This window comes from Burkholderia arboris (genome assembly GCF_902499125.1).
Lineage (GTDB): Bacteria > Pseudomonadota > Gammaproteobacteria > Burkholderiales > Burkholderiaceae > Burkholderia > Burkholderia arboris.
This window is the reverse complement of record NZ_CABVPX010000011.1, coordinates 1-112,304: the sequence shown is the minus strand read 5'-3', so window position 1 is coordinate 112,304 and position 112,304 is coordinate 1. Positions and strand designations below refer to the sequence as shown.

Sequence of the window (112,304 nt, the reverse complement as noted above, 5' to 3'; positions counted from 1 at the left end):
CGTACGCGTCGCGCTGCGGCGCGGCTGGCCGTTGTTGCGCAGCGTGCTCGTCGAAGCCGTGCACGCATGCGCACACCGCTGGCCGCGCTTCGGTGCGCGGCTGCACGATGCGATCGCGTACTTGCGTGGCCTGCCGGGCGCCGTGCCCGTGCTCGCGCTGCTGTTCGTCGGCTGCGTGTGGCTGTTCGCGGGCATCGTGCAGGACGTCGTCGCGAACGATCCGCTGATGCATGCGGACATCGCGTTGTTTGCGTTCCTCCAGAACCTGCGTACGCCGCCCGTCGATGCCGCGATGAGTGCGCTTGCCGTGCTGCACGGGCACGATACGGGGTTGATCGTCGCGGCCGCGTTTCTGGTCTGGCTGATGATCCATCGCTGCTGGCTGAATGCCGCGTGGTGGCTTGCGACGGTCGGCGTCGCCGTCGTGCTGGTGCCGGCGTTCGGCGCGGGCGTACCGGGCGCGACGCCCGCGAGCCTGCCGCCCGGCGCGCTGCACGTGCCGCTGCCCGATGCCGACGCCGCGTTCGCGATCCTCGCGAGCAGCGGCCTCGGCTGGGTGCTCACGCGCGACCGGCCAGCACGGTGGCGCATTCCGGTCGTGACGGCAGTCGTGCTGTGGATCGTGCTCGGCGGGTTCGCGCGGCTGTACGTCGGCGATACCTGGTTGTCGGGCCTGCTCGGCGGCTGGAGCCTCGGGCTGGCCTGGTTCGCGTTGCTTGCCGGCGCCTATGCGTACTGGCGTGTGCGCGAGCAGGTGCAGCCGCGGGGCGCGCTCGTCGCGGTGGTGGTCGTGCTCGCGACGGCCGGGGTATGGACGGTGCCCGCGCAATGGCAGCTCGATCGCGCGTCGCGCCCGCATGTCGGCGACGTGGTCGCGATGACCGTCGACCAGTGGCTGCGCGGCGGATGGCAGCGCGTGCCGACGCGGCGCACCGAGATCGGCGGCGACCGCGAGGAGTATCTGCCGCTGCAATGGAGCGCGACGTCGGACACGCTCGACCGGCATCTCGCGCAGGCCGGCTGGCAGCGCGCGACGCCGTGGTCGCCGGCCACCGCGCTGCGCTGGCTGCTGCCGCAGGCGCCGGCCGACACGCTGCCCGTGCTGCCGCGCTATACGCATGGCGAAAGCACGCGGCGCGTGTTCGTCCGCGCCGATCCGGCCCATCCGGAAAGCCGCTTCGTACTGCGGCTGTGGCGTTATCCGTACGTGCTGCAGGACGCGCTCGGCATGCGGCCGCTGTGGTACGGCGCGCTGTATCGCGAGACGCTGCACCGGCCGGCCCGGCTGATGACGATCGTGCGCACGACGACGATCGACGATGCGGCGGCGATCGCGCAGGCGCTGGCGGTCGAGCCGACGATCGAGCATCCGCCGGCGGGGATGGCGGCCGCGCCCGCCGAGATGCTGCTCGTGTGGATGGTCAGGCCGTGAGCGGGACGGTGCCGCACAAGCGTGTGCGCGCTGCGCGGGGACGACGGACAGGCGCAGGCCGACGGTCTTGAGCACCGCCAGCAGGGTTTTCAGCGTTGGGTTGCCGTTCGGGGATGGCGTGCGATACCGCGATTTCCCGGCCAACGGTCATTCTTTCATCCGGTACGAGGCGTGGCGATTCGGCCGAATGGCCGGTGTCGATGGCGCGATGACGGGGCAAGCGCCGTCGAGGACGGATGGGCGGGAGTAGCGGCAAGCCGCCGGCGCCAGCGCATTGCGCGTCCGGCGGCCGACAGGCTTCCCGCGTTACTGCTTCGCCGGCGCGATCGTCGCGACCTTGTCGAGCGCGGCCGGAATGTACGTGTCGAGCTGCGCGGTCACCGACTCGTAGAAGTCGATCGGCTTGCCCCAAGCATCGGGCACGTCGAGGTGCTTCCCGGACGCATACTCGGCGAGCGTGAAGACCTTGCCGGCGGCCGACGGATAGAGCGCGAGCACCTTCTCCTTGTGCTTGTCGGTCATCGTCAGGATCACGTCGGAATGCTTGACGTCGTTCGCGTTCAACTGCACCGAGCGGTGCGCGGACGTGTCGATGCCGCGCCGCTTCATCAGGATCACACCGTTCTCTTCCGGCTTTTCGTCATACGGATCTTCGTCGACCGCGCGCGAGATCACCGCGATGTGCGCATGGCGCTGCGCGATCAGCTGGCCGGCAATCGCTTCGGCCATCACGCTGCGCCCGGTGTTGCCCGTGTCGACGAATGCGACCTTCTTCGGTTCGTCGGCGAACGCCGACGTCGCGCACTGGATGCCGACGCAGCAGAGCAGCGCAAGCGCGTTGAGGGTGTGCCTTCTTTTCATGATGTGTCCGCCAGAGTGGGGTGGTTGTCACCCCGGCGGCACGCCGGGGCTTGCGGGGATCATGACGGCCGCGCGCGACGGAAAAAAATAAACGGCCGGTTTTTGCAAGACGGTGTCGCTTCGCCGCAAGCCGCCGCGGCGACCGGCCATGTGCCGACCGCCGGGCACGCCCGTTTCAGCGTCCAGCCGTCGCGGCGACGCGTTGCGATGCAAACCCCGCGAGCGTGCGCAACGCATCCCGCGCCGAGCGCAGGTAAAACGCCTGCAGATGAAACACGTGCCAGCGCGCGGCATGAATCTCCAGCCGGCACGGCACGCCGCATGCGTGCGCATGATCGGCGAGCCGCTGCGCATCGGACAGCAGCACCTCCTGGTCGCCGGCCTGGATCAGCATCGGCGGCAGGCCGCGCAGGTCGGTGTCGAGCGGGCCGCGCGCGGCGGCCGAGCCGGCGCCGTGATACCAGCGCAGCCCCTGTTCGAGCCAGCCGCGCCGGATCATCGGATCGTCGTGGCGGCGCGAGGCCAGCGTCGCGCCGCCGAGCGCCGGGTCGGTCACGGGCGAGATCAGCAGCAGCGCGGCGGCGGCCGGTTCGCCGCGCGCACGCAGCGCAATGGCGAGCGCGAGGGCCAGCGCGCCGCCGGCCGAGTCGCCGGCGATCACGATCCGGTGCGGCGCATATCCCTGCGCGCGCATCGCGTCGTACACGGCCAGCGCATCGTCGAGCGCGGCCGGGCTCGGGTGCTCGGGCGCGAGCCGGTAATCGGGCACCCACACCGGCAGGCCGGCATCGTTCGCGAGCCGCGTCGTCACGCCGCGATGCGTATGCGGCCCGCCGAGACAGAACGCACCGCCGTGCAGATACAGGATCGCGCCGCCGGTATCGCCGCGCTTCGGCGCGACGACTTCGACCGGCACGTGGCACGCGGACGTGCGGTAGCGCAGCGTGCCGCCCGCGCCGGGCATCAGCGGCGACAGCAGCGCGACGACACGGCGCTGCGTGCGCGCGCCGAACGGCGGCCCGATCAGCGGCCGGAACGCGACGCGCAGGAAGCCGCGCAGCGAAGCCGCCGCGAGCGCCTCCAGCCGGCTGGCCGGCGGCGCGACCACCGTGCCGTGCACCGGCGCGGCCGGCCCGGGCAGCGGATGCGCGAAGCGGTACGCGGACATGCCGGTGAAGCGCGTGATCCACCGGTAGGTCAGCGTGAAGCCCGGCCAGTTCGTGCTGTTGTGCCCGGATGCATCGACGTACCAGCTCTTGCAGCCGCTCCACACCGAACCGGCGAGCCGCTGCTGCACGTGCGCGTTGAAGCGCCGGTAGCGGCGTGCGTCGACGTCGATCTCGCGCGCACCGTTGCGCCGCATCGCTCGCACGCAGCGCATCACGTGCGCGATCTGGCTTTCGAGCATGTAGACGATCGAGTTGTGACCGAGGTTGGTGTTCGGGCCGTACAGCATGAAGAAATTCGGAAAGCCGGGCACGGTGAGCCCGAGATACGCCTGCGCGCCGCGTCGCCACACGTCGTTCAGGTCGAGCCCGTCGCGGCCCGCGATGCGCATCGGCGACAGGAACTCGGTGGCCGCGAACCCCGTGCCGTAGACGATTGCGTCGACCGGATGATGGACGCCGTCGACGGTCTCGATCCCGTCCTCCGTCACGCGCCGGATCCGCTGCGTGACGAGCGCGACGTTGTCGCGGCTCATCGTCGCGAGGTACTCGCTCGACAGCAGGAGGCGCTTGCAGCCGATGGGGTAGTCGGGCGTGAGCTGTGCGCGCAGTGCGGGGTCCGGCACGTCGCGCGCGAGCAGCTTGCGGAACGGCCGGGCGACCGCCACTTTCATCAGTCCGTGCAGGCGCGTGAACGCGATCGCACGCGATTCGTAGCGCATGTAGATCGAAGCGCGATGCAGTTTCATCGCCCACGGCATCCGCCGAAACAGCGCCTTCTCCCACGGACGATACGCGCGGTCGGGGCGCGGTATCACGTAGGCCGGCGATCGCTGGAACACGGTCAGGTGCTGCACGCTGCCGGCGATCGCCGGGACGAACTGGATCGCCGATGCGCCGGTACCGACCACGGCCACGCGCTTGCCGGCGAGCGAATAGTCGTGATCCCAGTGCGCGGAGTGGAATGCGCGGCCGCGAAACGTGTCGATGCCGGGCAGGTCGGGCAGCGCAGGACGGCTCAACTGGCCGGTGCCGCTGACGAGCAGCGCGGCGCTCAGCGTCGTGCCGTCGCCGAGCGTGACGTGCCACAGCGCGCGGGCTTCGTCGTAGCGCGCATGGTCGACGTCGGCGCCGAAGCGCAGGTAGCGCGCGAGGCCGTACTTGCGTGCGCAATGCTGCAGGTACGCGTGGATTTCCGGTTGCGGCGCGAACATGCGCGACCAGGCCGGATTCGGCTCGAACGAAAACGAGTACAGGTGCGAGGGGACGTCGCACGCGGCGCCCGGGTAGCGGTTGTCGCGCCATACGCCGCCGACGTCGTGCGAGCGTTCGACGATCACGAAATCGTGGATGCCGGCGCGTTGCAGCGCGACGGCCATGCCGATGCCGGCGAAGCCGGCACCGATGACGATCGCTGCCAGCGGTGCGGCGGAGTCGGCGGAACGGGAAGGATCAGGCGACAGCATGGCGGGGTTCCTCAGGCTGGACGGCATCGTGCGTGGCGCACGCGGAAAGAGCGGCATCGCGATCCGTCGACGGACCGACGGCTTCATCGTGCGACCGCGCGGGCACACGGCTCACGCCGCGCATCAGGTCGACGGCCTTCTCGGCGATCATGATCGTCGGCGCGTTGGTATTGCCGCCGATCAGCGTCGGCATCACCGACGCATCGACGATGCGCAGCCCCTGCAGGCCGCGCACGCGCAGTTGAGGATCGACGACGGCCCATTCGTCGCGGCCCATCCGGCAGGTGCCGACCGGGTGATACACGGTGTCGGTGCGCCGCCGCAGCACGTCGCGGATCTCGTCGTCGGTCGTCACGTTTGCGGTGAACAGGTCGCGCGTGATCCAGCTCGCGAGCGCCGGCGCTTCCATCAGCCGGCGCGTGATGCGGAAGCCCGCGACCATGTCGTCGACGTCGCGCGGATCGTCGAAGAACGCGGGATCGATGCGCGGCGCCGCGAGCGGATCGGCGCTGTTCAGCGTGACCGAACCGCGGCTGCGCGGCCGCAGCAGGCACACGTGGCACGACAGTCCGTGGCCGGCATGCAGCTTGCGCGCATGGTCGTCGACGAGCGCGACGACGAAATGCAGCTGGATGTCCGGCGCGGCGAGATCGGCGCGCGTCTTCAGGAAACCGCCGCCTTCCGCGAAATTCGACGTCAGCATCCCGCGCCGTTCGCGGCGAAAGCGCGCGAACTCGCGCAGCATCCGCAGGCCGCCGCGTGCGGATACGCCCATCGTGTCGACGCTGCGCGTGCGATAGCCGAAGATGAAATCCGGATGATCCTGCAGGTTGCGGCCGACGCCGGGCAGGTCGGCCTGCACCGCGATGCCGAGCTGCTGGAGTGCGCGGCCGGGGCCGACGCCCGACAGCATCAGCAACTGCGGCGTCTGCAGCGCGCCGGCCGCAAGCACGACTTCACGCCGTGCGTGCAGCGTGCGGACTTTGCCGTGCTGGCGGACTTCGACGCCGCTCGCGCGCGTGCCGTCGAACAGGATGCGCAGCACCTGCGCGTGCGTTTCGACCGTCAGGTTGTCGCGACGGCCGAGATGCGGCAGCAGGTACGCGCGCGCCGCGCTCCATCGTTCGCCGTGCTTCTGCGTGACCTGGTAGATCCCGATGCCTTCCTGCTGCGCGCCGTTGAAATCGTCGGTGAGCGGCAGGCCGGCCTGTTGCGCGGCTGCCAGGTAGCGCGCATGGAACGGGTTGCCGGTGCGCAGGTCGCTGACCCACAGCGGGCCGTCGCGACCGTGCCACGCATCGTCGAAGCGCTCGTTGTGCTCGCTCAGGCGGAAGTACGGCAGCACGTCGTCGTACGCCCAGCCTTCGTTGCCGAGTGCGGCCCAGCCGTCGTAGTCGACGCGATGGCCACGGATGTAGACCATTGCGTTGATCGCCGACGATCCGCCGAGCGTCCTGCCGCGCGGCTGGTAGCCGATGCGGCCGCCGAGCCCCGGCTGCGGCACCGTGTCGAACGCCCAGTTGTTCAGGCGGGTCGGCATCATCGCCACCGCGCCGGTCGGCACGTTGACGACCGCGCTGTCGCCGCGGCCGCCGGCCTCGAGCACGCACACGGTCACGGCCGGATCCTCGGTCAGGCGCCCCGCGACGACGCAGCCGCCCGATCCGCCGCCGACGACGATGTAGTCGAAAGTCTTGCTCATGGAATCGTCTCCTTGCTTCGGTAGTCGATGGATCAGGCGAGGCGCGCCGGCATGCGGGCGCAGGCGGCGCGGCGGTGTGCGAAGCGGGCGGCGGGATCGGTCGGGCGACGCGGTCGCATGGTGTCTCCTCCTGGGGCGTTGGGGTCGTTCGGGCGACGACTGGATGACGCCGATGGTGCGGGCCGCATGGGAAAACACCAATGCTGCTTGGGGACAATTGTTTTAGTATTTGGGCCAAATCGGCGCTTCGAGGGTTTCTCCGCATGAGCTTCTGGGATTTCACCCGGAGTCCGGCCAGCGCCCGGCTGCTGGTCGATTTCGGAGACGAACGCGGCGTGCCGCACACGACGCTGCTGGCCGGTACGGGCCTCGCGGATGCGCAACTCGACGATCCTAAAGTCGAGGTGACGGCCGCGCAGGAACTGCGGCTGACCGGCAACCTGCTGCGCGCGCTCGGCCGTGCGCAGGGCCTCGGGTTCGAGGTCGGCCTGCGCTATCACTTCTCCGCGTACGGCGTGTGGGGCTACGGGCTGATCGCGAGCGCGACCGGGCGCGACGCGCTTGCGCTGGCGATGCGCTTCCTGCCGCTCACGTACGCGTACACCGTCATCACGTACCGCGAGGCGCCCGATACCGGCGTGCTCAACTTCGGCGCGCCGGAACTCGACGGCGACCTGAGCCGGTTCCTCGTCGAGCGCGACATGACGGCCGCGGCCGTGCTGCTGCAGGAAATCGCCAGCGGCGATTTCACGTTGTCGCACTTCACGCTGCAGGCCGCGCGCTCGACGTCGCTTGTCGTGCCGCGCATCGCCGGCATCGAGCCGGCGTTCTCGGCGCGCGCGAACAGCCTCGCGTTCGACCGCGGGTTTCTCGACCGGCCGCTGCCGCATGCGAATCCGCTGACGGTGTCGATGTGCGAACAGATGTGCGGGCAACTCGTCGAAGCGCGGCGCGCGCGCGTGGGCACGTCGGAGATGGTGCGCCAGTACCTGGGCTCGACGCCCGGCAGCGCGCCGTTCTCGCTCGACGACATGGCGCGGCTGATGAACACGAGCCCGCGCACGCTCAAGCGCCGGCTGCAGGAGGAAGGGACGACGTTTCGTACGCTGCTTGCGCAGGCGCGTGGCGCGATGGCCGAGACGCTGCTCGGCGACGCGCGGCTGTCGCTCGCGGAAGTGGCCGAGCGGCTCGGTTTCAGCGACCTGTCGAGTTTTTCGCAGGCGTTCAAGCGCTGGTACGGCGTGCCGCCGGGCGCGTATCGCTGCGCGGCGCTGCGAGCGGGCAATCGTCAATGAATCGCGGTACGATCGGCTGCTTGCCTGTCGACATCGCCAACACGAGAGAACCTGCATGATCACGATTCGCCCGATGACCGAGGACGATTTCCCGCGCTTCTGGCCGACCTATCGCGCCATCGTCGCTGCTCAGGAAACCTATGCATTCGATTCCGCGCCGACAGAGGAAGCGGCGCGCGCATTGTGGCTCGGCGCGCCGCTTTGCACGTGGATTGCCGAGGAGGATGGCGTCGTGCTCGGTTCGTACTACCTGAAGGCGAACGCGGCGGGGCCTGGCAAGCACGTAAGCAACTGCGGATACATGGTGAGCGAGGCCGCGCGCGGACGCGGCGTCGCGCGCCTGATGTGCGAACACTCGCAGCAGGTCGCGCGCGAGCGCGGCTTCCTCGCGATGCAGTTCAACTCGGTGGTCGCGACGAACGAGGTCGCGGTCGCGCTGTGGCAGAAGCTGGGATTCGAGATCGTCGGCCGGCTGCCGCGCGCATACCGTCACGCGCGGCTCGGGTTCGTCGACTGCCTCGTGATGTTCAAGTGGCTCGGCGACCCGCCTGCCGCCGAAGCCTGAGCACGCAACCCGCTACCTCGTCAGACGGTGAACGCGCCGTCGAACACGATCCGCTCGTCGAGCGCGAGCGTGCCGCGCGCGAAGATCAGGTCGAGGTGGTGGCTGCCGTTTTCGCCGCCGCCGAGCCCGAGATGCAGGCCGGGGTGGCGTTCCTCGAACCCGGCGTTGCGGCCGTACAGCCCGCGGATGCCGAGGTTCGTGCCGATGCCGAATTCCTCGATGCGCCGGTGATTCGCGTGCCGGTCGAGATAAGTCGTGAAATCGCGCCGGAAGCCCGCGTCGTCGGTGTCGAAATCGACGATCGTGCTGTGTTCGACCTGCAGCGTCGCGAGCCGCTCGGCCACCTTGTACTTGATCGCGAACGGCACGGTGCCGAGAAACGTGCCGCTGAACACGACCGAGCCGTTCAGGTCGGTCACGTGCGTCGCGATCTCGCCGGGCACGACGTCGAGATTGCCCATGCCGTCCACGCTCGTCCATTTCTGGTCCGGCGCGAGCGAGCCCGTCAGCGTGTTGCCGGCTTCGTCGATGAAGCGGATCTGCGATGCGTGCCTGGCCGCGTCGATCAGCCGGCCGTTACGTGCGGCAATGTCGTCGAGCGATTCGGCGAACGCCTCGTCGAGATGCGGGCCGTAATCCTTGAACAGGACCGACTTGCTCCAGTGCTCGACGATCGCGGGGCGGATCGCGGCGAGGAACGGCGGCCCGCTCGGCGACGGGGCCGGCAGGCACGACGAGTCGTACAGCAGCACGAACAGGTCGGCTTCATTGAGCGCGGCGGCGATGTCGGCCGGCGCGGTGCTTTCGAGGCAGAGGGTCGTGGCGTCGAGCGATTCGGGCAGGGCGGAAAAGGCGCGCAACGCGATATCGCGGTTGCGGGTGTCATGGCCGACCAGCAGTTTTCCCGACTCGCCGCGTGCCAGCTTGTCGCGCAGTGCGGGGTGAAACCCGAGCGCGCGGTGCAGGTTCAGCATGCGTATCTCCGGAAGCGGCGGAAGGGCCGAAGCCCTTCCGCGAGAACGGGTGGCCCGCTCAGACCGGCCAGAGCGCGGTGCCGAACGGCACCACGGCATCCTCGACCATCATGTCGACGGCCTCGGGGTGCGTGTCTTCCTGCATCCAGTCAAGCAATTCGATCTGCTGGGTTTCCTGCATGTCAATTCTCCTGTGGTGAACATGAGTGATTCAACATGAAATCGCCGGAAAAAATATTCCCGCTCCTCGTTCAGCATTTTGTGAATGCCGGACAAGTGGCGTCGATATTAGTCTGACGAATTTACGAATGCAATGCGTTGCAAGGTTTTTAGCCGGGACGTGCTAAACACGGGCGTTTCTTCGTGGTCGATGCAGAAAATCCGCCAATAAATCGAATAACGGGGCCGACCTGATTTTTCAATTATCGGGATCGATACCGTTTAAAACCATTCGGTGAATTTTTCTAATATGACATGCAATTACATCGATTATTTCGAATCGCGTGATTCGAAAAAGAGGGCCGCGCGCGCCCATCGCACGCCGGCCCGCGTGCGGCGGCGCCCCCGGTTTTCTGGCACCATCTGACGATCTTGCGCGACGGCTGAAGCCGCGCGCGCCGTCATCAGGACGGCATGACAACGATGGAGACAACCCGATGCGCGCAGCGCCGCAACCGGAACACGCCGGCCCCTCGCGGCCGGACGCCGGCGCAACCGACCCCGACCGCGTGGCCGCGTGGCGGCTCGCGATCGGCCTGTCGCTCGGCAGCGCGATCGCGCTCGGCCTCGCGCGCTTTTCGTATGCGTTGCTGCTGCCGCCGATGAAGGCCGATCTCGGCTGGACATTCGCGCAGGCCGGCGCGCTGAACACCGCGAACGCGGCCGGCTACCTGATCGGCGCGCTCGCGTTTCCGTGGCTGTCGCGGCGCTGGCGCGCGGGCACGCTGCTGGCGGCCGGCTGCGCGCTGACCGGGGTGCTGATGGCCGCGTGCGGGCTCGCGTCGGGCATGCACGTGCTGCTCGTGCAGCGGCTGGCAACGGGTGTCGGCAGCGCGCTGATCTTCATCAGCGGCGGCGTGCTGGCCGCGCGGCTTGCGTCGGCATCGCCGCGCGATGCGGGGCTGCTGCTCGGCCTCTACTACGGCGGCACGGGGTGGGGCATCGTCGCGTCGTCGCTGCTCGTGCCGGCCACGCTCACGCACGGCGTGCACGGCTGGCAGCCGGCATGGTTCGCGCTTGCGGTCGCATGCGTGCTGTTTTCGGTGGTGGCCGTGTCGGCCGCGCGCCGCATCGAGCATGGGCATGCGGCACCGGCCAGGCCGCGCGACGGCACGCCGCCGGCCGCGACCGCGAGCCCGGCCCGTTTCGCGCTCGCGCTGGCCGGCTACGGCCTGTTCGGTGTCGGCTATATCGGCTACATGACGTTCATCGTCGCGCTGCTGCGCGGCGCGGGCATGAGCGGAACGGTGGTCGCGGCGTTCTACGTGATGCTCGGTGTCGCGACCGTCGTGTCGGCGCGGTTGTGGTCGGGGCTGCTCGACCGGATGCGCGGCGGCCAGGCGCTTGCCGTGCTCAATGCGCTGCTCGGCATCGCGACGTTGATGCCCGCGATGTTCGTGCATCCGGCCGCCGCGTTTGCATCGGGCGTGCTGTTCGGGGCGACGTTCCTGTCGGCGGTGGCCTCGACGACGGCCTTCGTGCGGCACAACCTGCCGCCCGACGGCTGGGCGAAAGGGATCAGCGCGTTCACCACGGTGTTTGCATTCGGCCAGATCGCCGGGCCGGTCGCGATCGGCTGGGTGTCGGACAGCGCGGGGCTCGCGCGCGGGCTCGTGTATTCGGCGCTGACGCTGTTTGCGGGCGCGGCGCTTGCGGCCGGGCAGCGCGCCTTGCGCCCGCCCGCTTGATCACGCGAACGTCACCGCACGCATGCCGTGCGCGATACGCGATGAAACGCGCGGCTGAAGTAGATGAGGCTGTCGCCGTCGTCGCGCACGCGGATCGACGTCGCCTCGATGAACATCACCGAATGCGAGCCGACTTCCTTCATCTCGGCGATCGTGCCCTGCAGGCTCGCGAGCGCGTCGCGCAGCACGGGCACGTCCTGCTCACCCTGATCCCATACGGGCAGATCGAAGCGCCGCTCCATCGGCAGATCGGTGAGCCCTGCGAAGTGCCGTGCGAGCAGTTCGTGCTCGGCCGGCAGCACGTTGATGCAGACATGGCGGTTGCGTTCGAAGGTCGCGTGCATCGCGCTCGACCGGTTCATGCACACGAGCAGCGTCGGCGGCGTATCGGTGACCGAGCACACGGCGCTCGCGGTGATCCCGCAGCGGCCGTGCGGCCCGGCCGTGGTGATCACGTTGACGGCCGCGCCGAGGTGGGCCATCGCCTGGCGGAAGGACTTCTGCGCGTCGGTCGGTTCGACGCGCGCCGGTCGCGGGATATCGGTCGTGGAAGACATGGGCGCTCCTGATTGGACGAAAGCGGCGATCGCGCAGCGCTGCCGGAGCAGCGCCGGATCGCCGACGATGACCCAAGCGTACGTCGCGAAAATGCGGCCGACCATTCGCACGATTGACGATGAAGATGGCATTCTCGCCAACGTGTCTAAAGGTTCTACCTAGATGCGCGCCGCATCGCCCGAAAAAAATCGCGATTACGCGTTCGTGCGGCACGTGAAGGGGTTTCCAGCGGGTTTTCGGCTCGTTATGATGTGCCGCACACCCCCAGCGAACGACGCACGCGGCACGCCGGACACCGGCCTCTCGCGCAGCGCGTGCGATACCCATACCGATATTCAGCGAGACACCCGCGATGACGACGTCACCCGCACCGATCGTATACATCGTCGACGATGACAGCGGCATGCGCACGTCGCTCGCGTGGTTGCTCGAATCGGTCGGCATCGCGTCCGAAGGGTTCGCGAACGCCGCCGATTTTCTCGCACGCTTCGACGTGAACCTGCCCGCGTGCCTCGTGCTCGACGTGCGGATGCCGGAGAAAAGCGGCTTCGACGTGCAGGCCGAACTGAATGCACGCGGTGCGACGCTGCCGGTGATCTTCGTCAGCGGGCACGGCGACATTCCGATGTCGGTGCGCGCGCTGCAGAACGGTGCGATCGATTTCGTCGAGAAGCCGTACAACTCGCAGCAGATGCTCGAACGGGTGCAGCGCGCGCTGCGGCTCGCACAGCAGCGGCATGCGGTGAGCCAGCGCCACCGCGAGCTGCGCCAGCGGCTCGATGCGCTGACGGCGCGCGAGAAGGAAGTGCTGCGCGGCGTCGTGGACGGCAAGGGCAGCAAGCAGATCGCGTCGGACCTGTCGATCAGCGTGAAGACCGTCGACGTGCATCGCGCGAGCATCAAGGAGAAGCTCGGCGCGACGTCGATCGCCGCGCTCGTGCGCGACGTGATGGTCGTGTGGGGCGACGGCGGGGAGTCGTCGCGATAGGGGCTGTCGCGCTCAGCGCATGTAGAGCCCGCCGTTGATGTCCCAGCACGCGCCGTTCGCGAAGTGCGCGTCGCCCGACGCGAGCAATACGGCTGCATCCGCCACGAATGCGGCCGACCCGAGCTTGCCGCCCGGCAGGCTTGCCAGCACCTGGCGCAGTTTTTCTGGCGCTACGCTTTCGTACACGATCGGCAGGTCGAGCGGGCCCGGCGAGATCGCGTTGACGGTCACGCCCTGCGCGGCGAGATCGCGTGCAAACACCTTGGTCAGCGTCAGCGTGCCGCCTTTCGCGGCCGCGTAGTGCGCACCCGTCGCCGAGCCGCCGTTCTGGCCGGCGAGCGATGCGATGTTGACGATGCGGCCCGCGCCGCGTTCCGCGAAATACTGGCCGAACACCTGGCAGCCGAACAGCACGCTGCGCAGGTTCACGTCGATCACCTGGTCGAACTGCTCGGCCGTGATCTCCATCGCCGGCACGACCTTCGACGCGCCCGCGTTGTTGACGAGCACGTCGATCGTGCCCCAGCGTGCGACGAGCGCATCGCGCGCGGCTTCGAAATCGCGTTTCGACGTGACGTCGAGTGACAGCGCGATCGCGCGTTCGGCGCTCGGGTCGAGGTCGCGCGCATGCGCGCGAATGGCGTCGGCGGCGATATCGGCCAGTGCGACGCGGTAGCCGGCTGCGTGAAAGCGTTCGGCGATGACGGCGCCGAGCCCGCGCGCGGCGCCGGTGACGAGGACGACTCGATCTGACATGGTGCGTGATTCCCTGGTTTGCGGGCGCACGCCGGTTGAAGCGGCGCCCGCATCGTGGTTCAGGCGGCGAGTGCCGCTTCGAAGTGCGCTGCGATCGCGCAGACCTGTTCGTCCGCGCCCTTGCGCCCGACGATCTGGAGCCCGGCTTTCAGCGGCGAACCTGCTATCGGCAGCGGCAGGCTGAGCGCCGGATGGCCGCTCAGGTTGAACGGGCGGATCAGCGACGACATCGCGATGACCGACACGCCGTCGCGTGCCTGCCGCAGCGTGATCGGCAGCGCGGGCAGCGTCGGCAGCACCAGCACGTCCGCGTGTTCGAGCGCCGCATCGACCTGCGCGGTGAAGCGTGCGCGGATGGCCTCGGCTTCCGCGCGTGCCGCAGGTGTCGTCGTCGCGGCCGTGCGCAGGCGCGCATCGAGATCGACGCCGAGCTGGCCGGTTTCGACCAGATGGCCGAACGCGCGCGACGTTTCCGCGTTGATGACGGTGAGCCCTGCCGCGAACGAAGCCGGCATATCGTCGAGCGTGACCTGCTGCGAGTACAGGCCCGACGCGCGGACGGCCGCATCGAGCGCGGCAGCGATCGCCGGATCGGCTTCGACCGCGATTTGCGCAACCGTGCAGCCCGCCACGGCGGCCGCAGCCTGTGCGCGATCGAAGCCCGGCGCGATGGCGGCCATCACCGCGGCGAGCGTGCGGATATCGCGTGCAAACGGCCCGACGCAATCGAGCGTCGTGTCGGCGGGCGCGACGCCGCGCCGCGACACGCGGCCGAAGGTCGGCTTCAGCCCGGCCACGCCGCAGCACGCGGCCGGCCCGCGAATCGAGCCGCCCGTGTCGGTGCCGAGCGCCGCATCGACGGCGCCGAGCCCGACGAGCGACGCGGAGCCGCTCGACGAGCCGCCGGGAATGCGCGTGGCGTCCTGCGGGTTGACCGGCGTGCCCGTGTAGTCGTTGATGCCCGTCATGCCGAACGCGAGTTCATGCATGTTCGCCTTGCCGGCGATCTGCCAGCCGGCGTCGAGCAACAGGCGGACCACATCGGCGTGTTGTGCGGCCGGCGGCGCATCGGCGAGCGCGCGGCTTGCGGCGCGGGTCGGATGGCCCGCGATGTCGATCGTGTCCTTGATCGCGATCGTGGGGCCGGGGCCGCCGAGCGTGAAGGTGTCGATGAAGCCTGTCATGGTCGGTATCGTGAGAAAGCGGTGGAGTGCATCAGGACCGGGGCGCGGCGGCGAGCGGCCACGGGCCGTCGAGTACGCGCTCGGTGCGGAAATGGCGGATCAGCCACGCAGCGCCGTGGGCGGCCGGCGCGAAATCGATGGTCAGCCGCGCGGCGATCAGGTCGGCCGACCCGTCTGCATAGCGCGACGCTTGCAGCATGATCCAGCGGCCGCGCGCGCTCGCGTTGCCGGCGCCGATCTCGATCGACTCCGATGTCAGAAAATGCAGGTTCGCCGAGAAATGCGGATCGGGCGGCAGGTAGCGGCCGAGCATCGCGACGATTGCGGCCGTGCCCTCGAGCCGGCCGAACTTCTGCGCGTACTGCGGGCCGATGCCTTCCCACACGGCGTCGGCGGTGAACAGTTCGGCGAGCGGTGGCCCGTCGCCCGCGTCTTCGGGCACGTCGCACAGCGCCATGTAGCGCGTGATCGTCGCACGCACCGCGCGCTCGGCGTCGAGTGCGGCCATACGCTGCGCGAGCGCGTCGATCAGGCCCGGTGACAGGTCGGTCATCGCACGCCTCACGCCGCGGGCTTCGCGGCCGGCGGCACGGTCAGCGCGCGGCCGACGCGTGCTTCGATCTTGCCGTAGCGCCACAGGTTGTATTCGCCGACGGGCGTCGTGCGATACAGGTTGCACACGGCGACCGTCGTGTCGAAATCGGCGACGTCGGCCATGATGTAGAACGTCCACGGCGCGCCGTCGGCCTGGCCGACCACGAGGCGGTCGTCGTCCATCACGCCGAGCACGCGCACGCCGGGCATCGCTTCGACGGCCGCGAGCATCGCGCCGTACGCCTGCCACACTTCGCCGATCTTCTCGCGCGGCAGGTCGAAGAAGTTCTGCGACACGCCGCAGCAGAACAGGACGCGCAGCGGCAGCGGATTCGAATCGGACATATCGGGTTCTCCAGAGGAATCGGTGGGGCGCATGAAGCGGCCGGCGACGGTGCTTCGGCATGGGCTTCATGCGCGTTAAAAATCGTTCGGGCGACGCAGGTTACAGATAGCCGGGAAACGGCGTGACACCGGTGAACACCGCGCCGGCGCCGTCGAAGTTGCCTTCGCCGAGAAACGCGTGCTGCGTGACGACCATCGCGTCGCGCAGCAGCCGCTGCAGCGGGTGCGTGCGATAGATCGCCGCCGTGCCGCCGAGGCGGTACGCGCGTTCGACGACGCTCGCGCCTTCGCGTGCGATCTGCGTCGCGGCGAGCCGCAGCAGGCTGACCTGTTCGGGCGTCACCGGGTTGCCGGCGAGGATCGATTGCCACACGGTGTCGGTCGCGTCGTAGAAGAACGCGCGCGCCGAGCGCAGTTGCGCCTCGGCCTTCGCGAGCTCGATGCGGTAGTACGCGCGATCGGCGAGACGCGGCGCGCCGGTCGTCGTCTGCCGGCCGCCGGACATCCGGTTCACGACATCGAGCGCGGCGCGCGCGAGGCCGAGATTGACGACGGCCAGCACCTGCGCGGCATACGCAACGGTCGGGTAGCGGTACAGCGGCTCGTCGACGGTCGGCTCGCCGCCGCGCACGAAGGTCCACGCTTCGGGCACGAAGCGGTCGTTCACGCGCAAGTCATGGCTGCCGGTACCCTGCATGCCGACCACGCTCCAGTTCTCGACGATCTCGACATCGGCCGCACGGAACACGGCCGTGCGCGGCTTGTTCGGCGCCGCATCCTGCGCGCCCGGCACGGCAATGCCGACGCCGAGCCAGTCGGCACCCTTGCAGCCGCTCGCGAATTTCCACGTGCCGTTCACGCGCCAGCCGCCCGGCGCGGCCTGCGCCGGCTGCACCGGGAACAGGCCGCCCGCGAATACCTGGTCCGGGCCGCTCGCGTACAGCTCGGCCTGGGTCTCGAGCGGCAGCGCGGCGAGATAGACGTTCGCGGAGCCGAAGCTCGCGACCCATGCGGCCGAGCCGTCGGCAGTCGCGATCCGCTCGATCATGTCGAGGAACGCGGTCGGCGCGAGCGCGTCGCCGCCGAAGCGGCGCGGCGTGCCCGCGCGATAGATGCCGGCCTGCCTGAACAGCGCGATCACGTCGCGCGGCACGTGTGACAGGCGGTCGAATTCTTCGCGGCGCGCGGCGACGGTTTCGATCGCCGCGTCGAGCGGCGACAACTGCTCGGCCTCGCTGCCTGCCACGGACGGCGATGACGGCGCGGGTTCGATGGCGAGGGCGGCTTGCGGCATGGTTGTCTCCTGGGCGAATAAGGGTTCGGATGCGGGGCGGCATGCGTGCCGTGCGGGTTTGCGGACAGGCAGCACGACGATGCAACCAGTCTAGAAACGCCGAAAACACGCAGCAATTGGTGCGTTGGGCCGCGCGACTGGTGACGTTCCGTGCCGGCCTAAAGAAATCTTCAGATGCGATCGGCGCGCGCCGGTGCTATGTTGGGTTTCCGGTTGCGCGACGCCGCGCGCCTTCACCCGAATCCGATCATGAGTTTCCCCGACGAAGACGATTTCCACCGGCTGCTCGACGCGCTGACGACCTGCGTGCTGCTGCACGACGCGCAGACGAAGGCGATCGTGTGGGCGAATCGCGCCGCGTGCATCGCGCTCGGCTTTTCCGTCGAGGAATTGCTGCCGCTGAAGGCGCCGGACATGACGCGCCCCGAACCGAAGTACCGGCGCGAGATCGCGGTGAGCGCATGGGATCGCGCACTCGTCGACGGGCCGCAGGTGTACGAGTGGTGCTATCGATCGCGTACGGGCGTCGACATGCTGTCCGAGGCCACCGCGACCTACGTGCCGCTGCGCGGGCACGACGTCGTGATGGTGCAGTTCCGCGACATCAGCGCGGAAGAGGCGGTCCGCCAGCAATTGCGCCGCTACGAGGCGCGGTTGCGCGAATTCATGCAGGATCTCGACGAAGGCATCGCGGTCGTGACGCCGCACGGCGGCGTGCAGTTCATCAGCGAGTCGGGGCGCCGCGTGCTCGGGCTTGCGGCCGACGAAGCGCTCGGCGAGGTGCTCGACTACTGCTCCGAGGCCGATCGCGACCGCCTTGTCGCACAACTGCGCGATGCGCCGTCGGCGTACCCGTCCGCGCCGCAGCGCTACCGGATCGTGCGGCGCGACGGCTCGTCGTGCTGGCTGCGCATCCTGTGCCGGCAGGTCGAGATCGAAGGCGATCTCGACGGGCTGCTCGTGCAGTTCCGCGACGTGAGCGACGAAGTCGCGATCGAGGACGCGCGCCGCGCCGAAGCGCGCCTGCTCGAACACGCGGGCCGCTACAACGCGATGGGCGAGATGGCGAGCGTGATCGCGCACGAGCTGAGCCAGCCGCTCGCGGCCGTGCGCAATTTCATCGAAGGTGCGGTGCGGCGGCTGAACGGCAACGGCGCCGTCGACGACGCGATCTGGGGGCTGCGCAGCGCGGACCGGCAGGCCGAGCATGCGGCGCTGATCATCAAGAGCGTGCGCGAGTTCATCGTGAAGCGCGAGCCGGCCGTCGCGGTCGCCGACCTGCGCGACATCCTCGCGGACGTCGCGTACTTCATCGAGCTGCGTGCGAAGGAAGCCGGCGTGACGGTCGCGATCGTGCAGGCCGGCCTGCCGCTGCCGATCCGCTGCGAGCGCGTGCTGATCGGGCAGGTGATCCTGAATCTCGCATTCAATGCGATCGAGGCGTTCGCCAGTTGCGAGCGCATGCCGCGCACGCTGACGCTCGGTACGGCGAACGTGGCCGGGCATGCCGAACTGCGTGCGATCGATAACGGTCCGGGTATTGCGGAAGATGCGCACGACCGGCTGTTCGACGGTTTCTCGTCGTCGAAGGCCGGCGGCAACGGGATCGGGTTGTCGCTGTGCAAGAGCATCGTCACGCGCCACGGCGGGCGGATCGCCGCGAGCCCGGCCGACGGCGGCGGGCTCGACTGCCGCGTGACGCTGCCGCTCGCCGGCACGCACGCGTAGCCGCTGCGTCGCGTCACGGCCGGGCGGCGACGCGCGGCGCACGATCAGCGCCCCAGCGCCCGCGCGGTCTGGCCGCCGATGCCGAAGTCGGTGTTCGGAATGTCCTTGATGATCACGCGTGTCGCCTGCAGCGGCGCGTCGAGCACGTTCGCGCCCGCACTGGACAGCGCGGCGATCAGCGCGCGTTTCTGTGCGTCGGTGCGGCCGGCGATCAGGATCGCGACGATCACCGGCAGCGACGGCGGCGCGCCGTCCGCGGCACTGCGGCCGCCGAGGCCGATATGCGTCGCGGGCAGTTCGGTGAGCAGTACGCGAACGGATTCGACCGGTGCGCCGATCGCGTCGACGGTCGCACCGGTCAGCCTGGCGATCAGCTCGGCCTTGCGCGCGTCGTCATGGCCGGCCGGCAGGAAAACTTCGAGTGTGGGCATGGTGGTCCGGAAAGGTGAAGGTTGCCGGCTCACCTTTGCGCGTGCAGCGGTGAACCGGCCACGGCTTACAGCAGGAAGCCGATCGCGCTGAGTGCTTCGGTCGAGTCGATCAGGCGCACGACCTTCCCGGCGATCCGCATCTCGCCTTCGGCATCGACGTGCAGCTTGTGCGTGACGTCGGCCGCGAACAGCGTCGCGACGCCGCGCTTGTACGCGACGACGACCTGCGCCGATTTCAGCTCGACGGTGCCGGCGCTGCTGCTTTCCAGCGTGAAGCGCGACACGGTGCGCACCGTGCGCGCCGCGTCGGTCGCCGACGCCGAGTAACCGGACACCATCCGCTGTACGCGTTTCTCGCGCATGTCCTGGTCGTCGAACACGTAGTTCAGCGTCGCCGCGAAATCGGTCGTGTCGGGGTCGATCGGCACCACGTAGTGGCCGGCCGGATCCCACAGGTCGAGCCAGGCGCGGTAGTCGCGGCGGTCGAGCATCTCGGCTTCGCGCCACACGAATTCGACCGCGCGGGCGAAGGTCTGCTCGGAAAAGAGGGCGTTGCGGTCGTCCATCATTGTTGCTCCATCATCTTGCGCCATTGCTGATACGCCTCGCGCATGCCGGTCTCGTCGGTCGCATGCGCGGTCTTTTCGCCGTTTGCGGCGGTCGTCTCGCGGTTCAGCCCGCGATTGACGAGGATCGGCACGTCGGGGCCCGCGTGCGCGCCGCGCTGCACGCGCTCCCAGGCTTCCGCGTCGTCGGGGCTGCCGAAGCCGAACGGGCCCTGGAAATGCTCGTGGATGCGCAGCCGCTCGCGGTTCGCTTCGTCGGGGCCGCCGTCCATCGCGAGCGCGACGTGGCGGATCTCGGTTTCGTTCGCGGCGATCGGCCGCAGCACGCGGAAGAACGCCATCGACAGCGCGAGGTTCGGGAACAGGTTCAGGTTGAAGCCGACGCCCATCAGCGAGCGCACGATGCGGCGCACGGCCTCCGGCGAATGGCGCTCGGCGAGCTTCGCCGCGAGCGGCGCGAAGCGCTCGGGCAGCGGCGCGCCGTCGTCTTCGTCGAGGTCGATCAGCTCGGGCATCAACACCGCGAGGCTGTGACCGTTGCCGAGCCCGCGGCAGAACGCATCCTCGCTCGTCATGAAGCTGGTGATCGCGGCGGCCGTCTCGTCGTCGATCGACTTCATCCACGACTTGTGCACGACCGGGAAGTGGTAGAGGTCGGTCGTGTTCTCGAGCTGGATCTTCCAGTTGCCCTTGAACTTGAACTTGTGTTCGCCGTTCGCCTTGATCGGGTAGCCGGCGCCCTGTTTCATGAACAGGTCGATCCACGGCTTCGCGCCGCCGAGGAAATCCTCGAGCGATTCGATGTCGTCGTTGAAGCTCGCGAAGATCAGCCCCTGGTACACGCCGGCGCGCAGCTTCACGAGCGGCAGGTCGCGTTTCTCGCACACGCCTTCATAACCGTCGCCGTACGGCAGCGCGCGCAGCGTGCCATCGAGTGCATACGACCAGCTGTGATACGGGCACGTGAAACCCTTCGCGTTGCCCTTGTGAGATTCGCACACGGTCGCGCCGCGATGGCGGCAGCGGTTCTGCAGCACGTTGATCTCGCCGGTCTTGTCGCGCACGACGATCACCGGCTGGCGGCCGATCGTCGTCGTGATGAAGTCGCCCGGGTTCGGCAGTTCGCTCTCGTGCGCGACCCAGATCCAGGTGCGGTAGAAGATGCGGTCGAGCTCGGCCTCGAACAGCGCGGGATCGTGATACATCGCGGGCGCGATGCGGTCGGGCTGCGCGAGACCGTGCAACGCGCGGGTGTCGATCGTCTGGTAGGAAATGTCGCTCATCGTCGTCGTGGGGAAAGAGTCGCGAAATCGGGCCGCGTCATGCGCGGTATCGAGTACCCAGTCTCGTCTCATGCTATATATCCGTCAAATTGATCTAAAATTAGCCAGTCAATAAATACGGCAAATAATGGAGGCAACGATGACGTCGGTCGATCATCTCGATCTGAACCTGTTGCGCGTATTCCAGGCGATCGTCGAAGAGCGCAGCCTGACGAAGGCCGGCGAGCGGCTCGCGCTGTCGCAGCCGGCCGTCAGCTATTCGCTCGGCCGGTTGCGCACGCTGTTCGACGATCCGCTGTTCGTGCGCACGCGCGCGGGCATGCAGCCGACGCCGGTCGCGCTCGAGCTCGCGGGGATCGTCGGCAAGGCGCTCGACATGGTGCGCGTGGCGCTGCGCTACGCGGAGCGCTTCGATCCGGCCACCAGCACGCGCACGTTCAGGGTGTCGCTGTCGGATGCGGGCGAGATGGCGTACCTGCCGGCGATCTGCCAGGCGCTGCGCGAGCGCGCGCCGCGCGTGACGCTGAGCGTGCAGCCGCTGCCGGTGGAGGAGATCGAGGAGGCGTTGCGTGCGAGCCGGCTGGATTTCGCGATCGGCAACCTGCCGGAACTGATGCCGCGCACGCGCCACCAGGTGCTGTTCGAGGAAACCTACGTGTGCATGACGGGCCGCCGGCGCGGGCTGCCGGCCGGCGCTGTGTTGAGTCTCGAGCAGTTCGTGCGCGCCGCGCACGTGAACGTGAAGTCGGTCGAGCACAGCCATCACGCGCTCGACGACGCATTGCGCGCGCAGGGCGTGGGCCGCAACATCGCGCTGGAAGTACCGCATTTCGTTGCGCTGCCGAGCGTGCTGTCGGTCACCGATCTCTATGCGACGCTGCCGAAGCGGCTCGCGCAGATCCTGAACCGCGACAACGCATTCCGCCTCTATGACCTGCCCGTCACGTTGCCGCCCGCACCGGTGACGATGCACTGGCACGAGCATTTCCACGAGGACGAAGGCAATGCGTGGATGCGCGCGCTGCTTGCCGAGATCGTCGAGCGTTTCGACGACGCGTGACGGCAGCCGGCGCGCGCCGGCCGCTTCAGAGATCGAGCACCAGCACTGCCGAACGCGAGCGCGACACGCAGCAGCAGATCACCGTGTTGCTCGCGCGTTCGGCCTTGCTGAGGCAGTGGTCGCGATGATCGGGCTCGCCGTCGATGACGGGCACCATGCACGTGCCGCACACGCCTTCGCCGCACGACGTATCGACTTCGATGCCGATCCGCGCGAGCGCGTCGACGATCGACGTGTCGGGCGCGACGCGCACCGTTTGCCCGCTGCGCTGCAGCCGCACTTCGAAGCCGTCGGCCGGGCCGGTGCCGGCTTCGGCGTGGCCCGCATCGGCGGAGACGGGTTCTGCAGCGAAGCGTTCGAGGTGAATCGCGCCTTCAGGCACACGCGTCGCGGCGGCCGCGACGACCGCATCCATGAACGGCCCCGGGCCGCACGTGTAGACATGCGCTTGCGCATCGATCGACGCGACGCAGCGGCCGAGTTCGGCCGCGAGCGCATCGGGCTCGACGCCGTAGTGGAACGTGACGTGCGACGCGAACGGCTCGGCCGATAGTGCGTCGACAAAGGCGGCGTGCTCGCGGCTGCGTGCGAAATAGTGCAGTTGATAACGCGCGCCACGCTTGTGCAGCGCGTACGCCATCGCCAGCAGCGGCGTGATGCCGATGCCGGCCGCGATCAGCACGTGCTCGCTCGCGTCATCCGTCAGACGAAACAGGTTGCGTGGCGTGCCGATCGACAGCTCTGCGCCGACGGCCACGTCGTCGTGCAGTGAACGCGAGCCGCCGCGCGACTGCGCTTCCTTCTTCACCGCGAACAGGTAGCTGCCGCGCTCGTCGGGGTTGCCGCACAGCGAGTATTGCCGCGTGATGCCGGACGGCGCGGTGACGTCGATATGGGCGCCCGGTTCGTACGCATCGAACGGCCGGCCGTCGATGCGCGAAACCCGGAAACAGCGGATGTCCTGCGCCGCGTCGATCAGCGCGTCGATCCGGACCTGGTGGCGGTTCGCTTGCATGGGAAATTCCGTGGGGTAGGAGGAAAGCGGCGCGGCAGAGCCCGCGCCGTCATGCGATCGAGAATAGGGATGGGCGTCGCATAAATCAAATCGATTAAAAAGCGATGCCGGAATCAGTCGGATGGATAATGCTTGGGCCGCCGTCGGTGCTCAACGCGCGGCGATCGCGTCGCCCGCACCGGCGGCCAGCGGTGCCGCTGCCGATGCGTGACCGCGTTCGCGATCGAGGCTGCGGCGATAGTGCCGGCAACCGGCGGCGAGCAGCAGCGCGGCGAGCGTGGCCGCCGCGACGTTGACGATCGACATCGAATGGCCGACCGCGGCCGGTGTGCCGAACACGCGATCGGTGAACAGCGCGACGACGGTCGTGCCGATCCCGAGCGCGATCAGGTTCGACACGAGCAGGAACAGCGCGGAGATCTGCGCGCGCATCTGGTTCGGCGCGAGCGTCTGCATCGCGGCGGTCGACGTCGGCATCGGGAACGACGCGAAGAACATCGCGACGACCAGCACGGCCAGCGACGCGGGCAGGCTGTCGAGCTGCGTGAAGAGCGTCGCGGGAATCACCATGCATGCGGCGCCGATCGCACCGGCGCGCATCGGCGCATCGGCCCGGCCGCGCCGCAGCAGCCAGTCGTTGAGCCAGCCGCCGCAGAACACGCCGGCCGTATTCGCGACCAGCAGCACGATGCCGAGCGTGTAGCCGGCTTCGACGGCCGTCATCCCGAAGCGGCGGATATAGAACGCGGGCGTCCAGCTCAGCAGGCAGTACAGCGTCATCGCGTAGAACGAGAAACCGAGGTAGTGGCACGAGAAGGTCGCGCGATGCGTGCCGACGAAACGCAGCGAATCGCGCATCGACACGCGCCGCACGGCGCCCGAGCGATCCTGCGCGAGCCCCTTGCGCTGCGGGTCGCGCACGGTCGCGGCGAACAGCAGTGCAACCAGGATCCCCGGCAGCCCGACGATCAGGAACGTGACCTGCCACGCGTGCACCTGCCCGACGACCGGCAGCGTGAACGCGCTCGCATGCTTGAGCAGCGCGATCACGTAGCCGCCGATCAGGAACGCGACGCCGCCGCCGATGAACGAGCCGAGCGAATACACGGCGATCGCGCGCCCGAGCTTCTCCTTCGGGAAGTAGTCGGCAAGCATCGAATACGCGCCGGGCGACAGCGCGGCTTCGCCGACCCCCACGCCCATCCGCGCAATGAACATCTGCACGAAATGCTGGCTGAGCCCGCACGCGGCTGTCGCGACGCTCCACAGTGCGATGCCGATCGAGATGATGCGCGGGCGCGCATAGCGGTCGGCGAGATACGCGACCGGCAGCCCCATCACCGCGTAGAACAGCGAGAACGCGAAGCCGTTCAGCAGGCTGAACTGCGTGTCGGACAGGTGCAGGTCGCGCTTGATCGGTTCGATCATCAGCACGAGGACCTGGCGGTCGACGAACGAAAAGACGTACGCGAGCATGCAGATGACGACGACATACCATTCGTACGTATAGCGCTTGCCGTCGGCAGCGCGGGCCGTGGATGCGGACATGCGGATTCTCCAGGAGCGGGCGGTGGAAATGCGCGGCAGCGGCCTTGCGGGCCGGGCGCCGTCGCGGCGCGAAAGCGTGCGGGTGACACGATCGGAGACGCAGCGTAGTCGGCCAAATTCGGCCGCCATAGCCGGAGTGACAGCGGCGCCACACGGACATTTACCGACCCGGATAAAGAAAACACCGAGACCGTGCGCGCGCACCGCCGCGCAGCGCGCGTGCGGCGGGGCGCGCGCGCCTCATGCGGCGCATCTATAAGCGTTATAGAGCGCATTGCGTCGACGTCCGAAATTGTCGTTCCTAGACTCGGCCCGTTTTTTATCGGCAGCGTTGGCCCCCTGTGGCGAACGCGCTTCACACCACGCGGCGCGACGCCGAACGGCGCCGGCACTTCTACGGGACGACGAACATGAACCAACCGAACGGGCGGGCCGACCGGCTTGCCGTACCGCTTGTCGCGCTGCTTGCGTGCATCGCACTGCCGGCGGCCGCGCAATCGAGCGTGACGCTCTACGGCCGCATCGACACCGCGATCGAATACGCGAACGCCGGGCCGAGCCACGTGACGCGCATGGGCAGCGGCAACCTGTGGGCGTCGCAGTGGGGGTTGAAGGGCGTCGAGGATCTCGGCGGCGGCTACGCGACGATCTTCAAGCTCGAGGACGGCTTCAACGCGGGCAGCGGTGCGCTGTCGAACAGCAGCGCGCTGTTCGGCCGCGAAGCGTGGGTCGGCATCACGGGGCCGTTCGGCGGCGTGCAGTTCGGCGAGCTCTACACGATCGTGCATACGACGCTCGTCACGTACAGCCTGCCGGGCCTCGGCGCGGGGCTCGCATGGGGCAACGCGACCAACAACTTCGTCGGGCCGGCGTTCCTGCGCGTGCGCAACTCGATGCGCTACACGTCGCCGCGCTACGCGGGCTTCCTGCTGCGCGCGATGGCCGCGCGCGGCACCAACGGCGCGGCCGGACAGCCGGCGACGCTCGGCGATACGTATGGCGCGGGCATCAACTACGTGCGCGGCGGCCTGTCGGTCGACGTCGACTACATGCAGCAGAAGTTCAGCCCGGTGGCGGCGTCCGCGCTCGGCGACACGAGCCCGGCCGCAAACGGCAACTACACGCTCGGCGCGATCTCGTACGACTTCAACGTCGTGAAGGTCGCCGCGCTGTACATGCGCCATCGCGGCGGCCCCGACGTCGCGACCGCGATCGACAGCCAGAGCGCGTATCCGCACAGCGACGTCGTGGAGCTGAGCGCGACGGTGCCGATCGGGCGCGCGTCGCTGCTGCTGAGCGTCGGTCACTACCGGAAGATCGCGGACAGCGACGGCAACGCCGATTCGTACGGCATCCGCTTCGACTATCCGCTGTCGAAGCGCACGGTGCTGTACACGGGCGCCGCGATGGTGCGCAACGGCGCGCATGCGCGCTTCGTCGTCAACGGCGCGGCGGGCGGCGGCGTCGCGGTCGCCAAGCCGGGCGCGACCGCGAGCTCGATCGTCGCGGGCATCCTCACGTCGTTCTAGGTGTGTCGGCGGGCCCGCTTGCGCCGCTACGCGCAGGCGGGCGGCTGCGGGGCGAGCCATGCGTCGAACGGCGCCTGCTCGCCGATATTGAACAGTTCGAGCAGCAGCGCGCGCAGCCAGCGGTGGCCGGGGTCCGCGTCGAAGCGCCGGTGCCAGTACGCATTGACGGCCCATTCGCAAGCGCCAGCGATCTCGTACAGCACGCACGGCTGCCGCGCGGCGAACGTGATCGCGATCGTCTCCGGCAGGATCAGCGCGTAGTCGCCGTCCTGCAGCAATGCGGGCACCACCATGAAATCGGGCAGCGCCGCGCGCACGCGCGGCATCAGTTCGTGCCGTTCGAGCAGTTGCATCGACTGCGGATGCGACGTGACCGCGACGAAGCGCAGGGTGTCGGGTGTCGCGCCGTCGAGCACGAAATCGTCGGGCAAGCCGACACGCTGGGCGGTGCGGCGCGGCATCAGCAGCACGCAACGTTCGTGCAGCAGTGCGGTGCGCTGGAAGTGGCTCGATGCATCGGCGAAATGCCCGAGCGCGAAATCGATGCGCCCCGATTCGAGCGCGACGTTGAGCTGGCATTCGTCGACGTGCAGCGTCTCGATCACCGCACCCGGCGCGCGCCGGTCGAACGCGGCGAGCAGCGTCGGCAGGAATGCGCTCGCCGCGAAATCGCTCATGTGCAGGCGGAACACGCGCTGCGTGCTGTCGGGCGTGAAGCGCGAGCCTTCGTCGAGCACGTCCTGCAGGATCGCAAGCGCCTTGTCGACCGAGATCGCGAGCCGCTGCGCACGCGGCGTCGGCTCCACGCCGGTGCCGGTGCGCACGAACAGCGCGTCGCGGAACATCAGCCGCAGCCGGCCGAGCGCGTGGCTGACGGACGGCTGCGTGACGCCGAGCCGCAACGCCGCGCGGCCGACGTGCCGCTCCTCGTAGACCGCGCGAAACGTCTTCAACAGGTTGAGATCGAGATCCTGCACGCGCAGGCCGTCGGATGAGTCGGCCTCCTTCGTTGAAGGTTCGGCGCGGGCCGGGGCCGCGGGGCGGCCGGTTGCGGGATGCGTCATCGTGTCTGCCTCGCGGTGACGGAAGGCGCGTGGCCGTAACGCCGCGCATATGCCTTCGCGAAATGGCCGAAGCCGTGGATGCCGTGCGCGATCAGCACGTCGGTCACGCTGTGCGCGTCGCCGCGTTGCAGCGCCGCGTGCACCGCGGCGAGCCGGCGCTCGCGCACGTACGCGGCCGGCGTGGTGTGCAGGAACGCGCGGAACGCGTGCTGCAGCGTGCGCGGCGCGACACCCGCGACCGTTGCGAGCGCGGCGAGCGCGAGCGGTTCGCCGAGATGCGCGTCGACGTGGTCGCACGCGCGGCGCACGTGCGCCGGCAAGGGCGGCGTGCCGCGTGCGAGCGCGTCGCTGTACGCGTGCGGCAGGTGCGTGAGCAGCAGCGACATCAGCCACGCGCTGAGGTCCGCGCCGAACACCGGCGAGGCCGTGCCGATGCCCGGCTGCGCGCCGAGGCGGCACAGGTATTCGAAGGTCGGCAGCACGAACGCGGCGCCTGCGCCTGCGCCGCCGGCTGCGAGATCGAACTGCAGCGGCCGCGTGAGTGTCGCCTGCAGCATGTCCTGCAGCTTGCGTTCGAGCGCGCCGCGTTCGAGCCGCAGTACGAGGTTGCGGCAATCGGGGCTCGTGCGCAGGCGGCTCGCGAGCGCGGGCGACGACACGGTCAGCTCGCCGGGGCCTGCGCATGCGACGACGCTGCCGGCCTGAAGCTCGCATGCACCCGCGAGCGTCAGCCTGAACAGGAAGTGATCGGCATCGTCGCCGAAATCGATGCGCGTTTCGCGGCCGTAGCAGAGTTCGAGCAGCGCGCCGTGGTGCAGCGGCACTTCGTACAGCTCCGCATGAAACGGATCGCGGCCGTGAGCGGCCATCCGGTGCGGCCCGAGCCGGTGTGCGACCGCGCGTTCGACTTCGTCGGGCGCCTGCAGCGTGCCGAGCCGGTTCGGCGCATGGCGGGAAAGTGCGATGTCCATTGATAGGCCTCGTAGCGGATGCAGGGGCGCGGCGCCATGCGCCGCGCCGCGATTGCGTTGCGCGAACGGGCGTGTCGTTGCGCGTTTTGAAGCGACGCGGCGAGGGCGGCCGCGTAGTCTCGGAAACACTCAATCACCGGGAGAAAACGATGAAGGCATGTGTTCTGGGCGGCGGCCACGGCTGCCATGCGGCGGCGATCGACCTGCTCGAAAAAGGCCATGACGTGACGTGGTGGCGGCGCGACCGCGAGCCGCACGCGCGCCTGCGCGAGCTGGGCGTGTTGAACGTGACCGACTGTCGCGGCAAGCGGACGGTGCCGCTCGGCGACGCACCCGGCGCGATCCGCCTGACCGACGATCTCGCGGCCGCGCTGCGCGGCGCGCAGCTCGTCGTGGTGCCGCTGCCGGCCACGTCGCACGATGCGCTCGCCGCGCAGGTTGCGCCGCTGCTGGAGGACGGGCAGGTCGTGTTCCTGCCGCCCGGCACGTTCGGCAGCATCGTGTTCGCGCGTGCGGCGGCCGACGCCGGCAACCGTTCGCGTGTCGCGTTCGCCGAAACGGGCACGCTGCCGTACCTCGTGCGCAAGCATGGCGACAACGAGGTCGTGATCAGCGCATACGCGACGCGGTTGCCGACCGGCGTGTTTCCGGCGAGCGCGGCCGGCTGGGCGTTCGACGTGCTGCGCGCGGGCTATCCGTCGGTCGAGCCGGTCGAGGATGCGTTGTCCGGCGCGCTGATGAACGCGGGCCCGGTGATCCATCCGCCGCTGATCCTGATGAACGCGGGGCCGCTCGAACACTTCGATGCGTGGGATATCCATCACGAAGGCACGCAACCGTCGATCCGCCGCGTGACGAATGCGCTCGACGCCGAACGCATCGCGGTGCGCGAAGCGCTTGGCTACCGTGCGCCGCATTTCCCGCTCGCCGATCACTACGCGACCGAAGGCGACGAGTGGATGTACGGGCGCGGCGCGCACGGCAAGCTGACCGATAGCGGCGACTGGCGCGAGAAGATCGATCTGCGTACGCATCGCTACATGCTCGAAGACACCCGGCTCGGGCTGTCGTTCATCGTGTCGTGCGGGCGCTGGGCCGGCGTGCCGACGCCGGTCGCGCAGGGGCTGCTGAGCATCGCGAGCGCGGTCGCGGTGCGCGAGCTGTATGCGGAAGGGCGCACGCTGGAGCGGCTCGGGCTGGCGGCGCTGTCGAAGGATGCGCTGCGCGCGCTGCTCGACGCGGGGTACTCGGCATGAAGGCGGCCGCCGATGTGACGCGCATCCATGTGCTCGGTGCGGGACGCATGGGGCAGGGGATCGCACTCGTGTTCGCGTTTGCGGGCCTCGACGTGACGCTGATCGACTTCAAGCCGCGCGACGCGGCGGGCTGGCAGGCATTCGACGCGCGGACCCGTGACGAGATGGTGCGGCCGCTGCACGCGCAGATCGCGCACGGCCGCATCGATGCCGCGCAGGCCGACGCTGTCGTCGCACGCATCGCGCTCGTCTCGTACGGCGGCGCGGCAGACGCGGTGCGCGACGCCGATATCGTGTTCGAAGCGCTGCCCGAAGTGCTCGATGCGAAAGCCGGGGCGCTGCGCTGGCTTGGCGAACACGTCGATGCGCGCGCCACCATCGCGTCGACCACGTCGACGTTCGTCGTCACCGAGCTGCAGCGTCATGTCACGCACCCCGAGCGGATGCTGAACGCACACTGGCTGAATCCCGCGCTGCTGATGCCGCTCGTCGAGATCAGCCGCAGCGCTGCGACGGATCAAGCCATCGTCGACGCACTCGCCGCGTTGCTCGAACGCGTCGGCAAGCAGCCGGTGATCTGCGGGCCGGCGCCCGGCTATATCGTGCCGCGCATCCAGGCGCTCGCGATGAACGAAGCCGCGCGGATGGTCGAGGAGGGCGTCGCAAGCGCCGAGGATATCGACACGGCGATCCGTACCGGCTTCGGGCCGCGTTTCGCGGTGCTCGGGCTGCTCGAATTCATCGACTGGGGCGGTTGCGACATCCTGTACTACGCGTCGACGTACCTGGCCGGCGAGATCGGCCCGCGCTTCGCACCGGCCGCGAGCGTCGTACGCAACATGGAAGCCGGCCGCGACGGCGTGCGCACGGGCACCGGCTTCCATGACTATGCGGACGTCGACGTGCCCGCGTACATGCGACAGCGGCTCGGCGAATTCGCGCGGCTGCTCGATCACCTGGGGCTTGCACCGGCGTTCGACAGCGCGCGGCACGCCGCCGGGCGCTGACCGTCGCCCGGTCATGCGGCGTCGCCGCGCGAACCGTCGGCGTGCGTGGTGCGCGTCTCGCGCATCACGCACAGCGTGGCGACCGTGACGAGGCCGAGCGCGACGAGGAACAGCGACACGGGCCACGACGCGTGATAGCGCGCGAGCAGCGCGGTCGCGATCAGCGGCGACATCCCGCCCGCGAAGATCGATGCGACTTCGTGCCCGAGCGCGACGCCCGAGTAGCGCACCTCGGTGCTGAACAGCTCGCCGACGAGCGCGGGCAGCGTGCCGATCATCGCGCCGTGGCTGACGGCCGTGCCGACCGTCAGCGCGAGCCACACGAGCGGCGTCACGCGCGTATCGAGCAGCCAGAAGAACGGAAACGCACAGGCGACGAGGCTCAGCGCGCCGATCAGGTACACGGGCTTGCGGCCGATCCGGTCGGACAGCCTGCCCCAGGCGAGCATCGCGCCCATCTCGACGATCATCGCGATCATCACGCCGGTCAGCATCACGCCGTTCGGAATGCCGACGTACTTGCCGTAGACGAGCGAGAACGCAAGGAAGATGTACGCGCCGCCGTTCTCGGCCACGCGCAGCCCCATCGCGAGCAGGATTTCCTTCGGGTGACGGCGGATGCACTCGACGATCGGCAGATGCGCATGCTTGCCGCGCTTGCCGGCCTGCTCGAAGTCGCGGCTTTCCGGCAGGTGGCGGCGGATATAAATGCCGATCGCGAAGATGACGATGCTCGCGAGGAACGGCAGCCGCCAGCCCCACGTGCGGAACGCGTCGTCCGGCAGCGCCTGCGCGGCGAGGAACGCGGCCGACGACAGCACGAAGCCGCCGCCCACGCCGAGCTGGCTCCAGGCGGCGTAATAGCCGCGCTGCTGGGGCGGCGCGTTCTCGCTGATCATCAGCACGCCGCCGCCCCATTCGCCGCCGGATGCGACGCCCTGCAGCAGGCGCAGCACGACGAGCGCCGCCGGCGCCCACAGGCCGACCTGCGCGTAGGTCGGCAGGAGGCCGATTGCGAAGGTCGACGCGCCCATGATCAGCAGGGTCCACACGAGCGACGCCTTGCGCCCGTAGCGATCGCCGACGTGGCCGAACACGATCCCGCCGAGCGGCCGCGCGACGAAGCCGAGCGCGAATGCCGCGAACGCGGCGAGGCTGCCCGCGAGCGGCGAGGCCCCGGGCGGAAAGAACACGTGGCCGAACACCAGCGCCGCGGCCGTGCCGTACACGAAAAAGTCATACCACTCCATCGCGTTGCCGGCGACGGAAGCGATGACGATCCGGCGCAGTTGCCGGTCGGCGAGCGGCCGGGCGGCGCTCGGGGATTGCACGGTGTCGGTCGGGTACATGGCGGACTCTGAAGGGGGAGGCGGGCACGCGCCGTCTGTGCGGCACTGCGGGCTAGTGTTGTCGGCACCGCCTTCCCGGTCAAATCCGCAGAAAAAGGGGAGTGTCATCACTCCCGCAAATGATGGTCGCGGCAGGTGCGGGCGGCTATTTCACGCGCGCCTGCAGCAGCGCGACGATGCGTTGCACCAGCGGCGGCAGGTACGCGCCCGCCCGATGCATCGCGGCGATGCGCCGTCCGAGGTCGAGTTCGCCGGGCAGCAGGTCGAGCGCGCGCAGTCCGTTGAGCTGATCGAGCGCCTCGGTCCCGCCGACGCACAGCAGCGGCGTGCCGCGCAGCAGGTGCAGCAGCGACGTGCTGCCGAAATCCGTTTCGACTCGCAGGCGTGGGCCGGGCAGGCCGCGCGCGCGGAACGCGTCGTCGATCTGGCGCCGCACGGGCAGCGTCGTTTCGGGCAGCAGCCATTCCTGGTCGACGAGATCGGCGAGCGTGAGGCTGCGCTTGCGCTGCAGCGGATGCGCTTCGTCGGCGAGCACCGACAGGCGGTCGCTGAACAGCTCGACGCGCACGAGCGTCGCGTCAGGCTGAATCGGTGCGGGCGCCACGACGAGATCGAGCTCGCCGGCCGCGAGCAGATCGAGCAACTCGCGCGCGAGCCGGCAGCGCAGCCGCAGCTTCGCGGCCGGCCGTTCGCCGATCAGTTGCCGGCACGCGCCGAGCACCAGCGCGGTCGGCACGGTCGGCGAGTAGCCGATCCGCACGACGCCCTGCTCGCCGCCGCGGATCGCGCGCATCTCCTGCATCGCATCGTCGAATTCGAGCGCGATCCGCTGCGCGCGCGCGACGAACCGCGCACCGGCCGGCGTCGGCGTCATGCCGCTCGCGGTTCGCTCGAACAGCGTCACGCCGACCTGCGTCTCCAGCCGCTGCATGGCCTTGGTGAGCGCCGGCTGCGACAGGCCCAACGCGTCGGCAGCCTTGCCGACGCTGCCGTGCCGTTCGACGGCCAGCAGGTATTCCAGATCGCGCGTATCCATCAGGGAATTCCAATGAGTTATGATTTTATAGCCAATGATGCATTGTGGTGATGCCTGTGCATCTTACAGACTGGCGGCATTGTTCGACCAGGAGAATTCGCTTGAGCTTCGCCTACTTCCTGCGGCGCGCGGCCCGTTACTGGGGCGACCAGCCCGCCGTGCTGCATCGCGACCGCGCCGTCACGTACCGCCAGCTCGACGAGCGTTCGACCCGCCTCGCGAATGCGTTGCGCGGGCTGGGTTTCGCGCCCGGCGAGCGGATTGCCGTGCAGGCCCGCAACACCATCGAACTCGTCGAGATCGAGTGCGCGCTGTACAAGGCCGGCCTCGTGAAGGCCGCGCTGAATCCGCGCTTCACGGCGGCCGAGGCGGCCGACGTCGTCGGCAACTGCACGCCCGTCGCGTTCATCGGCGGCCGCGGCTATACGCATTACACACCGGACTCGCCGGGCTTCGCGTCGGTGGAGCGGTTCGTGTCGATCGACGGCGTGACCGAAGGCTACCTCGATTACGAAACGCTGCTCGCGCAGGGCAGCAGCGCGACGCCCGACTACGCGCCGGCCATCGACGATCTCGCGGTGCTGCATTTCTCGTCCGGCTCGACGGGGCGCATCAAGGCCGCGATGCAGAGCTACGGCAACCGGCTCGCGTCGCTGCGCAAGATCGTGCTGGGCATGGACCGCCCCGCGCAGCCCGGCGACCGGCTCGCGCTGATCGGCCCGATCACGCACGCGTCGGGCATGCTGATGCAGCCGTACCTGTTCTGCGGCGCGACGCTCGTGCTGTTCGACGCATTCGAGCCCGCGCGCTTTCTCGCCGACGTGGCGCGGTTGCGCATCACGCACGCGTTCATGGTGCCGGCGATGATCAACATGGTGCTGAACGAGCCGGACCTCGTGCACGCCGACCTGCGCAGCCTGAAGGTGCTGGGCTACGGCGCGGCGCCGATGGCGCCGGCGCGCATCGAGGAGGCGTGGTCGCGCATCGGCCCGGTGCTGTCGCAGGGCTATGGCGCCAGCGAGTCGACGTCGGGCGTCACGCGTCTCAGCATCGCCGATCATGCATACGCGCTGCTGTCCGATCATGCGCGGCTCGCGTCGTGCGGCCGGCCGCTCGGCGAGACGGAGGTGCGTGTCGTCGACGCGAACGGGCGCGAAGTCGACGGCGACGCGATCGGCGAGATCGTGATTCGCGGCGCGGACGTGTTCCAGGGGTACTGGAACGCGCCGGAGCTGACGCGCGAGGTACTGGTCGACGGCTGGCTGCATACGGGCGATCTCGCGCGCACCGACGACGAAGGCTTCATCTACCTCGTCGACCGCAAGAACGACATGATCATTTCGGGCGGCTTCAACGTGTACCCGACGGAAGTCGAGGCGACGCTGTACCGGCACGCGGACGTGCTCGAGGCGTGCGTGGTGGGCGTGCCCGACGAAAAGTGGGGCGAGGCCGTGAAGGCCGTCGTCGTGCTGAAACCCGGCCGCGACGCGCAGGCCGCCGATCTTGTCGCGCATTGCCGCGCGCTGCTCGCCGACTACAAGCTGCCGCGCGCCGTCGATTTCGTCGCGGAGCTGCCGAAGAACGCCAGCGGCAAGATCGCCCGCAAGCTCGTACGCGAGCAGTACTGGCACGGCGTCGCGCGCCGCGTCAACTGAAGGAGACACCACCATGTTCGATCATCTGCAACGCCCCGAATTCGTCGCGCTGCGCGCGGCCGTGCTGCGCTTCGTCGACGACGAACTGCGCCCGATCGAGCGCGAGCTGCGGCTCGACTCGGAAGACGTGTGGCCGCGCGACGTATTGCGCCGCGTGTGGCAACGCTCGGCCGCGCTCGGCTTCTACACCGCGAGCCTGCCCGTCGAGATCGGCGGACAGGGGCTGTCGATCGCCGAGGTGTGCGCGCTGAAGGCCGACCTGGCCGCATGCGGCGCGGCCCTCGCGCCGCACGTGCTCGGCGAACTCGGCGGGCCGCCGCGCATCGGCAACATGCTGAAGTACGCGACGCCCGCGCAACTCGAACGCTATTTCAAACCGGTGATGCGCGGCGAGAAGTCGACGTGCTTCGCGCTGACCGAGCCGCACTCGGGCTCGGACGCGATGAGCATCCGCACGACGGCGGTCGAGGACGGCGATTCGCTCGTCATCAACGGCTCGAAGCACTACATCAGCGGCGCGCCGTTCGCCGATTTCGCGATCGTGATGTGCGTGACCGATGCGACCACGACGCCGCCGCAGATCACCGCCGTGCTCGTCGATCTCGACCTGCCCGGCGTGAGCGTCGAGCACGAGTACGTGCCGATGTCGGGCCAGCACATCGACGCGGATATCCGTTTCGTCGACGTGCGCGTGCCGCGCGAGAACGTGTTCGGCGGCGTCGGCAACGGCTTCCGGCTCGGCATGTCGCGCATCAACGTGAACCGGCTGCTGCATTGCCCGACGATGCTCGGCCTCGCGATGGCCGCGTATCGTGCGTCGCTCGATCATGCGCGCACGCGCCGGCAGTTCGGCGGGCCGATCGCGCGCTTCCAGGCGATCCAGCACATGCTCGCCGACATGGCCGCCGCGCTGTGGGCGTGCGAAAGCATGATCGCGCACACGGCCGCGCTGGCCGAAGCGGGCGCGGACCTGCGAATGACGGCATCGGCGTGCAAGCTGTACGTGTCGGAGCGCTGCTTCGAGGTGGCGGACAAGGCGGTGCAGATTCACGGCAACGTCGGCGTGACGCGCGGCCACCCGGTCGAGCAGACGTTCCGCAAGCTGCGGATGTTCCGGATCCTGACCGGCACGAGCGAAATCCAGCGCAACGCGATCGCGAAGGCGATTCTCGAACCGTCCGGCGCGGGGCGCGAAGCATGACGGCTCGCGATGACATGGAAGGCGCATGCGACCTGCCCGACGCGTGGCCGGCCGGCGACGGCCACGCGCCCGCCTGGTCGTGCCTGCGCGGCGTGCGGATCATCGATGCCGGGCAGTTGCTGCCGGGGCCGCATGCGTGCGCGCTGCTGCGCCAGCTCGGCGCCGACGTGATCAAGGTCGAGCCGCCGGGCGGCGACACGTTGCGGCAGTTCGGCGCCGACACGTTCGCGCAGTTCAACCGCGGCAAGCGCTCGATCGTGCTCGATCTGAAGACGCCCGACGGCCGCGCGCGCTTTCTCGATCTCGTGCGCGATGCCGATGCGGTGGTCGAAGGTAACCGGCCGGGCGTGATGGCGCGGCTCGGGCTCGATTACGCGGCGCTGGCCCGTGCGAACCCGCGCGTCGTGCTGTGTTCGATCACCGGCTACGGGCAGGACGGCCCGTATGCGAATCGCCCCGGCCACGACCTGAACTTTCTGGCCGATGCCGGCTACTGGTCGGTGCCCGCGCAACTGCATGACGCCGTTGCACGGCCGCGCGTGCGGCTCGCCGATCATGCGGCCGCCATGCATGCGGCGCTCGCGCTCGCGGTTGCCGTGATGAGCGCACGCGCGAACGGGGCCGGCCAGCACCTCGACGTGTCGATCCACGACGCGATGTTCGCGTGGACCGCCCCGGCCGCGTGGGCACTGCGCACGGGCCGCGATACGCCCGACACCGCACGCTGGGTGATGCCCGACAACGACCTGTTCGAAACCGCAGACGGGCGGCACATCGTGCTCGCGACGTTCGAGGACAAGTTCTGGGCCGCGTTCGCCGATGCGCTCGGCGATGCGTATCCGGCGCTGCGCGACCCGCGCTATGCGCAGCGCGCGGGCCGGCAGGCGCATCGACACGAACTCGGCGCGTTGCTGCGCGCGACGTTCGAGACCCGCACGCTGGACGGCTGGATGCGCGTGCTCGGCGCGCTCGGTTTGCCGGTGTCGCGCGTGCCGGTGGCCGGCGAGGTATTCGACGACCCGCACGTGCGGGCACGCGGCGTCGCGCGCGAGGTGGCGGCAGACCACACGCTCGCGGTGCGCTTCCCGGTGAAGTTCTCGCTCGGCTTGCCGGACGGCGATGACCATGTGCCGGCACCCGGCGAGCACGGTGGCGGGTAGCGCGACGCACCCGGCCGCCCACGACAACGAAACAGGAGACAGCCATGACGAATGGCGCGCAATACCGCCCCGGACGGGCGTGGTCCATCGCGACGATGCTCGCGTTGATGATGCTGGTGAATTTTCTCGACAAGGTCGTGCTCGGCCTCGTGTCGGTGCCGATGATGCGCGACCTGCATCTGAGCCCGACGCAGTTCGGCGTGATCGGCGGCAGCCTCAACTGGCTGTTCGCGGTCGCGGCGGTCGCGGGCGGCATCGCCGCGAACCGCTGGCCCGCGAAATGGCTGCTGTTCGCGATGGCGGCCGCGTGGGCGCTGCTGCAACTGCCGATGCTCGTCGCAAGCTCGATCTGGGTCGTCATCGCGTGCCGCGTGCTGCTCGGCATCGGCGAAGGGCCCGCGTCGCCGGTCGCGACGCACGCGATCTACAAGTGGTTTCCCGATACGCGGCGCAACCTCCCCGTCGCGCTGCTGCACCAGGGCAGCGCGCTCGGCCTGCTGATCGCGGGGCTCTCGATCCCGGTCATCACGTCGCACTGGGGCTGGCGCGCGAATTTCGCGGTGCTGGCGCTGCTCGGGGTGGTGTGGTGCATCGCGTGGGCCGTGGTCGGCGAGGAGGGCACGCTGTCGCGGGCACCACGCACGGCCGGCGGCGACCGCGTGCCGTACGGGCGGCTGCTGACCGACCGCACGGTGCTCGGCAACTTCCTCGGCCACTTCGCGGCGAACTGGATTCTCGCGATGACGCTCACGTGGATGCCGACCTACCTGCAGCTCGGGCTCGGCTTCGGGCCGCACGAGGCCGGCCGGATGTTCGCGCTGTTCGTCGCGGTCACGTCGCCGCTCAGCCTCGCGCTCGCGTGGCTGTCGCAAACGCTGCTCGCACGCGGGATGCCGTCTCGGCACGGGCGCGGCACGTTCATCGCGGTTACGCTCGCGATCGCCGGCGCGATGCTGGCCCTGCTGCCGGTACCGGAGATGCCGCGCGCGGCGAAGCTCGTGCTGCTGACGCTCGGCAGCGGGCTGACGCTGACGATGTACTCGATCGGCCCCGCGATGCTCGCCGAAGTGACGCCGGACGCGCAACGCGGCGGCGTGCTCGCACTCAGCAACGGCTTCGCATCGCTCGCAGGCCTCGGCGCGCCGGTCATTACCGGGATGCTGATCGAGGGGGCCGGCGCGTCGGTCGCGCACGGCTTCGAACAGGCCAGCATCGTATGCGGCGTCGTGCTGATCGCCTGCGGCGCGCTCGGCGCCTGGTGCCTCGATCCGCAGCGCTCGCTGCGGCGCCTCGCCGGTGACGCGGAACACGCCGCGCCGCCGGTCGGCGCGTGCGGCCGCTAGCACCGCGCATCGCGTCACATCGCTTTCGGCGTGCGGCCTGCTTGCCGGGCGGCGCCTTTCGACGGTAGCAGCACCACGATACGCCGCGCGACGACGCGGCAGGAGGAGACATGAAGAAAATGATCGCGGCGGCGCTGGTCGGCGCGCTGTGCGGGAGCGCGCATGCGCAGTCGAGCGTGACGCTGTTCGGCCGGATCGGCGGCGGCGTGCGCTGGGTCAACGGGCTGCCGGGCGGCAGCCAGGTCGGCTTCAACAACAACATCATCGCGGGCAACGAGTTCGGCATTCGCGGCCGGGAGGATCTCGGCAACGGGCTGAAGGCGCTGTTCGTGCTCGACGGCGCATTCAACAGCGGCACCGGCGCGATGAAGACGTCCGGCACGCTGTTCTCGCAGGCCGCGTATGTCGGCCTCACCGGCGATTTCGGCCGCGTGACGCTCGGCCGCCAGTTCAACGTCGCGGAGGATCTCGGCATCGCGCTCGATCCGCTCGGCGGGCGCGGGCAGTCGCTCGCGGTCGAGCCGGGCGTGCTGTTCGACGGCAACTTCTTCACGCTCGATTCGCGCTTCAACAACATGGTCAAGTATCTGGGGCAGGTGGGCGGGCTGCGGTTCGGCGCGAACTATTCGCCCGGCGGCGTCGCGGGCAGCGCGCATGCGGGCACCAGCTATTCGACGGCCGCGATGTACACGTATTCGGACCTGATGGGCGGCGTGTCGTATGCGAAGACGTACAGCCCTGACGGCTCGCAATCCGCGCAGACGATCCAGGCGGGCGGCACGCTGCAACTCGGCCGCGCGCGCTTCTACCTGAGCTATGCGTCGCTGAACGTGCGGGCGAACAAGGCCGGTGCGCCGTCGCGGCGCGACGACATCCCGTCGTTCGGCGTCGTCGTGCAGCCGCTGCCTTCGCTGCAGCTGAGCGCGGCCGCGTTCTACGACCGCGCGCGCAACCTCGGCAACGTGTCGGGCGCGGACGGCCACAAGCTGACGACCTATGCGATCGCCGAGTACTTCCTGTCGAAGCGCACCGAGCTGTATGTCGAAGTCGACCGCAACGGGATGACCGGCGCCTACATGCGTGACCCGTCGACGATCGCGGCATTGAACCTGCGGCGCGGCGCGAGTGCGACGACCGGTGTGTCGATCGGGCTGATGACGCAGTTCTGAGGTTTCCTATCAACGGCTTTCAAGGAGCGTGATCCGATCATGCGTACTTCATTCCGACTGGCTACAGCGCTGCTGATGGCAGCGTGCTGGAGCATCACCGCCTGCGCGCAACCCGATGCCGCGAGTGCGGCGGCTCCCTCTTCGGCGGCTCCGGTGGCTCCGGTGGCGCAGGAATCCGCACAAGCGCAAGCGCCGGCACCGGCCGGCCTGTCGCCGTCGCAACGCAAGGCGGCCGATCGCAAGCTGAAGCGTCGCGTCAGCACGGCGTTGGCCCGTACGAAAAACCTGAACGTGACGCGCATCCTCGTGCGCGTACGCGACGGCAGCGTGACGCTGTCGGGCTCGGTCATGGATACGTCGCAGGTGGCGCTTGCGGCGATGGTCGCGCGGGGCGTCGACGGCGTAACGTCGGTGTCGAACCTGTTGCGTATCGACGGCCAGCAGCCGTAATGTCCGGGCGCATCGCCCGATTCCTTTCCACTACGAGGCATGACTCGATGCGAATTCATCGACGCATTACAGCGACCCGACGCAGCCGCCGGCTTGCCAGCACTTTCATGCTGGCGGGCGGGCTCGCGCTCGCCGCGACCGCTGCACCGGCCGCGCCGACCCATGGCGCGGCGCCTGCGGGCATGATGCAGGGCTTCCCGCCACCGGCCGACCAGCTCGTCAACAAGCAAAACGCGTTCACGCCGGCCAGCCTGCGCTGGGCGTTGAGCAACACGCGGCTGCTCGCGCCGACGGCCGGCATCCGGCACGCGGCCGCGCCGATGCCGCTGCCCGAGCAGCCGGCGCCCGGTCTCGACGCGCTGCCCCTGACGATCGGCGGCGAAACGCTGACGCTCGACGCGTATTTGCGCGCGACGCATACCGACGGCTTCATCGTGTTGCAGCGCGGCCGGATCGTCTACGAGCGCTATTTCGACGGATTCCGGCCCGACCAGACGCACGCATGGGCGTCGATGACGAAATCGGTGACGGGGCTGCTCGCCGCGCAGATGATCGAATCCGGCGTGCTCGACGCAGGCGCGCCGTTGTCGCGCACGGTGACGGAACTGGCCGACACGCCGTTCGGCAGTGCAACGCTGCAGCAGAACCTCGACATGGAAGTGCCGACTGCCTATACGCCGGGTATCCCGCCCGATCTCGGCCTGTTCGGCGCGGTCGGGCTGGTGCCGCACCGCGAAGGCGCGCCGGCCAGCATCGTCGAGTTCCTGCGGACCGTGCAGCGCGTGCCGGAGGTGGCGCCGGGCAGCATGTGGTTCTACCAGAACGGCTCGCCGGAAGCCGTCGCGTGGGCGATGCAGCGCGCGACGGGGCAGTCGTGGAGCGCGCTGGTCGAGCGGTGGCTGTGGCGCGATTTCGCGGAAGACGATGCATACGTCGCCGTGGACCGCAACGCGATGGCGATGGCGAGCGGCGGGCTGTATACGACGCTGCGCGATGCCGCGCGCTTCGCGGAACGCGTGCGCACCGGGCTCGGCGGTGCGCCGGGCACGCTGCCCGCCGCGACGATTCGCGCCGCGCTGCAGCCAGCGCACAACGCGGCGCTGTTCGCGAAGGGCAACGTCGTGCCCGGCAAGGACGGTTATGCGTATCGTGACTACTGGTATCAGGTGAACGACGGCGACGGCTCGTTCGCGGCGGCGGGGCGCTTCGGCCAGTCGATCCTCGTCGATCCGAAGTCCGCGCTGACGATCGTCAAGTTCTCGTCGTCGCCGGACTTCGCGCCGCGTGCGCTCGATGCGCACGGCGACGCCGCCCGGCCGCGCGCCGCGCTCGAACGCGGCGACGCGCTGAGCATGGTTGCGCGCGCGCTCGCCGAGCGGTTGCGGTAACGTACCCGCAGCACCCGCACCCGCACCCGCACCCGCACCCGTGCCCGTGCCCGTGCCGGTGCCGGTGCCCGTGCGGGATCAGCGCTCGATCTGCCGGTTCCAGCGCGTATCCCACTGCGCGCGGCGCGCGTTGATCGCGGTCCAGTCGACCACCGTCACCTTGCGCACGAGATCGTCGACATTGCCGAGGCTCTGCTGCATCGCCGCGGGCATCTTCGCGAGCCGGTTGGTCGGGATCTGCTTGCCGGCCTCGGCGGCCTTCGTCTGAGCGGGCGCCGACAGCAGGAACTGCGCGAGCTTTTGCGCGAGCTGCGGATCGGGATTGTTCGCGACCACGCACAGGTCGACGAGCAGCAGCACGGGGCCTTCCTTCGGGTTCGCATACGCGACGGGGATGCCCTTGTCCTGCAGGTCGCCGACACCCGTGGGCGTGAGCGGGAACAGGCCGGCCTCGCCGGTCTGCACCATCTCCGAGATCTTCGCCGAGTTCGGGATGTACTCGACGACGTTCGGCCCGACCGTGCTCGCCCACTTGCTGAAGCCGGGCTCGACGTTCTGCTCGTTGCCGCCGAGCAGCCGGTTGATCGCGAGGAAGCCGTGCAGCCCGAACGTGCTGCTTGACGCCGACTGGAACACGACCTTGCCCTTGTATTTCGGATCGGCGAAATCCATCCACGACGTCGGCGGCGTCCAGCCTTTCTCGGCGAACAGCTTCTTGTTGTATGCGATGCCGGTCATCCCGAGCTGCACGCCCGCGCCGATGTCGTCCTTCATCCGCGCGAACGGGTACAGCTCCTTCAGCACCGGCGTATCGTCGAGCTTCTGGCACACGCCGAGGCTGACCGCGCGCGCCATCACGCCGTCGTCGAGGAACGCGACGTGGATCTGCGGCTTGTTGCGGTTCGCGAGCAGCTTCGCGAGCACGTCCGACGACGTGCCGGGCACGACGACCACCTTCACGTTGTTCGCTTTCTCGAAGTCGGGCAGCACCTGGCTCGTGTACGCCTTCTCCATCGGGCCGCCGTTCATGCCGACGTAGATCGTCTTCGTTTGCGCGAACGCGGGCGCGCCGGCGCCTGCGATGCAGAGCGCGGCGGCCGCCGCGATCGTTCCGAGCAGTTTCATCGTTGGGTCTCCTCTTGACGGAAAGGGGCGGCCGGCCCAGCTTCGCGGACGAAGCGGCCGATCGAGAATGCATCGAGTGGCGTGGCGGTTTCGCCGGTCGTGACGAGATCGGCGAGCACGTCGCCGACACCCGGCGCGAGCAGGAATCCGCCGCCGGAAAAGCCGAACGCATGCAGCAGGCGCGGCGTCGTGCGGCTCGTGCCGATGATCGGGTTGTGGTCGGGCGTGCAGCCTTCGACGCCGCTCCACGTGCGGATCAGCAGCGCATCGCGCAGCGCGGGCAGCAGCGCGCACGCGTCGCGCATCACCGCGCGCGTCGTATCGACCGACGGCTGGCCGAATTCGCCGTCGCCGCGGCCGCGCCCGCCGCCGATCACGCAGTTGCCGCGCGCAACCTGCCGCGCATACACGCCGCCACCGTAGACGCCGAGGTTGTGCGCGATGAACGGCGGCAGCGGTTCGGTCACCCACATGTTCGGATAGATCGGCTCCATCGGCACGGCTTCGCCGAAGCGCCCGGCGATCGTGTTCGCCCACGCGCCGGCCGAGTTGATCAGCCACGTCGCGGTGCAGGCGCGGCCGCCTGACTGAACGTGAAAGTGCGTGCCGTCGTGGTGAACGTCGTCGACGGGCGTGTGCTCGAACACGTCCGCGCCCGCCGCGCGGGCCGCGCGCGCGAACGCGGGCGACACGAGGCGCGGGTTGGCGTGACCGTCGGTCTCGCACAGCGAGCCGCCGAGCGCCGCGCGGCCGAGCCACGGATAGCGGCGCCGGAACGCATCGCCGCGCATCACCTGTAGCGGCAAGCCGTGTTCGCCGGCGAGCGCGGCGTAGGCGTCGAGCGCGTCGAGATCGGCGTCGCTGCGCGCGAGCCGAAGGTGGCCCGACACGACGAATTCGCCGTCGATGCCGATCAGTTCGGGCAGGCGGTCCCAGATGCGCCGCGCACGCAGCGCGAGCGGCAATTGCTCGGCCGGCCGGCCCTGGCAGCGCACGCCGCCGTAGTTCACGCCGCTCGCCTGCGCGCCGCAGTCGCGCCGCTCGAACAGCCCGACGCGCAAGCCGCGTCGCGTCAGCGCGAGTGCCGCCGACGCGCCGACGAGGCCGCCGCCGACGATCGCGACGTCGTAATGCCGGATCTCACTCATCGCGCGCCTCGTCGGGAATCGTCGCGACATCGTCGCCCGCGAGCGCGGCCGAGATCGGGAACGGCTTCACGGGCGGTTGCGCACGCAACCGGCCGGCATCGGCGAGCGGACGGCCGGTTTCAGCGGCCAGCACGAGCGCGGCGGCGTCGCCGCACATGCGGCCCTGGCAGCGGCCCATTCCGACGCGCGTCAGCGCTTTCAGCCGGTTCAGCTCGGTCGCGGCACCGTCGCGGACACAGCGACGCAGCGTGCCCGCGTCGATCTCCTCGCAGCGGCACACGATCGTGTCGTCGGGGCAGCGCGCGGCCTGCTCGACCGGCGGCGCGAACGCCGCTTCGAGGCCCGCGCGGAAGGCGCCGACGCGCGCGAGCGTGCGTTCGAGCGCCGCCGCATCGGGTTTGCCGGATGGCGCGGGCGACGCGATGCCGGCGTCGTCGAGCAACGCGAGCGCTGCCCGCCGGCCCGACGCTTCGGCCGCGTCGGCGCCCGCGATGCCCGCGCCGTCGCCTGCGACGTAAAGGCCGCGCACCGACGTGCGGCCGGCCGCGTCGCGCTCGGGCAGCCACGTGCGATTGAGCGGGTCGAACCCGAACCGGCAGCCGGCGAGATCGGCGAGCTGCGTTTCGGAGCGCAGGCCGAAGCCGAGGCCGAGCGCGTCGCAGTCGAGCAGGCGCGGCCGTGCGTCGTCACCGGCAGCGCGCCATGCGATCCCGGTGACGTGCTGGTCGCCGAGCACGTGCTCGAGCGTGACGCCCGTTTCGATTGCGACGCCATGGGTGCGCAGCCAGCCGATGTAGTAGAGCCCCTTCGCGAAGGTCGACGGCATGCGCAGCAGCGCGGGCGCGGCGGCGGCCTGGCGGCGCAGCGGGCTCGTGTCGAGCACGGCCGCGACCTGCGCGCCGGCCTTCGCATACTGGTAGGCGACGAGGTAAAGCAGCGGGCCCGTGCCCGCGAACACGATGCGCCGGCCGATGGCGCAGCCCTGCGCCTTCAGCGCGACCTGCGCGCCGCCGAGCGTATAGACGCCCGCGAGCGTCCAGCCCGGCACGGGCAGCATGCGGTCGGTCGCGCCGCTCGCGATGATCAGGTGCGAGTACGGCACCGTCACTTCGCGGCCGTCCTGCAGCGTATCGACGCGGCCTGCGCCGCATGACCACGCGAGCGTGTTCGGCCGGTAGTCGACATGCGGCAGCAGCGCGGCCATCGTCCGGTGCACGGCGTCGGCCTTCGCGGCCTCGAAGCCGTACAGCGTGCGCTTGCCGCGCGCGAACGCGCCGTCGGCCGGCGGTTGCCGGTAGATCTGTCCGCCCCAGCGCGCGTTCTCGTCGATCACGACGGGGCGCAGCCCCGCGTCGACCAGCGCTTCGGCCGCGCGCACGCCGGCCGGGCCCGCGCCGACGATCGCCGGTTGCAGTCCGGTGCTCATGACGCGTCTCCGGTTGTCGTCGGCCGGGCGGCCGTGAGAATCCGCATGCCTTCGGCGATCGCTGTCGTGCATGCGCGCAGGCGTGCACCGGCCTCGGTGCGCACCCAGCAGTCCTGGCACGCGCCGATCAGGCAGAAGCCCGCGCGCGGCTGGCCGCTGAATTCGCTCACGCGCACGCGGCGCTGCGCGACGAGAATCGCGGTGAGCACGGTGTCGCCGGCGAGCGCCTGCGCCGGGTGGCCGTCGAGCGTGAACGCGACGACGGCGCGTTCGCGTTCGGCGACGCGCACGAACTGCGCGCCGTCGTTCGCGATGCCGGTGGAGCGGGAAGCGGAAGTCGTCATCAGTGTTGGCCGATCAGGATGCGGTTCAGGCCGTACACGCGATCGAGCAGCAGCATCGCGCCGGCGGTGATGAAGATGACGAGCGCCGACACCGACGCCATCATCGGGTCGATCGATTCGGTCGCGTACATGTACATGCGCACCGGCAGCGTGACCGTCTGTGGCGACGTGACGAAGATCGACATCGTCAGTTCGTCGAAGCTGTTGATGAACGCGAGCAGCCAGCCGCCCGTGATGCCGGGCACGATCATCGGCAGCGTGATGCGGCGGAAGGTGGTCCACGGGTCCGCGCCGAGCGAGCACGCAGCCTGCTCGATGCTGCGATCGAGGCCCGCGACGGACGCGAGCACGAGCCGCATCACGAACGGCGTGATGACGATCATGTGCGCGAGCACGAGCCACGCGAACGAGCCGGTGGCGCCGATCAGCGCGAAGAAGCGCAGCAGCGCGATGCCGAGCACGAGGCCGGGAATCACGAGCGGCGACAGCAGCAGCCCGTTCAGGAACGCGCGGCCGGGAAACGTCGCGCGGCCGATGGCGAGGCCCGCCGGCAGCGCGATCGCGAGCGACAGCGTCGCCGACGCGAACGCGAGCTTCACGCTGTTGAAGAACGCGGTGACGAAGTCGGGGTAGTCGAGGATCGCGCGGAACCAGCGCAGCGACAGCCCGTGGGTCGGCAGCGTCAGCGTTTCGTCGGGCGTGAACGCGACGAGCACGACGATCACGAGCGGCGCGAGCACGAACAGGATCACGAGCGTGTGGAAGGCGAGGGCAAAGGGGCCGTTCTTTCTCATCGCGATGCGCCTCCGAGGCTGCGTGCGTAGCGGCGTTCGAGCACGCGGTAATAGGTGAGCATCACGACGAGGTTCGCGACCAGCAGCAGCACCGCGATCGTCGCGCCGAGCGGCCAGTTCAGCGAGCCGAGGAATTCGTCGTAGACGGCCGTGGCCGCGACCTTCAGCCGGCGTCCGCCGAGCAGGCCCGGAATCGCGAACGCGCTCGCCGACAGCCCGAACACCATCAGGCTGCCCGACAGCACGCCCGGCATCAGCTGCGGCAGCACGATGCGGCGCAGCGTCGTGAACGGCGATGCGCCGAGCGACAGCGCGGCATGCTCGGTCTGCGGATCGAGCCGCTGCAACGCGGTCCACACGGGGATCACCATGAACGGCAGCATCACGTGCACCAGCGCGATCACGATCGCGAAGGTCGTGTATTCGAGCTTGTACGGCCCGAGGCCGGCGAGCCCGAGCGCCTGGTTCACGAGCCCGCTCGTGTTCAGCAGCATGCTCCAGCCGAATGCGCGCACGACGACCGACACCAGCAGCGGCGCGAGGATCGCGAGCAGGAACAGCGAGCGCCACGGGTCGCGCATTTTCGACAGCACGTACGCTTCCGGCGTGCCGATCGCGACGCAGATCGCGGTCGTCAGCGCGGCGATGCCGAACGTGCGCGCGAAGATCGTGTGGAAGTACGACGAGCCGAGCACTTCCGCGTAGTTGCCGAACTGGAACGCGGCGATCGGGCCGGTGGCCGGGTCGAAGCGGTAGAACGTCAGCATGAACGTCATCGCGAGCGGCACGAGCACGAGCGCGGCGAACAGCGCGAACGCGGGGGCGCACATCAGCCACAGCGGCGCATGGGCGCGCCACGTCGCGCGCATCGGGTGCGCGGCGGCGGCGCGTGCCGGCACGGCACCGGCGGAAACCGCGGCCGGCTGCGCGAGCGCGGCCGGCGCGCCGTCGGCCGGGAGCGGGCGGGTAGGCTGTCCCATTCAGGCCTCCCGGCGCATCACGCGCACCGCGTCGCTGTGCCAGTCGATCCCGACCGGCGCGCCTTCCGCGAGCGGCTCCGCCCCTTCGTTCTGGCAGCACACGAGCACTTCGCCGAGCGCGCTGTCGACGCGGTACAGCCACTGGCTGCCGAGGAAGAAGCGGCTCGTGACGGTCGCGGCGAAGCGGCCCGCATCGGGCGCGCACAGCCGCAGCTTTTCCGGACGGATGCAGACCGACACCGCATCGCCGACGCACACGTCGCGCTCGCGCGGCGGCAGGTGCGCGGTACGGCCCGTCTCGGCGAGGTCGTGCCCGAGGTCGATGCGGATCGCGTCGCCGTCGTGCGCGACGACCGTGCCGGGCAGCAGGTTCGCCTTGCCGATGAACTGCGACACGAAGCGGTTTTCCGGGCGCTCGTACGCACGGTACGGCGTATCGGTCTGCGTGATGCGGCCGGCTTCCATCACGACCACGCGGTCGCTGATCGACAACGCTTCCGACTGATCGTGCGTGACCATGATCGTCGTCGTGCCGATCTTGCGCTGGATCGCGCGCAGCTCGAACTGCATGTCCTCGCGCAGCTTCGCGTCGAGGTTCGACATCGGTTCGTCGAGCAGCAGCACCGGCGGCTCGATCACGACCGCGCGCGCGATCGCGACGCGCTGCCGCTGGCCGCCCGACAGCTCGCGCGGGAAGCGGTGCGCGAGCGCGTCGAGACGCACGAGCGCGAGGGCCGCGCGGATGCGCTCGGCGCGCTCGGCCTTGTCGACGCCGCGCATGTCGAGGCCGAAGCCGACGTTCTCGGCGACGCTCATGTGCGGAAACAGGGCATAGCTCTGGAACACGATGCCGAGCCCGCGCCGGTTCGGCTTCAGGTGCGTGATGTCCTGCCCGTCGAGCGCGATGCGGCCGCGCGTGACGTCGACGAAGCCCGCGATCATCTGCAGCGTGGTGGTCTTGCCGCAGCCGGACGGCCCGAGCAGCGACACGAATTCGCCTTGTTCGACCGACAGGTTGACGTCGGCGACGGCGGTGAGCTCGCCGAAGGTTTTCGTCAGATCCGTAAGCGTGAGAAACGACATGGGAAGCTCCGGGTTCGCACACCGCGTGGCCGGTGTACCGATGTGGCGGACTCTAGCCAGCCATATTTCGGAGCGTCAATTTCGAATTCTGCTCAACGGGAGGAATTTTGGAAAAATTCCGATAAACGGAACGGACGGAGGAATCGCGTGCAAATCGTTCCGTTGGGTGAAGGGCGTTCAGGCCGCGAAACAGCCGCGTCAATCCCGTGCACACCCGGATGCCCGCGAGATTTCGGCCGGACGACAATGGCGGTGACCGTATTCCGTTCAACGAAATCATCGAGGAGAGCCGGCATGCAGGAACCCCATTCGACCGGAACGTCGCCGGCCGCACGCGCGCCGCGCGCGGGCGAGGACGCCGCCGATGCGACCGATGCGGCTGGCGCACCGGGCACCGGCATGCTGCAGCGCGCGTTCGCGATCCTGCGCGCACTGGCCGGCATGCAGCAGGACGGCGTGCGCGTCACGCATCTCGCGAAGGCCGTCGGCCTCACGCAGGGCACCGCACACCGGATCCTGCAATCGCTGATCGCCGAAGGGATGGTCGAGCAGGACGAGCAGTCGAAGCTGTACCGGCTGAGTGTCGATTTCTTCGCGCTTGCCGCGCAGGCCGGCAACCCGAGCAGCATGCGCACGCTGTGCCGTCCCGCGCTGCTGCGGCTGTGCGCAAGCCTCGGCGAGACGATCTTCCTGCTGGTGAAGAGCGGCTTCGACGCCGTGTGTCTCGACCTGTGCGAAGGGCCGTTCCCGATCCGCTCGTTTACCGGCGACATCGGCGGGCGCATCGCGCTCGGCGTCGGGCAAGGCAGCCTCGCGATCCTCGCGTTCCTGCCCGAAGCCGAGCGCGAGGAAGTGATCCGCTTCAACGTGCCGCGCATCCGCGGTTACGGCGTGCTCGACGAGGTGTACCTGCGCACCGAGATCGAACGCGTGCGGCAGCTCGGCTACGCGGGACGCAACAGCGGCGTGCTCGACGGGATGGCCGGCGTCGCGGTGCCGATCCTCGATCGCACCGGTTATCCGGTCGGCGCATTGAGTGTCGGCACGCTCGCGTCGCGCCTCGGCGACGACCGGATGCCAATGGTCGTCGAGTTGCTGCGGCGCCAGGCCGACGCGATCGGGCCACGCACCAACCCGTTCGACGCCGCGTTGCGGCGGCCGATGCACGGGCTATCAGGGAAAACCGTATAGCGGCGTCGCGCGTCGCCATTTCGTCAGCTTGCTTACGCAAGTCATTCACGTCAGATCAAAACGCACCGCGTCCAGCCGGCCTGCGTGCTTTCGTTTCTCTTGCGGGGTCGCTTGACCCCCGCGCATTTTCCCCTTCATCGCCCTCATTCGATTTTCAACTGATGGCCAGTTGAACATTTCATTTCTTGATGCGGTTACGGCTGGATACCATCCAGCCAAGCTTAGACAAGCCGACCGGCGCGTATGGGCAGGATCAATAAAACACAACATCGATGAGCAGGTTTGGAGAGGAGATGATGGAGATGGTGCGAATGATGGGTGGGAAGACGGGCGCCGCACTGGGCGCCGCGGTCGCAATGCTGTTCGCCGGCGCCGCGCACGCGCAGTCGACGGTGACGCTGTACGGGATCGTCGATGCGGGCGTGACTTATACGAACAACGCGAAGGGCCACTCGCTGTGGCAGTTCACGGGCGGCAACGAGTCGGGCCCGCGCTGGGGCTTGATCGGGTCCGAGGATCTCGGCGGCGGCCTGAAGGCGAACTTCAGGCTCGAAAACGGCTTCAACGTCGCGAACGGCGCGCTCGGGCAGGGCGGCCGGATGTTCGGCCGGTCGGCATGGGTCGGCCTGAGCGGCGCGAACTGGGGCGCGGTGACGCTCGGCCGCCAGTACAACTCGACGCAGGACATCCTCGGTTCGCTGCAGATGAGCAGCTTCCTCGCGCAGTACTCGACACACCCGTTCGACAACGACGACATCAACAACACGTTCCGCACCAACAACGCGGTCAAGTACATCTCGCCGACGATCGCCGGCCTGCAGGCGAACCTGATGTACGGGTTCTCGAACTCGACCGGCTTCGCGAACGACAACACCTGGAGCGCGGGCGTCACGTACGTGAACGGGCCGCTCAACGCGGGCGCTGCCTACACGCGCGTGAACCATCCGGCGAGCAGCGCGACGGGCGCCGTCGCGTCGGACAATTATTTTCCCGCGTCGGCATCGGTGTTCGGCGCCGGCCTGTCGAGCGCGGTGCGCCAGCAGATCTGGGGTGCGGGCGCCAGCTACGCAATCGGGCCGGCGACGCTCGGCCTGCTGTATACGGGCTCGAATTTCGGGCAGGCGACGGGCGGCGCGCTGCGCTTCAACAACTACGAAGGCAGCCTGCGCTACATGATCACGCCCGCACTGATGGCGGCCGGCGGCTACACGTATACGAAGGTCGCGCGCAGCGGCGACAGCGGACACTATCAGCAGGTGTCGGCCGGCGTGCAGTACCTGCTGTCCAAGCGCACTGACTTGTACGTGAACGGCTTCTACCAGAAGGCGTCGTCGTCGGTGGGCAACGCGTGGATCGAGGGCGCCGACGGCCCGTCGTCGACGACGTCGCAAGTGGCGGTGGTGGCCGGTATCCGCACGAAGTTCTGATGTCCTGACGCGTTCGCGCGTCTTCCGGAGGAGACTCACATGAAATTCAAACTGTTGCTGGCGGCGCTGCCGTTCGTCGGGATGTATGCAGGCGGCTCGCTCGCCGACGCACGTCCGCTGCTGTTCGGGCTGCCGTTCCTGCTCGTCTGGAACCTGATCTGGATGGCGGCGACTGCCGTGATCCTCGCGATCCTGTTCCATCTCGACGAGCGCGACGCGGACCGCAACGGCCGCACGGGAGACGCGCGATGAACGCTTCGATCATCATCATCGCGGCGTTCGCCGTATTCGCGCTGGCGATCGGCGTGATGGCGCGCCGCGGCCGCAAGCTCACGCTCGAACAGTGGGCGGTCGGCGGGCGCGGCTTCGGCTCGCTGCTCACGTTCCTGCTGATGGCCGGCGAGGCGTTCTCGACGTTCTCGTTCCTCGGCGCGAGCGGCTGGACCTACAGCAAGGGCGTGCCGGCGTTCTACATCCTGTCGTACGGCTGCCTCGCGTTCGTGATCGGCTACTGGATGCTGCCGGCGATCTGGCGCTACGCGAAGGAGCGCGGCCTCGTGTCGTTCGCCGATTACTTCGCGTCGAAGTACGACAGCCGCGCGATCGGCGTGCTGGTGTCGATCGTCGCGGTGTTCGCGATGGTGTCGCTGCTGATGATCCAGCTGCGCGGGCTCGGCGTGATCGTGTCGGAGATGTCGTACGGGCTGATTCCGCAATCGGCCGCGATCTGGATCGCCGCGACGCTGATGGCCGTGTACATGGTCGTGTCGGGCATTCACGGCTCGGCGAGCATCGCGATCTTCAAGGACGTGCTGATCCTCGCGATCGCGATCTTCCTCGGCCTGTACCTGCCGATGCATTACTACGGCGGCCTCGGCGAGATGTTCGCGAAGATCGATGCCGCGCATCCCGAGCTGCTGCGCATGCCCGAGCACGGCTTCAACCTGAGCTGGTACAACTCGACGATCCTGCTCACGTCGCTCGGCTACTACCTGTATCCGCACGGCTTCACCGCGATCTACGTCGCGAAGGACGAGCGCGCGCTGCGCCGCAACGTGATCCTGATGCCGTTGTACCAGGTGCTGATCGCGTTCCTGTTCCTCGTCGGCTTCGCGGCCGTGATGACGGTGCACGGGCTCGAAGGCGCGCAGACCGATCTCGCGCTGCTGCGCCTCGTGAAGCAGACGTTCCCCGCATGGTTCGTCGGCGTCGTCGGCGGCACGGGCCTGCTGACCGCGCTGGTGCCGGGCTCGCTGATCATGCTGAACGCATCGACGACGATCGCGCGCAACATCTATCGCGAAGGCTTCGCGCCGAATGCGACCGACCGCGAAGTGACGCGCGTTGCGCGGATCGCGCTGCCGATCTTCACGCTGGTGGTCGTCTACTTCGTGCTGCGCGGCGGCGCAACCTTCGTGACGCTCGCGATCTTCTCGTCGAGCCTGCTCACGCAGCTCGTGCCGATGCTCGCATCGAGCTTCCTGAAGCGGCCGTTCGGCACGCGCGAGGGCGCGTTCGCGGGCATCGTCGCCGGTGCGATCGTGATCGCGATGACCAACTACTACGGCGTGACGCTCGCGTCGCTGTTCCCCGGCGCGTCGAGCACGTTCACGTCGATCAACCCCGGGCTCGTCGCGCTCGCCGTGAACGCGGTGGTGTTCATCGCGATCAGCACGGTGCAGCGCAAGCTGAAGGCCCGTGTCGCGGCGCCGGTGCGCTCCGCGTGACAGTTGCTTCGCCGTTTCGCGGTCAGGCCGCCGGGCAGCCGCCCGGCGGCCTGACCGCGAAACGGCGCCCCGCTCAATCGAACGACAACAGGACTACACGTCATGACGACCGAAGACAAGCGCGTAGCGATCGACACGCTGATCGCGAACGGCTGCGTGATCGCGATGGACCCGCAGCGGCGCGTGATCGAGAACGGCGCGGTTGCCGTGGAGGGCGATCGCATCGTCGCCGTCGGCAGCACCGAAGAACTGCAGGCGCGCTACCGTGCGACGCGCACGATCGACGCACGCCGCAAGGCCGTGCTGCCGGGCCTGATCGATGCGCATGCGCACGCGGGCCACGCGATGCTGCGCACGATTGGCGGCGCGGACGGCGATGCATGGTCGGCCGCGGCCGAGACGATCTACACGCGCGCGTCGGACGAGGCATTCTGGGAAACCGAATCGCATCTCGCCGCGCTCGAACGGCTGAAGGCCGGCGTGACGACCGGCGTGTCGCTGCTCGGCGGCGGCAATTCGATCATGCGCGTCGACGATCCGGTCTATGCGCGACGCCATTGCGACGCAGTCGTGCGCACCGGTACGCGCTCGATCGTCGCGGTCGGCCCGTCGCGTCCGCCCGCGCCGCGCGCGTACACGCGCCACACGCCGGACGGCAGCGAGACGCGGGACATCGGTTTCGACACGATGTACGACGTGTGCGAGCGCATCGTCGACGAATGCCACGGCGATGCCGACGGCCGGATCCGGATCGCGCTGACGCTGCCCGTGTACGGTCCCGAGCACGACCCGGAACTTGCGCAGTACGAGCGCGACTTCCGCGACCAGGCCGCGCGCTACGGTGCGCTTGCGCGCGGGCGCGGGCTGACGTTCACGCAGGATGGCCACCGCGCGGGCACGCTCGCGTTCGCGCATCGCGAGCTGGGGCTGCTCGGGCCGACGTCGTTCATGTCGCACAGCATCGACCTGACCGACGACGACATCGCGGCATGCGTGGAGACGGGCACCGCGATCATCCACAACCCGAGCGCGATCATGTCGATCATCGGGCGCTGCCCGGTGCCCGAGCTGATCGACGCGGGCGTGACGGTGGCGATCGCGTCGGACGGCGCGGCGCCCGATCGCGGCTACGACATGTTCCGCCACATGTGGCAGTGCATGCACTATCACCGTCGGCATTTCCGTGATCCGGACGTGCTGCCGCACGGCAAGGTGCTGGAGATGGTGACGATCGATGCGGCGAAGGCGCTGTCGGTCGATCACGAAATCGGTTCGCTCGAAACCGGCAAGCTCGCGGACATCATTCTCGTCGACCTGTTCCGGCCGCACATGATGCCGATGAACATGCCCGTGTATCGCGTGACGTGCTTCGCGAACGCGGCCGACGTGTGCATGACGATGGTCGGCGGCAGGGTGCTGATGGAGGACCGTCGCGTGCTGTCGGTGGATGAAGGCGAGATTCTCGAGCGCGTGAACGAAGTTGCGGAAACGATGATCGAGCGCAGCGGCTTGCGTCATCTGCTCGACGAGCCGAAGACGCTGTGGGGGCGCAGCCACTACTGAGCGGTCACGCCGGCGCGGCTGGCGTATCGCCGGATCCGGCATGCGGCGGCCGCAGCGCAATCGGGCGGCCGTAGGTCGATACGGGGCCGGTCTGGCGGTCGCCAGTTCGGCCGCGCCCGTCATCGAAGGCGATTACTGCCTTACTTCTTTCGCGACCGATAGAGGGTGGGCCAGTCACCCGGCGCAACGCCGCCACACGTTTCTTGCCGGGCTGCCGACGACATCTGAAACGCGTGGCCATCCCAGATCCATTCGGTCCGAAAGCCGCAATCGGCCAGCCCGCGCCCTTTGCCGAAAGTCGACAGGGTGCCGGTAGCCGGATCAAAGTTCGGTTCGAACAGCAACGCGTCCGAAGTGCCCTCCGCAGCATCGTTCAGCTTGACGGGCTCCGGTGCGCCGCCACCCGTGCGCGGGGCGACGAACACGTTCGACGATCCCTGGTACGCGCCTTGAATGCAGGGAAGGAAAACCAGCGCCTTGCGTGCGTCGAGGGCATACGCGGCCTCTTCGAGATGCGTTGACGCATTCTCTTCGCAGCTGCTGGCGTCCCGGACACGTTTCGTGCGCGCGATCAGGTTCTGTTCCTCCTGCCCGGATAGCCGCGAAGTGATCTTCCGTGTCGGTACGAGCGGCAGCGACGGTGCGAGCGGGACTTGGGAGGCGGGTGCAGGGCCTTTGCGGATCAATGCGGTCACACCGCCGATACGTCCCTGCCGGTCATCGATGCGCAAGAGGGCGGCGACCATGCCGTCGAGGGGAACATAGGCGCCTGCATCCGAGCCGACCTGAAGCTTCGTGCCGTTGCGAAGTCGTGACACGAATGCGGCGACGGCCGCAGGCTGCGTGACCGACAAAGTCGCCAGGTTGTTGGCAAGGTCGGTGTTCACGTTCCAGGCCGACGCGTCCAGCCGCAGCGGCGCCCCGTCAACACGCAGCTCATCCGGATCGATACTCGCGTTGGTTTCGATATAGAGACGTGCTTCGAGCGAGCCGTTTGGCCCGGCCGAGCGAATGAAGCGCAAGTCCGCGCGGGCTTCGCCGCCGCTCGCGAAACCCTTCGCCTCGCAGGTCAGTCCGTTGTCGCAGGCGACCAGCCACGATTTGTAGGTGTCGTAGCTCGGTGAGTTGCCTTCCCGAGGCGGTGTTGCGACGGCGACGAGCGGGACAGTTGCAATCGCGATAAAAACCATGAATGCGGCGCGTGCCTTGATGGAACGAGTGCTCATGTCCTGCTGCGGAGTTGAGGATGAAGCGCATCGTAACGCAAGTGGCGTACCGGAGATGAAGCAGGTCGATGCGGCGTCCATTCGAATCGGGTGGCGTTTTTCGAGGGTTATACGACCTTTGAGCCATTTGCCTCACGTTCCATACTTCAGTGGCAGATCAAGCCTGGACAGCGCACAAACGCGATTGCGTTGTGAACGTTCGGCCTGATCCATTCACGACATGAAAAGGAACGGAAGATGAGGCTCAAGAACAAGTCAGCGTTGATTACGGGGGGCACGAGCGGCATCGGCCTCGCAACGGCGAAGCTGTTCATCGCAGAGGGCGCCCGGGTAGCGGTTACCGGCCGCGACGAGGCCGTGTTCGAGCATGTGAAGGCCGAGCTTGGCGAGAACGCGATCGTCCTCAAGGGCGACGTCCGTTCGCTCGAGGACATGCGGGCGATTGCCGCCGAGGTCAACGCGAAATTCGGCGGCCTGGATATCGTGTTCGCCAATGCGGGCTGGGCATTCCCGTCCGCGGTCAACGACATCGACGACGCACTTTATGGCGAGATCATGGACATCAACGTCAAGGGCGTGGTGTTCACGCTGCAGGCGGTGCTGCCGGACTTGCGGGAAGGTTCGTCCGTGATCCTCAATACCTCGTTCGTCGCGCAGACCGGCAAGCATGGCATCTCGTTGACCGCGGCCGCGAAGGCTGCCGTGCGATCGCTCGCGCGCAGCTGGTCCTACGAGTTTCTCGGCCGGAAGATCCGCTTCAACGCGATCGCCCCCGGTGCGATCGACACGCCGCTGCTCTCCCGGTGGGGCATGCCCGACGAATGGGTGCGCGACCGCAAGGCCGAGTTCGCCGAAGCGATTCCGGTGGGCCGCATGGGCAAGGCCGAGGACATCGCCAACGCGGCCCTCTATCTCGCCAGTGACGAATCCTCCTATGTCGTCGGCACCGAACTGGTCGTCGACGGCGGAGCGTCGCAGCTTTAAGCCTGCAGTTCATGCATCCGGAGCCCGGCACGTCGTCGCGGCTCGTCCACATCCCGACTTCACGTCCGCCATGCCTTTCGTCGTGGCGGTGGTTCAATCCGGCCCGGCCTGGTTGCGCTCGCAGAGGGGGCCGAAGTGCAAGGAGAAATCATCTTGACCGACAGTAGCGATAACCACGCATCCGCCACGCCACTCAACCGGGCAGGTCGTTCGCGCCGCGACATGCTCAAGCTTGGAAGCGTCGCCACGCTCGGCGCCATGCTGGGCGGCGGGGCCTTGCTCGGGCACGCGACGCCCGCGCTTGCGCAGGCAGGCAGCGATGCCATGCTTGCCCCGAACGACCCCCTCGATATTCTGATCGTCAATTACGACGGGGGGACGCTGCTCGACTTTGCCGGCCCGAGCGAGATTTTCCACCGGTTGCCGAATACGCACGTTCGTTACGCGAGCCTCAATGGCGGCAACGTGACGCTCGAATTCGGCGTCGTGTATGGCAATACCGAACGGTTGGCCGATATCGAGAAGACCGACGTGATTCTCGTTCCCGGCGGATCCGATCTGAGCGTGCCGATGCAACCGGCGTACCAGGCGCAGATCCGGCGCCTGGCACAAAGCGCGAAACACGTGACGTCGGTGTGCAACGGATCGCTCGTGCTCGCCGCGACGGGCGTGCTCAAGGGCAAGCGCAGCGCCTGTCACTGGGCGTTCGTCAACAAGCTGTCCGAATATGGCGCCATTCCCGTTCCGGATCGCTTCGTCGAAGACGACAACGGCCGCTTCATGAGCGGCGGCGGCGTGACGGCGGGCATCGACTTCGCGCTTCGCGTGGCAGCGAAACTGCGCGGCCAACAGGCCGCCGAGTTCACGCAACTCGTGATCGAATACGATCCCGCTCCGCCGTTCCATTCCGGTCATCCGAGGGACGCGCGGCCGGAAGTGATCGCGATGGTCGACAAGGAACTGCCCGGCGCATCCAGGGGGCTCGCACGAATCCCCGGCGTGCGCTGAACGTCTTCAGCCCACGTGTGCGAGGCCATCCGCCGGCCTCGATGAAGGCCGCAGGCGACGCTGCCTGCGCCGCCTGCCCGCTCGGGCACCCGCTTCAATTCAAGCCACAACCGGAAATCACTCGATGCAACAGATCCGTCTTTGTACTGCCGCGCTTGCGGCCTGCGTGTCCTTTTTCGCCTTCACGGCGCCGGCTGTTGCCGGCGGTTCGCAACGTCCGCCCGAAGCGGCCATCAAGGCCGAAAACGCGCGATGGGCCGATGCCTTTGCGCGCGGGGATTATGAGGCGCTCGGCCGACTCTATACCGACGACGGCGCGCTCTTGCCGCTCGGCGGCGACAAGGTCACGGGGCGCCGTGCGATCACCGAGTATTTCGCCAACGGGTATGCCGGATCGAAACCCGGCACCGTATCGTTCAGCAATTACGAGTTTTACGGTAATGACCGGGAAGTGACGGAGGTATCGGATGCGGAGGTGCGCGATCACGATGGAAAGCGCCTGATCCGCGCGAAGCAGATTCTCGTCTTTCTGAAACAGGACGGCGCGTGGAAACTGCATCGCGACATGTGGAACGATTACGCGCCCGTCAAGACCGGCGGCCAATGAGCGTCCGGCGGCACGGCGCGTCACTGGCCCACGCGCCAATAGTCCGTTAGCGGGACGTCGATCACGCAGCACGCCGATCGTCGAGGGCGATCAGCGTGCTGGGTTCGATCTGCTCTCGCGCCGAATCGCCTGCGGCGGGTGCCCATGCAGTTTGATGAAGGCTCGCCGCATCCGCTCCGGATCGGTGAACCCCACCGCCAGCGCAATCTGTTCGATCGGTTCGCTGCCACCCTGCAGCCGCAGCCTCGCGGCTTCGACGCGCAAGCGTTCGACCGCCTTCGCAGGCGTTTCGCCGGTTTCCCGGCGAAACGCGCGTCCGAACTGTCGCACGCTCAATCGTGCGGCATCCGCGAGTCGTTCGACCGGCAACGCTTCCGCCAGATGTTCCCTCGCAAAATTCAGCGCGATGCGGATGCGATCCGATTCCGGTTCCATCTGCGACATCGCGGAGAATTGCGACTGCCCGCCGGGTCGACGATACGGCACGACCAGAAGCCGGGAGACGGCGCGCGCAATTTCCGCCCCCAGGTCTTTTTCGATGATGCCGAGCGCCAGGTCGATTCCGGAGGCGATGCCTGCCGATGTCCAGACGTGGCCATCCACGACATAGATACTGTCGCCGTCGACTTTGATGCGAGGGAAGCGCGACTGCATCAGCGCAGCGTATCGCCAGTGCGTCGCTGCTCTCAGTCCGTCCAGCGAGCCGGTTTCCGCGAGCAGGAACGCTCCCGTACACACGCTGGCGACCCGTGAGGCCCTGGCGGCCAGTTTTCGGGCAGCGGCGACGTTTTCCGGTGTCTGCATCGGCTCGATATCACCGCCCACGAAAACGACCGTGTCGAACGTGCGCCTTCCCATTGGCTTCGTGTCGATCGAAAGGCCGGTATTGCCGGGAATCGGGCCGCCGGATTGCGAGATGACATGAAGGTCATAGGGCGTATGACCGGCAGCCGTGGTTACCTGATTAAAGGCCGACAGTGGCCCGCCAAGGTCAAGCGCATCGTAGCCACGGCAAACGAAGAATCCAATTCGATGCATGACAGGGCAGATACCGGAAACTCGGGAAGGCGTATTTTAGCGAGAACCCTCAAATCGTGTCATTCAGCCTGAAACGAGGGAAATACGTCGTTGACATCGCAATCGGTTCCCGCGCAGCCGGCAAGTTGCGACGCGCAGTAAACGCGAAACGCCCCGTCGTTTGCCGGCGGGGCGCGGTTGTCATGCAGCGGCGAAGGTCAGCGACGGTAGATGTATTCGAGGTCGGTCGATTCCCCGACTTGCCTGAAACCAGCCTTTTCGTAGGACGCGATGGCCTTCGCGTTGCCCGACTGGCAAACGAAAGATGAGCATGATTTACCCAATCCTCAAGGCGGGTTTTTTCCTAATGCGTCCATCAAGGCGATGACGGGATAGATGAAACCCGCGGCCAACACCGTGATCATTGAATGCCACCACGGAGAAAGTTTTTCGAGGCGAGCAACGCCGACGACGCTCAAGAGCGCAGAGACGGCGCCAGCACACGCGAGAAGCCAGAATGGAAATTCTTTTGGAACCGTGAACGCTGAAAAGAAGAACGTCAAGGCAACTGGCGCGGACACCATCAGAAGCAGGAGATCGGCCACCAGGAAGAAAATTTTCCACCGTTTCAGTCGCGACATGATTGTCCTGGTGCTGTACTCGGTTTCCGGCGGGTGCCCACGCTGAAATTCAGTCGCTATGGGCAGTCTGCGTATGCTGACAGTGATGGTTCGCCAAAACAATATCGCATCGATTGGAGGCGCCAGTGCCGCGCTCGTGGGCGAACGCGGACAAATGTATGGTGCGCACCGGAAACCCGCGATGCACCTTTTTTTTCGCCTATGCGACGCCGTCTGGCGCCAGCCGCAGGACCGTCGCGGATGCAACCCTGAACGCCGGGCTCCGTGCATCGTTGGCGATGATGTGGGGCGTCACTTCGTGAGCGGCCAGCGCGTCAGCCGATGCGCTGCGCTCGATCAGCACAACCTGTCTTCATCGCCGACGACGGGATGACGGTCGTATTGAAGACAACCGGGTTCGGCCCGAACGACGGACGCCAGGTGCTCATACGCGGCGATCTGTTCGTGACGCTTTCCGGGCACGATCCGGCGCGAGATGATGAGCAGCACCTCGTTTTTGTTGTTCCGGTTTTGACGATCGACTTCGTTCATGGCGACTCCTGGCTGATGTGATTCCGACAAGAAGCGGGGTGCCGTAAACGCAAAGAGCCCCGTCGCTTGCCGGCGGGGCGCTGGTGACATGCAACTGCGAAGACTACCGCGCGCGCGTTCCCGACGCCCCCCCAGTTCCGATGGTTGTCGTTGTCGTGACGGTTACGAGGGAAACCGGATCAGGCGGCATGGGTTCAAGGTACCGCGATCGACGGGGACATGTCGATTCACGTCGATTGCAGCGGATTCCCCTATCCGTGAAATTAGCGACGGTAGATGTATTCGAGGTCGGTCGATTCCCCGACCTTGAAATCATACGTGCCGACCTGCCTGAAGCCGGCCTTCTCGTAGAACGCGATGGCCTTCGCGTTGCCGGACCACACGCCTAGCCATACCGGACCGGGGCGTTCGTCGGACAGATAAGCCAGCGCGGCATCGAACAACGTGCGTCCGGCGCCGGTTCCCTGCGTACCCCGTCGAAGGTAGATCTGATGGATCTCGCCCGAACCGTCGGCCACTTCCGGATGCGGGAGCTTGCACGGCCCCGCGTGTGCATAGCCGACCAGCGTACCGTCGTCGTCTTCGGCGACCCACGTGCGGCACTGTGGGTCGACGAGCTGTTCGCTGACCGTTTCAACCGAGTAGCTGCGCGCCTCGTACGCGGCAAGATCGTTCGGCGGATAGTTGATGCCGAAGCCGTCCTGCAGAAAGGTTTCGCGAAACGTATCGCGCTTCAAGTCGGCAAGCGGGGCTGCATCGGCCAGTGTCGCAACGCGGATCAACATCGGGGGTTTCTCGCTTCGGTGGTCGGGCAGACAGTGTATCGCGAGCGACATCCGGCCGGCGCGTCGTTACCCGCTAGCCGCCGATCGTTGCCGTCGGGCGCACGACGATCTCGTTCACGTCGACATCGGCGGGCTGCGCGATCGCTTCCGGTTCGAGCGCAATGCTGCGGTACTTCGCCATCAGGTCGGCGGCGGTCGGGTCCGTGATCGTGTCGGCCAGTTCGGACGTCACGACACCGGGGCAGATGCTCGTGACGCGCAGCTTGTCGTTCTCCTGCCGCAAGCCATCGGAAATTGCGCGCACCGCATACTTCGTCGCGCAATAGACGGCGGCCGTCGGCGATACCCGCAACCCGCCGATCGACGATACGTTGATGATCTGCCCGAAACCCTGGCGATTCATCACCGGCAGTGCGGCTGCGATGCCGTACAGCACGCCCTTGATGTTGACGTCGACCATCCGGTCCCACTCGTCGACTTTCAGCGACGCCATCGGCGAAAGCGGCATGACGCCTGCGTTGTTGACGATGACGTCGATATGGCCATACTCGGCGAGCGCGGCTTCGACGAACGCGACGTTGTCGTCGCGCTTCGTGACGTCGAGCGCACGCCACGAAGCGGTGCCGCCCAGGGTGCGAATGTTGCCGGCCAGGTCCGCAAGACGCTCGGTACGGCGTGCGCCGAGCATCAGGCGCGCACCGCGCTCGCCCAGATAGCGGGCGGTGGCTTCGCCGATCCCGCTGCTTGCGCCGGTGATCAGGACCACTTTCTGTTCGATGTTGTGGTTCGTCATGTTCATTCCTCGGTTCACGGTGAAGAGACGTCAGCATCGCGCGGAAGGGGGCGCCGGCGTTATCCTGCGAGTCCGCATTTCTTGCACGATTCTCCGAGAATGCATGGGGCACGAACGGGAATGCGCTTCCCGGATCAGGAAAGGAAGGCGCCGATATTGCAGTGCAGCGAAAGGGGTGGGTGCGCGCCTCGCCCGGCCATCGTGACGAACTGGAATTCCGGTGCGTCAATCATGCGGATGCCGATGGTTGAGAGCCGGCGGACATGCTAGGATTTCCGTCAAACAACTTCGGAGACGCTGCGATGCCGTTCATCTGCGAAAACGTCGAATGTCGCGCCGTGCTGGCTCGCGGGCAAGTCAAGCCCCATCAGGACGACGCGGGGTGGTGCTTCCACTGCCCGGACTGCAAGGCCAGGAACGAGTTGATGAATCTCGGCGTCGTCGGCGGGGCGGTCGAGCTGGTTCAGCCGGAGCGCGCCAGCCCGCCGCACAAGGTCGTCGCGACGGCCCGGCCGCTGGACGATGGCCGATACGCGGCGCAGTTGAGCGTTCAGCGGGCGCTCGCCGTGAAGGGGACATACGCGGCCGAAGAGCACTGGGATCAGCTCGGCGTCTTCGGCGATGCACAGGAAGCGGTCGCGCATGCGCGGTCGTTCGCAACGGATTTGCTGCAACGCGCGGTGGCCTAGCCGGCCGTTTTCCGTACACGAAGAAGGGGCGTCGCGCAGGAATGCACGACGCCCTTTTGCGTCTTCTGCCCGTGTTCGTCAGTTGTAAATGTCGAACGCGAAGTACTTCTTCGCGATTCGCTGATACGTGCCGTCCTGAATCAGGCTCGCGAGTGCCTGGTTGATCTGCGTGCGCAGCGCGTCGTCGTCCTTGCGCATGCCGATCGCCGAACCCACACCGAGCGTCTTGGGATCATGCAGCGCCGGCCCCGCAAATTCGAAATTCGCACCCTTCGCGGTCTTCAGGAAGCCGAGATCGGCCTGCACCGACGACTGCAACGACGCGTCGAGCCGGCCCGACAGCAAATCCTGATACACGAGATCCTGCGTCTGGTACGTGCGGACGATCACACCCTTCGGTTCCCAGTAGGTGCGCGCATAGGTTTCCTGCGTCGTCCCCTGTTCGACGCCGACACTCTTCCCCTGCAGCGACTCCGGCGTCGGCTGCAGGTTCGCGCCGCGCCGCGCGACGAGGCGCGGCGGCACGTTGTTGATCTTGTCGGTGAACGCGATCTGCGCGAGGCGCTTCTCGGTCACGCTCATCGACGACAGCACGCCGTCGAACTTGCGTGCCTTCAACGCCGGGATCATCCCGTCGAACGCGTTCTCGACCCACACGCAGCGCACCTTCATCCGTTCGCAGATCGCATTGCCGAGATCGATGTCGAAGCCGACGAGCTTGCCGTCGGGCGCGAGCGATTCGAACGGCGCGTAGCTGGGATCGACGCCGAGGCGCAGCACCGCCGGGTCTTTCGCGGCGGCGGCGCCTGCCGCCAGCGCGAGCGCGGCGGCCAGAACGAGCTTTTTCATGATTGTCTCCATTACCGGTTGATGTTGTTTGTCGTGAAGCGGGGAAGCGGCCATTGGGCGTGACGGCCCGCGCCCGGCCATGCGCGGGCGGCGGGGCGGTCGCAGGAGAAGGCCGGCGGCCGCCCGGATTCGAAGGGGGGTTTAGCGGGCGGCGCCGGCGATGCGCGCCATGCTGTTCCGGTAGCCGGCGGGCGAGAACACGGCGTTCAGCGCGGCCGTCGACGCGATCACGCCGAGATGCATCCACCACGCGATCGCGAAGCCGCCGCCCGCGTCGCGCAGCCAGCCGATCAACCAGGGGCTCGCTGCGACGGTCAGGAAGCCGATGCCCTGCACGAACGCGGCCAGTGCGCCGGCAAGTCGTGCATCGGGCAGGTGGTCGAGCGTGACGATCAGGCTCATCGAGAAGAAGCCGCCCAGCCCGAGGCCGACACTCGCGACCCACAGCCACGGCGCGAGCGCGGGCAGCGTCGCGAATCCGATGAAGCCGACCGCCTGCAGCGCCTGCGTGAGCCACAGCACGGCGCGACGGTCGGCCGATCGCTTCGCGAGCATCGGCATCGCCAGTGCACCGGTGGCCTGGAACAGCGCCATCCACGCGAGCAGGTTGCCGCTCGCCTGCGGGCTCATGCCCACGCTGCGGTAGAACGCCGGCAGCCACGCGACGAGGCTCGCATAGCCGCTGTTGCTGAGGCCGAAGAACAGCGCGAGCTGCCATGCGCGCGGGATGCGGACGAACGCGGTGATCGACGCCGACGCGGCCGTCGCTTGCACGGTGTCGCGCGGTGCTTTCGCGCGCCACAGCGCGAGCGTGACGAGGGCGGGCACCGCCCATACGGCGAGCGCGAGATGCCAGCCGCCGTGCGCGGCGAGCCACGGGCTTGCCATCGCGCCGAATGCGCCGCCGCCGACGAGCGCCGCCGAGTAGAGGCCCATCGCGAGCGGCAACCGGTCGACGAACCAGCGTTTCGCAAGGCCCGGCACGAGCGCCTGGATTACCGCGACACCCGCGCCGGCGGCGATGGCGGTCGCGATCAGCCCCGCGCTGCCGTGCGTCCACAGGCGCGCCGTGCAGCCGGCGGCGATCAGCGCGAGCGCGGCGGTCAGCGCACGCTGCTCGCCGAAGCGCCGCGCGAGCCCGACGCCGGCCCCGGCGACGACCCCCATCAGCACGAACGGCAGCGTGGTCAGCAGCGCGGCCGCGCGAAACCCGAGGCCCGTGTCGGCGCGTACGACGTCGAGCACGGGGCCGAACGCGGTCAGGAACGGGCGCAGGTTGAGGCCGGCCAGTACCAGCAGCGCGAGTGCGCCATAGGACACGGAAGCCGCGTGCGGGCGGTGGACGGCTTGCGCGGTGCCGGGGTCGGTCATCGGGATGCTCCAGGGAGGGGCCGGTGGCCCTGTGATGCGATGCCGAAAGGGTAAGCGCGCGCTACGCCAGGTGAAAATTAAATATTCGACTGGGAATCAGTGCGGATTGCGATGGGGTGAAGGCAGCCGAAGGGGCCGGATGGGAAGGCCGGCGAGGCGGGCGGCGGCGCCCGCCGCGTGCGGTCATGCAGCCGGCGCCTGCCGCGCACCGGCCTGGTCGCGCGCTGCGACGAGCGCCCGGATGCGCGCGCGGTCGGCCGGCGTCGCCGGCGTGAAGATCACGAGGCTCAGGTCGGGGCGGCCGGTGACCGAGAACGCCGAATAGTCGAACGCGATCCGGCCGGCCTGCGGATGGCGGATTTCTTTCGTACTTTCGTCATGCGAATGGATGTCGTGGTCGCGCCACATCGTGTCGAATTCGGCGCTCGTCGCGCGCATCTCGTCGACGAACGCCTGCACGGCCTGCGTCGCGCCAATGCGCGCGACGTCCGCACGAAACGCGCCGACCGCGAACCGCGCGACGCGCTCCCAGTTCGACTGCGCATCGCGCACGCCCGCGTCGACGAAGATCAGCCGCAGGATGTTGCGCGCGGCGGGGGGCAGCGTCGCGTAGTCGGTCAGCGTGGCGGCCGCCGCGTCGTTCCAGGCGACGACGTCCCACGTCGCCGAGCGCACGATCGCGGGGCTCGCGTCGAGCGAATCGAGCACGTGCTGCAGGCGCGGCGTTACACCGGCCGGCGCGCGATAGCGCACGTCGGGCGGATGGCCGACGCCGATCAGGAACAGGTGTTCGCGTTCGGCTTCGTTCAGCATCAGTGCGCGGGCGAGCCGGTCGAGCACATCGGCCGACGGTGCGCCGCCGCGCCCCTGTTCGAGCCACGTGTACCACGCGGCGCTCACATGCGCGCGCTGCGCGACTTCCTCGCGCCGCAGGCCCGGCGTGCGGCGGCGGGTGGCCGGCAGCCCGAGCGCGGCCGGGTCGAGTTTCTCGCGGCGGTCCCGCAGGTACGCGCCGAGCAGGTTGTCGGGGGCGTCAGCCATATCCTGTTAGTTCGTTTACCGGTAAACCGTCACGACTTCACCGCGAGCGGCCATCGACAGATAGTAAGCCTCCATTTCATCCGGAGGTACTGAACATGCGTGTCTTTGTTACGGGAGCGTCGGGATTCGTCGGCTCGGCCGTCGTCGCCGAACTGGTTGCCGCCGGGCACTCGGTGCTCGGGCTCGCGCGGTCCGAAGCGGCGGCCGCGTCGGTGGCCGCCGCAGGCGCCGACGTGCATCGCGGGTCGCTGGAAGATCTCGGCAGCCTGACGCGCGGCGCCGAAGCCGCCGACGCGGTGATCCACACGGGATTCAATCACGACTTCTCGCGCTTCGCGCAGAACTGCGAACTCGATCGCCGTGCGATCGAGACGGTTGGCGCGGTACTCGCGGGTTCGGCGCGGCCGCTGGTCGTCACGTCGGGGCTGGCGCTCGTCGCGCCGGGCCGCGAGGCGACGGAAGACGATTCGCACGTGCCGGTGTCGCCGGCCTATCCGCGTGCGTCCGAAGCGGCCGCGGTCGCGCTGGAAGCGCGCGGCGTACATGCGTCGGTCGTACGCTTGCCGCCGTCCGTACACGGCGACGGCGATCACGGTTTCGTCCCGTGGCTGATTGCATTCGCGAGGGAGAAGGGGGCTTCGGCGGTCGTCGGCGACGGCGGCAATCGCTGGCCGGCCGTGCACCGGCTCGACGCGGCGCGTGTGTACCGGCTCGCGATCGAACGCGGGACGGGCGGCGCGCGCTATCACGCGGTCGACGATACCGGTGTGCGGTTTTGCGAGATCGCGGACGTGATCGGCCGGCGGCTGAACGTACCGGTCGTCACGAAGTCGCCGGCGGAGGCCGGCGAGCATTTCGGCTGGTTCGCGATGTTTGCCGGGATGGATGCGCCGGCCACCAGCGAGCGCACGCGCGCATTGCTCGACTGGGTGCCGACGCAGCCGCGGCTGCTGGCCGACATCGATCGGCCGCGGTATTTCGAAAGCTGAGCGGGCGGCGGGCAGCGCCCGCCGCGCACGGCTCAGACCGTGACGACGATCTTGCCGACCTGCGCACCGGCTTCCATGTAGCGGTGCGCGTCGGCGATGTCGTCGAACGCGAACGTGCGGTCGATCAGCGGCTTCAGCGCGCCGGCCGCGAGCCCGTCGACGATGAAGCGCTTCGCGCGCTCGAGCCGTTGCGCGTCGCCGGTGATCTCGAACAGCTCGTAGCCGCGCAGCGTCAGGTGGCGCGCGAGCAGATCCATCACCGGCACCGGGATGTCGCGCGTATCGAGTGCGCCGTACTGGAAGAACGTGCCGTTCGTGGCCAGCGCGCGCAGCAGGTTCGCCGCATCGGGGCCGCCGACCGGATCGAACACGAGGCGTGCGCCGGTGCCGCCGGTGATCTCCGCCACTTGCTGCGGCAGGTCGGCCGGGCTGCCGGCGATCACGTGCTTCGCGCCCGCGTCGAGCAACGCCTGACGCTTCGATTCGCCGCGCGTCAGCGCGATCGGCACTGCGCCGATGTGGTTCGCGACCTGGATCGCCGCCTGCCCGACGCTGCTCGACGCTGCGCCGATCAACACCGCATCGCCGCGCTTCAGTCCGCCGAGTTCTATCAGCGCGCCGTAGGCCGTGACGAACATCATCCACGTCGCGGCGGCTTCCTCGAACGACAGGCTGTCCGGATGCCTGACCACGGCGTGCGCGGGCACGTTGACCACCTCGCCGTACATCCCGTAGTCGGCAAACGAGAACGCCGGTACGACGCTCACCGCGTCGCCTTCGGCGAATGCCGTCACGTTGCGGCCGACTGCCGCGACCACGCCCGACGCCTCGTAGCCGAGCGATGCCGGAAAGCGCGGCATGAACGTGTATTCGCCGCTGCGGAACATGACTTCCGCGCGATTGAGGCCGATCGCCTTCACGCGCAGCTGAATCTCGTCGGGGCCTGGCGCGGGCACGTCGATGGTGTCGATCTGCAGGACGTCGGGGCCGCCGATGCGGTGGAAACGAACGATGCGGGACATGGATTGCTCCTTCGATGAACGGGTGTCGATGAAGAAGCATCGTAGGCGGGTGTCCGCGCCGGATAAACGTGCGCCGGGATCATTGATTGTTATTTGACGAATAACAATGGATGCCAACGTATGTGTGGCCGTCGATGTCCGATGGACTACGCTGGTTGGGCGACCGGCGCCGCGATACCCGGCACGTCGTCGAATGCTGCTTCAAATGCATCAAACATCGCCATCGTTTCGCTGTGTGTGACGACGCGGTTCGTGACCGACACAAGTTGCCTGTGTGCCGTTCACCAGTGAATTGCGTTTTATGCGTGCCACTCTATATTGAGATCTGCGCCTGTCGATATGAGGAATAAAAAGGATGACTACTCAATCGAACGTGATCGAAATATTCCGGACTCAGGCGGCGCGTGACGGGGACGCGTCAGCCGTGGTTTCGGAGCATGAATGCCTGAGTTACAGGGAACTGGACCTTCGGAGCGATGCGGTGGCGCGTGCATTGCGGGCGCGAGGCATCGCAAGCGGCGACCTCGTGCCGATCGAGGCGGCGCGGAACGCGGCGTTCATTGTCGGCATCCTCGGCATCCTGAAGGCGGGCGCAACCTATGTGCCGATCGACGAACGCTATCCCGACGCCCGCAAACATCACATCCTGCGGCAATGCAATGCCGCGCTGGTATTGACGGCCCGTACGGCGCCGCGCGATGCGGCAGCGCCGTTCGCGAGCGTGGCGGACCTGTCCGCGTGGCGGCCGGATCGCGACGATGCACGCGCAACGCAACATGCCGATGCGCAGGGCGGCGCGATCTACGTGATCTTCACGTCCGGCTCCACCGGTGCGCCGAAGGGCGTGATCGTCGAACATGCCGCCGTGTCGGCGCTCGTCGATTGGCACAACGTACGTTTCGCGATGAACGGTGCAAGCCGTACGACGCTGATGGCCGGCCTCGGCTTCGATGTATCGCAGTGGGAAATCTGGTCGGCCCTTTGCGCGGGCGCGACGTTGTGTCTGCCGGACGACGAAACGCGTGTGGACGCCGACGCGCTCGTCGGCTTCTTCACCCGCCACCGGATCACGCATGCGTACGTGCCCACCGTGATGGTGGCTGACGTGGTCGGTGTCGGCCAGCCTGCGGACCTGAAGCTGAAGTACCTGTTTACGGCCGGTGAAAAGCTCGGCCCGATCGATACCGGCAGGATCGCTTACACGGTGATCGATTACTACGGGCCGACCGAAGCGACGATCTTCGCGACTTGCCAGGTTGTGCCGAGCGCGGCACTCGGCCGTCCGGAGTCGATCGGGCGGCCCGTCGGCGCGACGGAGATCCTGATCCTGAACGACGCACGGGATGCTGTAACGGGGAGCGACGTCGGCGAGATCTGCATCGGCGGGCCGGGCCTGGCCCGCGGCTACCTGGGCAACCCGGCGCTGACCCGCGAGAAATTTCGTCCGCACCCGCGGCAGCCCGGCCGGATCATCTATCGCACGGGCGATCTCGGGCGCTGGCTGGACGACGGCTCGATCCAGTTCCTCGGGCGCCTGGACGATCAGGTCAAGATTCGCGGCAATCTGGTCGAGCTGAGCGAAGTTCACGCTGCGCTTGTCCGGTCCGGCGAAGTGCGCAGGGCCGTGGTGCTGGCATTGCCCGGCGCGGCCGGAGCCGGGATGGAGCTTGTCGCGTTCGTCGTGCCGCGCGATCCCGCCGTGCCGGATGCGCGTATCGTCGATGCACTCAAGGCCAGCGTCCGGCAAACCCTGCCCGATTACATGTGGCCCGTCGGTCACGTGCTGCTGGACGGCATGCCGGTGACGGCGAACGGCAAGACCGACCGGGCCGCGCTCGAACTTCGATACCGCGAAGCACAGCGCAGCCGGACGGAGCCGGCGCTGTATTCCGCCGTCGAGCGGATCGTCGCGGATGCATTCGTCGCGTTGACCGGCCACGCGTCCTTTCGCAAGACCGATGGTTTCTTCGATATAGGCGGCAACTCGCTGCTGACCGCGAAGCTCGCGAGGGCGTTGTCGGACGCGGCGGGGACGAAGATGCTGATCCGGGACGTCTACGAGCACCAATCGGTGGAGGCGCTTGCACGCGAAATCGAGCGACGTGCCGCCAGCGCGGCGCGCGCGATCGAACGCGAGCCGGTTTATGCGCTGGAGAACGATATCCGCGTGCCGGACGAAGCGGATTTCAGCGGAGCGTTCGACGAGGCGCTGCTCGCGTGTCCGCGCACGATCCTGCTGACGGGCGCCACGGGATTCGTCGGCGTCCACTTGCTGGCCGAACTGCTCGCGACGACGTCGGCGGCCGTGCATTGTCTGGTGCGCGCGAAGGATGCGGCAGCGGGGCGGGCGCGGATCGATGAAAAACTGCGCGCGTACGACGTGAACCTCGGGCCAGGCGAGCGTTCGCGCATCCGCGTGTGGGCGGGCGACGTCACGCAAGCGCGCTTCGGCATGAACGAGCACGACTACGCGGCGCTGGCGGACGGGATCGACCTCGTTTACCACTCGGCCAGCGCGGTCAATTTCATCCAGCCGTATTCGTACATGAAGCGGATCAACGTGGACGGCCTGGCCCGGATCCTCGCATTTGCCGGATGCCGGCGAACCAAGGCGCTGATCCTGCTGTCGACGATCTCGGTGTACAGCTGGGGCCATCGTGTCACCGGCAAGACCATGATGACCGAGGCGGACGACATCGATCAGAACCTGCCGGCGGTGCTCGAGGACATCGGCTATACGCGCAGCAAGTGGGTGATGGAGAAAATGGCCGGCCTGGCTGCGCTGCGCGGCCTGCCGCTGATGACCTTCCGGCTCGGCTACGCGACGTTTCACGGCGAGACCGGCGTGAGCGCGGACTATCAATGGTGGGGGCGGCTGGTCAGGACGTGCATCGCGCGCGGCACCGTGCCCGACCTGCACGACCTGCGCGAAGGGCTGACGAGCGTCGACTACATGACGAAAGCGCTCGCGCGGATTTCGCGCAATCCGGCGGCGCTGGGGCGGAAGTTCAACCTGATCAATTCGCCCGAGTCCGACCTGACGCTGAAGGCGTTTTTCTCGAGGCTCGAACGATACTTCGACCTGCGGTTCAGGGTCGTTCCGTACCGCGAATGGCTCGATGCATGGAAGACGGATATCGACGCACCGCTGTATCCGCTGTTGAGCCTGTTCGACGACAACATTCGCGATGGCCTGAGCACGGTCGAGCTGTATCAGAACAATTACGTGTGGGACTGTCGCAACGTGGTCGCGTTTCTGGAAGGCAGCGGCATCGAGCAGCCGGCATTTTCCCGCGAACAGCTGGCGCGGTACATGGAGCGGTCGATCGGTTATCGGGTCGCGGCTACGCCGGGTAACGCCGCGCGAACAGGTCGGTGAGCCAGTCGATGAAGGCGCGCACCTTGTCCGACAGGTGCGCGCGGTTCGGGTACAGCACCGACACCGGCTTCGGCACGGCCGGCACGCCGGGCAGCAGTTCGATCAGCAGGCCCGCGTCGATGCTCGACTGCAGCGCGGGCCGCAGCGCATGCACGATGCCGAGGCCCGCGAGCCCGCAGGACAGCAGCGCTTCCGAGTTGTCCGTGAGCAGGCTGCTCGTGAGCTTCACCGCGACGGTTTCGCCGTGCGGGCGAAACGTCCACTCGAGCACGCGGCGATTGCTGCCGGTGAAGAAGTTGACCGCGCGATGCGTACGCAGGTCGTCCAGCGTGCGCGGCAAGCCGTGCCGCGAAACATAGGCAGGCGACGCGCACGTGACCATCGGCACCGCGCCGACCGTGCGCGCGACCATGCTCGAATCCTTGAGCGTGCCGACCCGCACGACGCAGTCGATGCCTTCGCCGATCAGGTCGACCGGCTGGTCGCTTGCCCCGAGCACGAGTTCGATCTGCGGATAGCGCTGCTGAAAGTCGGGCAGCGCGGGAATCACGACCGTCTTCGCCAGCGCCAGCGCGATGTCGATCCGCAACCGGCCCTTCGGCACCGCCCGCTGTTTGGGGAATGACGCGAACGCATCGTCGATGCTGCCGAGCAGCTGCACGCAGCGCGCATGAAACGCTTCGCCTTCCGCCGTCACGCTGACGCGCCGCGTGCTGCGGTTCAGCAGCCGCACGCCGAGCGCCTGTTCGAGCTGCTGCACGGCTTTCGTGACGGCCGGCCGATGCAACTGCAGTGCGTCGGCGGCCTGCGTGAAGTTGCCGCGCTCGACGATCTGTACGTAGATCTGCATCGCTTGCAGGCGGTCCATGGCGTTCCCGGGTGTCGTGGCGAGCGGCCATCTTCGCACACCGTCCGACACCCGTGCGCAGCCGCCCGCCGCGCATCACGCGACCGGATGCAGGTCCTGCAGCAGCGTCGGCACGAGTTCCGACACGGTCGGGTGGATATGCATCGCGCGGCTGATCGTCGTGTACGGCGCGCCGGCGGCCATCACGTCGAGCATGCCGTGCACGACTTCGTCGCCGGTCACGCCGAGGATCGACGCGCCGAGGATCGCGTGGCTGTCCGCATCGACGATCACCTTCATGAAGCCCTGGCTTTCGCCTTTCTCGACCGCTCGCCCGACGCGCGTCATCGGGCGCGTGCCGACCAGCAGCCGGCGGCCGGTCTGTTTCGCTTCCGCGAGCGTCATGCCGACGCGGCCGAGCGGCGGGTCGATGTACATCGCGTAGGCCGTGATGCGGTCGGACACCTTGCGCGGATCGTCGTCGAGCAGGTTCGCCGCGACGATCTCGTAGTCGTTGTACGCGGTGTGCGTGAACGCGCCGCGTCCGTTGCAGTCGCCGAGCGCCCAGATGCCGGGCACGTTCGTGCGCAGCTGCTCGTCGACGGCGATGTAGCCGCGCGCGTCGGTTGCGACGCCCGCCCGGTCGAGCCCGAGATCGTCGGTGTTCGGCACGCGGCCGACCGCGAGCAGCAGGTGCGAGCCCGCGACCTCGCGGCCGCCGCCCGCGCAGTCGAGGCCGACCACGACACCGTTGCCGTCGCGCCGTGCGCTCAGGCAGTTCGCGTCGAGCTGCACGTCGATCCCTTCGTTCTCGAGAATCTCGCGCACGGCCTGCGACACGTCCTCGTCCTCGCGGCGGATCAGGCGCGCGCCTTTCTCGACGATCGTGACCTTCGATCCGAAGCGGCGGTACATCTGGCCGAATTCGAGTCCGACATAGCTGCCGCCGACGATCACGAGATGGTCCGGCAGGAAGTCGACGTCCATCATCGTCGAATTGGTCAGGTACGGCACCGAGTCGAGGCCGGGCATCGCGGGTACCTGTGCGCGGCCGCCGACGTTGACGAAGATGCGTTCGGCTTCGAGCAGTTCATCGCCCACGCGCACCGCGTCGGCGCGCTCGAATCGGGCGTGACCCTGAAACACGGTCGTGTTCGCGAGGCCGCGCACCCATTGCTCGACGCCGTGGTTCGAGCGGCCGGCAACCTGGTCCTTGCGTGCCTTCACGGCTTTCATGTCGACGGTGACGGGGCCCACCGACACGCCGTATTCGCCGGCGCGCCGTGCGAGCTGCGCGGCGTACGCGCTCGCGATCAGCGTCTTGGTCGGGATGCAGCCGGTGTTCACGCAGGTGCCGCCGAAACGGCCGCGCTCGACGATCGCGACTTTCAGGCCGGCGGCGGCGAGCCGCGCGGCGAGCGGCGGCCCGGCCTGGCCCGTGCCGATGACGATCGCGTCGAAGTGTTGCGTCATGACGTCCTCCTGGGCGGATGCAGCGAGGAAAGGGGCAGGCGCGAACCGCGTGCCGTGCCCGCGGTCGCCGAGGGGCGACGAGCGCCTATGGTAGACCTGTTGGCGCGGCGTCGCGAGAGGCGGGCGGGCGATGGCCGCCGCATGGAAACCACGGCGCTGCCGACGGCATCGATGCGTGCCGCGCGCGGCGGCTAGTCCTTGCGTTTCCACTGCCCGAACGACACCGGCTGGTGCGCGTCGGCGCGCGTGACGGTGACGTGGTCGGGCTTGTCGTCGATCGGGAACGATTCGGTGACGATCTGGTTCGAGAACAGCCAGCCGTGCGTGCGCGGGTCGTAGCGGAACGTGATGTAGTCGGTCCAGTGCTGCCCGCACGCGACGAAGTTCTGCACCGTGAAATAGCGGCCCTTCACCGCAAGGCCGTTGTCGGCGGCATCGTCGGGATCGAACGGATCGCACTGGCCGCCTTCGTTCGCGCGCAGCACCACCTGGTCGTTGCGCGCGGCGAGCCGGAAGGTGCGGTCGGCCTGCTCCTCGTAGATCAGCAGCGGGCGCGGCGACGGTTGTTCGCGCGTATCGACCGCGCGATGCGCGACGACGAGAAAACTGTGCCGCCCGTTGTCGAGCGCCGGCCCGGCTTTCGCGAGCAGCGGCTGGTAGCCGGGCGGCAGTTGCGTGGCGATCGACTTCGGCAGGTCGTCGGCGCGGGCGGCGGCAGGCAGCGCCGCGAGCAACGGGAGCAGCAGGGTAGCGAGGCGGAGAACGCGCATGGCGGGAGGTCCGGTCGAAAGGAGGAAAGGGTTGCTGGCCGCGGGCGGTTACAGATCGCGCCCGAGAAATTCGGTGCCCGGCACCGGATTGAACGCGACGGGCGGTGCGGGCGTAAAACCGAGCGACGCATACAGTTGCCGTGCGGCGACGAACTCCGGAAGCACGTCGAGGCACATGCGCGCGTAGCCGGCCGCCTTCGCGTCGCGCAGCAGCCGTTCGACGAGCTGGCGGCCGACATTCAGCCCGCGCGCCTCGGGGCGTACGTACACACGCTTCATCTCGCACGCCGTATCGTCGATTTCGCGAAACGCCGCGCAGCCGACCACGCGCTCGCCGTGCCACGCGAGCAGCAGCAACCCGCGCGGCGCCGCGTATTTGCCGGGCAGCGCGGCGATTTCCGGCTCGTAGTCCTGGAATTCGAGGCTGACGGTCGGGCTCGCGATGTACTCGCGGAAGATCGCTTCGACGGCTGCGGCGTCGTCGGGGTAGCAGGCGGCGCGGATTTCGATCATGGCGGCGGGGCGGGATGACGGGAAAAAGGGTCAGCATAGCAGCGCGCGGCCGCTTTCGGCCACGTGCGAAGCGTGCCAGAATCAGCGGCTCGACCGTCGGAAACGACACGCCGGCGCCGGCGAATCGGCGCCGCTGACCAAGGAGACTTCGATGACTGCATCGGCTGCCGTACTCGCCATCCTGGCTGCGCTGTTTCTCGGCGCGATGATTCCGGGCCCGAGCTTCGTGCTGGTTGCCCGCAATTCGATCGGGCTGTCGCGCCGCGACGGGCTCGCCACCGCGCTGGGCATGGGCATCGGCGGCATCGTGTTCGGCGGCGTCGCGCTGGCCGGGCTCTACACGCTGCTGCAAGCCGTCGAATGGCTCTATGTGGGCCTCAAGGTCGCGGGCGGCGCATACCTGATCTACATGGCGTCGAAGATCTGGCGCGGCGCCGACCGGCCGATCGCGATGGACGACCCGCAGGCGATGGCGGGCGGCAGCGCGCGCAAGTCGTTCCTGACGGGCCTCACGACCCAGCTCAGCAACCCGAAGACGGCGATCTGGTACGGCAGCATTTTCGCGGCGCTGCTCCCGCAGCATCCGCCGCTGTGGTGTTACCTCGTGCTGCCGCCGCTGGTGTTCGCCGTCGAATTCGGCTGGTACACGCTCGTCGCGCTGTGCTTCTCGACGCGCCGGCCGCGCGAGCTTTACCTGCGCGCCAAGAAGTGGGTCGACCGCATCGCGGCCGGTGCGATCACGCTGCTCGGGCTGCGGCTGATCCTGAACGCGCCGAAGGCGGGGATCTGACCGCCTCGTTCCTGACCTGACACGCATCGTACGGCGGCCAGCCATCCCCGGGCTGGCCGCCGGCGCGAACCGGCCGGGCCGCCGCCCGATCGCGCAGCGGGGTTCCGCAAACGCGTTGCTTCCTCATGACGCGGCCGCTCGCCGAGCTGCCGCCAGCCCTGTTCCCGACTCCCCGCCACCGCCTGCCGAGCCTTGCGCGACGGGCGTTCGCGTGTGTCGCACGACGCGCCGGACGGCGTCGCGCGCCCGATTCTGGCGGCCGACCTCCCGGCGACGTGTAAACTGCTGCCTTTTTTGACGGTTTGCAGCATGGTGCAAGCACCTCCGCGCCCGGCGCTGAGCGGTCCGACACTCGTCCGGCTGCTCGCGCGCCTGGCCGATGCCGACGTCGCGGAATCCCGGCAGACGCTGTCCGACCGGCTGAGCCAGTGGCTCGGCTGGACCGACGCGATCACGCTGTCGTCCGCGCTGACTGCGAGCCCGCCGGGCGTCGCGGCCGGCGTGCGCGGCTACGATGCGGAACGCGACTGCACACGCGTGCGGCACGACCTCGCGCAGGCGATCACGGCCACCAACCGGCCGCGCGCGCGGCGCCGGCCCGGCGACCTGCCGCCGCCGGCCGCCGATACGGCCGATTTCGCGGACTTCCGCCAGCGTTATCTGACCCTCCAACAGGATATGGAGACGGCGATCGGCCAGTTGCGCGGCCGCCTGCGGGTCGCGCTCGCCGCGCGCTCGTCCGGGATGGCGCGGCTCGCGACGCTCGACACGATCATGGAGCGCGTGCTCGGCGCGCGCGAGCGCAGCCTGCTGTCGGCCGTGCCCGCGCTGCTCGGCACGCGGTTCGGGCGGTTGCGCGACGCGGAGCGGCAGGCGCTGGCCGATGCCGAATCCGCCGCCGCGGCAGCCGCCGCCGACCCGGCCGATCCGGCTGACGATCGCGCGGCGGCCGACACTACGACCGTCGCGACCGTCGCGGCCATCGTGCCCGGCACATGGCTCGATACGTTTCGCGACGAGATGCAAAGCATCCTGCTTGCCGAACTCGAAGTCCGGTTTCAAACGGTAGACGGGCTGCTCGCGGCCCTTCGCACCTGCTAATCAACACGCTATGTCCAGAATTCGCCTTGATCTCGTTGTCTTCGTCGCCGGTCTGCTCGCAGTGGGCTGGATCGGTGTCGGCTATATCGCGTCGAACCCGCTGGCGTCGGCCGTCACGCTGCTGATCGGCGCGTGCTACGTCGCCGGCGCGTGGGAGCTGCTGCGCTACCGGCAGGCGACCGCCACGCTGTCGCGCGCGGTGGCCGGCCTGACCGAGCCGCCCGCGACGCTCGACACATGGCTCGACACCCTGCACCCGGGCCTGCGCGGCGCGGTGCGCGCCCGTGTCGAAGGCGCACGCGTCGCGCTGCCCGGCCCGGCGCTCACGCCTTACCTCGTCGGCCTGCTGGTGCTGCTCGGCATGCTCGGTACGCTGCTCGGGATGGTCGTCACGCTGAAGGGCACCGGCGCCGCACTCGAAAGCGCGACCGATCTCGATGCGATCCGCGCGTCGCTGATCGCGCCGGTGAAGGGGCTCGGGTTCGCGTTCGGCACGTCGATCGCCGGTGTCGCGACGTCCGCGATGCTCGGGCTGCTGTCCGCGCTCGTGCGCCGCGAGCGGATCGATGCGGCCCAGCAGCTCGACGCGAAGATCGCGACGACGCTGCGCGTGCATTCGTCCGCGCATCAGCGCGACGAATCGTTCCGGCTGCTGCAGCGCCAGGCCGACGTGATGCCGGCGCTGGTTGACCGGCTGCAGACGATGATGACGACGCTCGAGGCGCGCAGCGTTGCGCTGCACGACCGTCAGCTTGAAAGCCAGCAGGCGTTTTTCGACCGGACCGAGCGCGCGTATGCGGGGCTCGCGTCGAACGTCGGCGACGCGCTGAAGGAAAGCGCCGCCGAAAGCGCACGGGTGGCCGGTGCAGCGCTGCAGCCGGTCGTCGCCGCGACGATGACGGGGCTCGCGCAGGAGATGGCCGCGCTGCGCGACACCGTGACCGGCGCCGTGCAGCGTCAGCTCGACGGGCTGACGGCAGGCTTCGAGAAGACCACCGGCAACGTGACGGCCGTCTGGAACCGCGCGATCGACGAACAACGTCAGGCGGGCGACGCCGTCGCGCAGCGACTGCAGACGACGCTCGGCCAGTTCACCGACACCTTCGCGCAGCGTTCGACGGACCTGCTCGACGGCGTCGCGACGCGTCTCGAATCGACCGAAGGCCGGCTGTCGGATGCGTGGCGCGATGCGCTGGCGCGTCAGGAGCAGGTCGGCGAGGCGCTCGCGGGCCAGCACGCGCGGGCGTTGGGTGAAGCCGCCGCGACGTTCGAGCGCCATTCGGGCGCGACGCTCGCCGCGATGCGCGAGTCGCACGCGGGGCTGCAGACCGATCTGGCGGTGCGCGACGAACAGCGCCTCACGGCGTGGAACGACTCGCTGGCCGCGATGGCCGCGAAGCTGGGCGACGAATGGCAGCGCGCGGGTGTGCATAGCGCGGGCCGCCAGCAGGAAATCTGCGATGCGCTTGCCCAGACGACGCGTGATCTCACCACGCAGGCTTCGACGTTCGAACAACGTTCGAGCGATCTGCTGTCGACGATTCGCGAGTCGCATACGGGCCTGCAAGCGCAGCTTGCCGCACGCGACGACGAACGTTTGTCGGCATGGAACGACTCGCTGGCCGCGATGGCCACGAAGCTGGGTGACGAATGGCAGCGCGCGGGCGTGCATAGCGCGGGCCGCCAGCAGGAAATCTGCGACGCGCTCGCCCAAACGACGCGCGACCTCACCACGCAGGCTTCGACGTTCGAACAGCGCTCGACCGATCTGCTGTCGACGATCCGCGATTCGCATACGGGCCTGCAATCGCAGCTCGCGGCACGCGACGAAGAACGTCTGTCGGCATGGAACGACTCGCTGGCCGCGATGGCCGCGAAGCTCGGCGACGAATGGCAGCGCGCGGGTGTGCACAGCGCCGGCCGTCAGCAGGAAATCTGCGACGCGCTCGCCCAGACGACGCGCGACCTCACCACGCAGGCGTCGACGTTCGAACAACGCTCGAACGACCTGCTGTCGACGATCCGCGATTCGCATACGGGCCTGCAATCGCAGCTCGCCGCACGCGATGAAGCGCGCCTGTCGGCATGGAACGACTCGCTGGCCGCGATGGCCGCGAAGCTGGGTGACGAATGGCAGCGCGCGGGTGTGCACAGCGCCGGCCGTCAGCAGGAAATCTGCGACGCGCTCGCCCAGACGACGCGCGATCTGACCACGCAAGCTGCAACGTTCGAACAACGCTCGAACGACTTGCTGTCGACGATTCGCGACTCGCATGCCGGCCTGCAGACGCAACTGGCCGCACGCGACGAAGCCCGCCTGTCCGCATGGAACGATTCGCTCGCCGCGATGGCGGCCGCGCTGCGCGACGAATGGGCGCAGACGAGCGCGCAGGCCGCGACGCGCCAGCAGGACATCTGCGACACGCTGACCCGCACCGCGAACGACATCACCGCGCAGGCGCAAGTGCACGCGAGCGACACGATCAACGAAATCGCACGCCTCGTGCAGGCTGCGTCGGAAGCACCGAAGGCCGCGGCCGACGTCGTCGCCGAACTGCGCCAGCGCCTGTCCGACAGCATGGTGCGCGACACCGCGACGCTCGAGGAGCGCAGCCGCCTGCTCGCGACGCTCGAAACGCTGCTCGGCGCGGTCAACCACGCGTCGACCGAACAGCGCACCGCGATCGACGCGCTCGTCAGCACGTCGGCCGATCTGCTCGATCGCGTCGGCGCGCGCTTCAACGACACCGTCGATGCCGAAACGCGCAAGCTTGACTCGGTGGCCGCGCAGGTCACGGCCGGCGCCGTCGAAGTGGCGAGCCTCGGCGATGCGTTCGGGATGGCCGTACAGGTATTCGGCGAATCGAACGACAAGCTGCTGACCCATCTGCAGCGCATCGAGGCCGCGCTCGAGAAATCGCTCGCGCGCAGTGACGAGCAGCTCGAGTACTACGTCGCGCAGGCGCGCGAGGTGATCGACCTGAGCGTGATGTCGCAGAAGCAGATCGTCGAAGACCTGCAGCATCTCGCCGGCCGGCGGGCACCCGTCGGAGCGTAACGCATGCACGACGAAATCGACGGCGGCGCGGAATCGGCGCCGGTATGGCCCGCGTTCGCCGACCTGATGTCGGTGTTGCTCGGCGCGTTCGTGCTGATCCTCGTCGGCGTGATCGGCATGCAGCTTCAGTTGACGTCGAAGCTCGAGGAAGCCGTGCGTGCGCGCCAGCTCGAGGCGCAGCAGCGCAAGTCGCTCGAACAGGCGCTCGCCGGGCCGCTCGCGGCCGGCCGCGTGACGCTCGTGAACGGGCGCATCGGCATCAGCGGCAACGTGCTGTTTGCGCTGAACTCCGATCAGTTGCAGCCGGCGGGCCGCGACCTGCTGAAGACGCTGGCTGTACCGCTGGCCACGTACCTGAAGACGCGCGACGAGATCCTGATGATCAGCGGCTTCGCCGACGACCAGCAGGTGCATGCCGGCAACCGCCTGTTCGCGGACAACTGGGAGCTGTCGGCCAAGCGCGCGTTGACGGTCACGCGCGCGCTGATCGACGCCGGCGTACCGGCGGCGTCGGTGTTCGCGGCTGCGTTCGGCTCCGAGCAGCCGGTCAGCTCGAACGCGGACGATGAAGGCCGCGCGAAGAACCGCCGCGTGGAGATCGCGCCGGTGCCGCGCAAGTCGGCATCGAACGGAGGGAAGGCGAAGTGACGGGCGACGCGACGCACGTGCGCGCAACGCTCGACGCATGGCGCGAGCAGGGCGCCGACCAGCTCGATCCCGTGCGCTTTCACCGGATCGACGCGCTCGAACGGCGCGCGGCCGCGCTCGAGGGCGGCGCGCGCGCGTTGCTCGACGCGCGGCTGGCGACGTTGCTCGACGGTTTTGCCGAGGTCGTTGCGCGGGCCGGTGAAGCCGGCCCCATGCGCGACGCGCTGGCTGCCGTGACGGCGGCGCCCGCACATGGCGGGCTCGCGGCGCTCGTCGAAGGGCTGGCTCGCGATGCGCAGGCCGACCGGCGCGGGCTCGATCCCGAACTGGTCGACTACTTCCGCGCGATGTGGTCGAAAGTCCGCACGGAACAGCAGTACCGGCAATCGCTCGACCAGGTGCCGCGCAACGCGGGGCCGCTCAATTCGAACAGTCTCGTGCACCGGTCGCTTGCGACGATGCGCGAGTTGTCGCCTGAATACCTGCAGCAGTTCCTGTCCTATGTCGATGCGCTCGCGTGGCTCGAGGATCTCGCCGGCGGCGGCGCGCAGCCCGAGAAGGAAGCGCCGCGCGCAAAGGCGGCCAAGCCGGCGAAGAAGGTGACGCGCGCCAAGGCGCGATAACGCGATGCCGCACGCGTTCGGGCGTGCGGGTTGCCTATCGGCCCGGCGGCGTGGCGTCGATTGCCGCGCGCAGCGCGTGCAACGCGTCGGCGAGCGCCGACGCGAACGGCGGATGCGCGGCGATGCCGGCCGCGTCGAGCTGGCTCCCGAGAACCGGCAGCGTGATCGACGCGGGTTCGACGATGCGCGCCGACATCACCGACAGCGTTTCCCGCAGCGCCGCGTCCGCATGGGTCGCGCGCGGTGACGCATTCAGCACCGCGACCGGTTTGTACACGACCGCTTCGCATCCCACGACCCAGTCCAGCGCGTTCTTCATCACGCCCGTTACGCCGTGTGCGTATTCCGGGCTGGCGATCAGCATGCCGTCGGCTGCGTTCAGGCGGTCGATCAGGTCGCGCACCGCAGCAGGCGACGGATATTCGGCATCGGGATTGAACAACGGGAATTCGCCGAGACGATCGAAGCGCGTGACATGCATGCCGTGCGGGGCGACGCGTGCGGCCGCATCGAGCAGTGCGGCGTTGTACGATTGCGCGCGGAGGCTGCCGCACAGCGCGACGATGTCGATGCGGCGGTCGGCGTCGGGTCGGGGATCGGTGGTCATCGAGGTGCGTTTCGGTTGGCGCGCAATGCGCAGCCGCGTCGCGCGGATCCGACGGATTATCGCATCGGCGGCCGGGCGTCGTCGTGTCCGTTGCCGATGCTTGCGTCCCGGCGTGTCGCGTTTAATACCATCGCGGGATCGCACCGAACCGGTTCCGTATCGCTCATGCCGGCCGCCCGCGCGAATTCCGTCATCGTCCATCCATTCCCGAGCAACAGCCGCCGCGTATGCAGCGCACCGTGCACGTCGTCGGCGACGACATCGCCGAGATAGTGCAGCGCACGGCCCGCGACATCGACGAAGCCGTGCCGGTAATCCTGCGCGAGCGCCGTCCACAACTGCGCGGCACCGACCGACTGGCGCGCGCCGCTGAGCAGGCACAGGCCCGCGTCGAGCCCCCAGCGGTACAGCGTCGTCGCGACGCCTTTGCGTTGCGCCGAGCCGCGCAGCCGCGTGTGCGGCGCGCGCAGGTAGCGGTCGGCGCGGCGCGGGATCTCGGGCAGCCGGTTGAACACCGTGTAGCCGGCGAGCTGGCGCGCGGCCGGATCTTCGACGTACAGGAAGTATTCGCCATCCGCTTCGCGGTGGCGGACGATCAGGCCCGAGCGGCCGAGCGCGACGGCCGGCAGGCCGTGCAGGCGATGGCCCGGCTGGTGGAGGCGTTCATGAAGGAGGTCGAGTTCGTCGTCGATGTCGTGCTGGGAATGCTGTACGTCGATACGCATGGCAAAGGCCGCCCGTCGCGGGCGGTTCGGGAAAGAGGTTCATCGCAAATGGGAAACGAATGGGTGCGGCCCCCGGGCTCGGCGCAGCGAGCCGGGGCCGCGAATCAGCTGGGGATGTGCTGGAAACCGGCGGCGATCGCGGCGAGGCCCGCGATGCAGAGTGCGAACAGGATCAGGACTTTGTGGATCACGCCTCTTTCCTCATGAATGCGCGGCGCCGGCGGGCGGCATCGCGGAGACGGTGAGCGGCGGGCACGGCCCGCACGGCCGTCGTGCGGAACGACGGTCGGGTGTCGGCGCGACGGATCGTGCGCGGACGGCCAGCACCCTACGCGAGGTGCCGGGGGGCGGCAATCGGGCAGGCGGAGAAAAGCGACGAAAAGAGGAGAATCGCGGTGTTTCGCGACAATTGGCCGCAAGGGGGCGTGAGCCGATGCCGTGCGAGAGGCTGCGGATGGTCGTGGCCGCGTTGCGCGTTCGCGCCGCGAAATCGCATACACTGCACGGCTAACGACCCCCACAAGGATCTGATCATGGGAGCGGGCCCGTCCACGGATCGCTGAGCCGCAGCAACCTTCTTCACCCGGTTGTTGCGGCGATCTCCTCTCGTCACTGACTCAGCAGGCAGATTGCCGCCGGATTTCCTTTGTCCGAGCGGAAGCCTTGTCATGCCTGATCAATCTGCGCCCGCATGGGCCTACTCGTTGCCGTCGGCCCTGCTGCTGATGGCCCCCTTCGATCTCCTCGCGTCGCTGGCCATGGACGTGTATCTGCCGGTGGTTCCGGAGATGCCGTCGGCGTTGCATGCGTCGCCCGCGATGGTTCAGTTGACGCTAAGCGTCTACATGGTCGTGCTTGGCGTGGGCCAGTTGATGTTCGGCCCGTTGTCGGATCGTGTCGGACGGCGGCCGGTCCTGCTGGGCGGCGCGCTGCTGTTCTCGGCGGCCTCGCTGGCGCTCGCGATGGCAAGCAGCGGTGACGTATTCGTTGCGCTGCGTCTGCTGCAGGCGCTGGGTGCGTCCGCCGTCCTCGTGGCTACCTTCGCGACGGTGCGCGACGTCTACGCCGGCCGGCCGGAAGGCAGCACCCTCTACAGTCAGTTCGGCGCGATCCTGGCGTTCGTGCCGGCGCTCGGGCCGATGCTCGGTGCAGGCATTGCGCACGGTTTCGGATGGCGCGCGATCTTCGTGACGCTCGGTCTGGCCGGATGTCTGGCACTCGGCCGCGCGTGGTCGCGCTGGCATGAAACGCGACCGCCGGTGAAGAGCAGGCCACGACTGCCGGTGGCGTCGATCATGCGCAACCAGTCGTTCCGGGTCCATGCGCTCGGTTTCGGCACTGCAATGGGTGCCTTTTTCGTGTTCTTCTCGATCGCGCCGCGTGTGCTCATCGGTCGTGCCGGTTTTTCCCGCACCGAATTCAGTGCGGCATTTGCCACCGTCGCGATCGTGATGATCATCGCCGCGCGCTTTGCGCGATGGTTCGTGCCGCGCTGGGGCATTCCGGGCTGCTTCGTCCGCGGCGCCGGCGTCATGATGACGGGGGCCATCGTCCTGGCGGCCTGCACCGTCGCGATGGCGCCGTCATTCGTCGCGTTCGTGATGCCGATGTGGATCGTCGCGGTCGGCATCGTTCTCATGTCGTCGGTGACGGCGAACGGTGCGCTTCGGGATTTCGACGATGCCGCGGGAACCGCGGTCGCGCTGTATTACTGTGTTCAGAGCCTGATCGTCGGCGGGGCCGGCACGTTTGCGACCTTGGTACTGCCGGGCGATACGCCGTGGCCGTTGGCGGGATTTTGCTTCGTCATGCCGGCGGCATGCGTCGTCGCGATTTCCATGTTGAAGCGCCGATGCGGATGAGCCGGCGGCGTGCGCGTTGGCGGCCGGGCCGACGCGTGGCCGGCCCGGCACGGAGTCGCCGGGTCACGCCGCCTGCCGCCCTCCGAACGCGTGCCGGATTCGCGCGAACAGCCCGTGCTGCGCGATCCATTCGGCATAGGCGCGATAGTCGGGATCGCGCATCAGGTGACGTTCTTCCGTCTTCGCGCGCGTGTAGTAGATCAGGTTGACCGCGACGAGCCCGGCGCAGTGCATGAGCCCGATCTGCCAGCCGAGCGGCTCGACGAACGGCACCGACACCATCCAGTACGACAGGTTCTTCGTGATGTACGCCGGATGCTTGGTGAAGCGGTACGGGCCCGACGTGATGATCCCGCGGTTGGTGAGGTTCGAGAAACGCAGCCCGAACGAGATCGTGCACAGCGCGTAGGTCAGCAGCAGCAGGATGATCGCCGCGCCCCAGATCACGCGCAGCGTCGGCGCCGACAGCAGCCAGTTGTCCCAGAACACCGAGCCTTCGTAGCGGATGTAGTTGTTCGAGATCAGCGACCAGAACGGCTGGTAGCAGATCAGCGCGGCCACCCAGCCGAGCGTCGTCGGCTCGACGGTGCGCACGTGGCTGTCGAGGATGCGGAACGTGCACAGGTAGCCGACGGTGCCGAACATCAGATCCATCGTGAACGACAGGTCGTACATGAACACGAAGGTCGAGATCGTCATCGGCGCGTGCATCGCGTTCGCGAGCGACGCGCTCAGGTGATCGGCGTCCTTCGACAGATACACGGTCATCAGCGGCAGGAAGAATGCCTTCACGCCCCAGCCGGCCAGCATCTCGCGCACCGGTTTCCAGCTCGCGGGCTGCTCGCGGCGGAACAGGAAGCGGCCCCACAGCAGGTACGCGTCGTCGGTCTCGCGCTGGTGGCGGTCCATCCACGCGAAGTAGAACGGCGCGGCGACGATCACGTACGGCGCGAGCGAGCGCAGCAGCGACCAGAACGGCAAGTAGAACGCGCCGTGGTATTCGGGCAGCAGCCAGTAGATGACGCCGATGCCCGCGTAGATCGACGTCAGCGCGCCGAGCCGCGTCGTGACGCGCGCGATGCCCAGGGGCCGGACGGCCTGGCGCGACAGCCCGGCACTCGGGCGCAGGTAGACGCGCGAGATGAAGAGTTCGTGCAGCGCGATCGTGCCGATGATCGCGAGGCTGGCGATGACCGCGCGCGTGGCTGCATCGAGCGTCGGATGGTCGCGCGTGACCCACAGCGCAAAGAGCCCGGCCGTGATGCCGAGCAGGCCGGCCCGGAAGGGCGTGGCGGAACGGGGTGGGCGGTCCTGGGCCGCGACGATGCCGTCGAGCGTGGAATTCATGGTTGGATCCTCGTAGGGATGAGGGCCGGCGTCCCCGCTTGGCGGGTGACGCCGGCCGTCGGCCGGGCTTTGTATGGATGCGCGCCCGGCCATTGGCCTGTCGTTCTGGTTCGTGATGCGTTAAGGCTTACTTCTTGGTGCCGCCGCCCAGCAGACCGCCGAGCAGGTTGGTCACCGGCGACAGCAGGTTGCCGGCACCGCCTGCGGCGCCGCCGCTCGAGCCGCCCGTCAGGCCGGCTGCGACGGTGCCGCTGCCGGCCGGCGTGGTCACCGTGCCGGCTGCTGCGCCGGGGCTGACCGTGCCGGTGGCGCCGGCCGAGCCGGCCGGCGTCGTCAAGGCACCCGTGAGCGCACCGACCGGGCCGCTCGTCAGCACGCCGCCGAGCGAGCCGGTCACGTTGCCGCCCGGCGTCGTGACGGTGCCGGTGAGGCTGGCGCCGAGCGGCGTCAGCGAGTTGACGAGGTTGGTGACCGGCGCCAGCAGGCCGCCGATGCCCGCGCCACCGGTGCCGCTGGTGCCGCCGGTACCGCTCGTCCCGCCCGTGCCGCTCGACCCGATGCCGCCGAGCGCGCCCGTCAGCGAGCCGAGCAGGCCCGTGACGGGGCCGAGCGGCCCGCCGCTGCTCGTGCCGCTGGTGCCGCCCGAACCGCTCGAGCTGCCGCCGCCGAGCCCGCCCGTCAGCGTGCCGAGCAGGCCCGTGATCGGGGCGAGCGGGTTGCTGCCGCCGGTGCCGCTGCTGGAGCTGCCCGCGTTGTTGTCGTGGACGAGGCCGCCGGCCGACGTCACCGTGTTGCCGAGCTGCGTCACGACGCCGCCGAGTCCCGCGCCGACCGGGTTGTCGGTTGCGCCGCCGACCTTCGAGCCCGCGAGCGCGAGACCGTTGCCGAGCGTGCTCAGCAGGCCGTTGAGCGGCGTGCCGAGCAGCGTGACGCCACCGAGCGTCTGCGTGGCGCCCGGCGTCGCGACACCGCCGGTCAGCGTATTCGTGATCGGGTTGATCAGCTTGCCGACCTGCGTCTCGAGCTGCTGGACCGGCGCGCTGTTCAGCGCCGTGTTGAGACCCGACGCGGTCGAATTGACGGCGCCGCCGACGGTATTGACGAGATCGCCGACGAGCGTCGTGACCGGGGACAGCGGCGACAGCGGGCCGGAGCCGAGGCTCTTCACCGCGTTGCCGAGATTGTTGACCGCGCCGCCGGCGCCGGTCAGCAGGCCGGTGGTCGACGTCAGCGTCGGTCCGAGCGGGTTCGCCGACACGCCGATCGAGCCGAGGCCGGCCGCGACGCCATTGCCGAGCGACTGCACGCCGTTGCCGAGGCTCGTGACAGCGTTGCCGACGCTGGTGGCCGTCGTCGGGTTCGTGCCGGGGATCTGCACGCCGCCGATCTGACCGCCGCCGTTCGCGACCGTCGTGCCGAGCGCCGTCACGAGGTTGCCGGATTTCTGGAGGACATTGCCGAGGGGGGTGACGCCGGTGCCGGAGGTGCCCGAGGTACCGGAAGTGCCCGACGTACCGGAGGTGCCCGACGTACCGGAAGTGCCCGACGTACCGGAAGTGCCCGACGTACCGGAAGTGCCCGACGTGCCGGAAGTGCCCGAGGTGCCGGAGGTGCCCGAGGTGCCGGAGGTGCCGGAAGTGCCCGAGGTGCCGGAGGTGCCGGAGGTGCCGGACGTGCCGGACGTGCCGGACGTGCCGGAGGTGCCGGAGGTGCCGGAGGTGCCCGAGGTGCCCGAGGTGCCGGAAGTGCCCGAGGTGCCGGAGGTGCCGGAGGTGCCGGAAGTGCCCGAGGTGCCGGAGGTGCCCGACGTACCGGAGGTGCCGGAAGTGCCCGAGGTGCCGGAAGTACCCGAGGTGCCGGAAGTGCCCGACGTACCGGAGGTGCCCGACGTGCCGGAAGTACCCGACGTACCGGAGGTGCCCGACGTGCCGGAAGTGCCCGAGGTGCCCGAGGTGCCCGAGGTGCCGGAGGTGCCCGACGTACCGGAGGTGCCCGACGTACCGGAGGTGCCCGAGGTGCCGGAAGTACCCGAGGTACCGGAAGTACCCGACGTGCCGGAAGTACCCGACGTACCGGAAGTACCCGAGGTACCGGAAGTACCCGACGTGCCGGAAGTACCCGAGGTGCCTGAAGTCCCCGAGGTACCGGAAGTCCCCGAGGTACCGGAAGTACCCGAGGTACCGGAAGTACCCGAGGTACCGGAAGTACCCGAGGTGCCTGAAGTACCCGACGTACCGGAAGTACCCGACGTACCGGAAGTGCCCGAGGTGCCGGAAGTACCCGACGTACCGGAAGTACCCGACGTACCGGAAGTCCCCGAACTACCGCCACCCGACGTCCCCGACGAACCGCCGCCGGACGTACCGGACGTCCCCGAAGTGCCACCCGTCCCGGACGTGCTCGGTTTGATCGTCGGCGGGGTCGTCGGTCCATCGACCGAGCCGCAGCCGTACAGCGCGAGCAGTGACGAGACGGCCATCGTTACCGTCGTCTTTTTGAAGAGTTTGTGCATGTTGGCCTCGACATTGGAAGTGTGTCGAAGCCTTCACTGCAAATTCCGCGCCACGACAGGTTTCGAGAAACGGTGTCGTGCTTTGTTGCGGGAATCGGGAATATCGGCGCGATTTAAACGGAGTAATGGCGGATTCGCGCGACGGGCACGTCCGGTGCGCCTGCGTGTCCGTTGCGATGTTCCCGTAAGCCGACGTAACGTGCGGCGCGATGTTACGTAGCGTTCGACATCGCGTTGCGCGGGCAGGGGCGAACCGAGGGCCGCATCTTTGACGAAACGCGGCGGCCCGATGAACATGGCGCGAAATCCCCCGGCCGCCGGTGGCGTTGAAGCGGCCACGACTCCAACCAGGACACCGACATGAGCGAACAGGACAGGGAATACGGCAAGGCGCGGCGGATCGACGTGATGGGCGAGGCGTTCGTCGAGCGCGCGATGCGCGATCTCGACGGATTTTCGCGTCCGTTGCAGAACTGGCTGAACGAACATGCGTGGGGCAGCACGTGGCAGCGCGGCGGGATCGACCTGAAGACGCGCAGCCTGTGCACGTGCGCGATGCTGGCGGCGCTCGGCCGCAGCACGGAATTGAAGGGGCACATTCGCGGTGCGCTCAACAACGGCGCGAGCCTCGTCGAAATCCGCGAGGTGTTGCTGCACAGCGCGCTGTACGCGGGGGCGCCGGCCGCGGTCGAGGCGTTCCGGACCGCGCGCGAGGTGATATCGGATCTCGGGCTGTCGCTACCCGACGACGAAGCCTGATTCCGCCGCGGTGCCGGCGGCACGGCACGGAATCAGGCCCGGTTTCGCTGCCGCGGCTTACGCGATGCGTGCCGCCGGTGCGGCTGCTTCGACCGGCGCGGCGGCGACTTCGAGCAGCCAGTCGGCCGTCGCATCGGGAATCGTGACCGGCAGCATGTGCCCGCCCTCGACCACTTTCAGCCGCACGCGCGCCGATTTCTTCGCGAGTGCTTCGCCGTGCTCGCGCCAGTTCAGGATCGGATCGGCGCGGCCGTACAGCACGTCGACCGGCAGCGCGAGATCCGCGTAGCGGCGCTCCATCGCGGGCAGGTCGACGGGCGCCGACAGCAGGTCCGTCGCCGTTGCATAGAACACGTGCGGGCGCATCCCGAGCAGGCCGCCGCCCTTGACCGGGAAGTCGCGCGGCACGTCTTCCGGCGCGAACACCTGGCGCACCGCCTTGCGGCCGGTCAGGATCGTCAGCGGGATCGCGAAGGTCCACGACACGAAGCGGCGCACGAGCGGCGACGGCAGCATCAGCGGCCGGAACGGCGCGGGCGGCTCGGTTTGCTCGTGCGACAGCGGGGCGATCAGCGCGAGCCGGCTCACGCGGTCCGCATGGTTGAGGCCGACCGCCAGCGCGATCGCGCCGCCGAGCGAATGGCCGACCAGCACGGGCTTGTCGAGCCGCAGCGCGTCGATGAACGCGGCGACCGTGCGGGCCTGCGCGTACACGTTCGCCTGCGAACCCGCGCCGCGCAGCGAGCGGCCGGCGCCCGGACGGTCGATGATGATCACGCGATGCCGTTGCGCGAGACGTGCAAGCGGCAGGTACGCGAAGTTGCGCAACTGCCCCGCGAGCCCGTGGACGAACACGATCGGCGGGCCGTCGCCGTATTCGACGTAGTGGATGCGGTCGCCGCCGACGTCCACGAAGCGGCCTTCGGGCGGAAACCCGCGCGTCACGCGCCGGGCCACGTAACCGGTAAACAGCGCGAGCGCGGCGAGCACCGCCACGACGCCGAGCAGTACGTTCTGGATCAGATGGAGCACAGGGGTCATGTCGGCCTCAACGGGTTTCGAGTGCGGGTTCGGCGACCGGCGCGGTGGCGGCCGGGCCGGTTTTTGCGCGGCGTTCGAAATGCATCGCCGAATCGGCGAGCGCGCTGAACTTCAGCGAGGCAAGATCGCGCACGTAGTTCTGGTGGAATTTCCACGGCTTGTGATGGCCCTGCTTCGGCAGGATGCCGGCCGCGCGCTGGATGTAGCCCGAGCTCAGGTTGACGGCCGGCACGTCGCCGAGTTCGCCGGCGCCGAGCCGCGGCACGCACGTGTCGTAGTCGTTCGCGCGCATGTGGTTGAGCAGCCGGCACACGTAGCGCGCGATCAGTTCGGCCTTCAGCGTCCACGACGCGTTCGTGTAGCCGAACGACGACGCGAGATTCGGCACGTCGCTGTACATCATCCCCTTGTACGACACGGTCTCCGGCAGGTCGACCACGCGGCCGTCGACGGTGACGCGCGCGCCGCCGAGCATCTTCACTTTGAGCCCGGTCGCGGTGACGATCACGTCCGCGTCGAGCTGCTGGCCGCTCTTGAGCTTGAGGCCGGTCGGCGTGAAGCGCTCGATCTCGTCGGTGACGATCGACGCGCGGCCCGCGCGGATCGACTTGAACAGGTCGCCGTTCGGCACGAGGCACACGCGCTGGTCCCACGGCATGTAGCGCGGCGTCAGGTGCTTCGCGACGTCGAAGTCGGGGCCGAGCTGCTTGCTGGCCGCGCGGATGATGAACTTCTTCGTCTGGTCGGGCTTGCGGCGCGACACGTTGTACAGGTAAATCGTCAGCAGCACGTTCTTCACGCGCACGAGCCGGTGCGCGAGCCGCGACGGCAGCACGCGGCGCAATGCATTCGCGATCTTGTCGCGGGCGGGCAGCGACACGATGTAGGTCGGCGAACGTTGCAGCATCGTCACGTGCTGTGCGTCGGCCGCCATCGACGGCACGAGCGTGACGGCCGTCGCGCCGCTGCCGATCACGACGACCCGCCGGTTCGCGTACGACAGGTCCTTCGGCCAGTGCTGCGGATGCACGAGGTTGCCCTCGAACGTGTCCATGCCGGGCCAGTCGGGCCGGTAGCCGGCGTCGTAGTCGTAGTAGCCGCTGCACATGAACAGGAAGCGGCAGGTGGTCACGAGCGTGTCGGTCGTGCCGCCCTGCGTGCGCTCGATGCGCACCGTCCAGCGTGCACGGTTCGAATCCCAGTCGGCCGCGACGACCTTCTGGCCGTAGCGGATCGTCTTGTCGATGCCGTACGTGCGCGCGGTGTCGCGGATGTAGTCGAGGATCGTCTGGCCGTCGGAAATCGCCTTGTCGCTGTGCCACGGGCGGAAGCTGTAGCCGAGCGTAAACATGTCGGAATCCGAACGGACGCCCGGATAGCGGAACAGATCCCAGGTGCCGCCGATCGCTTCGCGCGCTTCGACGATCGCGACGCTCGCATGCGGGCAGCGCTGCTTCAGGTGATACGCGGCGCCGATGCCGGACAGGCCGGCGCCGACGATCAGCACGTCGAGGTCGTTGCTGTCGCGGCGGGCGCCGGGGGCGGGCGGCGCATCGCGCCGGTCGGTCGTCGTCGAGGTCATGCGGGGTCCTTGGTCGGCGTGGTCGGGAGCGCGGCCGGGGCATGCGCGCGGTCGAGGTTGCGTGCGCGGGCGCGGCGCACGTGGCGCAGCATCAGCCACTGGTAACCGGCGCCGAGCAGGCGCGCGATCCGGTCGAGCCGGCGCGCGTCGGCGCCGACGAGCACGCGGCGCGCATTGCGCTCGACGCCCGCGAGGATCTGCCGCGCGGCGTCGTCGGCCGTCGTTGCATTGATCAGACGGTTCGCCTGGCGGCGATGGGTCGCTTCGTCCTGGCCCGTCAGTGCGTGAATGCTGGTATCGACGCGGCCCGCGTCGACGATGCTGGTCGCGACGCCGCCCGGATGCACGCAGGTCGCGCTCACCGGCGCGCCGTCGAGCTCGAGTTCCATCCGCAGCGCTTCGGTGAAGCCGCGCACCGCGAACTTGGTTGCGTTGTATGCGCTTTGCGTCGGCATCGCGACGAGGCCGAACAGGCTCGACGTGTTGACGATGTGACCGTCGCCGGACGCGCGCAGGTGCGGCAGGAACGCCTGCGTGCCGTGCACGACGCCCCAGAAGTTGATGCCGACGATCCATTCGAGATCGGCGAGGCGCGCGGTCTCGGCGCTGGCGGCCAGCGACACGCCCGCGTTGTTGAAGATCAGGTTGACCTTGCCGTGCCCGGCGCGGACGAAATCGGCCCACGCGAACACCGCATCGCGGTCGGCGACGTCGAGCCGCCGCGTGCTCACCCGCACGCCGTGCTGCGCGCATGCGGCCGCCGTGCCGGCGAGCCCGGTTTCGTTGACGTCGGCGAGCGCGACCTCGCAGCCGCGCCGCGCGAGCTCGACCGCGAGGCTGCGGCCCATGCCCGAACCGGCGCCCGTGATCGCGGCGACCTTCCCGGAAAACCCCTTCATTCGTCGTTCCTCCCGTTCCGCTTGCGCTGCACCGGCGGTGCGCCTATTGTGGTGTTGATCGTCACCACTTTAGTTTTCGGGTGTCCTGATGTCAAATAGCGGAATGGAGAAAGCACTCGAAACGGAAAAAAGGGGCCGGTCGTATGGCGGCGTGGCGCCCGAGGTACGGGCCGCCGAGCGGCGCGACGCGTTGATCCGCGCGGCGACGCGCGTGTTCGGCACGGTCGGGTTCCGCAAGGCGACCGTGCGGTCGATCTGCCAGGAAGCGAAGCTGAACGATCGCTATTTCTATGCGGCGTTCGACAGCACCGAGGATCTGCTGCGCTGCACCTACCTGCATCACGCGCAGCAATTGCATGACGCGGTCGCGCAGGCGGTGGCCGAGCGCGGCGGCGATCTGTACGAGAGCGTCGACGTCGGGCTTGCCGCGTTCTTCGGGTTCCTGCGCGACCCGTGCGCGGCCCGCGTGCTGCTGCTCGAGGTGATGGGCGTGAGCGCGGACACCGACATGACGTACCAGCGCATGCTGATCGACTTCGGCAAGCTGATCATGGCGATCGGCGCGCCGCATGAAGCGGCGACGCCCGCGGAGCGCACCGAGCAGCGGCTGATCGGGCTCGCGCTCGTCGGCGCGATGACGAACGTCGGCGCGGCGTGGCTGCTCACCGAATATCGCGATCCGGAGGCGCAGATGATCGCGAGTTGCCGGCGGGTGCTGCTGGGGACGTTGCGGGAAATCGGGTAGGCCGGATGGTATTGCGCCATTCCCGTGATGCCCCGGCAATGGCAGGCTGAAAATGAAAAAACAGGATAACCGCACGGTGCCCGGGGCGCCGTGTTGTCATTGCATGCGATTTAATCGTCTTTTTAATAAATAAAAAAGAGATTGGGTGACGAATTGTGATCGGGTTTAAAAATATCGCTGTATTAATCTTTCTCCATGCGCCATTGATTGATGGCGGGATGCGATGGCAATTAAAAAACGGCGCAATGTGAAACGGCTCGCATTGCGCCGATCGTGGCGCTCAACCCTCGGCGCCCCAGGCACGTTCGATCAGGAACCCGTGTATCCGCCCCGGGTCCAGCCGTCGCCATCCCAGCAATACTCGGTCGTCGTCCCGCCGCTGGTCGCGTACACGCGGATGTGGATTGCGCTTCCGACCAGCCAGCATGTCGCGGACACGTTGTCGCCTGCCTGGTTGAACGCACCCGTGTACCAGTTCTGGCCGTCGTAGCAGCGTTCGGTGATCTTGTTGCCGTTGGCCGTGTAGACGCGGATCGACGGCGTGCTTCCCCATGAAATTGCGGCGGTTTGCATTTTCAGACTCCTTTGTTGAATAAAGTGGAGTATTGAGGCATTTCGGTAAACGCAAATCAGCGTATTACCGGGAATAAGATTAGTAGAAAAAATGGAAAGGCAATGCCTAATTTTCGGAAATAAAAGAGGGTATATTCGATCCGAATCGGAAAGCCGCGAGAAAGGAATTTGGAGGTAATTGAAGCGCACGGATTGCCGGAGCCTCGTCCGGCATGACCGGCAATCCGGGTTCAGCCGGTCGTGCGTTTCGCACGCACCGGTGCCCCCGGCGGCGTCTCCCCGATCCGCCCCTTCATCGCATCGATGAACGCCCGCACCTTCGGCGATGGCAGCCGCGTCGACGGATACACCGCGTGAATCCCGGCCGGCGCCGTGCGCCACCCCGGCAGCAGCCGTACGAGCCGGCCGGCTGCGACGTCGTCCGCGGTCGAGAAATCCGTCAGCAGCCCGAAGCCGCCGCCCGCGAGCACGATCGCGCGGCACGCGGTCGCGGTGTTCGACACGACCGGCGCGACGCAGCGCACCGCCGCATGGGCGCCGTCCATGTTGCCGAGTTCGAGCGTGTGCGGGCGCGACAGCGTCGACAGCATCACGAACGGCAGCCCGGCGAGCGCATCCGGATCGCGCGGCAGCCCGTACCGCGCGACGAACGCAGGGCTTGCCACCAGCCATTTCTCGTACGTGCCGAGCTGTACCGCGCGGTAGTTCGAATCGGCGAGGCGGCCGATCCGAATCGCGACGTCGAGGTTGTCCGCGACGAGATCGACGACGCGGTCGTTCGCCACCAGTTCGACATCGAGCTCCGGATGCCGGTCGCGCAACGCGACGACGGCCGGCGCGACGACCAGCGCACCGTAGTCGATCGGCACGCTCGCGCGCAGCGTGCCGCGCAGCGGCCCGGCATCGGACGACACCGCGTCGAGCGCGGTTTCGGTCGCGCGCACGATGTCGCGGCACGCGTCGTAGAACACGCGGCCCGCATCGGTCACGCTCAGTCGCCGGGTCGTGCGCACCAGCAGGTTCGCGCCGACCTCCGATTCGAGGCGCTGCATGTGCGTGCTGACGACCGTCTTCGCGAGGCCGAGTCGCTCGGCCGCGGCCGTCAGCGAGCCGGCATCGACCACCGCAACGAAGATCGCCAGCCGGTTCAGGTTCACGTCGCGCAGGTCGGCCATCGTCGATTGTCCTATGAAAGCGGATAATGTTTCCACGATTATCCGTCTTCTGGCGATGAACGGCGAGCGCTACGCTGGAGCCGTTCGTCGCCGACTCCCGGCGGCGCGAGATTCCGGAGTGTTTTCCATGTCTGCCGCCAGCAAGCCTGCCTCGCCGATCCGCGTCTATTCGTTCCTGCTCTCGGGGCATGCGCACCGTGTCCGGCTGTTCCTGTCGCTGCTCGGGCTGCCGTCCGAGACCATCGACGTCGATCTCGCGGCCGGCGCGCAGCGCGAACCGGCGTTCCTCGCGCTCAATCCGTTCGGGCAGGTGCCCGTGATCGACGATGGCGGCACCGTGATCGCCGATTCGAACGCGATTCTCGTGTACCTCGCGAAGCGCTACGGCGACGCGCACTGGCTGCCCGGCGACCCGGTCGGCGCGGCGGCCGTGCAGCGCTGGCTGTCGTCCGCGGCCGGCCCGATCGCGTCGGGCCCGGCGGCCGCGCGGCTCGTGACCGTGTTCGGGGCGCCGCTCGACCCGGAGGCGGCCAAGCGCACGGCCGCGAAGGTGCTCGACGTAATCGATCGCGAACTGGCCGGCAAGCCGTTCGCGGCCGGCGCGCAGCCGACGATCGCGGACATCGCCGCGTACACGTACATCGCGCACGCACCGGAAGGCGGCGTGTCGCTCGAACCGTATCCGCACGTCCGGGCGTGGCTGGCCCGCGTCGAGGCGCTGCCGGGCTTCGTCGGCATGCCGACGACGCGCGCGGGCCTGCTCGCCGCGTAACGCCCCCCACAACCGCGCCTGTCCAGGAGAACGCGATGAACGCGCCGACCGCCGTCATACCGGGCTGGGAACTCGATACCGCGCCGTTTCACGCGGGCGAACTCGCCGTGCAGCAGCGCGCGGGCGTGAGCGAGGCCGCAGGCGCGGCCGGCCGGCGCGGGATCCGGCGCTTCATGCCGGACCAGCACCGGACGTTCTTCGCGCAACTGCCGTTCTTCGTGCTCGGCGGCGTCGATGCGCACGGGCAGCCGTGGGCGACGCTGCGCGCCGGCGCGCCGGGCTTCGTCACGTCGCCGGATGCACGCACGCTGCGCATCGCGGCGCGTGCGCTGCCGGGCGATCCGCTGGCCGGCGCGTGGCAGCCGGGCGCGGCGCTCGGCGGGCTCGGGATCGAATTCGATACGCGGCGGCGCAATCGCGTGAACGGCGTCGTGCGCGCGATCGATGGCGATGCGCTGACGATCGCGGTCGAGCAGAGCTTCGGCAACTGCGCGAAGTACATTCAGGGTCGCAAGCCGGCTTTCGTCGCGCGGGCCGTCGATGCATCCGTCGCGCCCGACGTGTCCGACGCGTTGAGCGAGGTGGATCGGGCGCTGCTCGCGCAGGCCGACACGTTCTTCGTCGCGAGTGCGAACACGTCGGCGGATGCGGGCGCCGCGCGCGGCGCGGACGTATCGCATCGCGGCGGGATGCCGGGCTTCGTGCGTGTAGACGATGCGCATACGCTGACGACGCCCGATTTCAGCGGCAACCGCTTCTTCAACACGCTCGGCAACCTGCAGCACGATCCGCGCGCGGGGCTGCTGTTCGTCGATTTCGACAGCGGCGACCTGCTGTATGTCGCCGCGCACGCGGAAATCGTGTGGGACGGGCCGCTCGTCGCGTCGTTCGACGGCGCGCAGCGCGTCGTGCGCTTCCATGTGCGGGAAGTGCGGCGCGTGCGTGCGGTGCTGCCGTTCCGGTGGTCGGCGGTCGAGCGCGCGCCGCAGTTCGTGGCGACGGCGGCGGCTTCGGAGGGCGTGGCGGGGGCTGCCCCTGCGGCGCCTGCGGCCGCACCTGCATCGGCACCCGCATGGCGGCCGCTGCGCATTGCGAAGATCGTCGACGAAGCGCGCGCGATCCGGTCGTTCCATTTCGAACTGGCGGACGGCGGCGCGTTGCCCGCCTATGAAGCCGGGCAGCACCTGACGCTGCGCATCGCGCTGCCGGGCAGCGATGCGCCGGCGATTCGCAGCTACACGCTGTCCGGCGCGCCGGGCGGTGCGCAGTACCGGATCAGCGTGAAGCGCGAAGGACGCGCATCGGCGTGGCTGCACGATCACGCGCAGGCGGGCATGACGCTCGACGCGCAGATGCCGCGCGGCCGCTTCACGTTCGATCTCGCGAGCCCGCGGCCGGCCGTGCTCGTGTCGGCCGGCATCGGCATCACGCCGATGGTCGCGATGCTGCACCGTGCGCTGGCCGACGACACACCGTCGCGCCGCGTCGTGTTCGTGCACGGCGCGCGCGAAGCGGCCGACCGGCCGTTCGCGGCGCAACTGGCGCACCTCGCGGCCACCGATCCACGCGTGTCGCTTCACTGGTTCGACAGTCATCCCGGCGAAGGCTCGGCAGCGCGGGCCGGCCGCATCGACATCGCGCAACTGAAGCGGATCCTGTCGTTCGACGACTACGACTTCTACCTGTGCGGGCCGGCGGCGTTCATGCGCGACCTGTACGACGGGCTGCGCGCGCTGAACGTGGCGGACGAGCGCATCCGCTTCGAGGCGTTCGGGCCGTCGAGCGTCGCACGCAGTACGACCCGCGCGTCAGCGACGCCGGCGGCGGCAAGCGTGTCGGTCGTGTTCCGGCGCACGGCGCGCGAAGCCGCGTGGACGCCCGCCGACGGCACGCTGCTCGAATTCGCGGAAGGGCAGCGCGTGGCCGTGCCGTCCGAATGCCGCTCCGGTTCGTGCGGCACGTGCGCGACGCGCGTGCTGTCCGGTTCGGTCGACTACGAGCAAACGCCCGATGCAGCGGTCGAACCCGGCTGCGCGCTGCTGTGCGTCGCGCGGCCCGCGGCAGGGGCCACGGAGCCGCTCGTGCTCGACCGCTGACGCCCCTGCGACATGCCGCCGCAGACGGCCTGCTGCGCGAAAAGCGCGCGCAACTGCTTCTTTTTTCGGATGCCGGTCGGATCGACGATAGCGTCAACCGATTCGATGAAAGGAGCCCATCATGAAACTGCTCGGCATGGTCCGCCTGGTCCTGTGGAGTTTCTTCGGCGTGCGCAACAGCAAGGCGCACGCGACCGATCTCGCGAACGCCAACTTCACGTTGCTGCCGTTCGTGGCGATCCTGCTCGCGCTGCTGGTCGGCGCGGTGATCTACGGCGTCGTGCATCTGGTCGTCGATCCGACCGTGACGATGCAGGGGTTCTGAGCGGCCCGGAAACCGCGAGCGGACGATATCGCCTGCTCGCGGTTTCCGTTGCTTGACCGGCGCGCGATCGCGCCGATCGTCGACGTTGCGTCGCATGACGGGCGGCGCGGCCGGATCGTCGCCGTTGCCGTGCCGCCCGAAGCGCTTTTCCCCGTTCCCGCCTTTCCCGCCCCCCGTTCCGCCGGATTCCACGGTCAATGCGCCCGCCCGGGGTAAAATGCGCGCCACGCCGCGATGTCGCGCGCGACGGGCAGGCCGCCGTTCCGACGAGAACGGCCGGCGCAAGGCCCGCCGCCCGCACCGGGGCGTTCGAAGCGTCCCCCGCATGACACGACCGCGCGATGCCGCCGGCCGCCCGCCAGTTCCCGACGAAGCCGTCGACAGCTGCGTCGGTGCCCGGCGCGTCACCTGAATCCGATGTCCCATCCTGCGTCTTCCTGACCGGCCGGCACGCGCGCGTGCCGAATCGTCCGATTCGCCTGATGAAAATCGTGTCGACGCATGCGTCCGGAGGAAGGGGCGGATGTATCCGCGGGAGCACGCGTCGCAGCTTCGTAACGGGTTTCGACAAGGTCGAGTGGCGAGTTTTCCATCCAGAACAATGACGGTGAATAGAACAACAGCGTTGCCCGCACGGCGGCGGCGCACGAAGGTCGGGCTCGGAGTCGGCCTCGGCATCACGCTTTTCGCGGCGCAGGCCGCCGCGGCACCCGGCGACGCGCCCGCACCGGACGCCGGCGCGGCCGGCAGCGCGACGCTGCCTGCCATCACGGTGAGCGGCGAGCGCGGCAGCACGCTGCGCGCGCGCGAAGCCTCGGTCGCGGGGCTGGACGACGCGCCGCTGCGCGACACGCCGGCGTCGGTGAACGTCATCACGCGCGCGCTGATCGACGACCAGCAGGCGAAGCGGCTGAGCGACGTCGTGCGCAACGACGCATCGGTCGTCAACGACTACGCGCCGGTCGGCTATTTCGAAGGCTTCGCGATCCGCGGCTTTCCGGTCGATCTCGCGAGCGCGATCCGGATCGACGGGCTGACGGTGTCCGGCGAGCAGAACGTGCCGCTCGAGAACAAGGAGCGCGTCGAGATCCTGAAGGGGCTCGCGGGTATCGACAGCGGCGTCGTCGCACCCGGCGGCGTGATCAACTTCGTGACCAAGCGCTCCGCGAACGTCGCGAGCGTGACGGGCGGCGTCGACAGCCGCGGCTCGACGTCGGCGGCCGTCGATCTCGGCCGCCGCTTCGGCCCCGACAATCAGTTCGGCTTCCGGATCAATGCCGCGAAGGAGAACATGCACTCCTACATCGACGGCACCAACGGGCGGCGCACGTTCGGCTCGATCGCCGCCGACTGGGACATCAGCCCGCGCGCGAGCCTGCAGCTCAACGCCGAATTCCAGCAGTGGATCCAGCGCTCGGCGCCCGGCTACCAGCTGCTCGGCGGCACCGTCGTGCCGTCGGTCAAGACGACGTCGAAGGCGCTCGGCACGCAGCCGTGGGCGAAACCGGTGACGACCGACGCGCTGAACCTGAACGCGCGCTTCGACTACCAGTTCAACGACGACTGGAAGGCCTACCTCGCCGCCGGCCGCAGCCGCACGATGATCGACGACAACAGCGCGTTCGCGTACGGCTGTTCTTACGCGGCGAGCTGCACGGCCGGCGCGACGTCGCCGTTCTTCTTCGGCGCGAACGGCGACTACGACGTCTACGACTTCCGCAGCCCCGGCGAATACCGGCGCAACGACGACCTGCGCGCGGTCGCGACCGGCAAGTTCGCGACGGGGCCGCTGCGGCACGAGCTGACGCTCGGCGTGAGCGTGCAGCGGCGCGTCGTGCACATGGCCGACGCGGTGTACGACTACGTGGGCAGCGAGAACGTCTACGGGCCCGACGTGACCTTCTCGCCGTCGCCGAATTCGCCGGGGCCGTCGTATCCGCGCCTCGACGCGTGGCAATACGGCGTGTTCGGGCTCGACCGCATCAGCATCGGCGAACACTGGCAGGTGCTCGCGGGCGGCAAGGAAGTGCTGCTGCGCCAGCGCAGCTGGAGCAGCCTCGACGGCGACACGACGCGCACCGACCGCTCGGTGTTCCTGCCGCAGGTCGCGCTCGTCTACAAGCCGGTGAACGTGCTGTCGCTGTATGCGTCGTACAGCAAGGCGCTGTCGCTCGGCGATCAGGCGCCGGTACGCGCGACCAACGCGTATGCGTTCCTGCCGCCCGTCGAATCGCACCAGTTCGAGGTCGGCGCGAAATACGACTGGCTCGACCGGCTGAGCCTCACGGCCGCCGTGTTCTCGATCAGCAAGCCGTTCCAGTTCGCCGACCCGGATCCGTCGGGCACGTCCTATACGTTCGTGCAGCGCGGCACGCAGCGGCACCAGGGGATCGAGCTCGGCGCGGCCGGCCGCCTGACCGGGCGGCTGGGGCTGACGGCCAGCGTCGCGGCGATTCGCGCTCGTGCGGTCGATTCGGGGTCGCCGACCTACGAAGGGCACCAGATCATCAACGTGCCGGCGTTGCGTGCGTCGCTGTATGCGGACTACGCGGTGCCGGGCGTCGCGGGCCTGAACGTGCTCGGCGGCGTCGAGTACAGCGCGGCGCGCAATGCGAACGAGGAAGGCACCGCGCGCGTGCCGTCGTGGTTCGTGTTCAATCTCGGCGCGCGCTATACGACGAAGATCGGCGGCCATCGCACGGTGCTGCGCGTGTCGGTCGACAACCTGTTCAACAAGTTCTACTGGCGCGACGCGGGCGAGCAGCAGGGCGATGCGTACCTGTTCCCGGGGGCGCCGCGCACCGCGCGCGTGTCGTTGACTTATGATTTCTGACCGTCCGGAACCGGCCGCGTGATGCGCCGCCCCGGCAGCTAACCAGGAGAGCACAGACGATGTCCCCACTCGAAATCGCCGGCGTGATCGTCAGCGCGCTCGCGATCTGGCTGACCGCGAAGCGCCGCATGCTGTGCTGGCCGGTCGGGCTCGCGTCGGTCGCGCTGTACGGCTGGATCTTCTTCGATGCGAAGCTGTATTCGGACATGCTGCTGCAGGGCGCATTCGCGGTGCTGCAGGTGTACGGCTGGCAGCGCTGGCTCGCGCAGCGCGCGAGCGAGGCCGACGGCGGCGCGGCGCCGGCCGGCGACGTCGCGCCCGTCACCGGCGTGCGGCCGCTCAAGATGCTGCCCGACCTGATCGCGGCGATCATCGGCAGCGCGCTGCTCGGCGGCATGATGGCGCGCTGGACCGATGCGGCGCTGCCGTTCGTCGATGCGTCGCTGACCGCGTTCAGCCTCGTCGCGCAATACTGGACCGCGCGGCGCTACATCGCGTCGTGGGGGCTGTGGATCGTCGTGAACGTCGTGTACGTCGGGATGTTCGTGTTCAAGGAACTGTATCTGACGGCCGGACTCTATGCGCTGTTCATCGGGCTGGCCGTCGTCGGCTGGCGCGACTGGAGCCGCACGGCCGCTGCGTTGCGCGCGGCAGCCGGCGGCGCACTGGCGTCGGGCGGCGGCGCACGCTGATTCACGCACGGATTCAACGACGGAGCAACATCGGTCATGTCATTCCCACTCGAGCCGGACGGCCCCCTGTCGCGTGACGTCGCGCCGCCGCAATTCGGCGTCGACGGCGAGCAGGCCGAACGCGACTGGCCGCTGATGACGTACGACGAGGTGGCGGCCGTACTCGCGCGGATCGACGGCGCGGGCGAGCCGGCGCGGCTCACGTGGCACAGCCCGCGGCAGTTCGCGGCGGCCGTGCTCGTGCGGATGGCGGACGGGCGCGGGCTGTTCGTCAAGCGTCATCACGTGAGCCTGCGCGATGTCGCGGGGCTCGAGGAAGAGCATCGTTTCATCGCGCATCTGCGCGAACGCGGCATCCCCGTGGTGGACGTGCTGGCCGATCGCAACGGCGCGACCGCGTTTGCGTCCGGCGACTGGACCTACGAGGTGCACGTGCTCGCGCCCGGCGTCGACCCGTATCGTGGCGTGATGTCGTGGCAGCCGTTCACGCATCCTTCGCACGCGTACGCGGCCGGCCGCGCGCTGGCCGAACTGCATCGCGCGTCGGCCGGTTACGACGCACCCGCGCGGCCCGTCCGCACGCTGCTGTCGAGTTTTCGCGTGCTGTCGTCCGCCGATCTGGCGGGCGCGCTCGAACGCTGGGTCGATGCGCAGCCGCTGCTCGTGCGCGCGCTCGGTTCGCGCGACTGGTGCGGCGACGTGGCCGACGCGATCGGCCCGTATCACGCGCGCCTCGTGCCGCTGCTGCCGGCGTTGCCGCCGCTGTGGACGCATGGCGACTGGCATGCGTCGAACCTGCTGTGGACGGGGGCGGAACCCGGCGCGCAGGTGCGCACCGTGCTCGATTTCGGCTTGTCGGATCGCACGTGCGCGGTGATGGACCTCGCGCTTGCGATCGAGCGCAATACGGTCGACTGGATGGCGCCGGCCGATGCGCGGCGCATCGAATACGAACAGATCGACGCGCTGCTCGACGGCTACGAATCGCTGGAACCGCTGAGCGACGACGCGTACGCGGCGCTGGTCGCGTTGCTGCCGATCGTGCATACGGAGTTCGCGCTGTCGGAAGTCGCGTATTTCGGCTGCATCATCGATGCGCCGGCGATCGTCGACATCGCGTACGACGGCTACCTGATCGGGCACGCGCGCTGGTTCGGCGAACACGACGGGCGGCAACTGCTCGACTGGCTCGTGCAACGCAGGCGCGCGAAGCAACGCATCACCTGATTCGCGCGAGGGGGCGTGCGGCCTGCGCGTGTCGAATCCCCGGCTCTCTGCTGTCTTTCGTGCGGCCGTCGCGCCGCACGCGCACCGAATCCTCCCGATCGTCAATGCGGGGCGCCGTCCCCTCAGGGCATTGCACGTCTGCGTGCGATTGCGCCCGACATGACGGAAATATCATCTTCGCCTCATGTTCGCACTGCGGCCCGACCGTAGCATCGGTCGCAAACCGTTACCGCAGAACCGAACATGCTCAAGCTCTCTCTCGCCGTGGCCGTCGCCTTCGCGATGGCCGCGACGGCTTATGCGCAGCCGTCGCTGTCGCCGGGGCCGGCCCCGGCTGCAGCAGGCAGCGCAACGCCGACCGGCGCACCGCCATCCGGTGCGCTTTCCCCCCCGTCATTGACGCTTCCCGATGCGCTCGCGGTTGCGGCCCGGAACAATCCGGCGCTGCGTGGCGCACGCGCGGACGTTGACGCGTCGGCCGGCGCGCTGATGCAGGCCGGTGCCCGCCCCAATCCCGAGGTGTCGTTCCTGCAGGAAGGCTTCAGCCGCGCCGAACGCACGTCGACCGCGCTGATCAACCAGACCATCGAGCTGGGCGGCAAGCGCCGCGCGCGGCTCGACGTCGCGTCGTACGGCCGCGAGTCGGCCAGCGCGTCGCTCGACGAGCAGGGCGCCGCCGTGCGCGCCGACGTGATCGCCGCGTTCTACGGCTTGCTCGCCGCGCAGCGGCAGCTTCAGGTGACCGAGGAATCGGCCGCGATCGCCGCGCGCTCCGCGGATCTTGCGGGGCGCCGCGCGCAGGCCGGCAAGGTGTCGCCGGTCGAGGCGACCAAGGCGCAGGTGGCGGCGGCCGGTGTGCAGATCGAAGTCGTAACCGCGCGCGGCCGGGTCGAGGTTGCGCGCGAGAAGCTGAACGCGGTGATGGGCGAAGCGCGCGGCGACCGGCTCGCGGTGCAGGGCGACCTGGAAGCCGTGCCGCCGGTCGAGCCGCTGTCCGCGCTGACCGCGCAGCTCGACGATTCGCCGCTCGCGCGGGTCGCTCGCGCCGAGATGCTGCGCTCGAACGCAGCCGTGTCGCTCGAGCGTGCGCGGCGCATTCCGGACGTGACGGTCAGCGCGGGCGTGAAGCGCGTGACGACCGGCGGCGTCCCCGACAACCAGGCCGTGGTCGGCGTATCGATCCCGATTCCGCTGTTCAACACGAACCGGGGCGCGCTGCTCGAGGCGACGCACAAGGCCGAGCGCGCGAACGCCGATCTCGATCGCGAACGCACGCGCCTGCGGCTGGCGCTCACGCAGGCCTACGCGAACTTCGAGGCCGCCGAGCAGGAAGCGCAGCGGCTGAAGTCGGACATCCTGCCGGCCGCGCGCCTCGCGCTCGATGCCATGTCGCGCGGCTACGAACTCGGGAAGTTCAGCTTCCTCGACGTGCTCGACGCGCAGCGCACGCTGTTCCAGGGGCAGTCGCAATACGTGCGCGCGCTCGCGGACGTCCATTCGGCCCGCGCCGATATCGGCCGGCTGGTCGGCACGCCGCTCGCGGCCGTCGCGCAATAAGCGCCCCTCTTACCTGAAGGATCATCATGTCACGCAGCAGAATCTTCGTTATTGCGGCGGCCGTGCTCGGCGGCGCAGGGATCGTGATCGGCGCGCTCGCCGTCACGCGGGGCGGCGGCGGCACGTCGGCGCCAGCGGGTGCCGAAGCCGCGCAACCCGCCGATGGCGCCGGGGCGCGCGGGGGCGTCGTGCTCAAGCGCGGCAAGCTGTCCGTCGAGATCGTGATGACGGAAAAGCCCGGCGACGCACGGCTCGTCGTCTATCCGTTCGTCGACGGCAAGCCTGCGACCAAGGCCGTGACCGTGTCCGGCACGCTGGTGCGGTACGACCGCACCCACGAACCGTTGCGTTTCGACGCGGCAGGCCAGAAGTTCGTGTCCGCGCAGTCGATCGCGAAGCCGCACGTGTTCGACGCGACGATCGACGTGAAGGCCGGCAACGACGCCGCGTCGTTCCCGTTCGCGCGCGCCGACGGCGCGATCGCGCTGACCGACGCCCAACTGGCGACGTCGAAGATCGCGCTCGCGAAGGCCGGCCCTGCGCAGATCGCGACGCCGTTCCAGCTGCCGGGCGAGATCAAGTTCAACGAGGACCGCACTGCGCACGTGGTGCCGCGCGTGGCCGGCATCGTCGAGCAGGTGTCGGTATCGCTCGGGCAGAACATCGCGAAGGGGCAGGTGCTGGCCGTGATCGCGAGCACCGATCTGGCCGACCGCCGCAGCGAACTGCTGACGGCCGAGCGCCGGCTGTCGGGCGCGCGGGCGACCTACGAGCGCGAACGCACGCTGTGGAAGGAGCGCATCTCGGCCGAGCAGGACTACCAGCAGGCACAGGTGCAGCTGCGCGAGGCCGAGATCGCCGTGCAGAACGCGCGGCAGAAGCTCGCCGCGCTGAACGCGCCGGTCGGCGCGGGCGCGCTGAACCGCTACGAGCTGCGCGCGCCGTTCGCGGGCACGGTCGTCGAGAAACATGCGACGCCCGGCGAGGCGATCGCCGCCGACGCGAGCATGTTCGTGATTTCCGACCTGTCGACCGTGTGGGCCGAGATGGCCGTACCCGCGCAGCGATTGAACGACGTGCGCGTCGGCCGCGACGCGACCGTCAGTGCGACCGCGTTCGAATCGCGTTCGAGCGGCCCGATCGCGTACGTCGGCTCGTTGCTCGGCGAACAGACGCGCACCGCACCGGCGCGCGTCGTGCTGCCGAACCCGGACGGCGTGTGGCGCCCGGGGATGTTCGTGAACGTGTCCGTCGACGCGGGCAAGCAGGGCGTGCCGCTGGCGGTGGCAAGCGACGCGCTGCAGGACGTCGACGGCGCGCCTTCCGTGTTCGTGCGTTCGCCGAAGGGGTTCGTCGCACAGGCGGTCGAAACGGGGCGGCGCGACGAGCGCGCGACCGAAGTGCTGAAGGGGCTCAAGCCTGGCCAGGAATATGCGGCGTCGAACAGCTTCGTGCTGAAGGCGGAACTCGGCAAGGGGAGCGCGGAACATGAATGAGCGTGACGTGTGCGCCGTTGCCCGGCTCGCGGCCCGGTATGCGGCCCGCTTTCCGGCTCGCCGTGTGACCGGCCGGGCGGCTCGTCCGGTGCGGCCGACCGTTCCCCGTTTCAAGGAATCCCGACATGTTTGAGCGCCTGATCCGCTTTGCGATTGCGCACCGCTGGCTCGTGATGCTGGCGATCGCGGCCGTGGCCGCGCTGGGCGTGTTCAGCTACCAGCGGCTGCCGATCGACGCGGTGCCCGACATCACGAACGTGCAGGTCCAGATCAACACGTCCGCGCCGGGCTATTCGCCGCTCGAAGCCGAACAGCGCATCACCTATCCGGTCGAGACCGTGATGGCCGGGCTGCCGGGCCTCGAGCAGACGCGCTCGATTTCGCGCTACGGGCTGTCGCAGGTCACCGTGATCTTCAAGGACGGCACCGACATCTACTTCGCGCGGCAGCTCGTCAACGAACGCATCCAGGAAGCGAAGGACAAGCTGCCCGCCGGCATCGCGCCCGCGATGGGGCCGACGTCGACGGGCCTCGGCGAGATCTACCTGTGGACCGTCGAGGCCGATGCCAACGCACGCAAGCCCGACGGCACGCGTTATACGGCGGCCGACCTGCGCGAGCTGCAGGACTGGGTCGTCCGGCCGCAACTCCGCAACGTGCGCGGCGTGACCGAGGTCAACTCGATCGGCGGCTACGTGAAGGAATACCGCGTCGCGCCGAACCCGGCAAAGCTGATGTCGTACGGGCTGACGCTCGCCGACGTCGTGCGCGCGCTGGAGCGCAACAACGACAACGTCGGCGCCGGTTACATCGAAAAGCGCGGCGAGCAGTATCTCGTGCGGGTGCCGGGCCAGGCGCGCACCGTCGACGACATCGCGAACATCGTGCTGACCAACGTCGGCGGCGTGCCGGTGCGGATGAAGGACGTCGGCGCGGTCGACATCGGCCGCGAACTGCGCACGGGCGCCGCGACGTCGAACGGCGAGGAAGTCGTGCTCGGCACGGTCTTCATGCTGATGGGCGAGAACAGCCGGACGGTGTCGAAGGCCGTCGCCGCGAAGATGGAGGACGTGAACCGCACGCTGCCGGCCGGCGTGAAGGCGATTCCCGTGTACGACCGCACGGTGCTCGTCGAGAAGGCCGTCGCGACGGTGAAGAAGAACCTGCTCGAAGGCGCGATCCTCGTGATCGCGGTGTTGTTCCTGTTCCTCGGCAACATCCGCGCCGCGCTGATCACCGCGCTGGTGATTCCGCTGTCGATGCTGATGACCTTCACCGGCATGGTCAATGCGAAGGTAAGCGCGAACCTGATGAGCCTGGGCGCGCTCGACTTCGGGATCATCGTCGACGGCGCGGTGGTGATCGTCGAGAACTGCGTGCGGCGGCTCGCGCATGCGCAGTCGGCGGCCGGACGGCCGCTCACGCGCGACGAGCGTTTTGCCGAAGTGTTCGGCGCATCGCAGGAAGCGCGGCGTGCGCTGATCTTCGGGCAACTGATCATCATGGTCGTGTACCTGCCGATCTTTGCGCTGACCGGCGTCGAGGGCAAGATGTTCCACCCGATGGCGATTACCGTCGTGATGGCGCTCGCGGCCGCGATGGTGCTGACCGTCACGTTCATTCCGGCGGCCGTCGCGCTGTTCATCGGCGAGCGTGTCGAGGAGAAGGAGAACCGGCTGATGGGCTGGGCGCGGCGCGCGTACGAACCCGTGCTTGCCGCGTTCATGACGCGCCCGGCGCGCGTGATGATCGGCGCGGGCGCGATCGTGCTGGTCACGCTCGGGTTGGCGACGCGGCTCGGCAGCGAGTTCATCCCGAGCCTGAACGAAGGCGATCTGGCCGTCTCCGCGCTGCGGATTCCCGGCACGAGCCTGTCGCAGTCGGTGGAGATGCAGAAGTCGATCGAGAAGACGCTGAAGGCGCGCTTCCCCGAGATCGAGCGCGTATTCGCGCGCACCGGCACGGCCGAGATCGCGGCCGACCCGATGCCGCCGAACCTGTCGGACGGCTACATCATGCTGAAGCCGGCCGACCGGTGGCCCGACCCGAAGAAGCCGCGCGACCAGCTCGTGCGCGAGATCGAGGAAGCGCTCGCCGAGCTGCCGGGCAACGCGTACGAGTTTTCGCAGCCGATCCAGCTGCGGTTCAACGAGCTGATCTCGGGCGTGCGCAGCGACGTCGCGGTGAAGATCTTCGGCGATGACATGGCCGTGCTGAACCAGACCGGCGAGCAGATCGCGGCCGCGCTGCAGAAGGTGCCGGGCGCATCGGAGGTGAAGGTCGAGCAGACCACGGGCCTGCCGGTGCTGACCGTCAACCTCGATCGCGACAAGCTCGCGCGCTATGGCGTGAGCGTGGCCGACCTGCAGGACTCGGTGGCCGCGGCCGTCGGCGGGCAGAAGGCCGGCACGCTGTTCCAGGGCGACCGCCGGTTCGACATCGTCGTGCGGCTGCCCGACGAGCTGCGCTCGGACATCGAGGCGATCAAGCGGCTGCCGATCGCGCTGCCCGCGCCGGCCGCCGGCGCCAGCGCGCCGCTCGCCGCGGCCCCGTACGTGCCGCTGGCTGAACTCGCGACGATCGATGTCGCGCCGGGCCCGAACCAGATCAGCCGCGAGGACGGCAAGCGGCGCGTCGTCGTCAGCGCGAACGTGCGCGGCCGCGACGTCGGCTCGTTCGTCGCCGATGCGCGCGAGCAGCTGCAGCAGGACGTGCGCGTGCCGGCCGGCTACTGGGTGTCGTGGGGCGGGCAGTTCGAGCAGCTGCAAAGCGCGAGCGAGCGCCTGAAGCTCGTCGTGCCGCTCGCGCTGTTCATGGTGTTCGTGCTGCTGTTCGTGATGTTCAACAACGTGAAGGACGGGCTGCTCGTGTTCACCGGCATTCCGTTCGCGCTGAGCGGCGGCGTCGTGTCGCTGTGGCTGCGCGGGATTCCGCTGTCGATCACCGCGGCGGTCGGCTTCATCGCGCTGTCGGGCGTGGCCGTGCTCAACGGTCTCGTGATGATCTCGTTCATCCGCAACCTGCGCGACGAAGGGATGCCGCTCGACGCTGCCGTACACGACGGCGCGCTCACGCGGCTGCGGCCGGTGCTGATGACCGCGCTCGTCGCGTCGCTCGGCTTCCTGCCGATGGCGTTCGCGACCGGCACCGGCGCCGAGGTGCAGCGTCCGCTGGCGACGGTCGTGATCGGCGGTATCCTGTCGTCCACGGCGCTGACGTTGCTGGTGCTGCCGGTGCTGTACCGTGTCAGCCATGCGGTGTCGTGGCGTGCGGCGTTCCGCGGCGGCCTCGGCGCCGGTCTGCTGCGCCGGCTGGGTTTCTTCAAGGGTAATGCGTGATGCGAATTCTGATTGTCGAAGATGAACCGAAGACGGGCGCGTACCTGCGCAAGGGCCTCACCGAGGCCGGCTATGTCGTCGACTGGGTCGAGGACGGCATCACGGGCCAGCACCAGGCGGAGACCGAGGAATACGACCTGCTCGTGCTCGACGTGATGCTGCCCGGCCAGGATGGCTGGACGCTGCTGCAGAACCTGCGGCGCAGCAAGTCGACGCCCGTGCTGTTCCTCACCGCGCGCGATGACGTCGGCGATCGCGTGAAGGGGCTCGAGCTCGGCGCCGACGACTATCTCGCGAAGCCGTTCGACTTCGTCGAGCTGACCGCGCGCATCAAGTCGATCCTGCGGCGCGGCCAGCCGCGCGACTCGAACACGCTGCGCGTGGCCGATCTCGAACTCGACCTGACGCGCCGCAAGGCCACGCGGCAGGGCGACACGATCCTGCTGACCGCGAAGGAATTCGCGCTGCTGTGGCTGCTGATGCGCCGCGAAGGCGAGATCCTGCCGCGCGCGACGATCGCGTCGCAGGTGTGGGACATGAACTTCAACAGCGACACGAACGTCGTCGATTCGGCGATCCGGCGGCTGCGCTCGAAGATCGACGATGCGTACGAACCGAAACTGATCCACACGGTGCGCGGCATGGGCTACGTGCTCGAAGCGCGCGGCGGCGCGGCCGCATGATCGCGCGCCTGCTGCCGCGCACGCTGCGTGGACGCCTGACCGCGCTGATCATCCTGTCGACGTCGGTGATCCTCGCGTCGAGCGGTGTTGCGCTGTACGAAGCGCTGAGCAACCGTGTCGAGACGACGGCGGCCGAGCAGATGGCCGGCATTTCCGCCGCACTGGGCGCGCACCTGGCCGAAGCGCGTAGCACGGCCGACGTCGCGCGCAACACCGACATCTGGATCGACCAGCTGCATGGTCATCCGAACATGGATCTCGCGATCTTCGATGCCACGGGCATGCGCCTCGTCGGTACGCCCGGCTTCCGCCCGTATGCGCCGTTGATGTCGCTGGATGCCGGGCGTGTGCCGGTCGGCGTCGCGCCGCCTGGCGCGCGGCACCAGTATCTGGTGACGAATGTGCCGCTGGCCGGCGCCGGGGTGGGGGCGGGCGGGCCCGTGGTGCGCGTCGCGGTGCAGTACGACCGCAGCGCCGACGTGCTGCTGCTGCGCACGCATGCCTATACGATCGTCGTGATCGAGGTGTTCGGCGTGGTGCTCGCGGCTGCGATCGCGTACGGCATCGCGGCGCTCGGGCTGAGCCCGCTGCGGCGGTTTGCGGCGCGTGCCGAGCAGATGTCGACGAGCCGGCTGGCGCATCCGCTGCCGGAACTCGATACGTCCGGCGAGCTGAAGGAACTCGAGCATGCGTTCAACGGGATGCTCGCGCGGCTGAACGAATCGTTCACGCGGCTGAGCCAGTTCTCGTCGAATCTCGCGCACGACATGCGCACGCCGCTCACGAACCTGCAGGCGGCCGCGCAGGTCGTGCTGTCGCAGCCGCGCAGCGCGGAGGAATACCGGAACGTGATCGAGTCGAGCATCGACGAATACCAGCGGTTGTCGCGGATGATCGAGGACATGCTGTTTCTCGCGCGCTCGGAGCAGGCCGGCACGTCAATCGGCGTGCGGCGCCTGAATGCGGCGCAGGAGGCGGAGCGGGTGGCCGGCTACTACGAGCCGCTGGCGGAGGACGAGGGCGTGACGGTGAAGGTGGACGGCCACGCGTGGGTCGATGCGGATCTGACGCTGTACCAGCGCGCGCTGAGCAACCTGCTGTCCAATGCGCTGACCTATGCGCCGCGCGGCAGTGTCGTGACGATCGACTGCGTCGAGCAGGGCGGCGCGACGACGATCGCCGTGTCGGATACGGGGCCCGGCATCGCCGCGGAGCATGTCGGGCGGATTTTCGAGCGCTTCTACCGCGTCGATCCGTCGCGGCACAATTCGGCGTCGGGCACGGGGCTCGGCCTCGCGATCGTCCGGTCGATCATGGACAATCACGGCGGCGAATGCGGCGTCGACAGCGATCCCGGCCGCCGCACGACGTTCTGGCTGCGCTTTCCGCGCCGGCCGGCCGAGCCGGACCGGCCGGCGGCCATCCGCACCTGACAGCGCGGGCGGTGACGCCCGCGCGTTCGCCGCGATGCGGCCACGCGCGGCGCGCTGTCCGCGATCGGGTGGCCGGGCATCATTGCCGCGCGGTCAGGTTGTCGTGGTTGTCGGTTTGCGGCTTCTTCTCGCCGCCATGCACCGAAATCCCGTGAAGCTCCTTGTTGCGCGCGACGATCTCGCCGGTCGGCGGGTATTGCGTCTTGCTTGTCGGCACGACGCCGTCGTGCTGCGCCTGCTTCAGCTCGTTGACGACCTGCGTGCGGCTCTTGCCCTGCGTTTGCGTTTCCGCGAACGCGGCCTGCGTGGCCATGCCGAGCGACAGCGTGGCGGTGACGAACAGTGCTGCGAGTTTTGCCGTTTTCATCGAATGCTCTCCTTGATCAGGCCGCCGGGTGGCGAACCATGGACCCAGTATGCGAAAGCCGCCGTGCGTCATCGTGATCGCGAGATGAAAAAACCGTCAGATTGCGCAAGCCGGCAGCGCGCCGTTGAGACACGACCGACATGACGCAACCGTCATGTTCGCGTCATGGGCGCGATGGGCGGGCAGGGGAACATGAAGTCTGCCATTGGCCGCCAGGGCCGACGGCATTCGCGCCGTTCGCGACAGCAGCATGGAAAGCGGGCGACCCCGTTCAGACTTTCATCCCGGACCGAAAAGTGGATCGTCCCGCCATCCGTTTAGCCTTGATCGCAGTCCTGATCGTCCCGTTGTTCGCGGGCTGTGCATCGACACGTTCCGGCACCCCGGCGGCCGCGCCCGCCGCGGCGCGCAAGACGGTGCCGGCCGACCTCATGCCCGGCGAGCAGATCGACTATGCCGGCCACCGCTGCGGCAATCCGAACCTGTACGTGAAAACGCATACGTGCCTGTTTCCGCAACGCATCGGCACGCCGTGATCGCGTCGCGGGCGGTCAGTCGGCGCTCAGTGTCCGCATTCCCGGCGATGATCGTCCAGCAGGTGCCGGATCGTGCGGGTCGACGGATCGCTCGCGTGCAGGCTTTCATCCAGTTTCGCGAGCGTGATGAGCGCCTTCCACAGCGCCCAGCCGCGTCCGCGCGCCCAGGTGGCGGCTCGCGACGCAAAAAAAAGGTTCATCGAGGATTACCGGGGAACGCGGCGCGGATCTTGAGGAAGAAATATTCCTCGTCGCGGTACCCG

At 68.6% G+C, this 112,304-nt stretch carries 100 protein-coding genes and 1 pseudogene (1 of these 101 running past the window's edge); 48 read left to right on the top strand and 53 right to left on the bottom strand.

Going from position 1 to position 112,304, the window contains the following annotated elements:
* On the top strand, positions 1-1,432 hold the 3' portion of the coding sequence (locus BLA15945_RS15625; protein WP_174992846.1) for a VTT domain-containing protein. The gene continues 587 nt to the left of window position 1, outside the view; the window shows 1,432 of its 2,019 coding nt (coding positions 588-2,019); the start codon falls outside the window, past its left edge; the stop codon is at positions 1,430-1,432.
* Between the two features lie 18 nt (positions 1,433-1,450).
* On the opposite strand, the pseudogene BLA15945_RS37685 reads toward BLA15945_RS15625, so the two are convergent.
* From BLA15945_RS37685 to BLA15945_RS15610, 4 genes and pseudogenes are all read right to left on the bottom strand, one after another.
* Positions 1,451-1,564 (bottom strand): annotated as a pseudogene (locus tag BLA15945_RS37685) (helix-turn-helix domain-containing transcriptional regulator); the annotation flags it as partial.
* Between the two features lie 174 nt (positions 1,565-1,738).
* Positions 1,739-2,293 carry an arsenate reductase/protein-tyrosine-phosphatase family protein gene (locus tag BLA15945_RS15620; RefSeq protein WP_059237564.1) on the bottom strand — a complete coding sequence of 185 codons (555 nt, stop codon included), beginning with the start codon at positions 2,291-2,293 and terminating at the stop codon, positions 1,739-1,741.
* Positions 2,294-2,468: 175 nt separating this feature from the next.
* Complete coding sequence (locus BLA15945_RS15615; RefSeq protein ID WP_059240804.1) at positions 2,469-4,925, bottom strand: alpha/beta hydrolase fold domain-containing protein; 2,457 nt, start codon at positions 4,923-4,925, stop codon at positions 2,469-2,471.
* Positions 4,912-6,627 (bottom strand): GMC family oxidoreductase, encoded by a 1,716-nt coding sequence (locus BLA15945_RS15610; RefSeq protein ID WP_174992845.1) that lies wholly within the window; start codon positions 6,625-6,627, stop codon positions 4,912-4,914. Before BLA15945_RS15610 ends, BLA15945_RS15615 begins: the two co-directional genes overlap by 14 nt.
* Before the next feature lie 263 nt (positions 6,628-6,890).
* Here BLA15945_RS15610 and BLA15945_RS15605 point away from each other — a divergent pair, with 263 nt between their 5' ends.
* Both BLA15945_RS15605 and BLA15945_RS15600 read left to right on the top strand, forming a co-directional pair.
* A complete protein-coding gene (locus BLA15945_RS15605; RefSeq protein WP_059237562.1) occupies positions 6,891-7,922 on the top strand; it encodes an AraC family transcriptional regulator in 1,032 nt (343 codons plus the stop codon).
* Between the two features lie 55 nt (positions 7,923-7,977).
* Positions 7,978-8,487 (top strand): GNAT family N-acetyltransferase, encoded by a 510-nt coding sequence (locus BLA15945_RS15600; RefSeq protein WP_059237561.1) that lies wholly within the window; start codon positions 7,978-7,980, stop codon positions 8,485-8,487.
* 20 nt (positions 8,488-8,507) lie between these two features.
* On the opposite strand, the gene BLA15945_RS15595 is transcribed toward BLA15945_RS15600, so the two are convergent.
* Together BLA15945_RS15595 and BLA15945_RS37855 are read right to left on the bottom strand one after the other, a co-directional pair.
* Entirely contained in the window at positions 8,508-9,461 is a 954-nt protein-coding gene (locus BLA15945_RS15595) for a hypothetical protein (RefSeq protein WP_059237560.1), read from the bottom strand.
* Between the two features lie 58 nt (positions 9,462-9,519).
* Positions 9,520-9,642, bottom strand: coding sequence for a hypothetical protein (locus tag BLA15945_RS37855; protein WP_006479692.1), 123 nt, complete (start codon positions 9,640-9,642; stop codon positions 9,520-9,522).
* A gap of 475 nt (positions 9,643-10,117) precedes the next feature.
* Between BLA15945_RS37855 and BLA15945_RS15590 the strand changes: the two genes are divergently transcribed.
* On the top strand, positions 10,118-11,368 hold the full coding sequence (locus BLA15945_RS15590; RefSeq protein WP_174992844.1) for a YbfB/YjiJ family MFS transporter: 1,251 nt from the start codon (positions 10,118-10,120) through the stop codon (positions 11,366-11,368).
* A gap of 11 nt (positions 11,369-11,379) precedes the next feature.
* Here the strand turns inward: BLA15945_RS15590 and hpaC are convergent, their stop codons facing one another.
* Positions 11,380-11,925 carry a 4-hydroxyphenylacetate 3-monooxygenase, reductase component gene (hpaC, locus tag BLA15945_RS15585; RefSeq protein WP_174992843.1) on the bottom strand — a complete coding sequence of 182 codons (546 nt, stop codon included), beginning with the start codon at positions 11,923-11,925 and terminating at the stop codon, positions 11,380-11,382.
* A 353-nt stretch (positions 11,926-12,278) separates the two neighbouring features.
* On the opposite strand from hpaC, the gene BLA15945_RS15580 reads away from it, so the two are divergent.
* The gene (locus BLA15945_RS15580; RefSeq protein ID WP_174992842.1) at positions 12,279-12,914 is read left to right on the top strand and encodes a response regulator transcription factor; all 636 of its coding nucleotides are present in this window, start codon (positions 12,279-12,281) and stop codon (positions 12,912-12,914) included.
* Positions 12,915-12,926: 12 nt separating this feature from the next.
* On the opposite strand, the gene BLA15945_RS15575 is transcribed toward BLA15945_RS15580, so the two are convergent.
* The 5 genes from BLA15945_RS15575 to BLA15945_RS15555 all read right to left on the bottom strand — a co-directional run bounded on the left by BLA15945_RS15575 (position 12,927) and on the right by BLA15945_RS15555 (position 17,087).
* Positions 12,927-13,670, bottom strand: coding sequence for an SDR family NAD(P)-dependent oxidoreductase (locus tag BLA15945_RS15575; protein WP_174992841.1), 744 nt, complete (start codon positions 13,668-13,670; stop codon positions 12,927-12,929).
* A gap of 59 nt (positions 13,671-13,729) precedes the next feature.
* Positions 13,730-14,854: an amidase gene (locus BLA15945_RS15570; protein ID WP_174992840.1), complete on the bottom strand. Its 1,125-nt coding sequence runs from the start codon at positions 14,852-14,854 to the stop codon at positions 13,730-13,732.
* A 31-nt stretch (positions 14,855-14,885) separates the two neighbouring features.
* Complete coding sequence (locus BLA15945_RS15565; RefSeq protein WP_174992839.1) at positions 14,886-15,407, bottom strand: nuclear transport factor 2 family protein; 522 nt, start codon at positions 15,405-15,407, stop codon at positions 14,886-14,888.
* An 8-nt stretch (positions 15,408-15,415) separates the two neighbouring features.
* Positions 15,416-15,793 carry a hypothetical protein gene (locus BLA15945_RS15560; RefSeq protein ID WP_011356094.1) on the bottom strand — a complete coding sequence of 126 codons (378 nt, stop codon included), beginning with the start codon at positions 15,791-15,793 and terminating at the stop codon, positions 15,416-15,418.
* Between the two features lie 100 nt (positions 15,794-15,893).
* Positions 15,894-17,087 (bottom strand): acyl-CoA dehydrogenase family protein, encoded by a 1,194-nt coding sequence (locus BLA15945_RS15555; RefSeq protein WP_174992838.1) that lies wholly within the window; start codon positions 17,085-17,087, stop codon positions 15,894-15,896.
* A gap of 174 nt (positions 17,088-17,261) precedes the next feature.
* Between BLA15945_RS15555 and BLA15945_RS15550 the strand changes: the two genes are divergently transcribed.
* Positions 17,262-18,815, top strand: coding sequence for a sensor histidine kinase (locus tag BLA15945_RS15550; protein ID WP_059237545.1), 1,554 nt, complete (start codon positions 17,262-17,264; stop codon positions 18,813-18,815).
* Between the two features lie 44 nt (positions 18,816-18,859).
* Here the strand turns inward: BLA15945_RS15550 and BLA15945_RS15545 are convergent, their stop codons facing one another.
* The 3 genes from BLA15945_RS15545 to BLA15945_RS15535 form a co-directional block, all read right to left on the bottom strand.
* Entirely contained in the window at positions 18,860-19,246 is a 387-nt protein-coding gene (locus BLA15945_RS15545; protein WP_174992837.1) for a tautomerase family protein, read from the bottom strand.
* Positions 19,247-19,311: 65 nt separating this feature from the next.
* Complete coding sequence (locus BLA15945_RS15540) at positions 19,312-19,815, bottom strand: aromatic-ring-hydroxylating dioxygenase subunit beta (RefSeq protein ID WP_059237543.1); 504 nt, start codon at positions 19,813-19,815, stop codon at positions 19,312-19,314.
* The gene (locus BLA15945_RS15535; protein ID WP_174992836.1) at positions 19,812-21,095 is read right to left on the bottom strand and encodes an aromatic ring-hydroxylating oxygenase subunit alpha; all 1,284 of its coding nucleotides are present in this window, start codon (positions 21,093-21,095) and stop codon (positions 19,812-19,814) included. Before BLA15945_RS15535 ends, BLA15945_RS15540 begins: the two co-directional genes overlap by 4 nt.
* Before the next feature lie 139 nt (positions 21,096-21,234).
* On the opposite strand from BLA15945_RS15535, the gene BLA15945_RS15530 reads away from it, so the two are divergent.
* Positions 21,235-22,155: a LysR family transcriptional regulator gene (locus BLA15945_RS15530; protein WP_174992835.1), complete on the top strand. Its 921-nt coding sequence runs from the start codon at positions 21,235-21,237 to the stop codon at positions 22,153-22,155.
* Between the two features lie 25 nt (positions 22,156-22,180).
* Here the strand turns inward: BLA15945_RS15530 and BLA15945_RS15525 are convergent, their stop codons facing one another.
* Positions 22,181-23,170 (bottom strand): PDR/VanB family oxidoreductase, encoded by a 990-nt coding sequence (locus BLA15945_RS15525; RefSeq protein WP_174992834.1) that lies wholly within the window; start codon positions 23,168-23,170, stop codon positions 22,181-22,183.
* Between the two features lie 150 nt (positions 23,171-23,320).
* The gene (locus BLA15945_RS15520; protein ID WP_059237540.1) at positions 23,321-24,718 is read right to left on the bottom strand and encodes a spinster family MFS transporter; all 1,398 of its coding nucleotides are present in this window, start codon (positions 24,716-24,718) and stop codon (positions 23,321-23,323) included.
* 410 nt (positions 24,719-25,128) lie between these two features.
* Here BLA15945_RS15520 and BLA15945_RS15515 point away from each other — a divergent pair, with 410 nt between their 5' ends.
* Positions 25,129-26,247 carry a porin gene (locus BLA15945_RS15515; protein WP_174992833.1) on the top strand — a complete coding sequence of 373 codons (1,119 nt, stop codon included), beginning with the start codon at positions 25,129-25,131 and terminating at the stop codon, positions 26,245-26,247.
* A gap of 26 nt (positions 26,248-26,273) precedes the next feature.
* Here BLA15945_RS15515 and BLA15945_RS15510 read toward each other — a convergent pair whose 3' ends face one another.
* On the bottom strand, positions 26,274-27,311 hold the full coding sequence (locus tag BLA15945_RS15510) for a LysR family transcriptional regulator (RefSeq protein WP_174992832.1): 1,038 nt from the start codon (positions 27,309-27,311) through the stop codon (positions 26,274-26,276).
* Positions 27,308-28,282: an AraC family transcriptional regulator gene (locus BLA15945_RS15505; protein ID WP_174992831.1), complete on the bottom strand. Its 975-nt coding sequence runs from the start codon at positions 28,280-28,282 to the stop codon at positions 27,308-27,310. Before BLA15945_RS15505 ends, BLA15945_RS15510 begins: the two co-directional genes overlap by 4 nt.
* A 149-nt stretch (positions 28,283-28,431) precedes the next feature.
* Here BLA15945_RS15505 and BLA15945_RS15500 point away from each other — a divergent pair, with 149 nt between their 5' ends.
* Both BLA15945_RS15500 and BLA15945_RS15495 read left to right on the top strand, forming a co-directional pair.
* Positions 28,432-29,538: an NAD/NADP-dependent octopine/nopaline dehydrogenase family protein gene (locus BLA15945_RS15500; protein ID WP_059237537.1), complete on the top strand. Its 1,107-nt coding sequence runs from the start codon at positions 28,432-28,434 to the stop codon at positions 29,536-29,538.
* Complete coding sequence (locus BLA15945_RS15495; RefSeq protein WP_174992830.1) at positions 29,535-30,545, top strand: 3-hydroxybutyryl-CoA dehydrogenase; 1,011 nt, start codon at positions 29,535-29,537, stop codon at positions 30,543-30,545. Before BLA15945_RS15500 ends, BLA15945_RS15495 begins: the two co-directional genes overlap by 4 nt.
* Positions 30,546-30,556: 11 nt before the next feature.
* Here the strand turns inward: BLA15945_RS15495 and BLA15945_RS15490 are convergent, their stop codons facing one another.
* Both BLA15945_RS15490 and BLA15945_RS15485 read right to left on the bottom strand, forming a co-directional pair.
* Positions 30,557-31,894, bottom strand: a complete 1,338-nt coding sequence (locus BLA15945_RS15490; protein WP_174992829.1) for an MFS transporter — start codon at positions 31,892-31,894, stop codon at positions 30,557-30,559.
* 145 nt (positions 31,895-32,039) lie between these two features.
* A complete protein-coding gene (locus tag BLA15945_RS15485; protein WP_059237534.1) occupies positions 32,040-32,930 on the bottom strand; it encodes a LysR family transcriptional regulator in 891 nt (296 codons plus the stop codon).
* Between the two features lie 101 nt (positions 32,931-33,031).
* Here BLA15945_RS15485 and BLA15945_RS15480 point away from each other — a divergent pair, with 101 nt between their 5' ends.
* The 7 genes from BLA15945_RS15480 (at position 33,032) to BLA15945_RS15450 (ending at position 41,296) form a co-directional block, all read left to right on the top strand.
* Positions 33,032-34,585, top strand: coding sequence for an AMP-binding protein (locus tag BLA15945_RS15480; protein ID WP_059237533.1), 1,554 nt, complete (start codon positions 33,032-33,034; stop codon positions 34,583-34,585).
* A gap of 13 nt (positions 34,586-34,598) precedes the next feature.
* A complete protein-coding gene (locus tag BLA15945_RS15475) occupies positions 34,599-35,786 on the top strand; it encodes an acyl-CoA dehydrogenase family protein (protein WP_174992828.1) in 1,188 nt (395 codons plus the stop codon).
* On the top strand, positions 35,783-36,946 hold the full coding sequence (locus BLA15945_RS15470; RefSeq protein WP_407045104.1) for a CaiB/BaiF CoA transferase family protein: 1,164 nt from the start codon (positions 35,783-35,785) through the stop codon (positions 36,944-36,946). Before BLA15945_RS15475 ends, BLA15945_RS15470 begins: the two co-directional genes overlap by 4 nt.
* 44 nt (positions 36,947-36,990) lie before the next feature.
* Complete coding sequence (locus tag BLA15945_RS15465; protein WP_059237531.1) at positions 36,991-38,289, top strand: MFS transporter; 1,299 nt, start codon at positions 36,991-36,993, stop codon at positions 38,287-38,289.
* Between the two features lie 110 nt (positions 38,290-38,399).
* Positions 38,400-39,458, top strand: coding sequence for a porin (locus BLA15945_RS15460; RefSeq protein ID WP_174992827.1), 1,059 nt, complete (start codon positions 38,400-38,402; stop codon positions 39,456-39,458).
* 39 nt (positions 39,459-39,497) lie between these two features.
* Positions 39,498-39,908, top strand: a complete 411-nt coding sequence (locus BLA15945_RS15455; protein WP_174992826.1) for a BON domain-containing protein — start codon at positions 39,498-39,500, stop codon at positions 39,906-39,908.
* 47 nt (positions 39,909-39,955) lie between these two features.
* Positions 39,956-41,296: a serine hydrolase domain-containing protein gene (locus BLA15945_RS15450; RefSeq protein WP_174992825.1), complete on the top strand. Its 1,341-nt coding sequence runs from the start codon at positions 39,956-39,958 to the stop codon at positions 41,294-41,296.
* Between the two features lie 78 nt (positions 41,297-41,374).
* Here BLA15945_RS15450 and BLA15945_RS15445 read toward each other — a convergent pair whose 3' ends face one another.
* Genes BLA15945_RS15445 through BLA15945_RS15415 form a run of 7 tightly spaced genes read right to left on the bottom strand, consistent with a single transcriptional unit; the run spans position 41,375 to position 48,196 of the window.
* Complete coding sequence (locus BLA15945_RS15445; protein WP_059237528.1) at positions 41,375-42,421, bottom strand: ABC transporter substrate-binding protein; 1,047 nt, start codon at positions 42,419-42,421, stop codon at positions 41,375-41,377.
* A complete protein-coding gene (locus tag BLA15945_RS15440) occupies positions 42,418-43,569 on the bottom strand; it encodes an NAD(P)/FAD-dependent oxidoreductase (protein WP_174992824.1) in 1,152 nt (383 codons plus the stop codon). The genes BLA15945_RS15445 and BLA15945_RS15440 overlap by 4 nt, the downstream gene beginning before the upstream one ends.
* Complete coding sequence (locus BLA15945_RS15435) at positions 43,562-44,995, bottom strand: FAD/NAD(P)-dependent oxidoreductase (protein ID WP_174992823.1); 1,434 nt, start codon at positions 44,993-44,995, stop codon at positions 43,562-43,564. The genes BLA15945_RS15440 and BLA15945_RS15435 overlap by 8 nt, the downstream gene beginning before the upstream one ends.
* Positions 44,992-45,339 carry a (2Fe-2S)-binding protein gene (locus BLA15945_RS15430; RefSeq protein ID WP_174992822.1) on the bottom strand — a complete coding sequence of 116 codons (348 nt, stop codon included), beginning with the start codon at positions 45,337-45,339 and terminating at the stop codon, positions 44,992-44,994. The genes BLA15945_RS15435 and BLA15945_RS15430 overlap by 4 nt, the downstream gene beginning before the upstream one ends.
* On the bottom strand, positions 45,339-46,133 hold the full coding sequence (locus tag BLA15945_RS15425; protein WP_174992821.1) for an ABC transporter permease: 795 nt from the start codon (positions 46,131-46,133) through the stop codon (positions 45,339-45,341). Before BLA15945_RS15425 ends, BLA15945_RS15430 begins: the two co-directional genes overlap by 1 nt.
* Positions 46,130-47,113 (bottom strand): ABC transporter permease, encoded by a 984-nt coding sequence (locus BLA15945_RS15420; protein WP_174992820.1) that lies wholly within the window; start codon positions 47,111-47,113, stop codon positions 46,130-46,132. Before BLA15945_RS15420 ends, BLA15945_RS15425 begins: the two co-directional genes overlap by 4 nt.
* Positions 47,114-48,196 (bottom strand): ABC transporter ATP-binding protein, encoded by a 1,083-nt coding sequence (locus BLA15945_RS15415; protein WP_174992819.1) that lies wholly within the window; start codon positions 48,194-48,196, stop codon positions 47,114-47,116.
* Between the two features lie 294 nt (positions 48,197-48,490).
* On the opposite strand from BLA15945_RS15415, the gene BLA15945_RS15410 reads away from it, so the two are divergent.
* The 5 genes from BLA15945_RS15410 (at position 48,491) to BLA15945_RS15390 (ending at position 54,104) form a co-directional block, all read left to right on the top strand.
* The gene (locus BLA15945_RS15410) at positions 48,491-49,387 is read left to right on the top strand and encodes an IclR family transcriptional regulator (protein ID WP_059237521.1); all 897 of its coding nucleotides are present in this window, start codon (positions 48,491-48,493) and stop codon (positions 49,385-49,387) included.
* Positions 49,388-49,689: 302 nt separating this feature from the next.
* Complete coding sequence (locus BLA15945_RS15405; RefSeq protein ID WP_155627294.1) at positions 49,690-50,814, top strand: porin; 1,125 nt, start codon at positions 49,690-49,692, stop codon at positions 50,812-50,814.
* A 39-nt stretch (positions 50,815-50,853) separates the two neighbouring features.
* On the top strand, positions 50,854-51,066 hold the full coding sequence (locus tag BLA15945_RS15400) for a DUF3311 domain-containing protein (RefSeq protein ID WP_174992818.1): 213 nt from the start codon (positions 50,854-50,856) through the stop codon (positions 51,064-51,066).
* Entirely contained in the window at positions 51,063-52,541 is a 1,479-nt protein-coding gene (locus BLA15945_RS15395; protein ID WP_174992817.1) for a sodium:solute symporter family protein, read from the top strand. Before BLA15945_RS15400 ends, BLA15945_RS15395 begins: the two co-directional genes overlap by 4 nt.
* A gap of 102 nt (positions 52,542-52,643) precedes the next feature.
* Positions 52,644-54,104 (top strand): amidohydrolase family protein, encoded by a 1,461-nt coding sequence (locus tag BLA15945_RS15390; protein ID WP_174992816.1) that lies wholly within the window; start codon positions 52,644-52,646, stop codon positions 54,102-54,104.
* 140 nt (positions 54,105-54,244) lie between these two features.
* Here BLA15945_RS15390 and BLA15945_RS15385 read toward each other — a convergent pair whose 3' ends face one another.
* The gene (locus BLA15945_RS15385) at positions 54,245-55,330 is read right to left on the bottom strand and encodes a DUF1176 domain-containing protein (RefSeq protein ID WP_174992815.1); all 1,086 of its coding nucleotides are present in this window, start codon (positions 55,328-55,330) and stop codon (positions 54,245-54,247) included.
* A 237-nt stretch (positions 55,331-55,567) separates the two neighbouring features.
* On the opposite strand from BLA15945_RS15385, the gene BLA15945_RS15380 reads away from it, so the two are divergent.
* From BLA15945_RS15380 to BLA15945_RS15370, 3 genes are all read left to right on the top strand, one after another.
* Complete coding sequence (locus BLA15945_RS15380) at positions 55,568-56,314, top strand: SDR family oxidoreductase (protein ID WP_174992814.1); 747 nt, start codon at positions 55,568-55,570, stop codon at positions 56,312-56,314.
* Positions 56,315-56,467: 153 nt separating this feature from the next.
* The gene (locus BLA15945_RS15375; RefSeq protein ID WP_059237515.1) at positions 56,468-57,322 is read left to right on the top strand and encodes a DJ-1/PfpI family protein; all 855 of its coding nucleotides are present in this window, start codon (positions 56,468-56,470) and stop codon (positions 57,320-57,322) included.
* Positions 57,323-57,446: 124 nt separating this feature from the next.
* Positions 57,447-57,929 carry a YybH family protein gene (locus tag BLA15945_RS15370; protein WP_174992813.1) on the top strand — a complete coding sequence of 161 codons (483 nt, stop codon included), beginning with the start codon at positions 57,447-57,449 and terminating at the stop codon, positions 57,927-57,929.
* 90 nt (positions 57,930-58,019) lie between these two features.
* Here BLA15945_RS15370 and BLA15945_RS15365 read toward each other — a convergent pair whose 3' ends face one another.
* From BLA15945_RS15365 to BLA15945_RS15345, 5 genes are all read right to left on the bottom strand, one after another.
* Entirely contained in the window at positions 58,020-58,967 is a 948-nt protein-coding gene (locus tag BLA15945_RS15365) for a GlxA family transcriptional regulator (RefSeq protein ID WP_174992812.1), read from the bottom strand.
* Positions 58,968-59,293: 326 nt separating this feature from the next.
* Positions 59,294-59,587: a hypothetical protein gene (locus tag BLA15945_RS15360; RefSeq protein WP_174992811.1), complete on the bottom strand. Its 294-nt coding sequence runs from the start codon at positions 59,585-59,587 to the stop codon at positions 59,294-59,296.
* Between the two features lie 336 nt (positions 59,588-59,923).
* Positions 59,924-60,118 (bottom strand): antibiotic biosynthesis monooxygenase, encoded by a 195-nt coding sequence (locus tag BLA15945_RS15355; RefSeq protein WP_217468154.1) that lies wholly within the window; start codon positions 60,116-60,118, stop codon positions 59,924-59,926.
* A 263-nt stretch (positions 60,119-60,381) separates the two neighbouring features.
* Complete coding sequence (locus BLA15945_RS15350) at positions 60,382-60,903, bottom strand: GNAT family N-acetyltransferase (protein WP_059237512.1); 522 nt, start codon at positions 60,901-60,903, stop codon at positions 60,382-60,384.
* A gap of 73 nt (positions 60,904-60,976) precedes the next feature.
* A complete protein-coding gene (locus BLA15945_RS15345; RefSeq protein WP_174992810.1) occupies positions 60,977-61,696 on the bottom strand; it encodes an SDR family oxidoreductase in 720 nt (239 codons plus the stop codon).
* A 302-nt stretch (positions 61,697-61,998) separates the two neighbouring features.
* Here BLA15945_RS15345 and BLA15945_RS15340 point away from each other — a divergent pair, with 302 nt between their 5' ends.
* Positions 61,999-62,385 (top strand): hypothetical protein, encoded by a 387-nt coding sequence (locus BLA15945_RS15340; RefSeq protein ID WP_059237511.1) that lies wholly within the window; start codon positions 61,999-62,001, stop codon positions 62,383-62,385.
* A 78-nt stretch (positions 62,386-62,463) separates the two neighbouring features.
* Here BLA15945_RS15340 and BLA15945_RS15335 read toward each other — a convergent pair whose 3' ends face one another.
* From BLA15945_RS15335 to BLA15945_RS15325, 3 genes are all read right to left on the bottom strand, one after another.
* Positions 62,464-63,234, bottom strand: a complete 771-nt coding sequence (locus BLA15945_RS15335; RefSeq protein ID WP_059240794.1) for an ABC transporter substrate-binding protein — start codon at positions 63,232-63,234, stop codon at positions 62,464-62,466.
* 141 nt (positions 63,235-63,375) lie between these two features.
* Complete coding sequence (locus tag BLA15945_RS15330) at positions 63,376-64,605, bottom strand: cyanate transporter (RefSeq protein WP_174992809.1); 1,230 nt, start codon at positions 64,603-64,605, stop codon at positions 63,376-63,378.
* A gap of 183 nt (positions 64,606-64,788) precedes the next feature.
* A complete protein-coding gene (locus BLA15945_RS15325; RefSeq protein ID WP_174992808.1) occupies positions 64,789-65,646 on the bottom strand; it encodes a helix-turn-helix transcriptional regulator in 858 nt (285 codons plus the stop codon).
* A 95-nt stretch (positions 65,647-65,741) separates the two neighbouring features.
* Between BLA15945_RS15325 and BLA15945_RS15320 the strand changes: the two genes are divergently transcribed.
* Positions 65,742-66,635 carry an SDR family oxidoreductase gene (locus BLA15945_RS15320; RefSeq protein WP_174992807.1) on the top strand — a complete coding sequence of 298 codons (894 nt, stop codon included), beginning with the start codon at positions 65,742-65,744 and terminating at the stop codon, positions 66,633-66,635.
* Positions 66,636-66,667: 32 nt separating this feature from the next.
* Here BLA15945_RS15320 and BLA15945_RS15315 read toward each other — a convergent pair whose 3' ends face one another.
* Positions 66,668-67,657, bottom strand: a complete 990-nt coding sequence (locus BLA15945_RS15315) for a zinc-dependent alcohol dehydrogenase family protein (RefSeq protein ID WP_174992806.1) — start codon at positions 67,655-67,657, stop codon at positions 66,668-66,670.
* A gap of 355 nt (positions 67,658-68,012) precedes the next feature.
* Between BLA15945_RS15315 and BLA15945_RS15310 the strand changes: the two genes are divergently transcribed.
* Entirely contained in the window at positions 68,013-71,036 is a 3,024-nt protein-coding gene (locus tag BLA15945_RS15310) for an amino acid adenylation domain-containing protein (protein WP_174992805.1), read from the top strand.
* On the opposite strand, the gene BLA15945_RS15305 is transcribed toward BLA15945_RS15310, so the two are convergent.
* The 4 genes from BLA15945_RS15305 to BLA15945_RS15290 all read right to left on the bottom strand — a co-directional run bounded on the left by BLA15945_RS15305 (position 71,002) and on the right by BLA15945_RS15290 (position 74,639).
* Complete coding sequence (locus BLA15945_RS15305) at positions 71,002-71,904, bottom strand: LysR family transcriptional regulator (protein ID WP_174992804.1); 903 nt, start codon at positions 71,902-71,904, stop codon at positions 71,002-71,004. The genes BLA15945_RS15310 and BLA15945_RS15305 overlap by 35 nt on opposite strands.
* A 75-nt stretch (positions 71,905-71,979) precedes the next feature.
* Positions 71,980-73,356 (bottom strand): FAD-containing oxidoreductase, encoded by a 1,377-nt coding sequence (locus BLA15945_RS15300; RefSeq protein WP_059237505.1) that lies wholly within the window; start codon positions 73,354-73,356, stop codon positions 71,980-71,982.
* A gap of 191 nt (positions 73,357-73,547) precedes the next feature.
* Positions 73,548-74,126: a hypothetical protein gene (locus BLA15945_RS15295; RefSeq protein ID WP_174992803.1), complete on the bottom strand. Its 579-nt coding sequence runs from the start codon at positions 74,124-74,126 to the stop codon at positions 73,548-73,550.
* Positions 74,127-74,174: 48 nt separating this feature from the next.
* The gene (locus tag BLA15945_RS15290; RefSeq protein ID WP_059237503.1) at positions 74,175-74,639 is read right to left on the bottom strand and encodes a GNAT family N-acetyltransferase; all 465 of its coding nucleotides are present in this window, start codon (positions 74,637-74,639) and stop codon (positions 74,175-74,177) included.
* 151 nt (positions 74,640-74,790) lie between these two features.
* Here BLA15945_RS15290 and BLA15945_RS15285 point away from each other — a divergent pair, with 151 nt between their 5' ends.
* The 5 genes from BLA15945_RS15285 (at position 74,791) to BLA15945_RS15265 (ending at position 80,859) form a co-directional block, all read left to right on the top strand.
* Positions 74,791-75,429, top strand: coding sequence for a LysE family translocator (locus BLA15945_RS15285; RefSeq protein ID WP_012493146.1), 639 nt, complete (start codon positions 74,791-74,793; stop codon positions 75,427-75,429).
* A 309-nt stretch (positions 75,430-75,738) separates the two neighbouring features.
* Positions 75,739-76,530 (top strand): DUF3348 domain-containing protein, encoded by a 792-nt coding sequence (locus BLA15945_RS15280; protein WP_059240792.1) that lies wholly within the window; start codon positions 75,739-75,741, stop codon positions 76,528-76,530.
* Between the two features lie 10 nt (positions 76,531-76,540).
* Entirely contained in the window at positions 76,541-79,588 is a 3,048-nt protein-coding gene (locus tag BLA15945_RS15275) for a DUF802 domain-containing protein (RefSeq protein WP_059237502.1), read from the top strand.
* A 3-nt stretch (positions 79,589-79,591) separates the two neighbouring features.
* Positions 79,592-80,236 (top strand): OmpA family protein, encoded by a 645-nt coding sequence (locus BLA15945_RS15270; protein WP_059237501.1) that lies wholly within the window; start codon positions 79,592-79,594, stop codon positions 80,234-80,236.
* Complete coding sequence (locus tag BLA15945_RS15265) at positions 80,233-80,859, top strand: DUF2894 domain-containing protein (RefSeq protein WP_059237500.1); 627 nt, start codon at positions 80,233-80,235, stop codon at positions 80,857-80,859. Before BLA15945_RS15270 ends, BLA15945_RS15265 begins: the two co-directional genes overlap by 4 nt.
* Positions 80,860-80,893: 34 nt before the next feature.
* Here BLA15945_RS15265 and BLA15945_RS15260 read toward each other — a convergent pair whose 3' ends face one another.
* On the bottom strand, positions 80,894-81,466 hold the full coding sequence (locus tag BLA15945_RS15260) for an NADPH-dependent FMN reductase (protein ID WP_059237499.1): 573 nt from the start codon (positions 81,464-81,466) through the stop codon (positions 80,894-80,896).
* 56 nt (positions 81,467-81,522) lie between these two features.
* Positions 81,523-82,191, bottom strand: a complete 669-nt coding sequence (locus BLA15945_RS15255) for a histone acetyltransferase (RefSeq protein WP_226195926.1) — start codon at positions 82,189-82,191, stop codon at positions 81,523-81,525.
* Between the two features lie 668 nt (positions 82,192-82,859).
* Between BLA15945_RS15255 and cml the strand changes: the two genes are divergently transcribed.
* The gene (gene cml / locus BLA15945_RS15250) at positions 82,860-84,053 is read left to right on the top strand and encodes a CmlA/FloR family chloramphenicol efflux MFS transporter (protein WP_059237498.1); all 1,194 of its coding nucleotides are present in this window, start codon (positions 82,860-82,862) and stop codon (positions 84,051-84,053) included.
* 63 nt (positions 84,054-84,116) lie between these two features.
* Here cml and BLA15945_RS15245 read toward each other — a convergent pair whose 3' ends face one another.
* Entirely contained in the window at positions 84,117-85,400 is a 1,284-nt protein-coding gene (locus BLA15945_RS15245; RefSeq protein WP_059237497.1) for an isoprenylcysteine carboxylmethyltransferase family protein, read from the bottom strand.
* 127 nt (positions 85,401-85,527) lie between these two features.
* A complete protein-coding gene (locus BLA15945_RS37680) occupies positions 85,528-87,912 on the bottom strand; it encodes a collagen-like triple helix repeat-containing protein (RefSeq protein ID WP_174992802.1) in 2,385 nt (794 codons plus the stop codon).
* Between the two features lie 360 nt (positions 87,913-88,272).
* Here BLA15945_RS37680 and BLA15945_RS15230 point away from each other — a divergent pair, with 360 nt between their 5' ends.
* Positions 88,273-88,671 (top strand): carboxymuconolactone decarboxylase family protein, encoded by a 399-nt coding sequence (locus tag BLA15945_RS15230; protein ID WP_059237495.1) that lies wholly within the window; start codon positions 88,273-88,275, stop codon positions 88,669-88,671.
* 57 nt (positions 88,672-88,728) lie between these two features.
* Here BLA15945_RS15230 and BLA15945_RS15225 read toward each other — a convergent pair whose 3' ends face one another.
* Genes BLA15945_RS15225 through BLA15945_RS15215 form a run of 3 tightly spaced genes read right to left on the bottom strand, consistent with a single transcriptional unit; the run spans position 88,729 to position 92,193 of the window.
* Positions 88,729-89,712 (bottom strand): alpha/beta fold hydrolase, encoded by a 984-nt coding sequence (locus BLA15945_RS15225; protein ID WP_174992801.1) that lies wholly within the window; start codon positions 89,710-89,712, stop codon positions 88,729-88,731.
* 7 nt (positions 89,713-89,719) lie between these two features.
* Positions 89,720-91,294 (bottom strand): flavin-containing monooxygenase, encoded by a 1,575-nt coding sequence (locus tag BLA15945_RS15220; RefSeq protein WP_059237493.1) that lies wholly within the window; start codon positions 91,292-91,294, stop codon positions 89,720-89,722.
* Complete coding sequence (locus BLA15945_RS15215) at positions 91,291-92,193, bottom strand: SDR family NAD(P)-dependent oxidoreductase (RefSeq protein ID WP_059237492.1); 903 nt, start codon at positions 92,191-92,193, stop codon at positions 91,291-91,293. The genes BLA15945_RS15220 and BLA15945_RS15215 overlap by 4 nt, the downstream gene beginning before the upstream one ends.
* 103 nt (positions 92,194-92,296) lie before the next feature.
* Here BLA15945_RS15215 and BLA15945_RS15210 point away from each other — a divergent pair, with 103 nt between their 5' ends.
* Positions 92,297-92,938: a TetR/AcrR family transcriptional regulator gene (locus tag BLA15945_RS15210; protein WP_226195930.1), complete on the top strand. Its 642-nt coding sequence runs from the start codon at positions 92,297-92,299 to the stop codon at positions 92,936-92,938.
* A 309-nt stretch (positions 92,939-93,247) separates the two neighbouring features.
* On the opposite strand, the gene BLA15945_RS15205 is transcribed toward BLA15945_RS15210, so the two are convergent.
* Positions 93,248-93,511 (bottom strand): fucose-binding lectin, encoded by a 264-nt coding sequence (locus BLA15945_RS15205; RefSeq protein WP_059237490.1) that lies wholly within the window; start codon positions 93,509-93,511, stop codon positions 93,248-93,250.
* A gap of 230 nt (positions 93,512-93,741) precedes the next feature.
* Entirely contained in the window at positions 93,742-94,686 is a 945-nt protein-coding gene (locus tag BLA15945_RS15200) for a LysR family transcriptional regulator (protein WP_059237489.1), read from the bottom strand.
* Between the two features lie 127 nt (positions 94,687-94,813).
* Here BLA15945_RS15200 and BLA15945_RS15195 point away from each other — a divergent pair, with 127 nt between their 5' ends.
* The 11 genes from BLA15945_RS15195 (at position 94,814) to BLA15945_RS15145 (ending at position 111,138) form a co-directional block, all read left to right on the top strand.
* A complete protein-coding gene (locus BLA15945_RS15195; protein WP_174992800.1) occupies positions 94,814-95,458 on the top strand; it encodes a glutathione S-transferase family protein in 645 nt (214 codons plus the stop codon).
* Between the two features lie 35 nt (positions 95,459-95,493).
* On the top strand, positions 95,494-97,554 hold the full coding sequence (locus BLA15945_RS15190; RefSeq protein ID WP_174992799.1) for a pyridoxamine 5'-phosphate oxidase family protein: 2,061 nt from the start codon (positions 95,494-95,496) through the stop codon (positions 97,552-97,554).
* A gap of 121 nt (positions 97,555-97,675) precedes the next feature.
* Positions 97,676-97,879, top strand: a complete 204-nt coding sequence (locus BLA15945_RS15185; protein WP_006486164.1) for a DUF2970 domain-containing protein — start codon at positions 97,676-97,678, stop codon at positions 97,877-97,879.
* A 601-nt stretch (positions 97,880-98,480) separates the two neighbouring features.
* Positions 98,481-100,712 (top strand): TonB-dependent siderophore receptor, encoded by a 2,232-nt coding sequence (locus BLA15945_RS15180; protein WP_174992798.1) that lies wholly within the window; start codon positions 98,481-98,483, stop codon positions 100,710-100,712.
* Between the two features lie 59 nt (positions 100,713-100,771).
* On the top strand, positions 100,772-101,404 hold the full coding sequence (gene pnuC / locus BLA15945_RS15175; protein WP_174992797.1) for a nicotinamide riboside transporter PnuC: 633 nt from the start codon (positions 100,772-100,774) through the stop codon (positions 101,402-101,404).
* 36 nt (positions 101,405-101,440) lie between these two features.
* Complete coding sequence (locus BLA15945_RS15170) at positions 101,441-102,631, top strand: phosphotransferase enzyme family protein (protein ID WP_174992796.1); 1,191 nt, start codon at positions 101,441-101,443, stop codon at positions 102,629-102,631.
* 243 nt (positions 102,632-102,874) lie between these two features.
* On the top strand, positions 102,875-104,188 hold the full coding sequence (locus BLA15945_RS15165) for a TolC family protein (RefSeq protein WP_174992795.1): 1,314 nt from the start codon (positions 102,875-102,877) through the stop codon (positions 104,186-104,188).
* A gap of 26 nt (positions 104,189-104,214) precedes the next feature.
* Positions 104,215-105,684, top strand: coding sequence for an efflux RND transporter periplasmic adaptor subunit (locus BLA15945_RS15160; RefSeq protein WP_059237482.1), 1,470 nt, complete (start codon positions 104,215-104,217; stop codon positions 105,682-105,684).
* 125 nt (positions 105,685-105,809) lie between these two features.
* Positions 105,810-109,022, top strand: coding sequence for an efflux RND transporter permease subunit (locus BLA15945_RS15155; protein WP_174992794.1), 3,213 nt, complete (start codon positions 105,810-105,812; stop codon positions 109,020-109,022).
* On the top strand, positions 109,022-109,705 hold the full coding sequence (gene irlR, locus BLA15945_RS15150) for a heavy metal response regulator transcription factor IrlR (protein ID WP_006490455.1): 684 nt from the start codon (positions 109,022-109,024) through the stop codon (positions 109,703-109,705). Before BLA15945_RS15155 ends, irlR begins: the two co-directional genes overlap by 1 nt.
* Positions 109,702-111,138, top strand: a complete 1,437-nt coding sequence (locus BLA15945_RS15145; RefSeq protein WP_174992793.1) for a heavy metal sensor histidine kinase — start codon at positions 109,702-109,704, stop codon at positions 111,136-111,138. The genes irlR and BLA15945_RS15145 overlap by 4 nt, the downstream gene beginning before the upstream one ends.
* A gap of 79 nt (positions 111,139-111,217) precedes the next feature.
* Here BLA15945_RS15145 and BLA15945_RS15140 read toward each other — a convergent pair whose 3' ends face one another.
* On the bottom strand, positions 111,218-111,505 hold the full coding sequence (locus tag BLA15945_RS15140; RefSeq protein WP_059237479.1) for a DUF4148 domain-containing protein: 288 nt from the start codon (positions 111,503-111,505) through the stop codon (positions 111,218-111,220).
* Between the two features lie 140 nt (positions 111,506-111,645).
* On the opposite strand from BLA15945_RS15140, the gene BLA15945_RS37675 reads away from it, so the two are divergent.
* Positions 111,646-112,041, top strand: coding sequence for a hypothetical protein (locus BLA15945_RS37675; RefSeq protein ID WP_233464231.1), 396 nt, complete (start codon positions 111,646-111,648; stop codon positions 112,039-112,041).
* 26 nt (positions 112,042-112,067) lie between these two features.
* On the opposite strand, the gene BLA15945_RS15130 is transcribed toward BLA15945_RS37675, so the two are convergent.
* Entirely contained in the window at positions 112,068-112,241 is a 174-nt protein-coding gene (locus tag BLA15945_RS15130) for a hypothetical protein (RefSeq protein WP_174992792.1), read from the bottom strand.
* Between the last annotated feature and the right edge of the window lie 63 nt (positions 112,242-112,304).

What these genes read in the sequence shown, in the direction of transcription:
- BLA15945_RS15620 (WP_059237564.1), bottom strand. Translation starts at nt 2,293, where the DNA reads ATGAAAAGAAGGCACACCCTCAACGCGCTTGCGCTGCTCTGCTGCGTC.
- BLA15945_RS15615 (WP_059240804.1), bottom strand. Translation starts at nt 4,925, where the DNA reads ATGCTGTCGCCTGATCCTTCCCGTTCCGCCGACTCCGCCGCACCGCTG.
- BLA15945_RS15610 (WP_174992845.1), bottom strand. Translation starts at nt 6,627, where the DNA reads ATGAGCAAGACTTTCGACTACATCGTCGTCGGCGGCGGATCGGGCGGC.
- BLA15945_RS15605 (WP_059237562.1), top strand. Translation starts at nt 6,891, where the DNA reads ATGAGCTTCTGGGATTTCACCCGGAGTCCGGCCAGCGCCCGGCTGCTG.
- BLA15945_RS15600 (WP_059237561.1), top strand. Translation starts at nt 7,978, where the DNA reads ATGATCACGATTCGCCCGATGACCGAGGACGATTTCCCGCGCTTCTGG.
- BLA15945_RS15595 (WP_059237560.1), bottom strand. Translation starts at nt 9,461, where the DNA reads ATGCTGAACCTGCACCGCGCGCTCGGGTTTCACCCCGCACTGCGCGAC.
- BLA15945_RS37855 (WP_006479692.1), bottom strand. Translation starts at nt 9,642, where the DNA reads ATGCAGGAAACCCAGCAGATCGAATTGCTTGACTGGATGCAGGAAGAC.
- BLA15945_RS15590 (WP_174992844.1), top strand. Translation starts at nt 10,118, where the DNA reads ATGCGCGCAGCGCCGCAACCGGAACACGCCGGCCCCTCGCGGCCGGAC.
- hpaC (WP_174992843.1), bottom strand. Translation starts at nt 11,925, where the DNA reads ATGTCTTCCACGACCGATATCCCGCGACCGGCGCGCGTCGAACCGACC.
- BLA15945_RS15580 (WP_174992842.1), top strand. Translation starts at nt 12,279, where the DNA reads ATGACGACGTCACCCGCACCGATCGTATACATCGTCGACGATGACAGC.
- BLA15945_RS15575 (WP_174992841.1), bottom strand. Translation starts at nt 13,670, where the DNA reads ATGTCAGATCGAGTCGTCCTCGTCACCGGCGCCGCGCGCGGGCTCGGC.
- BLA15945_RS15570 (WP_174992840.1), bottom strand. Translation starts at nt 14,854, where the DNA reads ATGACAGGCTTCATCGACACCTTCACGCTCGGCGGCCCCGGCCCCACG.
- BLA15945_RS15565 (WP_174992839.1), bottom strand. Translation starts at nt 15,407, where the DNA reads ATGACCGACCTGTCACCGGGCCTGATCGACGCGCTCGCGCAGCGTATG.
- BLA15945_RS15560 (WP_011356094.1), bottom strand. Translation starts at nt 15,793, where the DNA reads ATGTCCGATTCGAATCCGCTGCCGCTGCGCGTCCTGTTCTGCTGCGGC.
- BLA15945_RS15555 (WP_174992838.1), bottom strand. Translation starts at nt 17,087, where the DNA reads ATGCCGCAAGCCGCCCTCGCCATCGAACCCGCGCCGTCATCGCCGTCC.
- BLA15945_RS15550 (WP_059237545.1), top strand. Translation starts at nt 17,262, where the DNA reads ATGCGATCGGCGCGCGCCGGTGCTATGTTGGGTTTCCGGTTGCGCGAC.
- BLA15945_RS15545 (WP_174992837.1), bottom strand. Translation starts at nt 19,246, where the DNA reads ATGCCCACACTCGAAGTTTTCCTGCCGGCCGGCCATGACGACGCGCGC.
- BLA15945_RS15540 (WP_059237543.1), bottom strand. Translation starts at nt 19,815, where the DNA reads ATGATGGACGACCGCAACGCCCTCTTTTCCGAGCAGACCTTCGCCCGC.
- BLA15945_RS15535 (WP_174992836.1), bottom strand. Translation starts at nt 21,095, where the DNA reads ATGAGCGACATTTCCTACCAGACGATCGACACCCGCGCGTTGCACGGT.
- BLA15945_RS15530 (WP_174992835.1), top strand. Translation starts at nt 21,235, where the DNA reads ATGACGTCGGTCGATCATCTCGATCTGAACCTGTTGCGCGTATTCCAG.
- BLA15945_RS15525 (WP_174992834.1), bottom strand. Translation starts at nt 23,170, where the DNA reads ATGCAAGCGAACCGCCACCAGGTCCGGATCGACGCGCTGATCGACGCG.
- BLA15945_RS15520 (WP_059237540.1), bottom strand. Translation starts at nt 24,718, where the DNA reads ATGTCCGCATCCACGGCCCGCGCTGCCGACGGCAAGCGCTATACGTAC.
- BLA15945_RS15515 (WP_174992833.1), top strand. Translation starts at nt 25,129, where the DNA reads ATGAACCAACCGAACGGGCGGGCCGACCGGCTTGCCGTACCGCTTGTC.
- BLA15945_RS15510 (WP_174992832.1), bottom strand. Translation starts at nt 27,311, where the DNA reads ATGACGCATCCCGCAACCGGCCGCCCCGCGGCCCCGGCCCGCGCCGAA.
- BLA15945_RS15505 (WP_174992831.1), bottom strand. Translation starts at nt 28,282, where the DNA reads ATGGACATCGCACTTTCCCGCCATGCGCCGAACCGGCTCGGCACGCTG.
- BLA15945_RS15500 (WP_059237537.1), top strand. Translation starts at nt 28,432, where the DNA reads ATGAAGGCATGTGTTCTGGGCGGCGGCCACGGCTGCCATGCGGCGGCG.
- BLA15945_RS15495 (WP_174992830.1), top strand. Translation starts at nt 29,535, where the DNA reads ATGAAGGCGGCCGCCGATGTGACGCGCATCCATGTGCTCGGTGCGGGA.
- BLA15945_RS15490 (WP_174992829.1), bottom strand. Translation starts at nt 31,894, where the DNA reads ATGTACCCGACCGACACCGTGCAATCCCCGAGCGCCGCCCGGCCGCTC.
- BLA15945_RS15485 (WP_059237534.1), bottom strand. Translation starts at nt 32,930, where the DNA reads ATGGATACGCGCGATCTGGAATACCTGCTGGCCGTCGAACGGCACGGC.
- BLA15945_RS15475 (WP_174992828.1), top strand. Translation starts at nt 34,599, where the DNA reads ATGTTCGATCATCTGCAACGCCCCGAATTCGTCGCGCTGCGCGCGGCC.
- BLA15945_RS15470 (WP_407045104.1), top strand. Translation starts at nt 35,783, where the DNA reads ATGACGGCTCGCGATGACATGGAAGGCGCATGCGACCTGCCCGACGCG.
- BLA15945_RS15465 (WP_059237531.1), top strand. Translation starts at nt 36,991, where the DNA reads ATGACGAATGGCGCGCAATACCGCCCCGGACGGGCGTGGTCCATCGCG.
- BLA15945_RS15460 (WP_174992827.1), top strand. Translation starts at nt 38,400, where the DNA reads ATGAAGAAAATGATCGCGGCGGCGCTGGTCGGCGCGCTGTGCGGGAGC.
- BLA15945_RS15455 (WP_174992826.1), top strand. Translation starts at nt 39,498, where the DNA reads ATGCGTACTTCATTCCGACTGGCTACAGCGCTGCTGATGGCAGCGTGC.
- BLA15945_RS15450 (WP_174992825.1), top strand. Translation starts at nt 39,956, where the DNA reads ATGCGAATTCATCGACGCATTACAGCGACCCGACGCAGCCGCCGGCTT.
- BLA15945_RS15445 (WP_059237528.1), bottom strand. Translation starts at nt 42,421, where the DNA reads ATGAAACTGCTCGGAACGATCGCGGCGGCCGCCGCGCTCTGCATCGCA.
- BLA15945_RS15440 (WP_174992824.1), bottom strand. Translation starts at nt 43,569, where the DNA reads ATGAGTGAGATCCGGCATTACGACGTCGCGATCGTCGGCGGCGGCCTC.
- BLA15945_RS15435 (WP_174992823.1), bottom strand. Translation starts at nt 44,995, where the DNA reads ATGAGCACCGGACTGCAACCGGCGATCGTCGGCGCGGGCCCGGCCGGC.
- BLA15945_RS15430 (WP_174992822.1), bottom strand. Translation starts at nt 45,339, where the DNA reads ATGACGACTTCCGCTTCCCGCTCCACCGGCATCGCGAACGACGGCGCG.
- BLA15945_RS15425 (WP_174992821.1), bottom strand. Translation starts at nt 46,133, where the DNA reads ATGAGAAAGAACGGCCCCTTTGCCCTCGCCTTCCACACGCTCGTGATC.
- BLA15945_RS15420 (WP_174992820.1), bottom strand. Translation starts at nt 47,113, where the DNA reads ATGGGACAGCCTACCCGCCCGCTCCCGGCCGACGGCGCGCCGGCCGCG.
- BLA15945_RS15415 (WP_174992819.1), bottom strand. Translation starts at nt 48,196, where the DNA reads ATGTCGTTTCTCACGCTTACGGATCTGACGAAAACCTTCGGCGAGCTC.
- BLA15945_RS15410 (WP_059237521.1), top strand. Translation starts at nt 48,491, where the DNA reads ATGCAGGAACCCCATTCGACCGGAACGTCGCCGGCCGCACGCGCGCCG.
- BLA15945_RS15405 (WP_155627294.1), top strand. Translation starts at nt 49,690, where the DNA reads ATGGTGCGAATGATGGGTGGGAAGACGGGCGCCGCACTGGGCGCCGCG.
- BLA15945_RS15400 (WP_174992818.1), top strand. Translation starts at nt 50,854, where the DNA reads ATGAAATTCAAACTGTTGCTGGCGGCGCTGCCGTTCGTCGGGATGTAT.
- BLA15945_RS15395 (WP_174992817.1), top strand. Translation starts at nt 51,063, where the DNA reads ATGAACGCTTCGATCATCATCATCGCGGCGTTCGCCGTATTCGCGCTG.
- BLA15945_RS15390 (WP_174992816.1), top strand. Translation starts at nt 52,644, where the DNA reads ATGACGACCGAAGACAAGCGCGTAGCGATCGACACGCTGATCGCGAAC.
- BLA15945_RS15385 (WP_174992815.1), bottom strand. Translation starts at nt 55,330, where the DNA reads ATGAGCACTCGTTCCATCAAGGCACGCGCCGCATTCATGGTTTTTATC.
- BLA15945_RS15380 (WP_174992814.1), top strand. Translation starts at nt 55,568, where the DNA reads ATGAGGCTCAAGAACAAGTCAGCGTTGATTACGGGGGGCACGAGCGGC.
- BLA15945_RS15370 (WP_174992813.1), top strand. Translation starts at nt 57,447, where the DNA reads ATGCAACAGATCCGTCTTTGTACTGCCGCGCTTGCGGCCTGCGTGTCC.
- BLA15945_RS15365 (WP_174992812.1), bottom strand. Translation starts at nt 58,967, where the DNA reads ATGCATCGAATTGGATTCTTCGTTTGCCGTGGCTACGATGCGCTTGAC.
- BLA15945_RS15360 (WP_174992811.1), bottom strand. Translation starts at nt 59,587, where the DNA reads ATGTCGCGACTGAAACGGTGGAAAATTTTCTTCCTGGTGGCCGATCTC.
- BLA15945_RS15355 (WP_217468154.1), bottom strand. Translation starts at nt 60,118, where the DNA reads ATGAACGAAGTCGATCGTCAAAACCGGAACAACAAAAACGAGGTGCTG.
- BLA15945_RS15350 (WP_059237512.1), bottom strand. Translation starts at nt 60,903, where the DNA reads ATGTTGATCCGCGTTGCGACACTGGCCGATGCAGCCCCGCTTGCCGAC.
- BLA15945_RS15345 (WP_174992810.1), bottom strand. Translation starts at nt 61,696, where the DNA reads ATGACGAACCACAACATCGAACAGAAAGTGGTCCTGATCACCGGCGCA.
- BLA15945_RS15340 (WP_059237511.1), top strand. Translation starts at nt 61,999, where the DNA reads ATGCCGTTCATCTGCGAAAACGTCGAATGTCGCGCCGTGCTGGCTCGC.
- BLA15945_RS15335 (WP_059240794.1), bottom strand. Translation starts at nt 63,234, where the DNA reads ATGAAAAAGCTCGTTCTGGCCGCCGCGCTCGCGCTGGCGGCAGGCGCC.
- BLA15945_RS15330 (WP_174992809.1), bottom strand. Translation starts at nt 64,605, where the DNA reads ATGACCGACCCCGGCACCGCGCAAGCCGTCCACCGCCCGCACGCGGCT.
- BLA15945_RS15325 (WP_174992808.1), bottom strand. Translation starts at nt 65,646, where the DNA reads ATGGCTGACGCCCCCGACAACCTGCTCGGCGCGTACCTGCGGGACCGC.
- BLA15945_RS15320 (WP_174992807.1), top strand. Translation starts at nt 65,742, where the DNA reads ATGCGTGTCTTTGTTACGGGAGCGTCGGGATTCGTCGGCTCGGCCGTC.
- BLA15945_RS15315 (WP_174992806.1), bottom strand. Translation starts at nt 67,657, where the DNA reads ATGTCCCGCATCGTTCGTTTCCACCGCATCGGCGGCCCCGACGTCCTG.
- BLA15945_RS15310 (WP_174992805.1), top strand. Translation starts at nt 68,013, where the DNA reads ATGACTACTCAATCGAACGTGATCGAAATATTCCGGACTCAGGCGGCG.
- BLA15945_RS15305 (WP_174992804.1), bottom strand. Translation starts at nt 71,904, where the DNA reads ATGGACCGCCTGCAAGCGATGCAGATCTACGTACAGATCGTCGAGCGC.
- BLA15945_RS15300 (WP_059237505.1), bottom strand. Translation starts at nt 73,356, where the DNA reads ATGACGCAACACTTCGACGCGATCGTCATCGGCACGGGCCAGGCCGGG.
- BLA15945_RS15295 (WP_174992803.1), bottom strand. Translation starts at nt 74,126, where the DNA reads ATGCGCGTTCTCCGCCTCGCTACCCTGCTGCTCCCGTTGCTCGCGGCG.
- BLA15945_RS15290 (WP_059237503.1), bottom strand. Translation starts at nt 74,639, where the DNA reads ATGATCGAAATCCGCGCCGCCTGCTACCCCGACGACGCCGCAGCCGTC.
- BLA15945_RS15285 (WP_012493146.1), top strand. Translation starts at nt 74,791, where the DNA reads ATGACTGCATCGGCTGCCGTACTCGCCATCCTGGCTGCGCTGTTTCTC.
- BLA15945_RS15280 (WP_059240792.1), top strand. Translation starts at nt 75,739, where the DNA reads ATGGTGCAAGCACCTCCGCGCCCGGCGCTGAGCGGTCCGACACTCGTC.
- BLA15945_RS15275 (WP_059237502.1), top strand. Translation starts at nt 76,541, where the DNA reads ATGTCCAGAATTCGCCTTGATCTCGTTGTCTTCGTCGCCGGTCTGCTC.
- BLA15945_RS15270 (WP_059237501.1), top strand. Translation starts at nt 79,592, where the DNA reads ATGCACGACGAAATCGACGGCGGCGCGGAATCGGCGCCGGTATGGCCC.
- BLA15945_RS15260 (WP_059237499.1), bottom strand. Translation starts at nt 81,466, where the DNA reads ATGACCACCGATCCCCGACCCGACGCCGACCGCCGCATCGACATCGTC.
- BLA15945_RS15255 (WP_226195926.1), bottom strand. Translation starts at nt 82,191, where the DNA reads ATGCGTATCGACGTACAGCATTCCCAGCACGACATCGACGACGAACTC.
- cml (WP_059237498.1), top strand. Translation starts at nt 82,860, where the DNA reads ATGCCTGATCAATCTGCGCCCGCATGGGCCTACTCGTTGCCGTCGGCC.
- BLA15945_RS15245 (WP_059237497.1), bottom strand. Translation starts at nt 85,400, where the DNA reads ATGAATTCCACGCTCGACGGCATCGTCGCGGCCCAGGACCGCCCACCC.
- BLA15945_RS37680 (WP_174992802.1), bottom strand. Translation starts at nt 87,912, where the DNA reads ATGCACAAACTCTTCAAAAAGACGACGGTAACGATGGCCGTCTCGTCA.
- BLA15945_RS15230 (WP_059237495.1), top strand. Translation starts at nt 88,273, where the DNA reads ATGAGCGAACAGGACAGGGAATACGGCAAGGCGCGGCGGATCGACGTG.
- BLA15945_RS15225 (WP_174992801.1), bottom strand. Translation starts at nt 89,712, where the DNA reads ATGACCCCTGTGCTCCATCTGATCCAGAACGTACTGCTCGGCGTCGTG.
- BLA15945_RS15220 (WP_059237493.1), bottom strand. Translation starts at nt 91,294, where the DNA reads ATGACCTCGACGACGACCGACCGGCGCGATGCGCCGCCCGCCCCCGGC.
- BLA15945_RS15215 (WP_059237492.1), bottom strand. Translation starts at nt 92,193, where the DNA reads ATGAAGGGGTTTTCCGGGAAGGTCGCCGCGATCACGGGCGCCGGTTCG.
- BLA15945_RS15210 (WP_226195930.1), top strand. Translation starts at nt 92,297, where the DNA reads ATGGAGAAAGCACTCGAAACGGAAAAAAGGGGCCGGTCGTATGGCGGC.
- BLA15945_RS15205 (WP_059237490.1), bottom strand. Translation starts at nt 93,511, where the DNA reads ATGCAAACCGCCGCAATTTCATGGGGAAGCACGCCGTCGATCCGCGTC.
- BLA15945_RS15200 (WP_059237489.1), bottom strand. Translation starts at nt 94,686, where the DNA reads ATGGCCGACCTGCGCGACGTGAACCTGAACCGGCTGGCGATCTTCGTT.
- BLA15945_RS15195 (WP_174992800.1), top strand. Translation starts at nt 94,814, where the DNA reads ATGTCTGCCGCCAGCAAGCCTGCCTCGCCGATCCGCGTCTATTCGTTC.
- BLA15945_RS15190 (WP_174992799.1), top strand. Translation starts at nt 95,494, where the DNA reads ATGAACGCGCCGACCGCCGTCATACCGGGCTGGGAACTCGATACCGCG.
- BLA15945_RS15185 (WP_006486164.1), top strand. Translation starts at nt 97,676, where the DNA reads ATGAAACTGCTCGGCATGGTCCGCCTGGTCCTGTGGAGTTTCTTCGGC.
- BLA15945_RS15180 (WP_174992798.1), top strand. Translation starts at nt 98,481, where the DNA reads ATGACGGTGAATAGAACAACAGCGTTGCCCGCACGGCGGCGGCGCACG.
- pnuC (WP_174992797.1), top strand. Translation starts at nt 100,772, where the DNA reads ATGTCCCCACTCGAAATCGCCGGCGTGATCGTCAGCGCGCTCGCGATC.
- BLA15945_RS15170 (WP_174992796.1), top strand. Translation starts at nt 101,441, where the DNA reads ATGTCATTCCCACTCGAGCCGGACGGCCCCCTGTCGCGTGACGTCGCG.
- BLA15945_RS15165 (WP_174992795.1), top strand. Translation starts at nt 102,875, where the DNA reads ATGCTCAAGCTCTCTCTCGCCGTGGCCGTCGCCTTCGCGATGGCCGCG.
- BLA15945_RS15160 (WP_059237482.1), top strand. Translation starts at nt 104,215, where the DNA reads ATGTCACGCAGCAGAATCTTCGTTATTGCGGCGGCCGTGCTCGGCGGC.
- BLA15945_RS15155 (WP_174992794.1), top strand. Translation starts at nt 105,810, where the DNA reads ATGTTTGAGCGCCTGATCCGCTTTGCGATTGCGCACCGCTGGCTCGTG.
- irlR (WP_006490455.1), top strand. Translation starts at nt 109,022, where the DNA reads ATGCGAATTCTGATTGTCGAAGATGAACCGAAGACGGGCGCGTACCTG.
- BLA15945_RS15145 (WP_174992793.1), top strand. Translation starts at nt 109,702, where the DNA reads ATGATCGCGCGCCTGCTGCCGCGCACGCTGCGTGGACGCCTGACCGCG.
- BLA15945_RS15140 (WP_059237479.1), bottom strand. Translation starts at nt 111,505, where the DNA reads ATGAAAACGGCAAAACTCGCAGCACTGTTCGTCACCGCCACGCTGTCG.
- BLA15945_RS37675 (WP_233464231.1), top strand. Translation starts at nt 111,646, where the DNA reads ATGACGCAACCGTCATGTTCGCGTCATGGGCGCGATGGGCGGGCAGGG.
- BLA15945_RS15130 (WP_174992792.1), bottom strand. Translation starts at nt 112,241, where the DNA reads ATGAACCTTTTTTTTGCGTCGCGAGCCGCCACCTGGGCGCGCGGACGC.